This is a genomic window from Pseudomonas sp. C8002 (genome assembly GCF_013385765.1).
Lineage (GTDB): Bacteria > Pseudomonadota > Gammaproteobacteria > Pseudomonadales > Pseudomonadaceae > Aquipseudomonas.
On record NZ_JACAPJ010000003.1, the window covers coordinates 1 to 89,765 of the forward strand.

92 protein-coding genes and 3 pseudogenes are annotated in these 89,765 nt (G+C 61.3%); 50 read left to right on the forward strand and 45 right to left on the reverse strand.

Annotated features, from left to right (window positions below; translation table 11 throughout):
* The first annotated feature begins 196 nt into the window (after positions 1–196).
* Positions 197–610 (forward strand): alternative ribosome rescue aminoacyl-tRNA hydrolase ArfB, encoded by a 414-nt coding sequence (gene arfB, locus HX814_RS03285; RefSeq protein WP_003212972.1) that lies wholly within the window; start codon positions 197–199, stop codon positions 608–610.
* On the opposite strand, the gene HX814_RS03290 is transcribed toward arfB, so the two are convergent.
* The 3 genes from HX814_RS03290 to HX814_RS31425 form a co-directional block, all read right to left on the reverse strand.
* On the reverse strand, positions 607–1,806 hold the full coding sequence (locus tag HX814_RS03290; RefSeq protein WP_177008479.1) for an MFS transporter: 1,200 nt from the start codon (positions 1,804–1,806) through the stop codon (positions 607–609). The two genes, arfB and HX814_RS03290, sit on opposite strands and share 4 nt — an antisense overlap.
* Positions 1,807–1,892: 86 nt before the next feature.
* Entirely contained in the window at positions 1,893–2,066 is a 174-nt protein-coding gene (locus HX814_RS03295; RefSeq protein ID WP_008430977.1) for a hypothetical protein, read from the reverse strand.
* Between the two features lie 74 nt (positions 2,067–2,140).
* Positions 2,141–2,269, reverse strand: a complete 129-nt coding sequence (locus tag HX814_RS31425; RefSeq protein WP_003212978.1) for a hypothetical protein — start codon at positions 2,267–2,269, stop codon at positions 2,141–2,143.
* A gap of 362 nt (positions 2,270–2,631) precedes the next feature.
* On the opposite strand from HX814_RS31425, the gene HX814_RS03300 reads away from it, so the two are divergent.
* Positions 2,632–3,906, forward strand: coding sequence for an MFS transporter (locus tag HX814_RS03300; RefSeq protein WP_052024259.1), 1,275 nt, complete (start codon positions 2,632–2,634; stop codon positions 3,904–3,906).
* On the opposite strand, the gene HX814_RS03305 is transcribed toward HX814_RS03300, so the two are convergent.
* Positions 3,903–4,487: an HD domain-containing protein gene (locus HX814_RS03305; protein ID WP_003212982.1), complete on the reverse strand. Its 585-nt coding sequence runs from the start codon at positions 4,485–4,487 to the stop codon at positions 3,903–3,905. The genes HX814_RS03300 and HX814_RS03305 overlap by 4 nt on opposite strands.
* Positions 4,488–4,520: 33 nt before the next feature.
* Positions 4,521–4,832, reverse strand: coding sequence for a DUF962 domain-containing protein (locus tag HX814_RS03310; protein WP_003212984.1), 312 nt, complete (start codon positions 4,830–4,832; stop codon positions 4,521–4,523).
* A gap of 161 nt (positions 4,833–4,993) precedes the next feature.
* Here HX814_RS03310 and HX814_RS03315 point away from each other — a divergent pair, with 161 nt between their 5' ends.
* A complete protein-coding gene (locus HX814_RS03315) occupies positions 4,994–6,049 on the forward strand; it encodes an AraC family transcriptional regulator (protein WP_003212986.1) in 1,056 nt (351 codons plus the stop codon).
* Here HX814_RS03315 and HX814_RS03320 read toward each other — a convergent pair.
* The 7 genes from HX814_RS03320 to HX814_RS03350 all read right to left on the reverse strand — a co-directional run bounded on the left by HX814_RS03320 (position 6,006) and on the right by HX814_RS03350 (position 13,685).
* On the reverse strand, positions 6,006–7,460 hold the full coding sequence (locus HX814_RS03320; protein ID WP_177008478.1) for a TrkH family potassium uptake protein: 1,455 nt from the start codon (positions 7,458–7,460) through the stop codon (positions 6,006–6,008). The genes HX814_RS03315 and HX814_RS03320 overlap by 44 nt on opposite strands.
* Positions 7,461–7,724: 264 nt before the next feature.
* Positions 7,725–9,062 (reverse strand): imelysin family protein, encoded by a 1,338-nt coding sequence (locus HX814_RS03325; protein WP_003212990.1) that lies wholly within the window; start codon positions 9,060–9,062, stop codon positions 7,725–7,727.
* Between the two features lie 163 nt (positions 9,063–9,225).
* Positions 9,226–11,277, reverse strand: a complete 2,052-nt coding sequence (locus HX814_RS03330) for a bifunctional diguanylate cyclase/phosphodiesterase (RefSeq protein WP_003212994.1) — start codon at positions 11,275–11,277, stop codon at positions 9,226–9,228.
* Between the two features lie 270 nt (positions 11,278–11,547).
* Entirely contained in the window at positions 11,548–11,745 is a 198-nt protein-coding gene (locus tag HX814_RS03335; protein ID WP_003212995.1) for a hypothetical protein, read from the reverse strand.
* Between the two features lie 158 nt (positions 11,746–11,903).
* Positions 11,904–12,500, reverse strand: a complete 597-nt coding sequence (locus HX814_RS03340; protein ID WP_003212997.1) for a superoxide dismutase — start codon at positions 12,498–12,500, stop codon at positions 11,904–11,906.
* Positions 12,501–12,675: 175 nt separating this feature from the next.
* Positions 12,676–13,278: a LysE/ArgO family amino acid transporter gene (locus tag HX814_RS03345; protein ID WP_003212999.1), complete on the reverse strand. Its 603-nt coding sequence runs from the start codon at positions 13,276–13,278 to the stop codon at positions 12,676–12,678.
* A 5-nt stretch (positions 13,279–13,283) separates the two neighbouring features.
* Complete coding sequence (locus HX814_RS03350) at positions 13,284–13,685, reverse strand: ACT domain-containing protein (protein WP_003213000.1); 402 nt, start codon at positions 13,683–13,685, stop codon at positions 13,284–13,286.
* 98 nt (positions 13,686–13,783) lie between these two features.
* Between HX814_RS03350 and HX814_RS03355 the strand changes: the two genes are divergently transcribed.
* From HX814_RS03355 to HX814_RS03400, 10 genes are all read left to right on the forward strand, one after another.
* Positions 13,784–14,677 carry a LysR family transcriptional regulator ArgP gene (locus HX814_RS03355; protein WP_177008477.1) on the forward strand — a complete coding sequence of 298 codons (894 nt, stop codon included), beginning with the start codon at positions 13,784–13,786 and terminating at the stop codon, positions 14,675–14,677.
* A 52-nt stretch (positions 14,678–14,729) separates the two neighbouring features.
* Positions 14,730–15,728 carry an NAD(P)-dependent oxidoreductase gene (locus HX814_RS03360; protein WP_003213003.1) on the forward strand — a complete coding sequence of 333 codons (999 nt, stop codon included), beginning with the start codon at positions 14,730–14,732 and terminating at the stop codon, positions 15,726–15,728.
* A 118-nt stretch (positions 15,729–15,846) separates the two neighbouring features.
* Positions 15,847–16,674, forward strand: coding sequence for a hypothetical protein (locus HX814_RS03365; protein ID WP_003213005.1), 828 nt, complete (start codon positions 15,847–15,849; stop codon positions 16,672–16,674).
* 156 nt (positions 16,675–16,830) lie between these two features.
* Positions 16,831–18,090, forward strand: a complete 1,260-nt coding sequence (locus tag HX814_RS03370; RefSeq protein ID WP_177008476.1) for an AGE family epimerase/isomerase — start codon at positions 16,831–16,833, stop codon at positions 18,088–18,090.
* 106 nt (positions 18,091–18,196) lie between these two features.
* Positions 18,197–19,483, forward strand: a complete 1,287-nt coding sequence (locus HX814_RS03375; RefSeq protein WP_177008475.1) for an ABC transporter substrate-binding protein — start codon at positions 18,197–18,199, stop codon at positions 19,481–19,483.
* 88 nt (positions 19,484–19,571) lie between these two features.
* Positions 19,572–20,480: a carbohydrate ABC transporter permease gene (locus HX814_RS03380; protein WP_003213011.1), complete on the forward strand. Its 909-nt coding sequence runs from the start codon at positions 19,572–19,574 to the stop codon at positions 20,478–20,480.
* Positions 20,473–21,318: a carbohydrate ABC transporter permease gene (locus HX814_RS03385; protein ID WP_003213012.1), complete on the forward strand. Its 846-nt coding sequence runs from the start codon at positions 20,473–20,475 to the stop codon at positions 21,316–21,318. The genes HX814_RS03380 and HX814_RS03385 overlap by 8 nt, the downstream gene beginning before the upstream one ends.
* Positions 21,319–21,320: 2 nt before the next feature.
* Entirely contained in the window at positions 21,321–22,481 is a 1,161-nt protein-coding gene (locus tag HX814_RS03390) for an ABC transporter ATP-binding protein (RefSeq protein ID WP_003213014.1), read from the forward strand.
* A 105-nt stretch (positions 22,482–22,586) separates the two neighbouring features.
* Positions 22,587–23,933 carry a carbohydrate porin gene (locus tag HX814_RS03395; RefSeq protein WP_003213016.1) on the forward strand — a complete coding sequence of 449 codons (1,347 nt, stop codon included), beginning with the start codon at positions 22,587–22,589 and terminating at the stop codon, positions 23,931–23,933.
* Between the two features lie 178 nt (positions 23,934–24,111).
* Positions 24,112–24,957, forward strand: a complete 846-nt coding sequence (locus HX814_RS03400; RefSeq protein ID WP_003213018.1) for a D-hexose-6-phosphate mutarotase — start codon at positions 24,112–24,114, stop codon at positions 24,955–24,957.
* 142 nt (positions 24,958–25,099) lie between these two features.
* On the opposite strand, the gene HX814_RS03405 is transcribed toward HX814_RS03400, so the two are convergent.
* Positions 25,100–25,960 (reverse strand): MurR/RpiR family transcriptional regulator, encoded by an 861-nt coding sequence (locus tag HX814_RS03405; protein ID WP_173406104.1) that lies wholly within the window; start codon positions 25,958–25,960, stop codon positions 25,100–25,102.
* 218 nt (positions 25,961–26,178) lie between these two features.
* Between HX814_RS03405 and zwf the strand changes: the two genes are divergently transcribed.
* From zwf to HX814_RS03420, 3 genes are read left to right on the forward strand one after another with little or no spacing between them, the layout of a single operon-like run.
* Positions 26,179–27,645: a glucose-6-phosphate dehydrogenase gene (gene zwf / locus HX814_RS03410; protein WP_003213023.1), complete on the forward strand. Its 1,467-nt coding sequence runs from the start codon at positions 26,179–26,181 to the stop codon at positions 27,643–27,645.
* The gene (gene pgl, locus HX814_RS03415; protein ID WP_087693179.1) at positions 27,632–28,345 is read left to right on the forward strand and encodes a 6-phosphogluconolactonase; all 714 of its coding nucleotides are present in this window, start codon (positions 27,632–27,634) and stop codon (positions 28,343–28,345) included. The genes zwf and pgl overlap by 14 nt, the downstream gene beginning before the upstream one ends.
* 17 nt (positions 28,346–28,362) lie before the next feature.
* On the forward strand, positions 28,363–29,028 hold the full coding sequence (locus HX814_RS03420) for a bifunctional 4-hydroxy-2-oxoglutarate aldolase/2-dehydro-3-deoxy-phosphogluconate aldolase (RefSeq protein ID WP_003213027.1): 666 nt from the start codon (positions 28,363–28,365) through the stop codon (positions 29,026–29,028).
* A gap of 99 nt (positions 29,029–29,127) precedes the next feature.
* On the opposite strand, the pseudogene HX814_RS31430 reads toward HX814_RS03420, so the two are convergent.
* The 3 genes and pseudogenes from HX814_RS31430 to HX814_RS03430 all read right to left on the reverse strand — a co-directional run.
* Positions 29,128–29,235 (reverse strand): annotated as a pseudogene (locus tag HX814_RS31430) (outer membrane lipoprotein carrier protein LolA); the annotation flags it as partial.
* The gene (locus tag HX814_RS03425; protein ID WP_102606214.1) at positions 29,226–30,407 is read right to left on the reverse strand and encodes an aminotransferase class V-fold PLP-dependent enzyme; all 1,182 of its coding nucleotides are present in this window, start codon (positions 30,405–30,407) and stop codon (positions 29,226–29,228) included. The gene HX814_RS03425 and the pseudogene HX814_RS31430, both read right to left, overlap by 10 nt.
* A gap of 12 nt (positions 30,408–30,419) precedes the next feature.
* Positions 30,420–30,656 carry a DUF3820 family protein gene (locus tag HX814_RS03430; RefSeq protein ID WP_003213031.1) on the reverse strand — a complete coding sequence of 79 codons (237 nt, stop codon included), beginning with the start codon at positions 30,654–30,656 and terminating at the stop codon, positions 30,420–30,422.
* 206 nt (positions 30,657–30,862) lie between these two features.
* On the opposite strand from HX814_RS03430, the gene HX814_RS03435 reads away from it, so the two are divergent.
* Positions 30,863–31,330: a PA2169 family four-helix-bundle protein gene (locus HX814_RS03435; RefSeq protein WP_003213033.1), complete on the forward strand. Its 468-nt coding sequence runs from the start codon at positions 30,863–30,865 to the stop codon at positions 31,328–31,330.
* A 55-nt stretch (positions 31,331–31,385) separates the two neighbouring features.
* Here the strand turns inward: HX814_RS03435 and HX814_RS03440 are convergent, their stop codons facing one another.
* Together HX814_RS03440 and HX814_RS03445 are read right to left on the reverse strand one after the other, a co-directional pair.
* A complete protein-coding gene (locus HX814_RS03440; RefSeq protein WP_003213034.1) occupies positions 31,386–31,856 on the reverse strand; it encodes a MaoC family dehydratase in 471 nt (156 codons plus the stop codon).
* A gap of 58 nt (positions 31,857–31,914) precedes the next feature.
* Positions 31,915–32,859 carry an alpha/beta hydrolase gene (locus tag HX814_RS03445; RefSeq protein ID WP_003213037.1) on the reverse strand — a complete coding sequence of 315 codons (945 nt, stop codon included), beginning with the start codon at positions 32,857–32,859 and terminating at the stop codon, positions 31,915–31,917.
* A 209-nt stretch (positions 32,860–33,068) separates the two neighbouring features.
* Between HX814_RS03445 and fadD2 the strand changes: the two genes are divergently transcribed.
* Positions 33,069–34,757, forward strand: a complete 1,689-nt coding sequence (gene fadD2, locus HX814_RS03450) for a long-chain-fatty-acid--CoA ligase FadD2 (RefSeq protein WP_177008474.1) — start codon at positions 33,069–33,071, stop codon at positions 34,755–34,757.
* A gap of 378 nt (positions 34,758–35,135) precedes the next feature.
* On the forward strand, positions 35,136–36,827 hold the full coding sequence (gene fadD1 / locus HX814_RS03455; protein ID WP_003213041.1) for a long-chain-fatty-acid--CoA ligase FadD1: 1,692 nt from the start codon (positions 35,136–35,138) through the stop codon (positions 36,825–36,827).
* A gap of 182 nt (positions 36,828–37,009) precedes the next feature.
* Here the strand turns inward: fadD1 and HX814_RS03460 are convergent, their stop codons facing one another.
* The gene (locus tag HX814_RS03460; RefSeq protein WP_003213043.1) at positions 37,010–37,387 is read right to left on the reverse strand and encodes a hypothetical protein; all 378 of its coding nucleotides are present in this window, start codon (positions 37,385–37,387) and stop codon (positions 37,010–37,012) included.
* Between the two features lie 199 nt (positions 37,388–37,586).
* Between HX814_RS03460 and HX814_RS03465 the strand changes: the two genes are divergently transcribed.
* The 3 genes from HX814_RS03465 (at position 37,587) to def (ending at position 39,441) form a co-directional block, all read left to right on the forward strand.
* Positions 37,587–37,772: a CsbD family protein gene (locus HX814_RS03465; RefSeq protein ID WP_003213044.1), complete on the forward strand. Its 186-nt coding sequence runs from the start codon at positions 37,587–37,589 to the stop codon at positions 37,770–37,772.
* A 181-nt stretch (positions 37,773–37,953) separates the two neighbouring features.
* Positions 37,954–38,898, forward strand: a complete 945-nt coding sequence (locus HX814_RS03470; protein ID WP_177008473.1) for a YihY/virulence factor BrkB family protein — start codon at positions 37,954–37,956, stop codon at positions 38,896–38,898.
* Between the two features lie 3 nt (positions 38,899–38,901).
* The gene (gene def / locus HX814_RS03475) at positions 38,902–39,441 is read left to right on the forward strand and encodes a peptide deformylase (RefSeq protein WP_003213049.1); all 540 of its coding nucleotides are present in this window, start codon (positions 38,902–38,904) and stop codon (positions 39,439–39,441) included.
* Between the two features lie 136 nt (positions 39,442–39,577).
* Here the strand turns inward: def and HX814_RS03480 are convergent, their stop codons facing one another.
* Together HX814_RS03480 and HX814_RS03485 are read right to left on the reverse strand one after the other, a co-directional pair.
* Positions 39,578–40,396 carry a class I SAM-dependent methyltransferase gene (locus HX814_RS03480; protein WP_177008472.1) on the reverse strand — a complete coding sequence of 273 codons (819 nt, stop codon included), beginning with the start codon at positions 40,394–40,396 and terminating at the stop codon, positions 39,578–39,580.
* A 60-nt stretch (positions 40,397–40,456) separates the two neighbouring features.
* The gene (locus HX814_RS03485) at positions 40,457–40,894 is read right to left on the reverse strand and encodes a GNAT family N-acetyltransferase (RefSeq protein ID WP_177008487.1); all 438 of its coding nucleotides are present in this window, start codon (positions 40,892–40,894) and stop codon (positions 40,457–40,459) included.
* Between the two features lie 334 nt (positions 40,895–41,228).
* Between HX814_RS03485 and HX814_RS03490 the strand changes: the two genes are divergently transcribed.
* From HX814_RS03490 to HX814_RS03530, 9 genes are all read left to right on the forward strand, one after another.
* Complete coding sequence (locus HX814_RS03490) at positions 41,229–42,170, forward strand: fatty acid desaturase (protein WP_177008471.1); 942 nt, start codon at positions 41,229–41,231, stop codon at positions 42,168–42,170.
* 9 nt (positions 42,171–42,179) lie between these two features.
* Complete coding sequence (locus tag HX814_RS03495) at positions 42,180–42,959, forward strand: phosphate/phosphite/phosphonate ABC transporter substrate-binding protein (RefSeq protein WP_177008470.1); 780 nt, start codon at positions 42,180–42,182, stop codon at positions 42,957–42,959.
* Between the two features lie 218 nt (positions 42,960–43,177).
* Positions 43,178–43,687 (forward strand): sigma-70 family RNA polymerase sigma factor, encoded by a 510-nt coding sequence (locus HX814_RS03500; RefSeq protein ID WP_177008469.1) that lies wholly within the window; start codon positions 43,178–43,180, stop codon positions 43,685–43,687.
* Positions 43,684–44,619, forward strand: a complete 936-nt coding sequence (locus HX814_RS03505; RefSeq protein WP_177008468.1) for a FecR domain-containing protein — start codon at positions 43,684–43,686, stop codon at positions 44,617–44,619. The genes HX814_RS03500 and HX814_RS03505 overlap by 4 nt, the downstream gene beginning before the upstream one ends.
* A gap of 253 nt (positions 44,620–44,872) precedes the next feature.
* Positions 44,873–47,512 (forward strand): TonB-dependent receptor, encoded by a 2,640-nt coding sequence (locus tag HX814_RS03510; RefSeq protein ID WP_177008467.1) that lies wholly within the window; start codon positions 44,873–44,875, stop codon positions 47,510–47,512.
* A 146-nt stretch (positions 47,513–47,658) separates the two neighbouring features.
* Positions 47,659–48,672, forward strand: coding sequence for an ABC transporter substrate-binding protein (locus tag HX814_RS03515; protein ID WP_102369755.1), 1,014 nt, complete (start codon positions 47,659–47,661; stop codon positions 48,670–48,672).
* Positions 48,672–49,598 (forward strand): aliphatic sulfonate ABC transporter substrate-binding protein, encoded by a 927-nt coding sequence (locus tag HX814_RS03520; protein ID WP_087693173.1) that lies wholly within the window; start codon positions 48,672–48,674, stop codon positions 49,596–49,598. The genes HX814_RS03515 and HX814_RS03520 overlap by 1 nt, the downstream gene beginning before the upstream one ends.
* A gap of 311 nt (positions 49,599–49,909) precedes the next feature.
* Positions 49,910–50,914, forward strand: a complete 1,005-nt coding sequence (locus HX814_RS03525; RefSeq protein WP_134327210.1) for an ornithine cyclodeaminase family protein — start codon at positions 49,910–49,912, stop codon at positions 50,912–50,914.
* Positions 50,911–52,305: an aromatic amino acid lyase gene (locus HX814_RS03530; protein ID WP_177008466.1), complete on the forward strand. Its 1,395-nt coding sequence runs from the start codon at positions 50,911–50,913 to the stop codon at positions 52,303–52,305. The genes HX814_RS03525 and HX814_RS03530 overlap by 4 nt, the downstream gene beginning before the upstream one ends.
* 106 nt (positions 52,306–52,411) lie before the next feature.
* Here the strand turns inward: HX814_RS03530 and gstA are convergent, their stop codons facing one another.
* Positions 52,412–53,014 carry a glutathione transferase GstA gene (gene gstA / locus HX814_RS03535; RefSeq protein WP_008431610.1) on the reverse strand — a complete coding sequence of 201 codons (603 nt, stop codon included), beginning with the start codon at positions 53,012–53,014 and terminating at the stop codon, positions 52,412–52,414.
* 98 nt (positions 53,015–53,112) lie between these two features.
* On the opposite strand from gstA, the gene HX814_RS03540 reads away from it, so the two are divergent.
* From HX814_RS03540 to HX814_RS31660, 3 genes and pseudogenes are all read left to right on the forward strand, one after another.
* A complete protein-coding gene (locus HX814_RS03540; protein ID WP_177008465.1) occupies positions 53,113–53,982 on the forward strand; it encodes a LysR family transcriptional regulator in 870 nt (289 codons plus the stop codon).
* A 272-nt stretch (positions 53,983–54,254) separates the two neighbouring features.
* A pseudogene (locus HX814_RS31655) lies at positions 54,255–54,878 on the forward strand (PAS domain-containing protein); the annotation flags it as partial.
* 165 nt (positions 54,879–55,043) lie between these two features.
* Positions 55,044–55,469, forward strand: a pseudogene (locus tag HX814_RS31660) (methyl-accepting chemotaxis protein); the annotation flags it as partial.
* A 137-nt stretch (positions 55,470–55,606) separates the two neighbouring features.
* On the opposite strand, the gene HX814_RS03550 reads toward HX814_RS31660, so the two are convergent.
* The 7 genes from HX814_RS03550 to HX814_RS03580 form a co-directional block, all read right to left on the reverse strand.
* Positions 55,607–56,116, reverse strand: coding sequence for a hypothetical protein (locus HX814_RS03550; RefSeq protein WP_177008464.1), 510 nt, complete (start codon positions 56,114–56,116; stop codon positions 55,607–55,609).
* A 135-nt stretch (positions 56,117–56,251) separates the two neighbouring features.
* On the reverse strand, positions 56,252–57,661 hold the full coding sequence (locus tag HX814_RS03555) for an MFS transporter (protein WP_177008463.1): 1,410 nt from the start codon (positions 57,659–57,661) through the stop codon (positions 56,252–56,254).
* Positions 57,662–57,672: 11 nt separating this feature from the next.
* Positions 57,673–58,410: an NAD(P)-dependent oxidoreductase gene (locus tag HX814_RS03560; protein ID WP_177008462.1), complete on the reverse strand. Its 738-nt coding sequence runs from the start codon at positions 58,408–58,410 to the stop codon at positions 57,673–57,675.
* Between the two features lie 16 nt (positions 58,411–58,426).
* A complete protein-coding gene (locus HX814_RS03565; protein WP_177008461.1) occupies positions 58,427–59,059 on the reverse strand; it encodes a glutathione S-transferase family protein in 633 nt (210 codons plus the stop codon).
* A gap of 199 nt (positions 59,060–59,258) precedes the next feature.
* Positions 59,259–59,495, reverse strand: a complete 237-nt coding sequence (locus tag HX814_RS03570; protein ID WP_177008460.1) for a DUF6124 family protein — start codon at positions 59,493–59,495, stop codon at positions 59,259–59,261.
* Between the two features lie 389 nt (positions 59,496–59,884).
* The gene (locus HX814_RS03575; RefSeq protein WP_177008459.1) at positions 59,885–60,286 is read right to left on the reverse strand and encodes a hypothetical protein; all 402 of its coding nucleotides are present in this window, start codon (positions 60,284–60,286) and stop codon (positions 59,885–59,887) included.
* A gap of 182 nt (positions 60,287–60,468) precedes the next feature.
* The gene (locus HX814_RS03580) at positions 60,469–61,500 is read right to left on the reverse strand and encodes a LacI family DNA-binding transcriptional regulator (protein ID WP_167665540.1); all 1,032 of its coding nucleotides are present in this window, start codon (positions 61,498–61,500) and stop codon (positions 60,469–60,471) included.
* Between the two features lie 212 nt (positions 61,501–61,712).
* Here HX814_RS03580 and HX814_RS03585 point away from each other — a divergent pair, with 212 nt between their 5' ends.
* Both HX814_RS03585 and HX814_RS03590 read left to right on the forward strand, forming a co-directional pair.
* Positions 61,713–62,246, forward strand: coding sequence for a gluconokinase (locus tag HX814_RS03585; protein ID WP_008431624.1), 534 nt, complete (start codon positions 61,713–61,715; stop codon positions 62,244–62,246).
* An 84-nt stretch (positions 62,247–62,330) separates the two neighbouring features.
* Positions 62,331–63,686 (forward strand): GntP family permease, encoded by a 1,356-nt coding sequence (locus tag HX814_RS03590; protein ID WP_008431626.1) that lies wholly within the window; start codon positions 62,331–62,333, stop codon positions 63,684–63,686.
* 134 nt (positions 63,687–63,820) lie between these two features.
* On the opposite strand, the gene alaC is transcribed toward HX814_RS03590, so the two are convergent.
* Positions 63,821–65,038, reverse strand: coding sequence for an alanine transaminase (gene alaC / locus HX814_RS03595; RefSeq protein ID WP_003213096.1), 1,218 nt, complete (start codon positions 65,036–65,038; stop codon positions 63,821–63,823).
* A gap of 196 nt (positions 65,039–65,234) precedes the next feature.
* On the opposite strand from alaC, the gene HX814_RS03600 reads away from it, so the two are divergent.
* Positions 65,235–65,720, forward strand: a complete 486-nt coding sequence (locus HX814_RS03600) for a GyrI-like domain-containing protein (protein ID WP_177008458.1) — start codon at positions 65,235–65,237, stop codon at positions 65,718–65,720.
* Positions 65,721–65,766: 46 nt separating this feature from the next.
* Here HX814_RS03600 and HX814_RS03605 read toward each other — a convergent pair whose 3' ends face one another.
* A complete protein-coding gene (locus HX814_RS03605) occupies positions 65,767–66,372 on the reverse strand; it encodes a pyridoxamine 5'-phosphate oxidase family protein (protein ID WP_003213099.1) in 606 nt (201 codons plus the stop codon).
* A gap of 20 nt (positions 66,373–66,392) precedes the next feature.
* The gene (locus tag HX814_RS03610) at positions 66,393–66,878 is read right to left on the reverse strand and encodes an N-acetyltransferase (protein WP_177008457.1); all 486 of its coding nucleotides are present in this window, start codon (positions 66,876–66,878) and stop codon (positions 66,393–66,395) included.
* A 146-nt stretch (positions 66,879–67,024) separates the two neighbouring features.
* Here HX814_RS03610 and HX814_RS03615 point away from each other — a divergent pair, with 146 nt between their 5' ends.
* From HX814_RS03615 to HX814_RS03630, 4 genes are read left to right on the forward strand one after another with little or no spacing between them, the layout of a single operon-like run.
* The gene (locus HX814_RS03615; RefSeq protein WP_177008456.1) at positions 67,025–67,444 is read left to right on the forward strand and encodes a nuclear transport factor 2 family protein; all 420 of its coding nucleotides are present in this window, start codon (positions 67,025–67,027) and stop codon (positions 67,442–67,444) included.
* Between the two features lie 42 nt (positions 67,445–67,486).
* A complete protein-coding gene (locus tag HX814_RS03620; RefSeq protein ID WP_003213107.1) occupies positions 67,487–67,831 on the forward strand; it encodes a YciI family protein in 345 nt (114 codons plus the stop codon).
* 29 nt (positions 67,832–67,860) lie between these two features.
* Complete coding sequence (locus tag HX814_RS03625; RefSeq protein WP_003213108.1) at positions 67,861–68,343, forward strand: SRPBCC family protein; 483 nt, start codon at positions 67,861–67,863, stop codon at positions 68,341–68,343.
* A 2-nt stretch (positions 68,344–68,345) separates the two neighbouring features.
* Complete coding sequence (locus HX814_RS03630; RefSeq protein WP_177008486.1) at positions 68,346–69,557, forward strand: RNA polymerase sigma factor; 1,212 nt, start codon at positions 68,346–68,348, stop codon at positions 69,555–69,557.
* A 138-nt stretch (positions 69,558–69,695) separates the two neighbouring features.
* Here the strand turns inward: HX814_RS03630 and HX814_RS03635 are convergent, their stop codons facing one another.
* Entirely contained in the window at positions 69,696–70,421 is a 726-nt protein-coding gene (locus HX814_RS03635; protein ID WP_008431641.1) for an SDR family oxidoreductase, read from the reverse strand.
* 111 nt (positions 70,422–70,532) lie between these two features.
* Between HX814_RS03635 and HX814_RS03640 the strand changes: the two genes are divergently transcribed.
* Positions 70,533–71,375, forward strand: a complete 843-nt coding sequence (locus HX814_RS03640; RefSeq protein ID WP_177008455.1) for a LysR family transcriptional regulator — start codon at positions 70,533–70,535, stop codon at positions 71,373–71,375.
* A gap of 137 nt (positions 71,376–71,512) precedes the next feature.
* Here the strand turns inward: HX814_RS03640 and HX814_RS03645 are convergent, their stop codons facing one another.
* Positions 71,513–72,367, reverse strand: a complete 855-nt coding sequence (locus tag HX814_RS03645; protein WP_087693158.1) for a LysR family transcriptional regulator — start codon at positions 72,365–72,367, stop codon at positions 71,513–71,515.
* 89 nt (positions 72,368–72,456) lie between these two features.
* Between HX814_RS03645 and HX814_RS03650 the strand changes: the two genes are divergently transcribed.
* Positions 72,457–72,894, forward strand: coding sequence for a multidrug/biocide efflux PACE transporter (locus tag HX814_RS03650; protein ID WP_087693157.1), 438 nt, complete (start codon positions 72,457–72,459; stop codon positions 72,892–72,894).
* Between the two features lie 57 nt (positions 72,895–72,951).
* On the opposite strand, the gene HX814_RS03655 is transcribed toward HX814_RS03650, so the two are convergent.
* Positions 72,952–73,860, reverse strand: a complete 909-nt coding sequence (locus HX814_RS03655) for a LysR family transcriptional regulator (protein WP_102605209.1) — start codon at positions 73,858–73,860, stop codon at positions 72,952–72,954.
* Between the two features lie 57 nt (positions 73,861–73,917).
* Positions 73,918–74,676, reverse strand: a complete 759-nt coding sequence (locus tag HX814_RS03660; protein WP_003211435.1) for an SDR family NAD(P)-dependent oxidoreductase — start codon at positions 74,674–74,676, stop codon at positions 73,918–73,920.
* Between the two features lie 112 nt (positions 74,677–74,788).
* Between HX814_RS03660 and HX814_RS03665 the strand changes: the two genes are divergently transcribed.
* Positions 74,789–75,760: a LysR family transcriptional regulator gene (locus tag HX814_RS03665; protein ID WP_177008454.1), complete on the forward strand. Its 972-nt coding sequence runs from the start codon at positions 74,789–74,791 to the stop codon at positions 75,758–75,760.
* Here the strand turns inward: HX814_RS03665 and HX814_RS03670 are convergent.
* A complete protein-coding gene (locus HX814_RS03670) occupies positions 75,681–76,598 on the reverse strand; it encodes a LysR family transcriptional regulator (RefSeq protein ID WP_003211439.1) in 918 nt (305 codons plus the stop codon). The genes HX814_RS03665 and HX814_RS03670 overlap by 80 nt on opposite strands.
* Before the next feature lie 150 nt (positions 76,599–76,748).
* Between HX814_RS03670 and HX814_RS03675 the strand changes: the two genes are divergently transcribed.
* The 3 genes from HX814_RS03675 (at position 76,749) to HX814_RS03685 (ending at position 79,433) form a co-directional block, all read left to right on the forward strand.
* Positions 76,749–77,507, forward strand: a complete 759-nt coding sequence (locus tag HX814_RS03675; protein ID WP_003211441.1) for a 5-oxoprolinase subunit PxpA — start codon at positions 76,749–76,751, stop codon at positions 77,505–77,507.
* A 76-nt stretch (positions 77,508–77,583) separates the two neighbouring features.
* Entirely contained in the window at positions 77,584–78,462 is an 879-nt protein-coding gene (locus HX814_RS03680; protein WP_008432967.1) for an allophanate hydrolase subunit 1, read from the forward strand.
* Positions 78,459–79,433, forward strand: coding sequence for a biotin-dependent carboxyltransferase family protein (locus HX814_RS03685; protein WP_177008453.1), 975 nt, complete (start codon positions 78,459–78,461; stop codon positions 79,431–79,433). The genes HX814_RS03680 and HX814_RS03685 overlap by 4 nt, the downstream gene beginning before the upstream one ends.
* A 123-nt stretch (positions 79,434–79,556) precedes the next feature.
* Here the strand turns inward: HX814_RS03685 and HX814_RS03690 are convergent, their stop codons facing one another.
* From HX814_RS03690 to HX814_RS03705, 4 genes are all read right to left on the reverse strand, one after another.
* Complete coding sequence (locus HX814_RS03690; protein ID WP_008432964.1) at positions 79,557–81,173, reverse strand: inorganic phosphate transporter; 1,617 nt, start codon at positions 81,171–81,173, stop codon at positions 79,557–79,559.
* Between the two features lie 217 nt (positions 81,174–81,390).
* Positions 81,391–82,413 carry a transporter gene (locus HX814_RS03695; RefSeq protein WP_003211449.1) on the reverse strand — a complete coding sequence of 341 codons (1,023 nt, stop codon included), beginning with the start codon at positions 82,411–82,413 and terminating at the stop codon, positions 81,391–81,393.
* Between the two features lie 100 nt (positions 82,414–82,513).
* Positions 82,514–83,689 carry a GAF domain-containing sensor histidine kinase gene (locus HX814_RS03700; RefSeq protein WP_177008452.1) on the reverse strand — a complete coding sequence of 392 codons (1,176 nt, stop codon included), beginning with the start codon at positions 83,687–83,689 and terminating at the stop codon, positions 82,514–82,516.
* A gap of 185 nt (positions 83,690–83,874) precedes the next feature.
* The gene (locus HX814_RS03705) at positions 83,875–84,180 is read right to left on the reverse strand and encodes a PepSY domain-containing protein (RefSeq protein WP_177008451.1); all 306 of its coding nucleotides are present in this window, start codon (positions 84,178–84,180) and stop codon (positions 83,875–83,877) included.
* A 140-nt stretch (positions 84,181–84,320) separates the two neighbouring features.
* Here HX814_RS03705 and HX814_RS03710 point away from each other — a divergent pair, with 140 nt between their 5' ends.
* Complete coding sequence (locus HX814_RS03710; protein WP_177008450.1) at positions 84,321–85,250, forward strand: sterol desaturase family protein; 930 nt, start codon at positions 84,321–84,323, stop codon at positions 85,248–85,250.
* Here the strand turns inward: HX814_RS03710 and HX814_RS03715 are convergent.
* Positions 85,191–85,868, reverse strand: a complete 678-nt coding sequence (locus HX814_RS03715) for a helix-turn-helix domain-containing protein (protein WP_177008449.1) — start codon at positions 85,866–85,868, stop codon at positions 85,191–85,193. The genes HX814_RS03710 and HX814_RS03715 overlap by 60 nt on opposite strands.
* Positions 85,869–86,996: a glycerophosphodiester phosphodiesterase gene (locus HX814_RS03720; protein ID WP_008432958.1), complete on the reverse strand. Its 1,128-nt coding sequence runs from the start codon at positions 86,994–86,996 to the stop codon at positions 85,869–85,871. It lies immediately after the preceding gene.
* Positions 86,997–87,228: 232 nt separating this feature from the next.
* Here HX814_RS03720 and HX814_RS03725 point away from each other — a divergent pair, with 232 nt between their 5' ends.
* Positions 87,229–87,552, forward strand: a complete 324-nt coding sequence (locus tag HX814_RS03725) for a DUF2025 family protein (protein WP_008432956.1) — start codon at positions 87,229–87,231, stop codon at positions 87,550–87,552.
* A gap of 224 nt (positions 87,553–87,776) precedes the next feature.
* On the opposite strand, the gene HX814_RS03730 is transcribed toward HX814_RS03725, so the two are convergent.
* Both HX814_RS03730 and HX814_RS03735 read right to left on the reverse strand, forming a co-directional pair.
* Positions 87,777–88,100, reverse strand: a complete 324-nt coding sequence (locus tag HX814_RS03730; RefSeq protein WP_087693147.1) for an antibiotic biosynthesis monooxygenase — start codon at positions 88,098–88,100, stop codon at positions 87,777–87,779.
* Complete coding sequence (locus tag HX814_RS03735; RefSeq protein WP_177008448.1) at positions 88,097–88,792, reverse strand: CTP synthase; 696 nt, start codon at positions 88,790–88,792, stop codon at positions 88,097–88,099. Before HX814_RS03735 ends, HX814_RS03730 begins: the two co-directional genes overlap by 4 nt.
* A 79-nt stretch (positions 88,793–88,871) precedes the next feature.
* Between HX814_RS03735 and HX814_RS03740 the strand changes: the two genes are divergently transcribed.
* Entirely contained in the window at positions 88,872–89,756 is an 885-nt protein-coding gene (locus HX814_RS03740) for a LysR family transcriptional regulator (protein WP_177008447.1), read from the forward strand.
* The last annotated feature ends 9 nt before the right edge of the window (positions 89,757–89,765 follow it).

An 89,765-nucleotide genomic window follows, 5' to 3' on the forward strand; every position in this document is an offset into this window, starting at 1 on the left:
CCGAGCCTAGGCGAGGTGCCGAGTGGTGGGGCAAGAGCGTTTTGCTTACTTTTGCGCTGTTCAAAAGTGAGCCGCTGTAAGAGCGGAACCAATATCAGCCATCACCCAAATAACGGATATGTACCCAGCCCCCAGCCCCCAGCAGCCCAACACATTGGCGTATCCTTACCCCTCCACCCCAAGGCCCGATCAAAAAATGCTGGTGATATCCAACAACGTGCACCTCCCCGACGCCGAGATCGAGCTGACAGCCATCCGCGCCCAGGGCGCTGGCGGTCAAAACGTCAACAAGGTCTCCAGCGCCGTGCACCTGCGTTTCGACATCCCGGCCTCGTCCCTGCCTGACTTCTACAAGGAACGCCTGCTGGCCCTGCGCGACACCCGCATCACCAGCGAAGGCGTACTGATCCTCAAGGCCCAGCAATACCGCACCCAGGAACAAAACCGCGCCGACGCCCTCGAGCGCCTGGTGGAACTGATCCTCAGCGCCACCAAGGTCGAAAAGAAACGCCGCCCCACCAAACCCACCCTGGGCTCAAAGAAGCGCCGCCTCGAATCCAAGACCAAACGCGGCAGCATCAAGGCCGGCCGCGGCAAGGTTGATTTCTAAGCCGCGTCCCGCTCCTCGCGGTACTTCGGCGCCTGCCGATACAAATACAGGCTCAACAGCAACCCGCCAAACGCCGCGATCGCCGCAAACAGGAAGATCGAGGCAAACCCGAACCCCGCCGCAATCGCCCCGGCCAACGGCCCGGTGATCCCCAACGACAAATCGATAAACAGCGAATACGCCCCCACCGCCGCACCCCGGCTCGAGGCGGGCACCAGGTTGACCGCCTCCACACCCAAGGCCGGAAACACCAGGGAAAAGCCAAACCCGCTCAACGCCGCACCCGCCAACGCCAAATGAGGATCCGGCGCCAGCCACAGCAGCAGCAGCCCCAGCGTCTCCACCGACAAACAGGCAATCGCTACGCGAAACCCGCCAATGCGGTTGATCAAATTGCCGAACAACAACCGCGCCCCGATAAAGCTGGCACCGAACAGGCTCAGGCACAGCACCGCGTTATCCCAATGCTGGGTCGCGTAATACAAGGTGATGAAGGTGGCGATGGTGCCAAACCCGATCGAGCCCAGCGCCAGCCCGCAGCCGTGAGGCAACACGCGCCCCAGCACATGCATGAACGGCAGGCGCTCGCCCACCACGATCGGCGCGGCGACTTTCGGCCAGGCCAGCAGCAGGCCCAGCACCGCCAGCAGGATGATGCTGACGCCCATGCTCCACAGCCCGAAATGACTGACCAGCAACACCCCCAGCGGTGCGCCGATGGCCAGGGCGCCGTAGCTGGCGATGCCGTTCCAGGAGATGACCTTGGCGGTATTCGCCGCACCCACCCGGCCAATGCCCCAGCCGATGGAACCCGAGCCCACCAGGCTTTCAGCGCTGCCCAGCACCAGGCGGCCAATCAGCAGGCTGGTGAGGCTCAGCGCCGGCAGGTGTGACAGCCACGCCGAGAGCAACATGAACACGCCGCTCAACCCGCAACCGGCCAGGCCGTACATGACGGCGCGCTTGCTGCCGCGGTTATCGATGATGCGTCCCGCGTAGGGCCGGCTCAGCAGAGTGGCCAGGTATTGCACGCTGATCACAAGGCCCGCGATCACGGCGCCAAAGCCCAGGTCGCTGTGCACATAGCCAGGCAACACGGCCAGGGGAATGCCGATATTCAGGTAGCCGATGAAGGTGAACAAAACGATGGAAACGACTTGCAGCGTGACCGCCATGGGGCGCTGGGTATCTGGCATGGGGAGAGGTCCACTGTCGCAGCAGGAAAAGATAGGCTGCTTATGATACCGATGCTGGGCGCGTGCGGGGGCAGCAAAGCAAACTTTTAGCGATCGGCGGGGTTGAGCAGTTGCGTGGTTACCAACGCGGCGAGGGCGTTTTCCTGGGTGCCGAAGCGCTTGAGCAGGAGGGCCTGTTTTTCCGGGGTGAGGCGGTTCCATACGTCGACCATGTGCAAGGCAGTGTCGAGCAGGGCGGTATCGGGGGTGGTGTCGGTCATGGCGGGGCTCACGGTGTTCAGGCGGTGTGGAAAGCGCGCAATGTCACGCTTTCCACACGGTCTGGGTACGGCTCTCAGTCTTCGCTCTTGCGGTCGACCGGTTTTGCCTCTTTGGGCTCGGGCTTGGTGGCACCGGCCTGTTGCGGGGTTGGCTGCTCAGTTTCGTGCAGGCTTGGGAAGGGGAGATTAGGGATTTCGTGCATCGTCGTCGCTCCTCGCAAGATCTGTTTTATCAATCGCAGGTGATTCCGCGCGTTCAAAAAGCCTGTGCAGGATACAGCACTGTAAATGACAGAAAGATTTTATCTCAGAAAATGAACGCGTCTTCATCCCGCCGCGCAAGTGACGTGGCGCCACAGGGGTGTCGATTGTCATCGTACAACATCACCCTTCACGGATTGACATCGTACTGCGGACTGAATATAACGCTAACAGTTGTATGACGACATATGACGTTACAGTTTTATAGCGCCCGTAATACGGATGCGCTCGGTCGCAGAACGTACGCCTCAAATCTAAAAATAATTAAGGTGAAGCGATGAAAATCAAAGGCATCCGTTGGTGGATGGTCGGGCTGATGACGGTCGGCCTGATTATTAACTACCTGGCCCGCAACACGCTCTCAGTCGCAGCCCCCACGCTGATGACCGACCTGAGCATCTCCACTGAGCAGTATTCCCACATCGTTGTTGCCTGGCAGGTGTGCTACGCCTTGATGCAGCCGATCGCCGGTTATGTGATCGATGCGATCGGTACCAAGATGGGCTTTGCCATCTTCGCCATCTCCTGGTCGGTAGTCTGTGCCCTGGCGGCATTCGCCACCGGTTGGCAGAGCCTGGCAGTGGCCCGTGGCGCACTGGGGCTGACGGAGTCGGCGGGCTTCCCCGGCGGCGTCAAGGCGATTACCGAGTGGTTCCCGGCCAAGGAGCGCTCCGTCGCCATCGGCTGGTTCAACTTTGGTTCGTCGTTTGGTGCGTTGTTGGCGCCGCCACTGGTGGTCTGGGCGATTTTGCACAGCGGCTGGCAGTTGGCATTCCTGATCGTTGGCGGCATCGGCCTGGTGTGGAGCGGGCTGTGGCTGCTGCTGTACAAGCACCCGCGTGACCAGCGCCTGCTGGCCCAGGCCGAGCGTGAGTACATCGAGGCCGGCCAGGAAACCCACCTCAAGGAAGGCGTGCAGAAGAAAGCCAGCTGGAAGCGCATCCTCAAGAGCCGCAACTTTTTCGCCATCGCCTCGGCGCGGATGCTCTCGGAGCCGGCCTGGCAGACGTTCAATGCCTGGATTCCGTTGTACCTGATGACCGAGCGGCACATGAACATCAAGGAAATGGCGCTGTTCGCCTGGCTGCCGTTCCTGGCCGCCGACATTGGCTGTGTGCTGGGTGGCTACCTGAGCCCGTTGTTCCACCGCTACTTCAAGGTCTCGCTGTTCACCTCGCGCAAGCTGGTGATGCTGTTCGGTTGCCTGTGCATGATCGGCCCGGCGTGCATCGGCCTGGTGGACAGTGCCTACACCGCGATTGCCCTGCTGTGTGTCGGCGGTTTCGCCCACCAGACCTTGTCGGGTGCACTGTTTTCCATCGCCTCGGACTCATTCGGCAAGAATGACGTGGCCACCGCCACCGGTGGCGGGCAGATGTGCGGGTTTATCGGGGCTGCGGCATTTACTGCGGTGTTCGGCGTGCTGGTGACCAAGGTCGGCTACAGCCCGCTGTTTGTGGTGCTGGCGATTTTCGACATCATTGCGGCCATCGTGATCCTGATGGTGGCCCGGGAGATCGTCAAAGATCCGGAGCCAGCCACCCAAACCGGTCACGGCGGCACATTGCTGCCGGTTTAACCCTGGCGTTCCATCGCCGCCTTGTAGAGCGAGTTCTTCGGCTGGGCAAACACCCGCGCCAGCATCGGCTCGAAGAAGCTCAGCGGCAGGGTGTCGTAGGCCGGGTCGAACGCCGCCGCGTCGTACTGCGCGCAGAACTCGATGGTTTGCCGGTACTGCGGGTGGTCGCCAAATTGCTCGCGCAGGTGGCGGTCCATCCCCAGGTGGTGGAAGAAGTAGTAGCCCTGGAAGATCCCGTGCTTCTCCACCATCCACAGATTCTCGGCGCTTACGAACGGCTTGAGAATCGCGGCGGCGATGTCCGGGTGGTTGTAGGAACCGAGGGTGTCGCCGATGTCGTGGAGCAGGGCGCACACCACGTACTCTTCATCCCGGCCATCGTGCCAGGCGCGGCTGGCGGTTTGCAGCGAGTGGGTCAGGCGGTCCACCGGGAAGCCGCCGAAGTCGCCCTCCAGCAGCCGTAGATGCGCCAGGATCCGGCTTGGCAATTGCCGGGCGTAAGCACTGAAATCCTTGGCGATGATCGCCCAGTCTTCCTGGGTACCATCCTGCATATGGGTGAAACGGGCCTGCTGGTTCATCAAAGCCTCTCTTATTGTTCTTCAAGCGTGGGGCTAGAACGGCACCTTGCCCAGAATCATGTCGCGGTACATCACGAAATCCCCCAACAGGCTGTACAGCGGATGCTGGAAGGTCGCCGGGCGATTCTTTTCAAAGAAGAAATGGCCGATCCAGGCAAAGCTGTAGCCGGCCACCGGCAGCGCCAGCAGCAGCCACCACGCACCTTTGCCGATCGCCAACGCGAGTATGAAGATAACGAGGCTGGTGCCGATAAAGTGCAGGCGACGGCACGTACTGTTGCCGTGTTCGCTCAGGTAATACGGGTAGAAATCGGCGAAGCTGTTGAATTGCCTGGCATTTTCCACAGTGGTCGGCCCTCTGGTTATTGTTCTGCCCGACAGATGTTCGGCGGGGAGCTTATTTGAGTCTAGAGTCATCAGTGGTAACAGCCAGTGACAATAGATGCCACTTTAGTATCCTTCGGATTCCTGGCTGTCGTTTCAGCCTTCCTTGTTAAGAAAACGCCATGAGCGAACGAACGACTTCTGCAAGCTGGGCGATGGGGATAGTCAAGGCGCTGGAAATGGACGGCCTGGATTGCCGTGCCTTGTTCAAGCAGCTTGGCCTGGATTACGCCGCGCTGAATGACCCGGATGCACGCTTCCCCCAGGACTCCATGACCCGGCTCTGGCAGCGCGCGGTCGAGCTGTCGGGCAACCCGGCGATTGGCTTGAACATGGGCAAGGTGGTGCGCCCGGCATCGTTTCATGTGGCCGGCTACGCCTTGATGTCCAGCAATACCCTGGCCGAAGGTTTTATGCGGCTGGTGCGTTACCAGCGAATCATTGCTGAAAGTGCCGACCTGAGTTTCCGCCTGTTGCCCGAAGGTTATGCGCTGATTCTGACGGTGCACGGCGACCACCTGCCGCCTACCCGGCAAAGTGCCGAAGCGTCCCTGGCCAGTGCCCTGGCGTTATGCGGCTGGCTGACCGGGCGCACGTTGCAACCGCGCAAGGTGCTGGTGCAGGGCGATCAGCCAGCGGACCTGGCGCCCTACAAACAAGCCTTCCATGCACCGCTGGTGTTCAACGCGCCCTATGACGCGCTGATTTTCGAACGGGCCGATATGGAAGCGCCGTTGCCCACGGCGAACGAGGCGATGGCGTTGTTGCACGATCGTTTTGCCGGGGAGTACCTGGCGCGGTTTTCCGAGAGCCGGGTGACCCACAAGGCGCGGCAGGTGCTATGCCGATTGCTGCCCCAGGGCGAGCCCAAGCGTGAAGTGGTTGCGCAGACGTTGCACCTGTCCCAGCGCACCTTGCAGCGCCGCTTGCAGGAGGAGGGCACGAGTTTCCAGACCTTGCTCGACGACACCCGCCGCGAACTGGCCGAGCAATACCTGGCGCAGCCGAGCATGACCCTGCTGGAAATTGCCTACCTGTTGGGGTTTGCCGACCCGAGCAACTTCTTTCGTGCGTTCCGCCGCTGGTTCGATGCCACGCCCGGCGAGTACCGGGCGCGGTTGCATGAGCTGCCTGTCAGTGACGCCAAAACGCCGGAATGCACAGCACAAACACCGTAATGATCTCCAGCCGGCCCAGCAGCATGCCGAATGACAGGATCCACTTGGCAGCGTCCGGGAGGGTGGAGAAGTTACCGGCCGGGCCGATGGTTTCCCCCAGGCCCGGGCCCACGCCGGACACGGTACTGGCGGCGCCGGTCAGTGCGGTCATCCAGTCCAGGCCCAGCAACGACAGGGCCAGGGCGATCGCGCAGATGGTGATGGCGAAGAAAAACGAGAAGGTCAGGATCGACCGCACGATTTCTTCATCGAGGCGATGGCCGTTGTACTTCTGCTTGATCACCGCCCGTGGGTGAATCAGCTGGTTCAAGTTGGCCTTGAGCAGGATGTAGGCGACCTGGAAACGGAAAATCTTGATCCCGCCAGCCGTGGAGCCGGAGCAACCGCCCACAAAGCCCAGATAGAAGAACAGCATCAGCGAGAAATTGCCCCAGATGCTGTAGTCCCCCAGCGCAAAACCTGTGGTAGTGACTACCGAAGTCACGTTTACCGCCACGTGGCGCAGCGCCTCCAGCCAATGCAGATTGGTGGTCCACCAATACCAGGTGCCGAGCACCAGCCAGGTCACCAGCAGCAAGCCGAGCATGCCTTGCACCTGCTGATCCTTGATCAGTGCCCGGCGGTTGCCACGCATCGTGGCCACATACAGGGTGAACGGCAGGCTGCCCATGATCATCACCACCACGGCCACCCAGTGCACCGCCGGCTGTTTCCAGTGGGCCAGGGATTCGTCGGAAGTGGAAAACCCGCCGGTGGAAATTGCTGACATCGCATGGTTGATCGCATCGAACAGCCCCATCCCGGCCCACCAGAACGCCAGGCTGCCGAGGATGGTGATGCCCACGTACGCCGCCACGATCAGGCGCGCCACCATGTGTGAGCGGGGCATGACCTTTTCCGAGCGGTCGGAGGATTCGGTCTGGAACAGGCGCATGCCACCGATGCGCAGCAGCGGCAGGATCGCCACCGCCATGCCGATAAAGCCGATACCGCCGAGCCAGTGCAGCAGCGAGCGCCAGATGAGGATGCCCGGGGACATGGTGTCCAGGCCGCTGAGCACCGTGGAACCGGTGGCGGTGATGCCCGACATGCTTTCGAAGAACGAGTCGGTGTAGCTGATGTGTTGGGTCAGCAGGAACGGCAGTGCGGCGAAGATGCACACCACCAGCCAGCTGGAGACGGTCAGCAGGTACATGTCCCGCGGGCGCAGGTGCACGTGTTCCGGGCGGCCGGGGATGACCAGTGCCAGGCCCGCGATAAAGGTAATCAGGCTGGCCCAGAGGAACGACGGCAGGTCGCTGGTGCGTTCAAAAAACACCAAGGTCGCCATGGGGATGACCATGGCGATCGCCAGGGTGATCAGGAAGATGCCGATAATGAAACCGATTATCCGTAAGGTCGGCAACGCCATGAGGTCCGCTCGGGGTGACAGGAAAGGCGCCATTCTACCTGCGGTGCAGGGCAAGTAAACCGGGGGGGCGTTGGAGACGTGGCAGATCAAGTGTGGGAGCGGGCTTGCTCGCGAAAGCGGTGTATCAGTCAACGGATGCATTGGCTGACCCACCGCTTTCGCGAGCAAGCCCGCTCCCACAGGAGATTTGTGCTGGTTGATGGAGCTTGGAGGGCAGGCACAAAAAAGGCGACCCGAAGGTCGCCTCATTCAACGCGGCACTGATCAGAACTCGTGATCAGCGTTATCCGGGTTCAAGTCACTGATGCCCAGCTTGCCAGCAGCCTGTTCGATCGAACCGGTCTGCTTCACCAATGCGGCGATGGCGTCACGTACGATCTGGTTGCCTTTGTCGTTACCGGCAGCAATCAACTGGTCGTAGTGTTCGCCGTTGTTGGCGTGGTCCACCATCACCTGGATCTTCGCTTCGGTGGAGGCCAGGTCAGCCTTCAACGCTTCATCGGCCGCCGGGTCGGCCTTGGCCACCAGGGAAGACAGGCTGGCGCCGGTCATCTTGGTACCGTCGGTGCGGGTGTACTCACCCAGGTAAACGTTACGAATACCCTTGGCGTCGTAGAAGTGCGAGTTGTGGGTGTTGTCGCTGAAGCAGTCCTGTTCGTCTTCCGGCGAGTTGGCTTCCAGGGAAACCTTCATGCGCTCACCGGCCAGCTCGCCCAGGGACAGGCTACCCATGCCGAACAGCATCTTGCGCAGGCCATCGGTCGCAGGTTCTGCTTCCAGCGTGGCGCGGTAGTTGTCTTCGACGTTGGGCTTCCAGTTGCCGACCATTTCTTCCAGGTCGCTGACCAGCAGTTGAGTCACGGCGCGCAGGTAGGTGCGGCGGCGCTCGTTGTGGCCGCCAGTGGCGCCATCACCGGTCATGTAGTCCGACGCTGGGCGGTTGCCGGCGCCCGGGCCGGTGCCGTTCAGGTCCTGGCCCCAGAGCAGGAATTCAATTGCGTGGTAGCCGGTGGCTACGTTGGCTTCGGAACCGCCCAGCTCATTCAGGCTGGCGAGTTTTTCCGGGGTGATGTCTTTGACATCGACCTTGTCTTCGCCGACCTGGATCTCGTTGTTGGCGATGATGTTGGCGGTGGCGCCAGGGTTGCCCAAGGCGTGTTCGTAGGTCTTGTCGACGTAGTCGATCAGGCCTTCGTCCAGGGGCCAGGCGTTCACCTGGCCTTCCCAGTCGTCAATGATGGTGTTGCCGAAGCGGAACACTTCACTCTGCAGGTACGGCACGCGCGAGGCGATCCAAGCGGTACGGGCCGCTTTCAGGGTGTCGTCGTTCGGGTTGGCAAGGAAAGTGTCGATCGCGGTTTGCAGGGTTTTCGCGGTGGACTCGGCATCGCTGTACACCGCGAACACCATGTCAGCGTAATGCGCGACCACAGCCTTGGCGGCGGCCTCGTCTACCTGGCCTGCCGGGGCAGCCGCCGGGGCGGTGGTGCTGGCGGCGGCCGGGGCTTGAGGCGCGGCGGCCTTGTCTTTGCCTTCACCGCAACCGGCGAGCGAAATGGCAATGGCGAGAAGGCTGGCGGTGGCCAGGGGCATACGAATCATGGCGAACATCCTGCTTCGGTTGTTGATGGGGCACGCGGGGGGGCGCGCAAAACTGCGACATAATGCGAAAGATTTGCATTTTGTGTAAAGCGTTATAAGCAGGAAATATTTAGTATCGATTTGCCGGCCATCGGTGCGCGTGGCCCCGATGGCCGGCATCGCTTCAGAGGATGGCGGCGTTATTGCGCTGGGCCTGTTTCAAGTAGGCCACCAACTCCCGTGCCGGCAAGGGTTTGCTGTAGTGGTAGCCCTGACCCTCGTGGCAACCCTCGGAGATGATGTAGGCCTCCTGTTCGGCGGTCTCCACACCCTCGGCGATCACCTGCATGCCAAGGCTTTTGCCGAGCTGGATGATCGCCCGCACGATGGTCGCATCGTCGTCGTCATCCAGCAGGTCCTGGACGAAGCTCTTGTCGATCTTGATCTTGTCCAGCGGCAGGCTTTTCAGATAGCTCAGGGACGAATAGCCGGTGCCGAAGTCATCAATCGCAATCAGTGCCCCGGAGCGGCGCAGGCTCAGCAGGTGCTGGGCGGCGGTGCTGATGTCTTCCATCAGGCCGGTCTCGGTGACTTCCAGCTCCAGGCTACGCGGCGGCAAGCGGTAGATTTGCAGCAGGTTGTTGACCACCCGTGGCAGCTCGGCGTGGTGCAGCTGTACGGTCGACAGGTTGACCGCCATGCGCAGCTCGGTGAAGCCCAGGTCATGCCATTCCCGCAGTTGCCGGCAGGCCTGGTCCAGTACCCATTCGCCGATGGCAATGATGGTGCCGTTCTGTTCGGCCAGGGGGATAAACAGGTCGGGCGGCACCAGGCCGTGCTCCGGGTGCTGCCAGCGGATCAACGCTTCGACACCCACCACACGGTGGTCGAGATAGCTGATCTGCGGCTGGTACACCAGGTGAAACTGCTCGCGGCTCAAGGCGTCGCGCAGATCCTTTTCCAGCTCGCGGCGGCGGCGCATTTCGCTGTCGACGCTGGCGATATAGAACTGGTAGCGGTTGCGCGAGCGGCTCTTGGCCAGGGTCATGGTCTGTTCGGCTTTTTGCAGCAGCTTCTCGGTGCTGTCGCCGTCTTCCGGGAACAGGGTAATGCCGATGGTGGCACGCAGGCGGATCTGTTCGTGATCGAGGGCGAATTCGGCTTCCAGGTCGTCGAGGATGCTTTGTGCCAATTCGGCGGCTTCGTAGGGCTGCTCGATATCGGCCTGCACCAGGGCGAACTGGTCGCCGCCGAGGCGGGCGAGGGCGCCGAGGCGGCCGCTGTGGGCGCGCAGGCGGTCGGCCAGGGCCAGCAGCAACTGGTCGCCGGCCTGGTAGGTGAACTGCTCGTTGACGCTTTTGAAGTCATCCAGCCCCACGCACAACACCGCGACCCGACGTTGCCGGCGGCCGGCGTCGATCAGGATCTTGTCCAGTTGCTCCTGCAGTTTCTGGCGGTTCGGCAGGCCGGTCAGGAAGTCGTACTGGGCCATGCGCAGCAGGCTGTTTTCCGCCTCATGGCGCAAGTGCGTATTGCGCTCGATGGATTCGAGCAACTGGTTGGCGGTGTTGATCCAGAGCCCCAGCTCGTTTTTCTCGTGGCCCTTGAGCTGCGGGATCTTGTGCTCGCTGGGGCGGTCGGGGTTGATCGAACTCAGGTGCTCGATGATGCGCGAGAGCGGCTTGGTCAGCAGCCAGTGATAGACCAGGTACAACACCAGCCCCATGGCCAGCGCCCGCAGCACCCCGGAGATGAAAATGATCACCGAACTGACAAGAAACCCTTTGCCATAGGTGGCGGTGTCGAGGGTGATGCTCAGGTCACCGTAGTACTCGCTGTAAGGCCCGCGCCCCACCAGCGGCGTGGTGAAGGTGCGTTCCTGGCCCAGGATCAGGTCGGTCAGCCAGCGGCTCGGGGATTGTTGCAGGTCGCGGGTTTTTTCCGCGAGCATGGTTTCGTTGGGGTGGCCGATGGAGGCCATGCGCACGGCATCATCCTGGAACAGGCCTTCGATGACCTGCATGCCCATCTCCCGGTCCAGGCTGTAGACGGCCTGGGTGGACGGGTCGCGAAACATGTCGAGGATGCGCTGGGCATCACCGGCCACGGCCTGGCGCGTCTTGTACGCATCAAAGACGATCTGCGCCGCGCTCAGTACCACGCCCACGGCCAATGCCGAAAGCAGTACCACCCGTAGCAACTTCACCGACAAGCTGTTTTTGAGTTCCAGCTTCAAAGGGTTATTCCTTGTTCCATGCGGGTAGCCTCAATATGCCATGAGTATTGGCAATCCCGTGAGGGCAGTCAAAGGGACATTGCGGCCAGGGCAGGTTTTGCAGTTTAGATGAGCGCGTCCGGGGGTGAGACGTTGGGAGGGGGAATGGAAAGGCAGGCCTGGCATGGAGCGAAGTCGGCGGATCGTACGTGCCGACTTCTTGTACTGTCTTTTCAGGACGAGCGCGGGTTTTTCAGGCCAGCGAAACAAACCGTCGAGCGTCAGCGCCCATCAGGTAAACGAAATTTTCGGCGGTTGTGGCTGGTCTTGCGCCTGAGGGTCGATTTGCCCCAAGGCCTGTCGAGCTATGTCCACGGTCTTATCAAGGATGCCCAAGCTTTTGTCCAGGACGTCCAGGCCCTTATCTGTCACGTTATCGAACACGTTAAGTGCTTGAGGGGCCATGCCGATCAAAGATGCTAGATCCATATCAAGTTCTCCTGCAGTCAATCAGAGGGACATTCCTCTTACATGCTGCGTGGCGAAATCCTTTTGATGAGTTCCAGCGTTTTCCTGGCATTTTTCCATTTGTAATCGCCCACAAAAAAGCCCGGCAATCGCCGGGCTCTTTCTACTGCAAGCGGTACTTAAGCGGTGAAGGTCTTGCCTTCGAACTGCTCAGCCACGAACTTCCAGTTGACCAGGTTCCAGAACGCTTCCACATACTTTGGACGCACGTTGCGGTAGTCGATGTAGTAAGCGTGTTCCCAGACGTCGCAGGTCAGCAGCGGGGTGTCGCCGCTGGTCAGCGGGTTGCCGGCGCCGATGGTGCTGGCCAGGGCCAGGGAACCGTCAGCCTTTTTCACCAGCCAGCCCCAACCGGAACCGAAGGTGCCGACGGAAGTCTTGGTGAACTCTTCCTTGAACTTGTCGAACGAACCGAAGGCAGCGTTGATCGCCTCAGCCAGTGCGCCGGTAGGTTGGCCGCCAGCGTTTGGCGCCAGGCAGTTCCAGTAGAAAGTGTGGTTCCAGACCTGAGCGGCGTTGTTGAAGATGCCGCCCGAAGAAGACTTGACGATTTCTTCCAGGGTCTTGCCTTCGAACTCGGTGCCAGGCACCAGGTTGTTCAGGTTCACGACATAGGTGTTGTGGTGCTTGTCGTGGTGGTATTCCAAGGTTTCCTTGGAAATGTGCGGCTGCAGGGCATCGTGTGCGTAGGGCAGCGGCGGCAATTCGAAAGCCATGATGATTCTCCTAATCAGGTCAGTTGCGGTGAGCGCAAGGCCGATCACGGGCGGCCAAACAAGCGCCGGGGAGTTTGTACTCTTTGCGGCGCAGGGGCTGGATCATAGCACCGGGGGTGCGGCAAAACCACGCAACAACTGTGTGGGATAGAGGTTCCAGAGCGTTTTGGAATATCTACGCTGCGCTGATTAATTGATAGGCCACGCTGAACATCATGGCGGCTACCAGCAGGTCCAGAATCCGCCAGGTGGCGGGGCGCGCCAGCCACGGTGCCAGCCATGCGGCGCCCAGGGCCAGGGTCATGAACCACAGGAATGAAGCGCTGGCGGCCCCGGCCACGTAGGCGCCCGGTTCGGTTTGCTGGGCGCCGAGGGAGCCGATCAACAAGACGGTGTCCAGGTACACGTGGGGGTTGAGCAACGTCACCGCCAGGGCGCTGAGCATCACCGCCTTCAACGAGCGTACCTTGAGGTTCTCGCCCTCGCCCAGGCTCTGCTTCGAGCAGGCCCGGCGCAGGGCGAGGGTACCGTACCAGAGCAGGAACGCCGCGCCACCCCAGCGGGCAATCGCCAGCAATACCGGGTTATGCGCCAGCACGGTGGCCAGGCCGAATACGCCGGCGGCCACCAGGATCGCGTCGCACACCACGCACAGTGCCGCCACCGGCAGGTGATGTTCGCGCCGCAGGCTCTGCGCCAGCACAAACGCGTTCTGGGTGCCGATCGCCATGATCAAACCAAAGGCCACCAACAGGCCGTTCATATAGCTTTGCCACATAGGATTTACTCCGCGCCCGCCGCCAATTGCCGCAACACCGTCATGGCGCGCTCGGCATCGGCGCGGCCGACAAACAGGTGATCGTGGTAGTAGCCGGCAATCACGTTGCAACTGATCCCGGCCTGGCCCAGGGCCGTGGCGAACGCGGCGGTCAGGCCGACCGCTTCCAGGGCCGAATGCACGTTGAGGGTGATCCACGCAGCCACATAGTCGAAGGCCAGTCCGGCCCGCTCGGCCTGCTGGCGCTCGACGATCAACGTCAGGCCTTCCTGCTCGCGGAAGCTGCCGATCACCTCGCAACCTTCGGGGATTCGGCTGTCGGCCAGGGTGCAGAACACGTAGTCGCCGTCATTGAGCTGTGGGCTCATGCTGCGCAGCAGGGTTGCCAGGGCGGTTTCGCCAGCCATGTGGAGGTCCTTGAATAAGAAGAAGCGATGCTGGCTATTCTCCCGTCCAAGGCTGTATAAGAAAAACCAATATTGCTGATCGCTCATTAGGAAAACTGATGTTCGACTATAAATTGCTTTCCGCCCTGGCGGCGGTGGTGGAACAGGCCGGCTTCGAGCGGGGCGCGCAGGTATTGGGAATTTCCCAGTCGGCGATCTCCCAGCGCATCAAGCTGTTGGAGGCGCGGATCGGCCAGCCGGTGCTGGTACGTGCCACGCCGCCGACGCCCACCGAGATCGGCCGCCGCCTGCTCAACCACATGCAACAGGTACGATTGCTGGAGCGCGACCTGCAAAGCCAGGTGCCCGCGCTGGATGAAGAGGGCATGCCCGAGCGCCTGCGCATCGCCTTGAATGCCGACAGCCTGGCCACGTGGTGGGCCGAGGCGGTGAGCGACTTCTGCGCCGAGCAGCATTTGCTGTTGGACCTGGTGGTAGAAGACCAGACCGTCGGCCTCAAGCGCATGCGCGCCGGCGAAGTGGCAGCCTGTATTTGCGCCAGCGAACGCCCGGTGGCCGGTGCCCGCAGCCTGTTGCTCGGCGCGATGCGGTATCGGGCGCTGGCCAGCCCGGCGTTTGTCGCCCGGCACTTTCCCGAGGGCGTGCGGGCCGATCAACTGGCCCGCACGCCGGCGCTGGTGTTCGGCCCGGATGATTTCCTTCAGCATCGCTACCTGGCGTCCCTGGGCGTCGACGGTGGTTTCGAACACCATCTATGCCCCTCGTCTGAAGGTTTTATTCGCCTGACGGAAGCCGGATTGGGCTGGGGCCTGGTGCCCGAACTGCAGGTGCGCGACCAACTGGAAAAGGGCGTGTTGGTGGAGTTATTGCCAGATAAGCCGATCGATGTGCCGCTGTACTGGCATCATTGGCGCAGTGGTGGACAATTGCTGGGCCTGCTGACGGATCATCTGGCACACACAACGGGGCAATGGTTGGTGCCGTTGGCGTGATGGCCAGCGTCAAGGCAACAGCGATGAAAAACGAAAGAATGCGGAGTAAGTCATGAAAATTCTGGTCACCGGCGCAAGCGGCTTCATTGGCGGGCGCTTTGCGCGTTTCGCCCTGGAGCAGGGCCTGGACGTGCGGGTCAACGGGCGGCGGGCCGAAGGTGTGGAACACCTGGTACGGCGCGGCGCCGAGTTTATCCAGGGTGATTTGAATGATCCGGACCTGGTGCGCGAGCTGTGCCGCGACGTCGAGGCCGTGGTGCATTGCGCCGGGGCCGTGGGGCTGTGGGGGCGTTATCAGGACTTCCACCAGGGCAATGTGCTGGTTACCGAAAACGTGGTGGAGGCCTGCCTCAAGCAGCGGGTCGGGCGCCTGGTGCACCTGTCTTCGCCGTCGATCTACTTCGACGGCCGTGACCACCTGGGCTTGACCGAAGAACAAGTGCCCAAGCGTTTCAAGCATCCGTATGCAGCCACCAAATACCTGGCGGAGCAAAAGGTGTTTGGCGCCCAGGAGTTTGGCCTCGAAGTGCTGGCCCTGCGCCCGCGCTTTGTCACGGGGGCCGGCGACATGAGCATCTTCCCGCGCCTGTTGAAGATGCAGCGCAAGAACCGCCTGGCGATTGTCGGCGATGGCCTGAACAAGGTCGATTTCACCAGCGTGCACAACCTCAATGAAGCCCTGCTCAGCAGTTTGCTGGCGACAGGCTCGGCGTTGGGCAAGGTCTACAACATCAGCAACGGCGCCCCGGTGCCGGTGTGGGATGTGGTGAACTACGTGATGCGACAGATGGACATGCCTCAGGTCACCCGTTATCGGTCCTACGGCTTGTCTTACAGCGTTGCGGCGCTCAATGAAGCTTTCTGTGCCATGTGGCCAGGGCGCCCGGAACCGTCTTTGTCACGGCTGGGCATGCAGGTGATGAACAAAGATTTCACCCTCGACATCACCCGCGCACGGCATTATCTCGACTACCAGCCCAAGGTCAGCCTGTGGGCGGCCCTCGACGAGTTCTGCAGTTGGTGGAAGGCCCAGGACGTGGGACTTAAATAACCGGCAACACACCGGGAACCGAATTTGCGAACCCGGGTCGATCAGTGCGGCAGGTCGGGGGTTTATACTCCGACGCCTGGCTATCCATATGCCACCTCAAAGGATTTAAGGTTGATTCATGCGTAACGATGCTAACGACGACTTCGACAACGTTCCCAGCCTGCGGGCCGACACCTCGGACGACGATGATTTCGAGCCCACGCCGGCTACCTCCGTGCGCTCCCGGCCTGCGCCGGTTGTCAAGGTCAAGAGCGCCAGTACCGGGCCGCTGTGGGCATTGGTCGGTGCGCTGCTGTTCGCCTTCGCCGGCCTTGCCTGGTGGAGCTTCCAGCAGATTTCCCTGATGGGCCAGCAACTGGTGGCGACCCAGGAAAGCTTCGCGCGCATCAGCGAGGAAGCGGCGGGGCGCCTGCAGGATATTTCCGGCAAGGTGGTGGCCAGCGAAGCCAATGTGAATAATGGCAGCGAGGCCCTGAAACTGCAGATCAAGCAGCTGGAGACCCAGTTGCTGGAGCAGGGCAAGCAGCAGATGGGCGTGGCCGGCCAGGCAACGGACCTGGACAAGCGCCTGGAGCAGATGACCGCCAGCACGACCCAACTGTCCAGTGCCAACGCGCAATTGCAGGGCCAGGTCCAGGCGCTGACGGAGGCGGTGGCTACCCTCAAGTCCCGGGACGCCGAGTTCAAGGACCTCTCCGCCGACGTCGCAGCCCTGAAAAAACAGGGCAACCCCACGGCCGCCATCGCCCGCCTGGAGCAGGACCTTGTGGTCCTCAAGAGCGAACTGGACAACCGCGCCGCGGCTTCCGACGGTCCGTCCACCAAGGAGTTCGACGTGTTCCGCATCCAGACCACGCGTAACGTCACTGCCTTGCAAAGCCAGGTGCAGAACCTGCAGCAGCAGATCAACCAGCCGGCCCGGATCACCCCTCTCGGGCAGCAGTGATGTGAGGTGCTGCAGGCGTCACTACACATGACGCCTGCAGGCCCTGGCACAATCAATGTCACCAATCGGTGACATTTCCCGTCTCCTTCGTTACTTGCCCTCGCGCCGCCCTTGTTTAGACTCCCGTCATCCCGCACATAATAAAAAGGGCTAATCATGACCACGCAACCACTGCCTACCAGTAGTTGGCTGAACGCACCTGCCCATCACGCCTGGCTTGCCACTGAAGGCCAGCGCCTGCTGTCATTCGCCAAGGCTTCCAGGCTGCCTGACGGCTTCGGCAACCTCGACGATCAAGGCGTCCTGCCGCCCGATGCCGTCGCCGAAACCATGAACACCGCCCGCATGACCCATAGCTTTGCCATGGCCCATGGCCTGGGCCTGCCAGGTTATGCCGACCTGGTGGAACACGGCGTCGTGGCCCTCAGCGGCCCGCTGCGTGATGCCCGGCACGGCGGTTGGTTCGCCACGCCCGACGCCCGCGACGGCAACACCGGCAAGGCCGCCTACCTGCACGCCTTTGTCGCCCTGGCCGCCAGCTCCGCAGTAGTGGCCGGCGCGCCCGGCGCGCAAACCTTGCTCAACGACGCGATCCACATCATCGACCAGTACTTCTGGAACGAAGAGGAGGGCGCGATGCTCGAGTCCTTCGCCCAGGACTGGAGCGGGGTAGAAGCCTATCGCGGCGCCAACAGCAACATGCACGCCACTGAAGCCTTCCTGGCCCTGGCCGATGTCACCGGTGAAACCCGCTGGCTGGACCGGGCACTGCGCATCGTCGAGCGGATTATTCATACCCATGCGGCGCAAAACCGGGACATGGTGATCGAGCATTTCGACAGCCATTGGCAACCCCTGCGTGGTTACAACGAAGACAACCCGGCCGATGGTTTTCGTCCCTACGGCATCACCCCCGGCCACGGCTTCGAATGGGCGCGACTGGTGTTGCACCTTGAGGCTGCGCGCCTGGATGCCGGGCTCGTCACCCCTGAGTGGCTAGTGACCGACGCCAAGGGCCTGTTCGCCAGCGCCTGTGAATACGCCTGGGCCGTCGACGGCGCCCCCGGCATTGTCTACACCCTCGACTGGAGCCAGCGCCCCGTGGTACGCGAGCGCCTGCACTGGACCCATTGCGAAGCCAGTGCCGCTGCCCAGGCGCTGCTCAAACGCACGGGGGAGCTGCATTACGAAACCTGGTACCGGCGCTTCTGGGAGTTCTGTGAAACCCGTTTCATTGACCGCACCCACGGCAGCTGGCACCACGAACTGAGCCCGAAAAACCAGCCCAGCGCGAAAATCTGGGGTGGCAAACCGGACCTCTACCACGCCTGGCAGTCTGTCTTGCTGCCGGGGCTACCCTTGTCACCGAGCATGGCCAGTGCCGTGGCCACCGGGCGCTATGTCACCAAGTGGTGACATTTTGGCGTCCCTTTGTTACCTGCACCTGAAAAATCCCTGTTTAAACTCGTTTGCAGCGCAAGCACCGACTTGCATGCATAACAACAAGAAAAAAGGTACTCAGATGAAAGCGATCAGTCGCCTCGCCGTAGCTATTTCCGTTGCCTCGTTGTTTCCCCTCAGTGCTTTTGCCGCCGACTCGAAAGGGACGGTTGAAGTTGTGCATTGGTGGACCTCGGGTGGCGAGAAAGCGGCAGTAGATGTCCTGAAGGCCCAAGTTGAAAAAGACGGTTTCACCTGGAAAGACGGTGCCGTCGCCGGCGGTGGCGGTTCCACTGCCATGACCGTACTGAAAAGCCGCGCCGTTGCTGGCAACCCGCCAGGCATGGCCCAGATCAAAGGCCCCGACATCCAGGAATGGGCGTCCACCGGGCTGCTCGACACCGACGTCCTGAAGGAACCCGCCAAAGAAGAGAAGTGGGACAGCCTGCTGGACAAGAAAGTCTCCGATACCGTGAAGTACGAAGGTGATTACGTGGCCGTGCCGGTGAACATTCACCGCGTGAACTGGCTGTGGATCAACCCGGAAGTGTTCAAGAAAGCCGGTATCACCAAGAACCCGACCACCCTCGAAGAATTCTACGCAGCGGGCGACAAGCTCAAGGCCGCGGGCTTCATTCCGCTCGCCCACGGTGGCCAGCCTTGGCAGGACAGCACCGTCTTCGAAGCGGTCGTGCTCTCGGTCATGGGGGCTGACGGTTACAAGAAAGCCCTGGTGGACCTCGACGAAAAAGCCCTGACCGGCCCTGAAATGATCAAGTCCCTGACCGAGCTGAAGAAAGTCGCGACCTACATGGACGCCGACGGCAAAGGCCAGGACTGGAACCTGGAAGCCGCCAAGGTCATCAACGGCAAGGCCGGCATGCAGATCATGGGTGACTGGGCCAAGAGTGAATGGACCGCCGCCAAGAAAGTCGCCGGCAAAGACTACGAGTGCGTAGCCTTCCCGGGCACCGACAAGGCCTTCACCTACAACATCGACTCCCTCGCAGCCTTCAAGCAGAAAGACAAAGGCACTGCTGCCGGTCAGCAGGACATCGCCAAGGTCGTGCTGAGCGAAAACTTCCAGAAAGTCTTCAGCATCAACAAGGGCTCGATCCCGGTTCGTATCGACATGTTGCAAGACATGGGCAAATACGGCTTCGACTCCTGCGCCCAGACTGCTGCCAAGGACTTCCTGGCGGATGCCAAGACTGGCGGCCTGCAACCAAGCATGGCCCACAACATGGCAACCACGCTGGCGGTACAAGGCGCGTTCTTTGATGTCGTGACCAACTACATCAATGACCCGAAAGCTGACCCTGCCGATACCGCGAAGAAACTCGCGGCAGCGATCAAGTCGGCCAAGTAACGGTTAGTACCGAATGGCCTTGTGGGGGGACCCCTAACCCCCACAAGGCATGTTCCTGTAGTCCTTTTTCCCTGTACTGGATTTTCCCATGAGTTCTGTTGCTGTGTTCAGCAAAGCCTCGCCGTTCGATGCACTGCAGCGCTGGCTACCCAAACTGGTGCTGGCGCCGAGCATGTTCATCGTTCTGGTGGGCTTCTATGGCTACATCCTGTGGACGTTCGTGCTGTCGTTCACTAACTCGACTTTCCTGCCGACCTACAAATTCGTAGGCCTGGCGCAATACGTGCGCTTGTTCGACAACGACCGCTGGTGGGTCGCGAGCAAGAACCTCGCGGTGTTCGGTGGCATGTTCATCGGCATCACCCTGGTGATCGGCGTGACCCTGGCGATTTTCCTCGACCAGAAAATCCGTCGCGAAGGTTTTATCCGCACCATTTACCTGTACCCGATGGCGCTCTCGATGATCGTCACCGGTACCGCCTGGAAATGGCTGCTCAACCCAGGCATGGGCCTGGACAAACTGCTGCGTGACTGGGGCTGGGAAGGCTTTCGCCTGGACTGGCTGATCGACCCGGACCGTGTGGTGTATTGCCTGGTGATCGCTGCTGTGTGGCAAGCCTCGGGCTTCATCATGGCGATGTTCCTCGCCGGCCTGCGCGGTGTTGATCAATCGATCATCCGTGCGGCGCAGATCGACGGCGCGAGCATGCCGCGCATCTACTGGAAAGTGGTGCTGCCAAGCCTGCGCCCGGTGTTCTTCAGTGCGGTAATGATCCTGGCGCACATCGCGATCAAGAGCTTCGACCTGGTGGCGGCCATGACGGCGGGTGGTCCGGGTTACTCCTCCGACCTGCCGGCGATGTTCATGTACTCCTTCACCTTCAGCCGCGGCCAGATGGGCATGGGTTCGGCCAGTGCGATTCTGATGCTCGGTGCGATTCTCGCAATCATCGTGCCTTACCTGTACTCCGAGCTGAGGACCAAGCGTAATGACTAGTCTTGCTGGCAAACCTGCCATCAGCCTGAGCCGCGTCGCGATCTACGCGGTGCTGATCCTCGCTGTCCTGCTGTACCTGGTGCCGTTGGTGGTCATGTTGCTCACCAGCTTCAAGACCCCGGAAGACATCAGCACCGGCAACCTGCTGAGCTGGCCCACCGTGATCACCGGCATCGGCTGGGTGAAAGCCTGGGCCACGGTTGACGGCTACTTCTGGAACTCGATCAAGATCACAGTTCCGGCGGTACTGATCTCCACCGCCATCGGTGCGTTGAACGGCTACGTGCTGTCGATGTGGCGCTTCCGTGGTTCGCAGTTGTTCTTCGGCCTGTTGCTGTTCGGCTGCTTCCTGCCGTTCCAGACCGTGCTGCTGCCAGCCTCGTTCACCCTCGGCAAGATGGGCCTGGCCAGTACCACCACGGGCCTGGTGTTCGTGCACATCGTCTACGGACTGGCGTTTACTACACTGTTCTTCCGTAACTACTACGTCAGCATTCCCGATGCACTGGTGAAGGCGGCTCGCCTGGATGGCGCGGGGTTCTTCACGATCTTCCGCCTGATCATCCTGCCGATGTCAACACCCATCATCATGGTGTGCCTGATCTGGCAGTTCACGCAGATCTGGAACGACTTCCTGTTCGGCGTGGTGTTCTCCAGCGGTGATTCGCAGCCCATCACGGTGGCGCTGAACAACCTGGTCAACACCAGTACCGGGGTCAAGGAATATAACGTTGATATGGCGGCGGCGATGATCGCCGGGCTGCCGACCCTGCTGGTCTATGTGGTCGCAGGCAAGTATTTCGTGCGCGGCCTGACGGCCGGCGCGGTCAAGGGGTAATCATGGCAACGCTTGAACTTCGTAACGTAAACAAGACCTACGGTACCGGCCTGCCGGACACCCTGAAGAACATCGAACTGTCGATCAAGGAAGGTGAGTTCCTGATCCTGGTCGGTCCTTCGGGTTGCGGCAAATCGACCTTGATGAATTGCATTGCCGGCCTGGAAAACATCACCGGTGGCGCGATCATGATCGGCGACCAGGACGTCAGCGGCATGAGCCCCAAGGATCGTGACATCGCCATGGTGTTCCAGTCCTACGCGCTGTACCCGACCATGAGCGTGCGCGAGAACATCGAATTCGGCCTGAAGATTCGCAAGATGCCCCAGGCAGCGATCGATGAAGAAGTGGCGCGAGTGGCCAAGCTGCTGCAGATCGAGCACCTGCTCAATCGCAAGCCGGGCCAGCTCTCCGGTGGCCAGCAACAACGTGTGGCCATGGGCCGGGCACTGGCGCGTCGCCCGAAGATCTACCTGTTCGACGAACCGCTGTCCAACCTCGACGCCAAGCTGCGGGTCGAGATGCGTACCGAAATGAAACTGATGCACCAGCGTCTGAAAACCACCACCGTCTACGTCACCCACGATCAGATCGAAGCGATGACCCTGGGCGACAAAGTGGCGGTCATGAAGGACGGCATCATCCAGCAGTTCGGCACGCCGAAAGAGATCTACAACGACCCGGCCAACCTGTTCGTGGCGAGCTTCATCGGTTCGCCGCCGATGAACTTCATTCCACTGCGCCTGCAACGCAAGGACGGCCGCCTGGTGGCGCTGCTGGACAGCGGCCAGGCCCGCTGTGAATTGCCATTGAACATGAACGATGCCGGTCTTGAAGACCGCGAAGTGATCCTGGGCCTGCGCCCGGAGCAGATCGTGCTGGCCGCTGCCGAAGCCACCGGTGCGCCGACCATTCGGGCCGAGGTGCAAGTCACCGAGCCGACCGGTCCGGACACCCTGGTGTTCGTGCAAATCAATGACACCAAGGTCTGCTGCCGCCTGGCGCCCGATGTGGCGCCGCAAGTGGGCGAGACCCTGACCTTGCAGTTCGACCCGGCCAAGGTGTTGCTGTTCGACGCCAAGACCGGCGAGCGCCTGGGCACTGCCACCTCGTTGCCGGCACAGGATCGTGCGGACAACGTTGCTCAATTCAAGGGACGCTGAAGTTTCAAATGATGTGTAGGGGCTTTTGTGAGAGTCCTGCTCTCACAAAGAAGTAAACCGCGTTAGATAAAAACAGTTAATAACAATAAAGACGAGGATGTAGGGATGAAAAAGCACCACAACAACACCCGGCTGATCTGCCAACTGTCAGCAGCAGCCGCCCTGGTACTGTCCGCCAATGCGATGGCGGACGACGCGTTCAGCGCCGATTCCAAGTGGATGACCGGCGATTGGGGCGGCGAGCGTACCAAGCTGATCGAGCAAGGTATCGACATCAAGGCGGATTACGTCGGTGAAGTCGGTGGCAACCTCAGCGGTGGCTACAACAACGACAAGACTGCCCGTTACGCTGACCAGTTCGGTCTGGGCGTGGCACTGGACCTGCAAAAGCTGTGGGGCTGGGACAACACCCAGGCCAAGATCCAGTTGACCAATCGTAATGGCGCAAACATTTCCAACGACCGTATTGGCGACCCGCGTGCCGGCACCTTGAGTTCGTCTCAAGAAGTCGACGGCCGAGGCCACATGGTGCGTCTGACCCAGTTCTGGATTCAGCACCAGATGTTCGACAACAAGCTGGACGTGAAACTCGGTTACTTCGGTGAAGGCGAAGACTTCAACACCTTCCCGTGCGACTTCCAGAACCTGTCGTTCTGTGGCTCGCAGGTCGGTAACTATGTAAACACCTGGTACAACTGGCCCGTCAGCCAGGCGGCTATCCGCGTGAAGTACAACATCACGCCTGAGCTGTATGCGCAAATCGGTGCGTACAACCAGAACCCGTCGCAACTGGAGCACGGCAACGGCTTCAAGCTCAGCGGCAGCGGCACCAAAGGCACCGTATTGCCGGTTGAATTGGTCTGGTCGCCGAAGGTCAATGGCCTGCCGGGCGAATACCGTGTGGGTTACTACAAGAGCACCGCCGACGCTACCGACGTACGTGAAGACGTCAACGGTAACGATGCTGGAACCACGGGCGCAGCCTTCCGCGTTCGCAGCAGCAAAAGCGGTTACTGGGGCGTTCTGCAACAGCAACTCACCACCCACAATGGCGATGCTTCCCGCGGCTTGAACATTGCGGCCAACGTCACCTTCCACGACAAAGACACCAACCTGGTCGACAACTACCAGTCGCTGATGCTTGTGTATAAAGGTCCATTCGACGCACGTACAAAAGATGACGTGGGTATCGGTGTATCCCGTATCCATGCCAACAGTGACGTGAAGAAAAATGCTGAGTTGCTCAACGCGGCCGGCGGGTTCACGGATTACGACCAATCGGGTTACGCACCGCTGCGTAACACGGAGTACAACGTCGAACTCAACTACGGCATCCACGTCACCAACTGGCTGACCGTGCGTCCCAACCTGCAATACATCGCCAACCCAGGTGGTGTTAAGCAAGTCGACAACGCGGTGGTAGCGGGCCTGAAAATTCAGTCTACGTTCTAACGTTGTTGCGATAAGCTCCTTCTCTCTGTGCGCATTTTGCGGGTAGCCATGGCTATCCGCTTTTTTTTGTGTGGGAGCTGGCTTGCCTGCGATGCGAGCCCCGCGGTGTATCTGCCACACCGAGGCGATGCCATCGCAGGCAAGCCAGCGCCTGCAAAGATATTCAGGACCGTGGCACATGCATGAGCATCCGCTGCAACGCTTTTTCAAATCCCTGCGCGAGCGGCCGGTATTCGCCTGGGAACGCTTCCAGATGCGCGATGTGCTGGTGATCGATCACCCGCTCTGCCAGGCGGTGTTCAGTCGTCAGGGCGCGCAATTGCTGCACTTTCAGCCCACGGGCCAGAAGCCCTGGCTGTGGTGCGCGGCCAAGTGGCCGCAGGTCGGCGCCATCCGTGGCGGCGTGCCGGTGTGTTGGCCGTGGTATGGCCGCCATCCCAGCGAAAACGCCTGGCCGTCCCATGGCTGGGCACGGCTGATCGACTGGAAGTTGCTGGACAGCAGCACCGACGACGACGGTGTGCGTTTGCACTGGCAATTGCAGCTATGCGACTGGCAGGTGGACCTGCATGCACACCTGGGGGAAACCCTGGAGCTGCGCCTGGCCACCGAGCACCAGGACGAGCTGCCGTGCCAATTGAGCCATGCTTTGCACGCCTATTGGCGGATTGGCAACGTTGGTGAGATAGCGCTGTCTGGGCTCGATGGCGCGCAGGGCTACGACCAGCTGAATCGTCAGGCGTGCCAGCAGGAAGGTGAGTTGCGTGTCGATGGTGGGTGTCAGCGGGTGTTCCAGCACGACGGCGAACTGCACCTCAAGGACCATGCCTGGCAGCGCGAATTGTGCATCGACACCGGCGAGAGTGCCGACACGGTGGTGTGGCACCCGGGGAGTCGACCGTTGCTGGGGGTGAGCTTCAACGAGGCTGCGGGGTTTGTGTGTGTGGAGTCGGCGATGGCTGCTGCGAGCCTGGCGCCGGGGGAGAGGGCGCATTTGAGTTTGCAGGCCAGGGCGGGGGCTTGATCCGGATGTTCCGGTGTTGCTGATGCCGCTTTCGCGAGCAAGCCCGCTCCCACATTAGACCGAGTTCCACTTTTGGAATGCAGTCGAATGTGGGAGCGGGCTTGCTCGCGAAGAGGCCGGCACATTCACAGTAGATTCGGGCCTAGTTGAATTCATCCCCAACCGGATACCGGCTGTCGTTCAAGCTCTCTTTGATCTTGCGCAAGTGCGGCTGGAAATCCACCCCGCGACGCAAGGTCATGCCCGTCGCCAGTACATCCAGCACCGTCAACTGAATGATCCGCGAGGTCATCGGCATGTAGATGTCGGTGTCTTCCGGCAACGGAATGTTCAGGCTCACCGTACTGGCCTTGGCCAGCGGCGAATTTTCGGCGGTCACGCCCAGCACCGAGGCGCCGTTTTCCCGCGCAATACGTGCTACTTCCACCAGTTCACGGGTACGCCCGGTGTAGGAAATGATCACGAACAACTCCCCGGTGTGGGCCACCGAGGCGATCATCCGCTGCATCAGCACATCGGCGTGGGCCGTGACCGACAGGTTGAAACGGAAAAACTTGTGCAGCGCGTCCATGGCCACCGGCGCCGAAGCGCCCAGGCCGAAGAAGTGGATCTGCCGAGCCTGGATCAGCAGGTCGACGGCCTTGCTGATCAGGTTCGGGTCCAGGGCCTGGCAGGCGCTGTCGAGGGACGCGATGGCACTGCCGAAGATCTTCTGGGTGTAGGCCTCCGGGTTATCATCGGCCTCCACCGCGCGGCTGACATACGCCGCGCCGCTGGCCAGGCTTTGCGCCAGCTGCAATTTAAGTTCAGGGTAACCACTCACGCCGAACGAGCGGCAGAAGCGGTTCACTGTAGGTTCGCTGACCGAAGCGGCCTGGGCGAGGGCGGCGATAGAGAAGCGGGTCGCCTGCTGCGGGTTGAGCAGGATGACCTCGGCGACTTTACGTTCAGCCTTGTTCAGTTCTTCGAGGCGTTTCTGGATCTGTTCCAGTAGATTTCGCACGCGGTCCATTCATGTTTCCTTAGGGCGACGATGCAAATAAGGGTCGTCAACCAATCGACGAGCGGCCCTTTGCGGTGGCCTATCCTACTGAGGGTAGTTGAACACCACCACTCGGAATACGTTTTTCGGGAAAATGTTGTGGTTATTACTACATTTTTCCTTGAGTGATGCCTTAAAAAAAGGTATTTGTAGCTTAACTTGATAAAAGAACAAACATCATGCCTTCGATAACCGTAGAACCCTGCACCTTTGCCCTGTTTGGCGCCTTGGGTGATCTGGCGCTGCGCAAGTTATTTCCTGCCCTCTATCAACTCGATGGTGCGGGCCTGCTGCACGAAGACACGCGCATCCTGGCCCTGGCCCGTGAGGCCGGTTCCGAGCAACAGCACCTGGCCCACATCGAAAAAGAATTGCGTGGTTACGTTGGCAAGGAACTGGACGAAACCGTCGCCCAACGTTTCCTGGCCCGCCTGACGTACCTGCATGTCGACTTCCTGAAGGCCGATGACTACGTCGCCCTGGCAGAGAACGCCGGCACTGAACAACGCCTGATCGCCTACTTCGCCACCCCGGCGGCGGTGTATGGCGCGATCTGCGAGAACCTGTCCAAGGTCGGCCTGGCGGAAAACACCCGCGTGGTCCTGGAAAAACCCATCGGTTCGGACCTGGATTCCTCGCGCAAGGTCAACGACGCCGTGGCGCAGTTCTTCCCGGAAAACCGCACCTACCGCATCGACCACTACCTGGGCAAAGAGACCGTCCAGAACCTGATCGCCCTGCGTTTTGCCAACAGCCTGTTTGAAACCCAGTGGAACCAGAACTACATCTCCCACGTGGAAATCACCGTGGCCGAGCAAGTAGGCATCGAAGGTCGCTGGGGCTATTTCGACAAGGCCGGGCAGCTGCGGGACATGATCCAGAATCACCTGCTGCAGCTGCTGTGCCTGATCGCCATGGACCCGCCGGCCGACCTGTCTGCCGACAGTATTCGGGACGAGAAGGTCAAGGTGCTCAAGGCCCTGGCGCCCATCAGCCCGGACGGCCTGACCACCCAGGTGGTGCGTGGCCAATACATCGCCGGCTACAGCGCCGGCAAGCCGGTACCGGGTTACCTGGAAGAAGAGAACTCCAACACCCAGAGCGACACCGAGACCTTCGTCGCCCTGCGTGCCGATATCCGTAACTGGCGTTGGGCCGGGGTGCCGTTCTACCTGCGTACCGGCAAGCGCATGCCGCAAAAACTGTCGCAGATCGTCATCCACTTCAAGGAACCGTCCCACTACATCTTCGCCCCCGAGCAGCGCTTGCAGATCAGCAACAAACTGATCATCCGCCTGCAACCGGACGAAGGGATTTCCTTGCGCGTGATGACCAAGGAGCAGGGCCTGGACAAGGGCATGCAACTGCGCAGCGGCCCGCTGCAACTGAATTTTTCCGACACCTATCGCAGCGCACGGATTCCCGATGCCTACGAGCGGCTGTTGCTGGAAGTAATGCGTGGCAACCAGAACCTGTTTGTGCGCAAAGATGAAATCGAAGCCGCGTGGAAGTGGTGTGACCAGTTGATCGCCGGGTGGAAAAAATCCGGTGATGCGCCCAAGCCGTACGCGGCGGGGTCCTGGGGGCCAATGAGCTCGATTGCACTGATCACGCGGGACGGGAGGTCTTGGTATGGCGATATCTGATTTGAAACTGCCTCAGGGCGTGACTGCCCATGAGTACCGCAATCCGGTGCTGCTGGCGGATGGCTTGGCCAATGACGTGGCCGAACAACTGCGCGCGGCCATCAGTGCCCGTGGCGAGGCGACCCTGGTGGTGTCCGGCGGCCGCAGCCCGGTGGCGTTCTTCCAGAACCTCGCCAAGCAAGGCCTGGACTGGTCCAAGGTGACCATCACCCTGGCCGACGAGCGCTGGGTGCCGGTGGAACATGCCGACAGCAATGCCGGCCTGTTGAAGAAGTATTTGCTGCAGGGCCCGGCGGCCAAGGCCAAGTTCCTGAGCCTGTACAGCGTCGCCGCCACCCTTGACGACGCTGCCGAGCAGGCCGATCGCCTGCTGGCCGAGTTGCCGACGATTGATGTGCTGGTACTGGGCATGGGCGACGACGGCCACACCGCGTCGCTGTTCCCCAACAGCCCGAACCTGGCTGAAGCGTTGAAGCCGGACGGCAGCCGTCGTTGCTGGCCGATGCTGGCGCCGACCGTGCCGCACCAGCGCCTGACCATGAGTCGCGCGCTGCTGGCCACCGCCCACTACACCGTGCTGTCGATTTCCGGCAGCTCGAAATTGACCACCTTGAGCGCCGCGCTGGCCAGTGACGACGTTGCTGCCATGCCGATACGCGCGTTTTTGCAACCTACTCTAGAGATTTACTGGTGCCCATGAGCCAAGGATCAGCCGCGATGAACAGCCCTCAACCTACCGTTTCCATGGCGGACAAAGTTGCCTTGATCGACAGCCTCTGCGCCAAGGCGCGGATCCTGCCGGTGATCACCATTGCCCGCGAACAGGACATCCTGCCGCTGGCCGATGCCCTGGCAGCCGGTGGTTTGACCGCACTGGAAGTGACCCTGCGTTCGCAGTTCGGCCTCAAGGCCATCCAGGTACTGCGTGAGCAGCGTCCGGAGCTGTGCACCGGTGCCGGTACCGTGCTGGATCGTCATATGCTGGAAGCGGCCGAAGTGGCCGGTTCGCAATTTATCGTCACCCCCGGGATTACCCGTGACCTGCTGGAAGCCTCGGTACACAGCTCGATTCCGCTGTTGCCGGGCATCAGCAATGCCTCCGGGATCATGGAAGGTTATGGCCTGGGTTATCGCCGTTTCAAGCTGTTCCCGGCTGAAGTCAGCGGTGGCGTGGCGGCGATCAAGGCCCTGGGCGGTCCGTTTGGCGAAGTGAAATTCTGCCCGACTGGCGGGGTTGGCCCGGCCAACATCAAGAGCTACATGGCGTTGAAAAATGTGATGTGCGTGGGCGGTAGCTGGATGCTTGATCCGGAATGGGTCAAGAACGGCGACTGGGCACGCATCCAGGAAACCACCGCCGAGGCGCTGGCCCTGCTGGACTGATTGGATTTACCGAATCGTTGTTGCTGTGTTCTACGGCATTTTTGCGGTGCACTTGGTCGGTGTGCCGCTTTTTTTTGCCTGCGGAAAATGGCCCACTCCCACTGTAGGAGCGAGCTTGCTCGCGAAAAAACCGAGAGCACCGCTGGGTGTCAGGTTTCCCGTGTCATCGTTAACGACCTTCGCGAGCAAGCTCGCTCCTACAGTGATATCGCGCTCAGTTCGGTGATGGCTTTGATCAGCGCATGAATGTCCGCCGCTGACGTCAAAAAGCCTGGTGTCACCCGAATACAACTGCCGAACGACGCGCCGCTGCGGGTTGTGGTGAAGAGGTTGTATTCCTTGAGCAGTCGGTCCGCCATCACCTGCTGATCCGGCTTGTCAGTGAACTTGAACGACGTGATCGCGCAATACAGCCGTGGGTCGTCCGGCGTCAGCACTTCAATTCCCGGCAACTGCCGCACCTCACTCACCCACAAATCCCGCAGGTAATTAAGGCGGGCGCCCTTGGCTCTGGATCCACCCAGCAAACGATGCTCTTCGAACACCAGCGGCAAGGTCATCAACGCCGGGAAATTCGGCGTGCTGTATGGCGTGCGGGCACGTACATCGGTGGCCGGGTAATGAAACTCACCCATGTCCGGATCAATGTCCGCCAACCGTTGCGGGTCGATATAAATAAAGCCCAGGGTCAACGGCGCACCGATCCACTTGTGCAGGTTGAAACCGGCAAACGCGATACCCAACTGTGCCAGGTTGAACTCGATCTGCCCCAGCGCATGGGCGCCATCGAGGATCACATCAATTCCATGTTCCCTGGCAGCGCCGGCAATCGCCTCCACCGGCATCACCAGCCCGGTGCGGTGAGTGACGTAGGTCAGTGCCAGCAGTTTCAGGCGGGGATAGCGCAGGAACGCATCGCGATACGTCTGCACCAGGCTGTCGAAACTGGCCGGGTGTTCGTGGGCAATCTCGATCACTTCTACGCCGCGATTCTGCGCCAGCCAGCGCATGGCGCCCTTGACGGTGTCGTACTCCAGGTCGCTGATCAGCACCTGGTCGCCGGGCTGCAAGCGGTTGTAGTTGCGGATCAGCGACTGCAACGCATCCGAGGCGCAGCGGGTGAGGGCGATGGCTTCAGGATCGGCGTCCATCAACTGCGCCAACTGGTTACGGATCTCGACGTTTTCGCCCTGCTCGAAACGCTGGCGCACATGGATCGAGTTGCTGCGGTTGATGAAGGCGACGTTGTCCTGATACTGCTCAAGTACCGCGCGGCTCATGCGCCCGAAGTAACCGTTTTCGAGGTTGATCGGGCCGGGCTCCAGGTCGTAGCGCTGGGCGATGGCGTGCCAGTGTTGTTCGTCGCGGGTACTGTCCATGTGCGTGCTCTATTAATGACGAGGGGCAGGCTTGCCGTGTTTGGCGCGTAGGGGTTCCAGCAGTTCGGATAAACCGTTGTGGTCGATTTCCTGCATCAGGGCCAGCAACCCGCCCAGTTCGCCGTGGGGGAAACCTTCACGGGCGAACCAGTTCAGGTAGGGGCCCGGCAGGTCGGCAATGATCCGGCCCTTGTACTTGCCGAAGGGCATTTCGCGGGTGATCAGCAGTTCAAGTTTTTCAGGGTTCATTGCGGCTTCAGGTGTTTGAGTCGGTGGTTTGGAAAATACAGGCATTCTGCATGGAGGCCAAATGACAGATCATGCAAATAAAGCGGATACAGATTTTTGTGTATTGGCTAACTTATTGAAATTTAAGTAATAAATTGTTTTTCAAAAGCTGGCACGGGCGCTGCAATTACTAATACACGTTTCTTAACCCGCGAAGGAATTGAAAAATGACTGATATCAACAAAGAATCGATCTCCGTACTCAACGACCTGATCGAGACCAGCAAAGACGGCCAGGAAGGCTTCAAGACCTGCGCAGAAGACATCAAGCACCCAGAACTCAAAGCCCTGTTTGCCAAACGTTCCGTTGATTGCGGTACCGCCGCTGCCGAACTGCAGACCGCAGTAAGAGCACTGGGTGGCGATCCGGAAGATTCCGGCAGCGTCGCCGGTGCCTTGCACCGTGGTTGGGTCGACGTGAAGTCGATGGTGACCGGTAAAGACGAAGAAGCCGTGCTGAACGAAGCCGAGCGCGGTGAAGACCACGCACTGAAGGCTTACAAAGAAGCGATCGAGAAGATCAACAAGCACAACCTGCTGGGCATTCGTGACCTGGTAGAGCGTCAGTTCCACGGCGCGCAACGCAACCACGACCAGGTGAAAGCCCTGCGTAACCAGGCTCGCGCTCAGTCTTGAGCCCCGCCTGAATAAAAAAGCCCCGCAGATGCGGGGCTTTTTCATGGGCGTTCGTTCAACCGATGCTGATGGCCGGCAGTTCGGTCAGGGTCACGGTCTGCTGCTTGCGTGGCGCGAGGATCTCGGCTTCGCCGTCTACCACCAGTTCATCGCGCTGGTTGAATACGCGGGTGGCGATGCGCACGCGGAATTTCGGCAGCTTCTCGAGGATTTCCAGACGCACGGTCAGGGTGTCGCCGATTTTGACCGGCTTCTGGAAGGTCATTTGCTGGCCGATGTATATCGTGCCGGGCCCAGGCAACTCGCACGCAACCGCCGCGCTGATCAGGGCGCCGCTGAACATGCCGTGGGCAATGCGCTCCTTGAACATGGTCGCCTTGGCGAATTCGGCGTCCAGATGCACCGGGTTGTGGTCGCCGGACATTGCCGCGAACAACTGGATATCGCGCTCTTCGACGGTCTTGCTGTAGCTGGCGGTCTGGCCGACTTCAAGGGCTTCGTAAGGCGTGTTGGTAACCTGGGTCATCAGTTGGTGCATCCTGTGGCTAATCAGAAATCTTAATATATTGATTTTAAACGAAAAATCATTCGCAGCGAGTAGGGCGGCGCAGCACTGCTGCCTGTGCCAGCCACGTCAGCACGTCGGCTGTGACCGCATCACGGTTGGTTTCGTTGAATAATTCGTGGCGCGCCTGTGGGTAAATGCTCAGCTCCAGGTGCTGGCAGCCGGCTTCACGCAACGCGTTGGCCAGACTTTTGAGACGCTTGCCTTCACTGACCGGATCACATTCACCGCCCATTATCAGGATCGGCAGCCCCGGGTCTATCTGAGCGAGATTGGACGCTTTGCTGATTTGCTGCAAGCCGCCCAGCAGGTCGATCCACAGCTGGTTGGTGCAACGGAAGCCGCAAAGCGGGTCGCTGACGTACTTGTCGACCTCGGCCGGGTCACGGCTGAGCCAGTCGAAAGCGGTGCGATTGGGTTTGAACGCCTTGTTGAACGATCCAAATGACAGGAAATCAATCAGCGCACTGCGCCCGCGCAACCCCTGGCGCAGGCGTTCGACATGGGCAATCACCTTGGCCGCGCCGTACAGCGCCACCGGCTGGAAATTCGAGCCGCTGAGAATCGCCCCGTTAAGGCTCGCGCTGTGGTGCAGCAGGTACGCCTGGGCAATGTAGCTGCCCATGCTGTGGCCCAGCAGGATGATCGGCACCCCCGGCGCTTGCTGGCCGATATGCTGGTTGAGGCTCGCCAGGTCGCCCACCACCTTGTTCCAGCCGTCTTTCTCGGCGAACAGCCCCAGGGTGCCCTCGTCGGCGGTACGCCCGTGGCCGCGCTGGTCGGGGGCGTACAGGCCGTAGCCGGCATCGCACAACGCCTGGGCCAGGCGGGCATAGCGGCCACTGTGCTCGGCCATGCCGTGGGCCAGCATGATCAGCGCCTTGGGCGGCCCGTCCGGCAGCCACTGGTTGACGTACACCCGACTGCGGTCATTCGCGGTCAGCCAGAAAGTGGTGTGGTTCATGGCGCTTCCTTTGCTCAGGGTCGTTGCAGTGTATAGCTCATTCACCGCAGGCCGCTGGATCAGCGCTGGCCTTGGCGGGGAGATTCACACAATCAATGACGCATCTTGTTGTATTTGCCTGATTGACCATAGCTGCTAACGTCCCCAAAGCTCCGCTTTCATCGCAACATCAAAAGCGGCCGGACCACTCAGGTAAGAGGACAAGAATAATGCAACCTGATTTCTGGAATGACAAACGCGCAGCCGGGGTTCCCAACGAGATCGACCTCACAGCCTATAAATCGGTGATCGAAGTCTTCGAGCGTTCCTGCAAGACCTTTGCCGATCGTCCGGCGTTCAGCAACATGGGGATCACCCTGACCTACGCCGAGCTGGATCGGCGCAGCGCCGCGTTCGCCGGTTACCTGCAGTGGCACACCGACCTCAAGCCGGGTGACCGCATTGCCGTGCAGATGCCCAACGTCCTGCATTATCCGATTGCCGTGTTCGGCGCCCTGCGCGCCGGGCTGATCGTGGTCAACACCAACCCGTTGTACACCCCGCGGGAAATGCGTCACCAATTCAAGGATGCCGGCATTCGTGCGCTGGTGTACCTGAACCTGTTTGGCTCGCGTGTTGAAGAAGTCAGCAAGGACACCGAGATCGAATACCTGATCGAAGCGAAGATGGGCGACTTCATGCCCGCCGCCAAGGGCTGGCTGATCAACACCGTGGTCGACAAGGTGAAGAAGATGGTCCCGGCCTATAACCTGCCGCAAGCCATCTCCTTCAAGCGCGCCCTGCGCATGGGCGCCGGCCAGGCACTCAACCGCCACCCGGTGACCCTCGACGACATCGCGGTGCTGCAATACACCGGCGGCACCACCGGCCTGGCCAAGGGCGCAATGCTTACCCACGGCAACCTGGTGGCCAACATGCAGCAAGTGCGGGCGTGCATGTCGCAACTGGCGGACGACGGCCATCCGCTGATCAAGGAAGGCCAGGAGGTGATGGTGGCGCCGCTGCCGCTGTACCACATCTATGCCTTCACCGCGAATTGCATGTGCATGATGGTGTCGGGCAACCACAACGTACTGATCACCAATCCCCGGGACATTGGCGGCTTTATCAAGGAGCTGAAAAAGTGGCGCTTCACCGGGCTGCTGGGGCTCAACACCCTGTTCGTGGCCTTGATGGACCACCCGGACTTCAAGAGCCTGGATTTCTCCCACCTCAAGCTCACCAACTCCGGCGGCACCGCACTGGTCAAGGCCACGGCCGAGCGCTGGCAGCAACTGACCGGCTGCGCGATTGGTGAAGGCTACGGCTTGACCGAAACCTCACCGGTGGCCAGCACCAACCCCTATGGCGGCAAATCGAAGCTGGGCACCGTGGGCATTCCGGTGCCGGGCACGGCGATGAAGATCATCGACGACAACGGCGCGGAGCTGCCGCTGGGCGAGCGGGGCGAGCTGTGCATCAAGGGCCCGCAAGTGATGAAGGGCTACTGGCAGCAACCGGTGGCCACTGCCGAGACCCTGGACGCCGAAGGCTGGCTCAAGACTGGCGATATCGCGGTGATCGACCCGGACGGCTTTGTGCGCATCGTTGATCGCAAGAAGGATCTGATCATCGTCTCGGGGTTCAACGTGTACCCCAACGAGATCGAAGACGTGGTGATGGCGCATCCGGCGGTGGCCAGCTGCGCGGTGATCGGCGTGCCGGACGAGCGTACCGGCGAGGCGGTGAAGCTGTTTGTGGTGGCCCGTGCCCAGGGCGTGAGCCTTGAAGAGCTGAAGACCTACTGCAAGGCCAACTTCACCGGCTACAAGGTGCCCAAGCATATTGTGTTGCGTGAGTCGTTGCCGATGACGCCGGTGGGCAAGATCCTGCGGCGTGAGCTTCGCGACATCGCCTGATTTGGAATAGGCTCAAAAATGTGGGAGCTGGCTTGCCTGCGATGGCGGTGTATCAGTCACCAGATGTATTGGCTGACGAACCGCAATCGCAGGCAAGCCAGCTCCCACATTTTTTTTTCGCACTGTAGAGCCCATTCCAGAGCCCTTTCTTGGCTTATAGAATCTTTGCTCTAAAAATGACCATTAGATATTCTTGAGTCATGTTTATGACCGTAGGGGCCTCTTTTGGCTCTAGGCGGCCCTTGGCAAAGCTGCTACTCTCGGCGCGCTTTGTGACCTCTTGGCCTGCTTTTAACCGCCAGACTCACCCAAAAACAAACAAATAATAATCGCATCAAATGCGATGAATGAATTCGCGTCGCTGAGGAGTGGGCTTCCATGATCGAAGACTTTTGGAAGGATAAGTACCCCGCCGGGATTGCTGCAGAAATCAATCCAGACGAGTATCCGAATATTCAGGCGGTACTGAAGCAGTCCTGCCAACGCTTCGCCAACAAACCGGCTTTCAGCAACCTGGGCAAGACAATCACCTACGGTGAACTGTACGAACTGTCCGGCGCCTTCGCCGCTTACCTGCAACAGCATACCGACTTGCAGCCCGGTGATCGAATCGCCGTGCAACTGCCCAACGTCCTGCAATACCCGGTCGCCGTATTCGGTGCCATCCGTGCCGGCTTGATCGTGGTCAACACCAACCCGCTGTACACCGCGCGGGAAATGGAACACCAATTCAACGACTCCGGTGCCAAGGCCCTGGTCTGCCTGGCCAACATGGCGCACCTGGCTGAAAAAGTCGTGCCCAAGACTTCCGTCCGGCACGTGATCGTCACCGAAGTCGCCGACCTGTTGCCGCCGCTCAAGCGCCTGCTGATCAACAGCGTCATCAAGTACGTGAAGAAGATGGTCCCGGCCTATCACTTGCCCAAGGCGATCAAGTTCAACGACGTATTGGCCAAGGGCCACGGCCAGCCGGTGAACGAAGTCAGCCCCGCCAGCGACGAAGTCGCCGTGCTGCAATACACCGGCGGCACCACGGGCGTGGCCAAGGGCGCGATGCTGACCCACCGCAACCTCGTCGCCAACATGCTGCAGTGCAAGGCGCTGATGGGCTCCAACCTGAATGAAGGTTGCGAGATCCTGATTACCCCGCTGCCGCTGTACCACATCTATGCCTTCACCTTTCATTGCATGGCGATGATGCTGATCGGCAACCACAACATCCTGATCAGCAACCCGCGCGACCTGTCGGCGATGGTCAAGGAACTGTCGAAGTGGAAGTTCAGCGGCTTTGTCGGCCTGAACACCCTGTTTGTTGCCCTGTGCAACAACGATGCCTTCCGCAAGCTGGATTTCTCGGCGCTGAAGGTCACCCTGTCAGGCGGCATGGCCCTGCAACTGGCGGCGGCCGAGCGCTGGAAAGCGGTCACCGGCTGCTCCATCTGCGAAGGTTACGGCATGACCGAAACCAGCCCGGTGGCCACCGTGAACCCGATCCAGAACATCCAGATCGGCACCATCGGCATTCCGGTGCCGTCGACCCTGTGCAAGGTCATCACCGATGACGGCGTCGAGCTGGCACTGGGTGAAGTGGGCGAGTTGTGCGTCAAGGGCCCGCAAGTGATGAAGGGCTACTGGCAGCGCGAAGACGCCACCGCCGAGATCCTCGACAGCGAAGGCTGGCTGAAGACCGGTGACATCGCGATCATCCAGCCGGATGGCTACATGCGCATTGTCGACCGCAAGAAGGACATGATTCTGGTCTCCGGTTTCAACGTCTACCCCAACGAGCTGGAAGACGTGCTGGCGACCCTGCCGGGCGTGCTGCAATGCGCGGCCATTGGTGTGCCGGACGAGAAGTCCGGGGAACACATCAAGATCTTCATCGTGGTCAAGCCGGGTGCCAGCCTGACCAAAGACCAGGTGATGGAGCACATGCGCGCCAACGTCACCGGCTACAAGGTGCCCAAGGCCGTGGAATTCCGCGATGCGCTGCCGACCACCAACGTTGGCAAGATTTTGCGCCGTGAACTGCGGGATGAAGAACTGAAAAAGCTGGGTTTGAAGAAGTAAATCGGCCCCAACAAAAAGCCCCGCAGATGCGGGGCTTTTTGTTGAACGCTGATTTTCCCGCATTGAAATGCAATCCAAATGTGGGAGCGGGCTTGCTCGCGAAAGCGGTGTGCCAGTGATATACCGGTTACTGACACACCGCATTCGCGAGCAAGCCCGCTCCCACAGTTTTTACCGTATTCCTACAGTGCGAACTGCGCGAAGCTCACACCGGCACCGGCCGGGCGTACGTCCTTGAGGAACGAGTCCTTGTCGGCACTCAGCTCCAGGGTAATCTCCGGCTTGCGCTTGCCGGCATTGCGCACCACCAGGCCTTCCAGCTTCTCGCGCAAAAACACCGTCGGCACCTTCAGGTGCAGTAACTGGTCGCTCTCGGCGTTGTGCATCAACAAGTGGATCCACTCGTACTGGCCCACGGCAATCCGGCCCACCGGCAGGTCGAACCACCAGATGTTGCGTTTGCGGTCCAGGTCGGTGAAGTGGCAGTTGTTGACACCGAGTACGGCACCGCCCAGTTCCTGGTTTCTGCGGGCAATGGCCTGTGCTTTATTGAGTTTCATAACCTTCCTACGGGATCTGTTACCCAGCGCTTGCGCCTGGATGTGCCCGGCATTCTCGTGGGTTGGCCGCAAAACATAAAGCCAAACCTGTACGGCGCGATGAAATGCCGCTGAAAAAATAATTGAAACTCTCTGGAAAGGCCAAGGGTCAACGATTACGTAGTGACCAAAATCCTTGATTGTTCCCAGGAGAAATACCATGAGCAGCACATCGGATAAGGCAAAAGGTTTGGCGAACGAAGCCGTAGGCAACATCAAGCAAGGTGTTGGCAAAGTCACCGGCAACGACAAGTTGCGGGCTGAAGGCGTGGTTCAGGAAAAGAAAGGTGAAGTGCAAAAAGCAGTCGGCGACACCAAGGACGCAGTAAAGAAAGCGGTCAAATAGTCCCGACCTGGCTGCCTGCACTCCAGCAGCCCGACGGCCATCCACGGATGGCCGTTTTTGTGTCACCTGCAGTGATTAAAGTTTGGAAATTGTTTCAAGGTCGCCAAATAAGCTACCTTGATGTAGAAAACGGCCCCTGAGTCGCCCACGAACTCAACTTTTTGCGGCGAAAGGAGACGCTATGATTTTTCCGGTATTACAAGGCTTGCCCCTGCACAAAGTGCTGGTGCGCACTGTCACAGAGTTCCTCGATGACGAGATGCCTACGTACGCCTCGGCGCTGGCCTACCAGATGCTGTTCTCGCTGTTTCCCTTCCTGCTGTTCCTGATTGCCCTGATCGGTTTCCTGCACCTGCCGGACTTCTTCACCTGGCTGCGCATGCAATCGGAACTGGTATTGCCGCCCCAGGCCCTGGAGCAGGTCAACCCGGTGATCGACCAGTTGCAGCAATCCAAGGGTGGCCTGTTGTCGGTGGGTATCGTGATCGCGCTGTACACCGCCTCGGCGGGTGTGCGCCTGATGATGAGTGCGATGAATGCCGCCTATGACGTGGTGGAAGGCCGACCGATCTGGAAGCGCTTCCCGCTGTCGATTTTCTACACCGTAGGCTTCGCCGGCATGCTGTTGGCCGCCGCCGCCTTGATGGTGCTCGGGCCCCAGGTGATGGAATGGCTGGCGGGGCAGATCGGCATGCAGGAATTCGTGGTCACGCTGTGGACCATCCTGCGTTGGCCGCTGATCGTCATCCTGTTGATGTTCTCCGTGGCGTTGATGTACTACGTGATGCCTGACGTGAAGCAGAAGTTTCGCTTTATCACCCCGGGATCGGTCCTGGCGGTGGTGGTCTGGATCGTCGCTTCCCTGGGTTTTGGCTACTACGTCAAAACCTTTGCCGACTACAACGCCATGTATGGCAGTATCGGCGCGATCATTGTGCTGCTGTTGTACTTCTACATCTCGGCTGCCGTGCTGCTGCTGGGGGCGGAGATGAACGCGGTGATCGAACACATGTCGGCCGAAGGCAAGGATCCTGGTGAAAAGGACTTTGGCGAGCACGACGACAAACAACATGTCTCAGGCCTTGGCCGGGACCACTCACTCAAGCCCACTACCGATGAAGTCTGATCGATGATCCGTGAAATCCTGAAAATGGGCGATGAGCGCCTGCTGCGCATTGCCCCGCCGGTTCCGCCGGAAATGTTCGACAGCCCCGAGCTGTGGCAGTTGATTGATGACATGTTCCAGACCATGGAACACGTCGGTGGCGTCGGCCTGGCCGCGCCGCAGATTGGAGTGGACCTGCAACTGGTGATCTTCGGTTTCGAGAGCAGCGAACGCTACCCGGACGCGCCCGCGGTGCCCCAGACCATCCTGATCAACCCGCTGATCACGCCGCTCAGCCCGGTGCTGGAAGAAGGCTATGAAGGGTGCCTGTCGGTGCCGGGCTTGCGCGGGGCCGTGGACCGTTACCAGCAGATTCGCTACGAAGGGTTTGACCCCAAGGGCGAGCCGATTGTGCGGATTGCCGAAGGCTTTCACGCGCGGGTGGTACAGCACGAGTGCGATCACCTGATCGGCCGGCTGTACCCATCGCGGATTACCGATTTCAGCAAGTTCGGGTTTATCGAAGTGATGTTCCCGGATATGGATCCCACCGCAGACGAATAACCCTCAGGCAAAACACACCTCAAACTGTGGGAGCGGGCTTGCTCGCGAAAGCGGAGTGCCAGTCACCGAAGATATAGACTGATCCACCGCATTCGCGAGCAAGCCCGCTCCCACATTTGTTCTGCGTGCATTCAGCTTATTTTGCGGGCTTCACAAACCGCAACGTCATCCGGTCCGACTCACCAATCGCCACATACTTGGCCTTGTCCTTTTCCCCCAACGTCAACGCCGGCGGCAAGGTCCAGACCCCATCCGGGTAGTCCTTGGTATCTTTCGGGTTGGCATTCACCTCGCTCTGCCCCTCAAGCTTGAACCCCGCATCCGTCGCCAGTTTCACCACATACGCGGTGGTCAGGTAACCGCTGTGCTTGATGTCTTCCAGCGACGCCCCGTCCTTGGCCCGGTGATCCACCACCCCCAGCACGCCGCCCGGTTTCAACACCTTGAAGAACGCCTCGAACATCGCCGGCGCCGTATCCGCCATCACCCAGTTATGCACGTTGCGAAAGGTCAGCACGGTGTCGGCCGAGCCAGGCTTGCCCAGCACCGGAGCCTTGGGGTCGAACTCGGCGAAGCCGGCCTTGGAATAATGCACCGGGTCTGCGGCGAATTTCTTTTTCAGGTTTTCTTCTGATGTACGCGCGTAGGCACTGCTGTTCGGCGCCTGCACGGCGGCGATGTAGTGGCCGTTATCCTTGAGCAGCGGCGCCAGCAGCTCGCTGTACCAGCCACCACCGGGGGTGATTTCGATCAGGGTCTGGTCGCCCCGCAGGCCAAAGAATTCCAGGGTCTGCTGCGGGTGGCGATAAACATCGCGCGCGCTGTTGGCCGGCAAGCGCCAACTGCCGGCGAGCACGGTTGCATACTGCTCGGCGGAAACCGGCGCTTCGGCTGCCTGGCTCAAGGCCGGGACGAGGAGGGCTGCAAGGGATAAGGCTGCAAGGGTCGCTTTCATGATCATCCTGTAATGGGCCGCTGGTGCCGCCGAGGCTAGCATGGGGCCCACAACGGCTGATCACACTTTATTGAAGGTCGACCTCACCAACGGTTCTAAGCCCATGGCGATCATCGGCTTGTTGCGTTTGTAGCGCACCAGGCGCTCCGACAAGGACTGCGGCAGCAACGTGTCCTGGGTAAAACCCAGGCGTTGATAAAAGCCTTCCAGGTCCGGATGGCACAGCAGCCACACCGTGCCTTCAACGCTTGCGACCGAGGCGCGAATCAATTGCGCCGCCAGCCCCTGGCCACGCAGCGCCGGGTCGACAAACAGCCCGGTCAACCACTGCCCACCCACCACCGGCGTCAGGCACAGGCCCGCGACAATCTCGCTGCCCCTGGCCACCCACAACTGGCCACCCTTGAGGGCCGTCATCGGTGAGTTATGGCTGCGATAGAACTTGTTCAGCAGCGGCCACAACGGCTCTGCCAGTCGGTCGATGTGCAACTCGGGCATGGTTTTCAAACACGCGAATCCAGGGGGTGCAGATTATAAGTCGGGCAAAGCGCCTTCTGTTGGGCAATCGGTGTTATACCCAGTGTTACATCCCCTGTAAGTGGAGCACGCATCATGGCCAAAGGTCTGAATTCCAAGAAAGCTGACAAGAAAAAACCGGCAAAGACCGCCGATGAAAAACGCGCCGAGAAAAAGGCCAAGAAAACCGACAGCAACCTGTTCGGTCATTAAGTTCTAAGCTAAGCACCAAACGATCTGCAAGATTTTCCCGCCCCATTGCACAGAGCAGGATGAAGCCGACTTTTTCGTCGGCCACGCCTGCCCTGAGCTGCCGATGTCCAACTACCTTGATGAAACCCAGCGCCGGGAAATCGAAGCCCTGGCCCAGACCTTTACCGCCCGCACCGAGTGGCCGACCTGGCTGCTGTTGATCGGCGTCTATGCCGGCTGGTTTGCCGTGATCCTCGCCAGCCGCTGGCTTGGCCTGTGGCTGAGTACCGCACTGTTGATCCCGCTCGTGACGCTGTGGATGTCCCTGCAACACGAACTGCTGCACGGCCATCCCACCCGCTTCACTGCTTTGAACAAACTCCTCGGCTACGCACCGTTTGCCGTCTGGTACCCCTACACCCTGTACCGCAACTGCCACCTGGTGCACCACAACGACGAAGACCTGACGGTGCCCGGTGTCGACCCGGAAAGCCGCTACCTGAATCAGCGGCAGTGGGATGACAGTTCGCTGTTCGAGCGCACCTTGCATTGGCTGACCAAGACCGTCCTGGGGCGCTTCCTGTTGGGTTCGCCGCTGGCGCTGTGGAAGCTGGCGCGCAACGAGGTCAGGCGCCTGCGCAAAGGCCAGCGCCAGGCGTGGCTGATGTGGCTGAGCCATGGCACCGTGACCGTGCTGATGCTGACCTTCATCGCCCACTACAGCGTGCTGCCGGTGTGGCACTACGTGGCGCTGGTCAGCGTGCCGGCCTTGTCGGTGGCGGCGATCCGTTCCTACTATGAGCATCGCCCGCACCCACAACCGGAACAGCGCACGGTGCTTAACGAAGCCGCCTGGCCGTGGACCTGGCTGTTCCTCAACAATAACCTGCACCTGGTGCATCACGACTTGCCGAAGCTGCCGTGGTATTTGCTGCCCACCGTGTACCGCGCACGGCGTGAACAATGGGTGGCGCGCAGCGGCGGGTTCCTGGTGCAGGGTTACGGCCAGTTGATCGGCCGTCACGGGCTCAAGGCCATCGACAGCCCACGGCACCCCTTTGCCTGAGAGACGACCATGAGTGACCGCTACGCCGAACTGCTGATGTACGTGGCGCCGCAGCAGGTGCAACAGGCCAATGAGCGCTGGCTTTCGCGCATCCTTGAGCGCCTGGGCGCGACCCGCCGCAAGGCTGATCATCTCGACCTGCGCAGCCTGTGGCGTGCGCCGCAATTGCTGCTGACGCAAACCTGCGGCTACCCGCTGATGACCGAGCTGCGCGGGCAAGTCCAGGTGATTGGCCGCCCGCGCTACGAATTGCCCCATAGCAGCGGCGGCCAGCATTGCAGCCTGCTGCTGACCCGCGACGACAATCCCCGCGTTGCCTTGGCGGACTTCCAAGACAGCCGCGGTGTGATCAACGGCCATGACTCCAACAGCGGCATGAACCTGCTGCGCGAACGCCTGGCGCCGCTGCAGCAGGGCGGTCGGTTCTTTGCCGAAGTCGGCATCAGCGGCGCCCATCGCGAAAGCCTGCGCTGGTTGCGGGAAGATCGCGCCGACCTTGCCGCCATCGACAGCGTGACCTTCGACTACCTCGCCCGTTTTGCGCCAGAGGAAGTGGCCGGGCTGAGGATCGTCACCCGCAGCGCGCCCAGCCCGACGCTGCCTTACATCAGCGCGCCGGGCTCAAGTGAACACCTGCGGGAGGTCATGAACCTGGCCTTGCAGGATCTGCCCGAAGTGGTGCAAACCCTCGGCGTACACGAAGTGCTGCCCGCCACCGAAGCGGATTACCAGGTGCTGCTGGATTACCGGCAGCAGGCTGAAGCCTTGGGTTATCCACGCCTCCAATGATCGTTCCCACGCTCCGCGTGGGAATGCATCCTGTGACGCTCTGCCTCACGATTTCAAAGCAGACGCAGAGCGTCCAAGGTGGCATTCACACGCAGAGCGTGGGAACGATCGGTTATATAAAAATACCTTTTAAATATTATTAAAGAATAAGCAGCCTTGCTAGGATCGCTCCACCGGAACACCGGACATAACGCGCAACCTACTCAGATGGAGCCACTATGTCCGGCGCCGACACTTCTCACAGCGATTACGTGGGCGGATTGTTCCGCAGTCATTACGACTGGCTGTGCGGCCGTTTGCACCGCCATCTCGATTCCCGTGCCCACGCCGAAGATATCGCCGCCGACACCTTCGTCCAACTGTTGAGTTCCCCGGGCGTGGCGCCGATCCGCCAGCCACGCGCCTTGCTCACCACCATCGCCCAACGCCTGATGTACCAGCTGTGGCGCCGCCGTGACCTGGAGCGCGCCTACCTCGACGCCCTCGACCAGGACGAAACCTCTCTCGCGCCATCCCCTGAGGATTTGGCGCAGATGCTCGAAGCCCTGCAGGCCATCGACCAGTTGCTCGACGGCTTGCCGGCCAAGGTCAAGGCGACCTTTCTGCTGTCGCAACTCAATGGCCTGACCTACCCGGAAATCGCGGCCGAGCTGGGCATTTCCCTACGCTCGGTCAGCGACTACATGACCCGTGCCGTCAACCGCTGCCTGCGGCTGTGCTTGGAATGAGCGACGACCTGATCGACAGCGCCACTCGCTGGGTGGTGTTGCTGCGCTCCGGCGAGGCGAGTGCCGCCGACTGGCAGCGTTACCATCAGTGGCGCGCCGCAGACCCGCGTCACGAAGCCTTGTGCCAACAACTGGAAACCCGCCTCGGTGTGTTTCAAATTCCGCAGGCCCAAGGCGTCAGCGGCAAGGTATTGCAGCAGGCACTGGACGCGCCATCCAGCCGCCGCACCGTATTGCGCGGCGCCCTGGTGGGCGCTGGCCTGGTGCTGGGCGCCGGTTGGCTGGCCCGGCCGGTGGTGGAGGATTTGACCGCCGATATCCGCACCGGCACCGGCGAACGGCGCACTGTAGCGCTGGCGGATGGCAGCGAGTTACTGCTCAACGCCCGCAGTGCCGCCGACATCCAGTTCGACCCACAACACCGCGTGGTGCGCCTGCGCGATGGCGAGTTGCTGGTGAAGATTGCCAGGGACAGCAACCGACCGTTTTTCATCCAGACCAATCAAGCTCGACTGCATGCCTTGGGCAATCGCCTGTTGCTGCGCGAGCGCGAAGGGCAGGGCCATGTGGTGGCGCTCAACGGCGCCTTGGAGATCGACGGCCAGAACGGCGAACGCCTGCAACTGGAGGCCGGGCACGAGGTAACTTATGACCGCTTCGGCTTCGGCCCGGTGCTGGCCAGTTCCTCGGGGGCGACGGCGTGGATCGACGGTTTCCTGCAAGTGCGCGACCGCCCGCTGGTGGAAGTGATCGACGCACTGCGCCCGTATCACAACGGTGTGCTGCGCCTCGATCCGGCGGTGGCAGGGTTGCGGGTCAGCGGCCTGTACCGCCTCGACAATCCCGACCAGATCCTCGACACCCTGGCACGCACTCTGCCGATCCACATCACCCGCCGGACCGGGTTGTGGGTGACCGTCAGTGCCGCCTGAAAACGGTTCACCTCGGTCAATGTGGGAGCTGGCTTGCCTGCGATGCGAGCACCTCGGCCTCGCAGATGTACCGCAGCGATACCATCGCAGCCTCGCTAAAGCTCGACAGCTCCCACAGTTGACCGCGTCGTTTCCGAATGTCGGTTCTAACGACATAACCAAACGATCTGCAAGTTTTCCCCCGGCCATCCCACATCACTCCCGTAAGCGCTGCGGGGAGCAGCGCTCAGGAGTTTCCTTGGGGGGAGCCAACGTGAGCCCATTCAACCGTACACCGCTTCGAACCTTTGCCCTGGTGCCGTTGGCCAGTCTGTTCCTGTCTTTCGCTGCCAGCGCCGAAGAGGCGCGCCAGGTCTACCACATCGCGCCCGGCCCGCTGGACGAAGTGCTGCTGAACATCAGCCGCCAGAGCGGCCAGGTGATTTCCTTCACGCCACAATTGGGCAACTATTCCTCGGCGCGGGTCGACGGTTCGCTGTCGGCGCAACAGGCGGTAGACGCCGCGCTCAAGGGCACCGGCCTGCAAGTCCAGGTCAGCCCGGACGGTGCATTCATCATCAAGGAAGGCGCCAAAGTCGCGCCTGCCAGCAACAGCATCAAGGCGCAAACCGCCGAAGCCCAGGCGCCGACCCTCGACCGTGTGGTCGCCATCGGTACCCGTCGCAGTGACGCCACGGCCCTCACCAGCAGCGCCCCGGTGGATGTGATCAACGCCGAAGAACTCAAGCAAACCGGCGCCACCAGCCTCAACCAGGCGCTGTTCCAACTGCTGCCCTCGTTCAACTTTCCACAGAACAACAGCGCCACCCGCGGCCAGGATCCGAAAGGCGCCTCCCTGCGCGGCTTGTCCCCGGACCAGACCCTGGTGCTGATCAACGGCAAGCGCCGGCACACCTCGGCGGTGGTGAACATTTCCGGTGGCGTGCCGTTCATTGGCGCGCAGCCGGTGGACCTCGACATGATCCCCATCAGCGCCATCGACCACGTCGAAGTGCTGCGCGACGGTGCCTCGGCGCAATACGGTTCGGACGCGGTGGCGGGGGTGGTCAACATCGTGCTCAAGGAGCGCGACAGCGGTGGCGGCATCAACACCCAACTGGGCAAATACGCCCAGGGCGACGGCTTCAGCAAAACCACCGATGGCTGGTACGGCATCGGCTTGCCGGGGGATGGTTTCCTGACCCTGAGCTTCAACACCCTGAACAACAAACCCGATGACATCGGCGACAAATACGTCGCCGATGGCCAGGTACAAGACCCGCGCTGGGGCGGTGCCGGGCGCGACAAATACAACCTGGCGGCCAACGCCGAAATCGGCTTGAACGACCAATGGCGCCTCTACAGTTTCGCCACCTTCGGCCAGGACACTTCGGTAAACAACACGCCGCCGCTGCTGGCCAGCAGCCCGAACAACGTGGCCGGGATCTACCCCAACGGCACCATCCCGAAATACCGCTATCGCTATGAAGACGGCGCCGTCACCGTCGGCACCCGCTATGAAGACGAGAGCATCGGCCGCTTCGATTTGAGCGCCACCTATGGCCGCGACGAGCACGACGAACTGGCTTTCAACACCGTCAACCCGAGCTACGGGATCAACAGCCCGACCAAGTTCAACGTCGCCACCCTGGTCAACGACCAGACCAACATCACCCTGGATTACGCCAAGGATCTGAACGTCGACTGGTCGAGCCATCCACTCACCGTTTCAGCGGGCGTCGCCTACCGGCATGAGCAATACCGGCTGGAGGCCGGCGACTACGATTCCTATTCCTACGGTGGCATCGACGGCGTGCAGGTTGGTGCGGTGCAGGCCTCGGGCCTGACCCCGGACGACGCCGGCACCTTCAAGCGTGATGTGGGCGGCGTGTATTTCGGCCTGGAAAACCAGGTCACCGACAAGCTCCAGGTGGGCATTGCCGGGCGTACCGAGCACTACTCGGACTTCGGTTCAGCCACCACCGGCAAACTCTCGGCGCGCTATGACTTCACCCCGAAAGTCGGCCTGCGGGCCACGGTCAACAATGCCTACCACGCGCCCAGCCTGGGCCAGATCGGCACCTCCTGGACCACCACCACCAACCTCGACGCCAACGGCAACCCGGTGCTGACCCGCATGCTGCCGGCCGACAACCCGGCCGCCCGTGCCCTCGGTGCGCAGCCGCTGAAGCCCGAGAAGTCCACCAACTTCTCCCTGGGCCTGGTGCTGCGCCCAACCGACCAGGCCTCGCTGACCATCGACGCCTACCAGATTTCGATTCGTGACCGCCTGCTGTTCAGCGGTGGCATTTCCGGGCCGCTGGCCGAGCAGATCCTCAAGGACGCCGGCTACGGCCAGTACTCCTGGGCGCAGTTCATGACCAACGCCGCCGACACCCGCACCCGCGGCGTCGACATCGTGGGCAAGTACAACCTGGACCTTGAGCAGTTCGGCAACCTGAACCTGTCGGCGGGCTACACCAAGGCCCGCACCACTATCGAAAAGGTCCACGAAAACCCCAACGGCTTCGAAGTGCTGACCCGTGAATCCCGTGGCTTCCTGGAGCACGGTTACCCGGAAGACAAGCTGGTGTTTGGCGCGGTCCACAAGCTCAACCAATGGACCATCGCCCTCAACGAAACCCGTTACGGCAAGTACCGCAAATATGCGTCCAGCGAAGCCAACGCCCAGTACGACCAGACCTTCGGCGCGCAATGGACCACCGACCTGGACGTGAACTACGCCTTCACCAAACAACTGCGGGTGTCGGTGGGCGTCAACAACCTGTTCGACAGCAAGCCTGACGACTACAACACCCGTTTGCGCCAGACCCCGGGCCAGCAATACAGCTACCTGTCGCCGACGGCGCCGGAAGGGGCGTTTTACTACACGCGGCTCAGTTATGACTTTTAAACCCTGATGCAAAACCTGTGGCGAGGGAGCTTGCTCCCGCTGGGGCGCGTAGCGGCCCCAAGCACTTTGGGCCTGCTGCGCAGTCCAGCGGGAGCAAGCTCCCTCGCCACAAGAGCACTCTTCATGGAATCACCACGAGGTAACACATGAAAACAATCAAGAACCTGCTCGGTGGCTCGCTATTGGCACTCACCGTCCTGGCACAATCAGCCACGGCCGCCGAACCTGCCAAACCGATCCACTTCGGTGACATCACCTGGGAAAGCGGCAGCCTGATCACCGAAGTGCTGCGCCTGATCGTCGAGAAAGGCTATGGCCTGCCCACCGACACCTTGCCCGGCAGCACCGTGAGCCTGGAGGCCGCCCTGGCCAAGGACGATATCCAGGTGATCGGCGAAGAGTGGGCCGGGCGCAGTCCGGCGTGGGTCAAGGCCGAAAGCGAAGGCAAGGTGTTCGGCCTGGGCGACACCGTCAAAGGCGCCACCGAAGGCTGGTGGGTGCCGGAGTACGTGATCAAGGGCGACGCCGAACGGGGCATCAAACCCCTGGCCCCGGAGCTTAAATCCGTCGCCGACCTGGCCCGCTACAAAGACGTGTTCCGCGACCCCGAAGACCCGACCCGTGGGCGCTTCCTCAACAGCCCCACCGGCTGGACCTCGGAGATCGTCAACAGCCAGAAGCTCAAGGCCTATGGCCTGACCGACACCTACGTCAACTTCCGCACCGGTTCCGGCGCGGCGCTGGATGCCGAGGTTGCATCCTCGATCCGTCGCGGCAAGCCGGTGCTGTTCTACTACTGGTCGCCGACGCCACTGCTGGGGCGCTTCAAGTTGATCAAACTGGAAGAACCACCGTTCAACGCCGAAGCCTGGAAGACCCTGGCCGACGCCAACAACCCGCACCCCATCGGTACTCGTTCGATGCCAGCGCACCTGGCGATTGGCGTGTCGGCGCCGTTCAAGGCGCAGTACCCGCAACTGGTGACGTTCTTTGAAAAAGTCGACCTGCCGATTGACCTGCTCAACGGCATCCTCGCGCAAATGGCCGAGAAACGCACCGCGCCGCGCCAGGTGGCCGAAGCGTTCCTGAAAGAACAGCCGCAGGTCTGGCAGCAGTGGGTGCCGGCGGACGTCGCGGCCAAGGTCAAGGAGAGTCTCTGATGCGCAAGTTCATCGCAGCCACACTGCTGGCACTGTGCGCCGGGCCGCTGCTGGCGGCAGAACCGGCCACCCTGCGCGTCGGCTACCAGAAAAGCTCGGTGAGCATGGTGCTCGCCCGTGAGCATCACCTGTTCGAGCAAGGGTTGCCGGGCACCAAGGTCGAGTGGATCGAATTCCTCGGCGGCCCGCCGCTGATCGAAGCCCTAAATGGCGGCAGCATCGACATCGGCAATATCGGCGACATCCCGCCGATCTTCGCCCAGGCTGCCGGCATCGACATTCGCTACATCGGCGTCGAGCCCAATGACGGGCGCACCGAAGCCATCCTGCTGCCCAAGGACAGCACCGTGCAAAGCGTGGCCGAACTCAAGGGCAAGCGCGTGGCGTTGCTCAAGGGTTCCAGCGCCCACAACCTGTTCCTCAAAAGTTTGCTGCGTGCCGGCTTGCAGTGGAAGGACGTGAACGTGGTGTACCTGTCGCCCTCCGACGGCCGTGCCGCGTTTGAACAAGGCAAGGTCGACGCCTGGGTGGTGTGGGACCCGTACTACTCGGCGGCCGTGGTGGACGGTTCGGCGAAGGTGCTGGGGGATGGCCAGGGGCTGAACCCGGCGGGCAGTTTCTTCATCGCCAGCGGGCCGTTTGCCAAGCAGCACCCGCAGGCGATTGCGGCGATTCTCAAGGTGTTTGCCCAGGCGCAGCGGTTGTCGCTGGACCAGCATGACGAAAGCGTCGCGCTGATGGCCAAGACATTGGGCTTGCAGCCGGCGGTGGTGGAGAGTTACTTCCAGCACCGCTCGCCGACGCCGAGCCGGCCATTGGAAGCGGTGGATATCGCCAACCAGCAACGTACGGCCGACGCGTTTTTTGCCAACGGCCTGATCCCGAAAAAGGTCGATGTGCAGCAGGTTGTGTTCAAGGCCCCTTAACTTGATCCCTGTGGCAAGGGAGCTTGCTGTGGGGGGAGTTTGCTGTGGCAAGGGAGCTTGCTTTAGGGAAAGAGCTGTTGTGGCGAGGGAGCTTGCTCCCGCTGGGCTGCGTAGCGGCCCCAAAAAAAGCGGGAGCGCTGCGCACTCCAGCGGGAGCAAGCTCCCTCGCCACAGCAAGCTCCCTCACCACAACAAGCTCCTTCGCCACAACAAGCTCCTTCGCCACAACAAGCTCCCTCCCCAAAGCAATCTCCCTCACCCCATAAAAGCATCTTCAGCATCGACCTTCGCAACCCATCAGTGAGCAGACCATGCAACCGATCTACATCGACTTCCTCAACGGCCTGGACATCGACGAACTGGCCCTGACCAACGACGAAATCCTCAACGCCATCGAATCCAGCCTGGCGATCCAGGGCCGCAGCGAGGCGGTGATCGAGCCGCGCATGCACCTGATTCCCGGCGGTGAAATCAACGGCCACTTCAACGTGCTGCGCGGTGTATTGGGCGGCGCAATCGGCTACGCCGGGGTCAAGGTGGTGGGCGACTTTGTCGATAACTACCGCAAGGGCCTGCCCTCGGAACTGGCGATTCTCAACCTGCTGGACCCGGCCACCGGCATCCCCAAGGCCATCCTGGACGCCTCGGCGATTACCGACATGCGCACCGGCGCCGTCACCGCCATCGGTGCCAAATACCTGGCCCGTCCCGACAGTAAAGTCCTCGCGCACATCGGTGCCCGTGGCACGGCGTATTGGAACGTGCGGCTGCTGGACCACCTGTTCGACTTCGACGAAATCCGCGTGCACTCGCGCCGCAGTGAAAGCCGCGAAGCCTTCGCCGAACGCCTGCGCCGCGACCTCGGCAAGCCGGTGATTGTCACCGACGACTGGGAGTCCACGGTGCGCGGCGCCGACATCGTGGTGGAAGCTTCACGCCTGGATCAGCCGCAACCGTTGCTGCACACCGAGTGGATCAAGCCCGGTGCCTTCGTCGTGCCCTACGGCACCATGAGCGCGGTGGAACTGTCGTTGACCGACATCATGCACAAGCTGGTGGTGGACGATTGGGGCCAGTGCAAGGGCGGGATGTTCGGCGCATTGCGCGCCCATGTCGACGCCGGAAAACTCAGCGCCGAGACCTTGCATGCCGAGTTGGGGCAGATCGTCGCCGGCTTGAAGACCGGCCGGGAAACCCCCGAGGAAACCATCCTGTTCTGGCACCGTGGCTTGAGCCTCAGCGATATCGCCCTGGGCCACGCACTGCTGGAAAAATCCAGACGCCTGGGGATCGGCCAGCGGTTGCGCTGGGCATGATTCACTTCGATCCCGCCGGTTTGACGATTGAGGATTTGCTGTCGATTGCCCGCCAAGACGCACCGGCTGACTTCAGCGATGCGGCCCGCCAACGTATCGACGAAGGGCATCGACTGTTGCTGCGCCTTGTGGCTGAAGGCACGCCGATTTACGGGGTGACCACCGGCCTCGGTGCGGCGGTGGATACGCAGGTTGCGCCGGTGCAGGCAAACATTCCTTTGGGGCGTGCGGTGGGCGTTGGCCGCCTGGCCAAGCGTGAGGAATTACGCGCGATCACCGCAGCCCGCTTGGCCGGGTTGGCCCAGGGGCGTTCGGGTATTTCGCCGGGTGCGGCGCAGGCGCTGTTGGCTTTACTCAACTGCGGCATGGAGCCCGCGGTGCCGTTGCTCGGCTCGTTGGGCGAGAGCGACCTGGCGCCGTTGGCGCATTTGAGCCTGGCGCTGAACGTGCCATTGACGGGCAAGGATGGCCTGGCGCTGGTGTCGGCCAACTCCGCGAGCATCGGCCTTGGCGCGTTGCTGGTGGCCGAGGCCGAACAGGCATTGCAGGCCGTGTTGGCGGGGCTGGCGTTGTCGTGTGAAGGCTATCGGGCCAACCTCAGTCCGTTCCAGCCTTGGGCTTCGCGGTTGCGCCCGGCGCCGGGGCAAAGCGGGCAATCAGCGGCGTTGCTGGAGTTGCTGGCGGGCGGCGAATTGGCCGATAACCCGCGTCGGCTACAGGACCCGCTGAGCTTTCGCTGTGCCACGGTGGTTCAAGGCGCGGCACAACAGGCAGTGCAGGCGTTACGCGAGTTGATCGAACTGGAACTGGCCAGCGGCGCGGACAATCCGGCGTTGATCAGCGAAGACGTGTTGGTGCTGGCCACGGCCAATTTCGACAGCACCCATCTCGCGCTGGCGGCCGAAGGCTTGGGCCTGGCGTTGAGCCGCGTGGCGGTGTGCAGCGCCGAGCGGATTGCCAAGTTGCTGTCGCCGGCCTCCAGTGAACTGCCGCGCTTTCTGATCAACCAGCCCGGGCACGTGGGCATGGCCGCCTTGCAGCGCACCGGTTCGGCGTTGGTGGCGGAGATCGGGCACTTGGCCAATCCGATCCCGGCGGTGAGCGTGCCGGTGGCGGATCGCGTGGAAGATTATGCGGGGCAGGCGCTGGCGGTGGTCGAGAAAACCCGGCAACTGGTGCAGCGCGTGGTGTGGCTGGGCAGCATTGAGTTGATCGTGGCGGCGCAGGCGGTAGACCTGCGCGGCACGGTTCAACTGGGGCAGGGCACCCGGCGTATTCATCAGGCGGTGCGCCGCCAGGTGGCGCACCTGGATCAGGACCGTTCGGGGTCGGTGGATGTGTTGGCGTTAAGTGCATTCATCGAAAACGATGGCTTGAAACCCATTCTCTAAAACTATGAAGACCCAATGTGGGAGCTGGCTTGCCTGCGATAGCGGTGTTGGATTCACCATCGCTATCGCAGGCAAGCCAGCTCCTACAGGTTGATCGCATTTCAGGTCATGGATTTTCAGCGGCCAGGGCGGCAATCACCGCCGGCCGCTCGCCGACACGCTGCTGAAACTTCGCCAACGCCGGCCACTGCTGCAAGTCGATATCAAACAACCCCGCCCAGCGCAGCACCACAAACAGGTACGCATCCGCCACTGAGTACTGCGCGCCCAGCAGGTAATCCTGGCGCTCCAGGGTCTGTACCAGAATCGCAAAACGCTTGAACAGCGTGGCCTTGAACAGCGCCTTCACCTCATCGGGAATCGCGTCCTTGAACAACACTCCCAGCCCGCCATGAATCTCGCTGGAGACAAAGTTCAGCCATTCCTGCAAACGCACCCGCTCCCAGCTGCCATTGGCCGGCGCCAGGCCCGCTGCGGGTACCCGGTCGGCCAGGTATTGCAGGATGGCCGCGCCTTCGGTCAGTACCTCGCCGTTGTCCAGTTGCAGTGCGGCCACATAGCCCTTGGGGTTGATCTGCAGGAAATCATCACCGTCAGCCGTGAGCTTTTTCTGGTTGTCGACGCGAATCAATTCAAACGGCAGGGCCAATTCCCGCAGCGCGATATGGGAGGCGAGGGAACAGGCATTCGGGGAAAAATACAGCTTCATCGGGGCAACTCCGCAGGACAGTTGCCTTCAGTCTCGTGGGCATGGCACCTTGGGTAAAATTAATCTTTCAGAATCCTGCCATAAGGACAGCTACTGCCATGATGAACCTGATGCACTGGCGCCTGCTGGTGGCCGTGGCGGACAACGGCAGCATCACTGCCGCCTCCGAACGAGTGGGCATGACTCAGTCCGCCGCCAGCCAGGCGATGGCGGCCATGGAGGCCAACCTCGGTGCGCAGTTGTTTGTGCGTGAGGCGCGTCAGACCGTGCCTACCGCCCTGGGCCTGCAAGTGATCGAGCAGGCGCGGGTGATGTTGGAAGCGTTGCAGGCGATTCGCACCACCGTGGACGAAGCGCGGCCGATGCTGCGTGGGACGATTCGCATCGCGAGTTTCCCCATGGTGCTGGCGGTGTTCCTGCCGCCGCTGCTGCGTCGGTTCAACCAGCTTTATCCCGGCATCGAGGTCACGGCCCTGGAAGTGACCGACGATGAAGTGAACACCTTGCTCGACGCGAATCTGATCGACCTGGGCGTGGTGCTCAACCCGCCGTCCGAGCGCAATGCCGCCGTGCTGGGGCGCGATAACTGGGTGGCGGTGCTGCCGATGGCCCACGGGTTTTCCCGGCGCCCGGCGCAGGCAACGGTCACGCTGGAAGAGTTGGTGGAGCAACCGTTCGTGCTTGCCACCGGCGGCTGCACCGTCAACGCCCGCAGCCTGGCGCAGGAAGCCGGCCTGGTGCTGCGCGAGGTGCGGGTGGAAGTGCGCGAATGGAACAGCGCTTTCAGCCTGGTGCGTGAAGGCGTGGGAGTGACGCTGGTGCCCGAGATGACCCTGCCGGCCCAGCGCCAAGGCTTGCGCATCATGCCCCTGGCGGAGCCGGTGCATCGCGAGTTTGCGTTGGTGACATCACGCCACCAACCGCCCTCCGCAGTGGTTAATGCTTTGTTGCAAATGCTGGCTGACTAGTGGCCTTGCATAGCGCCAACGCCTGTCTATGCTCACCCAGAACCGTTGATGACGCTCGGCATATAAAGCGTTTCGGATAGGTTTCCCCATAAAGGTCTTCGATCTAGATTCAAACCGTGAATGGAATGCGCCCGCGTGGGCGTCGGGAAAATAAAGGGTGATCTGACATGTTCAACCGCCAACACAAATCCGACCTGCTGGAAATCGAACGTTTCTCCTGCGCCCTTACCGAAGCCAAAGCCAAATTGGCCGCCATCAGCCGTTCCATGGCAATGATCGAGTTTGATCGCGACGGCATCGTGCTGGATGCCAATGAAAATTTCTGCAAGACCATGGGCTACCGCGCCGAAGAAATTCGCGGCAAGCATCACCGGATTTTCTGCGAAGAGGCCTACACCCACACCGACGCCTACGCCAAGCTCTGGCGCGACCTGGCGCGGGGCGAGCCCCTCAGTGGCACCTTCATGCGGTTGAACAAGCATGGTCAGGAAGTGTGGCTGGAGGCCAGTTACATGCCGGTAATCGGTGCCGACAACCAGGTGCAAAGCGTGATCAAGGTGGCCTCGGACATCTCGGCGCGGATTCACCGCGAGCATGAAAACCAGAGCCTGATCGACGCCATCGGCCGCTCCATGGCGGTCATTGAATTCACCCCGCAAGGCCAGATCCTGAATGCCAACGACAACTTCCTGAAGACGGTGAAATATTCCCTCAGTGAAATCGTCGGCCAGCACCACAGTCTGTTTTGTCATCGCGGTGAGACCGATTCGCCGGCCTACAAGGCATTCTGGGCCTCGCTCAATCGCGGCGAATATCACTCCCACCGGTTTGAGCGCAAAGACAAATTCGGCCAAACGCTGTTCCTGGAAGCCTCCTACAACCCGATCTTCGATGCCAACGGGCGCCTGTACAAAGTGGTGAAGTTCGCCAGCGACATCACCGACCAGGTCACCACCTTGCGCACGGCTGCCGACTCGGCTCACGCCACCTCGGTGCAAAACGACGCCTGCGCCCGCAAGGGTTCGGAAGTGGTGCAGCAGACCGTGCAGATCATCGAAGAAATTTCCCGTGACCTTAACGAAGCGGCCGTGAGCATCGACGCAGTGAGCAAGCAGTCGGACATCATCGGCACCATCGTCCAGACCATCCGCGGCATCGCCGACCAGACCAACCTGCTGGCGCTGAACGCCGCAATCGAAGCGGCCCGAGCGGGCGAGCATGGGCGCGGGTTTGCGGTGGTGGCGGATGAGGTGCGCAGCCTTGCGGCGCGAACCAGCCAGGCGACGATCGAAATTGTGGATGTGGTGCGCAAGAACCACGACCTGTCGATCAGCGCGGTGTCGAGCATGCAATCGAGCCTGAGCCGCACGGGGCTTGGGGTGGAGCTGGCGAATGAGGCGGGGCAGGTGATCCTGGAGATTCAGGAAGGGTCACGGCATGTGGTGGATGCGATCAGTCAGTTCAACTCGACACTGCAATTGCAGTAACACCGCAGATCAAATGTGGAATGAGCTTGTGTGGGAGCGTGCTTGCTCGCGAATGCGGTGTGTCAGTCAGCACATGGATTGACTGACACACCGCATTCGCGAGCAAGCCCGCTCCCACATTTGGTTTGTGGTGTGGCTTAGATCGCAGCCAGGGTTTCTTTCACCGTCTGCGCCTGCGGGTCAGCGGTTTTCGCCGCTACCTGCTGCGCCTGTTGGTCCTTCAGGCGTGCGGCGACTTCCTTGGAAATAGCATCCTGCTTGTCCTGAGGCATGTTCTTCACATCATCCTCGGTCAAACCCTGTTCCTTGAGCAGTTGCTCGCGGATGCGCTCAGCCGGGCTTTTCTTCATGTAGTCGGTGAAGTCACTGCGGGCCGACGTGGTGGAGTCAGTCTTGGCCGTATCGGTGGTCGAGGCGGTTGCGGTGGTGGCTTGCAACTGCACACGGGTCTTGGCGAAGGCGGCATTGATGTTGTCGGCAGTGGCGTCGGCCGCTGCCTGTGTGGTCGATACAGTGGTAGTGCCCTGTTGCACGTTTTGCGCAGCACCGCTGTACAGCGCGCTGGCCGCGGCGTTGGCCGGGTCCATGTCTGCGCGCTTGATGCGTTGGATCGTCGACTGAGCCTGGGGGTTGTTGTTGATCAGCATGATCAGGACACCTGTGGATGTGGGCGGTGCCACAGGTGGAGCAATTAGCGTGCCCAGTGGTATGGCCCCGTGTTTACGGGGCTTTGGGCCGCTACCGTCGGCAAGCGTTGGCGTGCCGCCGGCCATTGTTTGCCGCTAGTGGGCAATGTTCTCCAGCGCCAGGTTGCGGGTGCGCGGGCCGAACCAACTGATGGTGATCATCACGATCAACATGCTGCTGGCGATAAACGCCAACACGCCGGGCGTGCCGAGGTGTTCGAGGATCACGCCGATCAACAGGCTGCTGAACACCGTCGACAACCGGCTGAACGAATAGCAGAAACCCACCGCCCGGGCGCGGATGTTGGTGGGGAACAGTTCGCTCTGGTAGGAGTGATAACTGAAACTCAGCCAGGCGTTGCAGAAGGTGATCATCACCCCGCAGATCACCAGGCCCACGGCGGTGGTTTGCAGCGCGAACAAACTGCCGAAGATCACCGCGCCGAGCGCCGAGCCGACAATCTGCCATTTGTTCTCAAACCGGTTCGCCACCTTCACAAACAGCAGCGGCCCCAACGGGTAGGCGAGGGTGATGATGAAGGCATAGCCCAGGCTGTGAGTGACGCTCACGCCCTGGCCCGAGAGCAGGGCCGGCAGCCAGTTGCCGAAGCCAAAAAAACCGATGGCCTGGAACACATGAAACACAATCAGCATCAACGCCCGGCGCCGGTACGGCGGTTGCCAGATATCGGCGAAGCGCCCTTGGCCCTGCACGCTGACGGCTTGCGGTTCCGGCTCATCGAGTGGCTTGCCGTGGTCTTTCCGGCAGCGCGCTTCGAGGTTGTCCATGATCTGCCCGGCTTCCTCGAAACGGCCTTTTTGTGCGAGCCAGCGCGGCGATTCCGGCAGGCGCTTGCGCAGTTGCCAGATAAACAGCGCAAATACCGCACTGCTCACCACTACCCAGCGCCAGCCGGAAATCCCGAACGGTGCCTGGGGTACCAGCCACCACGACATCAACGCCACCGCCGGCACCGACAGGAACTGGATGAAAAACGCAAAGGCAAACGCCGAGCTGCGCATGCGCTTGGGCACCAGTTCCGAGAGGTAGGCGTCGATGGTCACCAGTTCGATGCCCAGGCCGATGCCCACCAGGAAACGCATGCAGATGATGCCCAGGGCGGAGGTCTGGATACCCATCAACACGGTGGCGACGGTGTACCAGATCAACGCAAAGGTGAAGATCGCCCGGCGCCCGTAGCGGTCGGCAATCGGGCTGAGCAGGCTGGCGCCGAGGAACAGGCCGAGAAAGGTCGCCGAGGCAAAGGCCGCCTGGTCGGAGAAGCCGAATACGCCCTGGCTGCCGGTGTGGAAAATTCCGTCACTGATCAGGCCGGGGCTGATATAGGCAGTCTGGAACAAGTCATACAGCTCGAAAAAGCCGCCAATCGACAGCAGCGCCACCAGGCGCCAGACAGTGGCGACGGCGGGCAACCGATCAATGCGCGCGCTGATGTGCGCGGCGCGGATCGGGTCGATACCGTCTGCAAGAGAGGGTGAAGACATGGGCAGAAGACTCAGTAAGTGATCGGGATCTCGAATTCCTGGAACGCATCATCCACCGGTTGGTAACCCAGCACACGGGTTGTTTCGCTGAGGTCCAGGCGTTTGAAACGGTTATTGGAAATGCCATGGGCGATCAGGTGTTTCACCCCGATGGTTTCCACCGAGCGTTGCAGCAGTTGCACGGCGTCGCGGGGGCTGAGCCAGGCGCTGAGATCGCGGGCGTTGTTCAGGTCGTGGGTTTCGGGGAATTCAAACGCACCGATGCGCAGGGCGATGGTGGAGAGCGGGGTTTTGGCCGCGTAAAAACCGCACAGGGCTTCGCCGTAGCATTTGCTCACGCCGTACAGGTTGGCGGGCAATACAGGCATGCCCGGCGTGATCTGCCGGTCTACCGGGTAGCCTTCGATGGTCTGGGCACTGCTGGCGAACACCAGGCGCTTCACACCTGCGGCCACGGCGGCTTCGAACAGGTAAGTGGTGGCCAGGATATTGTTGGGCAACAACTCGTCGAAGGTCGCGCTGGCGTGGGGGATGCCCGACAGGTGCACGATCACGTCAATCCCGTCGAGCAGGGCGGCGAGGGCGGTTTTGTCGCTCAGGTCGGCGTGGATGAAACGGTGCTCGCCGAGGGCGAAATCCGGCTCGATGCGGTCGGTGAGGGTGAAGCGGTAGCGGTCTTTCGACGCTCCGAAAAACGTCTTGCCGATGCGGCCACAGGCGCCGGTGAGTAGTACGTTGAGTCCGTTCATTGTGTAGTCCTTGTTTTTAGTTGTGGCCGTCGAGGGCGAAGGTTTTGAAGCCGGGGCGTTGGCTGAGGGTTTCGTAGTAAGCGCTGACCGCCGGGTAGGACGGATGCTCCATGGGCGTCATCCACCAGCGGTGCACCGACAGGCCGATGAGGATGTCGGCGAGTGTGAAGTCGTTACCGGCGACGTAGGCGCCGGTTTTGATCAGTTGCTCTTCAAGCAGGCCCATCTTGTCGTTCCAGCTTTTTACCCCGGCTTTGATGCGTTGCGGGTCCTGGTAGTCCGGGTTCTTGCGTACCAGAGCGTGGAAGGCGTAGCCCCACGACGGGTTGAGTTCGGTGGCTTGCCAGTCCATCCATTGCTCGACCCTCGCACGGGCGACCGGCTCGGTGGGCAACAGGTCGTGGCGTTGGTGCAGGCTCACGAGGTAGCGGCAGATGGTGTTGGATTCCCACAGCACGCCGTTGTCGTCGATGATCACCGGGACTTGGGCGTTGGGGTTCAGGGCCAGGAATTCGGGGGACTGGGTGGAGGCGAAGCCGATGCCCCAGTCTTCGCGGTCGTAGGGGATATCCAGTTCCTGGCAGGTCCACAGGACTTTTCGCACGTTGATGGAAGAAGTGCGACCGAGGATTTTCAGCGAATGGCCCATGGTGCTTTCCTGACGAGGGTGAGAAGGCAGGGGGCAATTTAGCAGGGGCCAGAAGGCACGGCGAGGTTGTTAAGTGGGCAGGATCAAAAATGTGGGAGCGGGCTTGCTCGCGAATGCGGTGTATCAGTGATGGAAAGCTCGGCTGACACACCGCATTCGCGAGCAAGCCCGCTCCCACAGTTTGACCGCGTGCGGTCTGTCAGATCAGTGGTGATTCCTGGTCCATCAGCTTGCCCATCAGCAGTACGCCCAACTCACTCAATTGGTGAATCGCCAATGCCGTGTCGCGGTCTTTGCCGGTGAGTTCATCAGACAGGTCGAGCAATAATGTGCTGACCGAGGAAAACGTCTCGTAGCTGTTGGCGATCAGGCTTTCGCTGCTGGCGTCGGGGCTGACGGTGAATAAGGTGGGGGGATTTGGAGTTGCTTTGAACATAGGTAGGATCTCTAACTGGGCCACCACCTGATCGCTACTAAACGAAAGGGTGGCGGCTGCACGCAGGTTAGTAGACCGGTAGACCCACACAAAAACCCGGCGCGCCACGAGGGCGCCCTGCGCACAGCCACCATCAAGCACAGACAGGTAAGTCCGACAGATGAAGCTCATGCACATTTGTATGGGGCTGCTCGGGCTACTAAACCCGATCACTGAGAAATTCAGCGACCGGGCAACCTTAGAGAGCCCTACCCAGGCGCACAAGCCGGCGGATTCTGACGTACCTGTAGGTAACGGAGCAAGGCGCTGCCATCAACACCAGCCACTTCCTACAGCTACCGCCTGTATGCGTTCGCGCAGTGTCAACCCAAACCGGTTCGGTTTGTACATTACTCATGAATGCCTTTGGTAAAAAAATTGAAGTCGCCGGCAAACTTCCTAGCTACGCCAGTAAATTCGAAAGTTCCGGTTATATGTCCAGGTATTGTAATAATTGTGACGTGGTATTCGCCTGACTCTGAATCCCAGAAGACCGGATTATTATCGGGTTCGTGCATGTAGTAGGCGGCGCCGTCAGCGTTGAATTTGCCCGAAAATGAACCTTCCTTGGCAGGCAGGAGAAGCGTAATAAGCTGAACTCTTCCTAATCCATCAACATACCGGCCCGAAAACCACAGATCGCCCTCGCCATAAGAAAACTCGATGCTGGTAGCCTCGAAAGGTCCATCTACGGATTGGCTAACATTAAATATTCCCCTTGCGGGCGCTACGTTATTTCTTTCATGTTTCATGGTCGAGGTGCTCCATCTAACGTGCAGTTTGCTATCTCTTCTTGCTGGATAGTTGCTTGATTAGAGGAGCCCCTCACAGGTTTGTATACTGTCAGAAGTTACAGTGGATTTTCATGCTCGCAGGGGCTAGCGTAGAACGTTTTACCGGTGGCCCCCTATGAGTCTCTCCTTACAGGACCGGTCTAGGTACTCTCGCGCACCTTCAACTCAAACCCCATGTCCACCACCGGTCGGGCGATCTTGTTGCCGGCCATCACCGTCAACAAATGCTCTGCCGCCCGCCGGCCAATGGCTTCGCGCGGGGTGCTGATGCTGCTCAAACGCGGCACCATGAACGAGGAAGACGGCAGGTCATTGAAGCCCAGCACCGAGATCTGCTCCGGCACCTTGATGCCATGGCGCAGCGCTTCCAGCAGCGCACCTTGAGCCAGGTCGTCGTTGCCAAAGAAGATCGCGTCCACATCCGGATGGCTGGCCAGCAACTGCAGGAACAGCTCACCACCCAGGCCCAGCGACGATGGCCGTGGCGTCAGCACTTCCAGCGCCGGGTCGTACAACCCCGCCTGCTGCAACGCCCGGCGAAAGCCTTCGCCGCGCAGCAAAGTCCGCTGGTCCAATTGCGCGCCAATGTAGGCCAGGCGCTTGCGACCCCGTGAGATCAAATGCGCCGCCGCTGTTTCCCCGGCGTTCAATTGCGAAAATCCTACGCAGTTCAGTCCGGCGCCCGGGTCCAGGTCCATCATGTACACACACGGCACATTGCTCGATTCCACCATGCGCCGGGCACTTTCCGTACGGTCAAACCCGGTCAGCAGCAAGCCCCGTGGCTGGTAGGCCATGTAGTTGCGCAGCAGGTCTTCTTCTTCGTCGCGGGAATAGTGGGTGTTGCCGATTAGCACTTCAAAGCCCTTGGGCCGCAGCACCTGGTGGATGGCTTCCAGGGTTTCGATAAACAGCAGGTTGGACAGCGACGGCACCAACACCACCACCGACTGGCTCTGGGCAGATGCCAGGGCACGGGCGGCCGGGTTGACCACGTAGCTCAGTTCGGCGGCTGCTTTTTGCACTTTTTCCACCAGTTCGGTGGCCACGGTGCTGATGCCGCGCAAGGCCCGGGAGGCGGTAATCGGGCTGACGCCAGCCAGGCGGGCCACTTCATTGAGGGTAGGGCGGCCCGTGGTGCGGGTATTTTTATCGTTCTTGGGAGTCATCAGGCGGCTTGCCAAACAAAAATCGAGGCACTAAGGTAGCGCTGTCTCCAAGACCCTGCAAATCCTTGAACGCCGGGATGCCTGTTCCCGTTCAAACCTTTGGAGCAGATGCACGCGTCACTCCATAAAAATGACAAGACGGCGCGGGAAAAGCCTGTTTTTGCACTAGCCTTACAGCGTGCAAAGGTAGCGCTATCTGCGTCTTGAGGTGTTTCATGAGTCAACCTGTTACTGCCCTCGTGATCATGGGTGTTTCCGGCTGTGGCAAGTCCAGCGTCAGCGAGGCCCTGTGCCTGCTGAACGGTGCCACCGCCATCGAAGGCGACAGCTTTCACCCCGCCGCGAACATCGAAAAGATGAGCGCCGGCCATCCCCTTAACGACGAAGACCGCGCCGGCTGGCTCGACATCCTGTGCGATGAACTGCGCCGCTCGCTTAAGGCCGGCGAGCATCCGGTGCTCACCTGTTCGGCCCTGAAGAAGAAATACCGCGACCACCTGCGCGAAGCCGCGCCGGGCCTGGGGTTTGTGTTTCTGGAGCTGACCCGCGAAGTCGCCGCCGACCGTGTATCCCATCGCCCCGGCCATTTCATGCCGGCCAGCCTGATCGACAGCCAGTTCGCCACCCTGGAATCCCCGGTGGGCGAGCCGTTGACCCTGGCCCTCAACGCCAGCGTAGACAGCGTCGAAGAACTGGCCGAGCAAACCAATGCCTGGTGGCTCGAACACGGCTTTGAACCAAACAAATAATTTTTTGCCGGACAAGATAGCGCTGTCCGCCTGCACTGAATTTTTTACCGGCTTTAATAACAACAACAAACAGGAGAGACCCCCATGTTTGGCTTGTCCCACGATACCTATCTGCTGCTCGATGCAGTGGTGACCATCATCGGCCTGATCGTGTTGATCACCCGGTTCAAAGTCCACCCGTTCATTGCCCTGATCATCGCCGCAGGCTTTCTCGGCCTGACCTCGGGCATGCCCGTGGACAAGATCATCAAGGCCTTCCAGGACGGCTTCGGCGGGGTGCTCGGCTTTGTCGGGATTATCCTCGCGCTGGGTACGATGCTCGGCAAGATGATGGCCGATTCCGGCGGTGCCGATCAGATCGCGCAAACCCTGGTGCGGGCCTTCGGCAAGGAGAAGGTGCAGTGGGCAATGATGTTCGCCGCGTTCCTGGTGGGCATTCCGCTGTTCTTCGAGATCGGTTTTGTGTTGCTGATCCCGCTGGTGTTTATCGTCGCGCGCCGTACCGGTGTGTCGCTGATCAAGATCGGCATTCCGCTGCTGGCCGGCCTGTCGGCGGTGCACGGCCTGGTGCCACCGCACCCGGGCCCTCTGCTGGCGATCGGCGTGTTCGGTGCCGACATCGGCAAGACCATTCTCTACGGCCTGATCGTCGCGCTGCCTACGGCGATCATCGCCGGCCCGCTCTACGGTTCGTTTATCGCCAAGTACATTCCGGGCAACCCGTCCCAGGAACTGGTAGACCAACTGGCCAGTGAGCAACCGGAATCCAAGACCCTGCCGAGCTTCAGCATCACCCTGATCACCGTGCTGCTGCCGGTGTTCCTGATGCTGCTGAAAACCTTCGCCGACGTCGCCCTGCCGGACGGCCACGTGATCCGCAACTGGATGGACATGATCGGTCACCCGATCACCGCCTTGCTGCTGGCCTTGCTGTTGTCGCTGTACACCTTTGGCCATCGCCAGGGCATTGGCTCCAAGCAAATCCTCAAGCTGCTCGACGCCAGCCTGGCGCCGACGGCTGCGATCATCCTGATCATCGGTGCCGGTGGTGGTTTCAAGCAGATGCTGGTGACCAGCGGCGTAGGTGATGTGATCGGCCATATGGCGGTGACCGCGCAGATCAACCCGATCCTGCTGGCCTGGCTGGTGGCGGCGGTGATTCGTGTGGCTACCGGTTCTGCGACGGTGGCGACCATTACCGGCGCCGGCATTGTAGTGCCGGTGGTGGGGATGATTCCGGGGGTGAACCGCGAGTTGCTGGTATTGGCGACGGGGGCGGGCTCGCTGGTGCTGTCTCACGTCAACGATGCGGGGTTCTGGCTGGTGAAGCAGTACTTCAATATGACCGTAGCCGAGACGTTCAAGACCTGGACGGCGATGGAGACCATTCTGTCGGTGGTGGCGTTGGGCTTTATCATGTTGCTGTCGCTGGTGGTCTAGGCGGTAAGTGATCGTTCCCACGCTCCGCGTGGGAACGCATCCTGTGACGCTCCGCGTCACAAGCGGACGCAGAGCGTCCAAGGCGGCATTCCCACGCAGAGCGTGGGAACGATCATTCCTGCCGTTGGATCGGGTCAGGCGTCAGCTTTCTTGACCAGCCCATCCGCCCGGAACATCGCCCGGATGCCCCGCACCGCCTGGCGAATCCGGTCCTGGTTTTCGATCAGTGCAAAGCGCACGTGGTCGTCGCCATACTCACCAAAGCCAATCCCCGGCGACACACACACCTTCGCCTCAAGCAGCAGCTTCTTGGCAAACTCCAGCGAACCCATTGCGGCGTACGCCTCGGGAATCTTCGCCCAGACGTACATCGACGCCTTCGGGTTCTCGACCATCCAGCCCAGCTCATGCAGGCCTTTCACCAGCACGTTACGGCGCTGACGGTACTGCTCGGCAATGTCTTTCACGCACTGCTGATCGCCTTCCAGCGCCGCAATCGCCGCCACTTGCAGCGGGGTGAAGGTGCCGTAGTCGTGGTAGCTCTTGATCCGCGCCAGGGCGTTGACCAGTTCCGGGTTGCCCACCATGAAACCGATGCGCCAGCCGGCCATGTTGTAGCTCTTGGACAGGGTGAAAAACTCCACCGCGATGTCCTTGGCGCCCGGCACTTGCATGATCGACGGAGCTTTCCAGCCGTCGTAGACGATGTCGGCGTAGGCCAGGTCATGCACCACCAGCACGTCGTACTGCTTGGCCAGGGCGATCACCCGTTCGAAGAAGTCCAGTTCCACGCACTGTGCGGTGGGGTTGGACGGGAAGCCGAGGATCATCATCTTCGGCTTGGGAATCGAGCCACGAATCGCACGTTCCAGTTCAGCGAAGAAGTCCACCCCCGGAATCAGCGGCACCGAACGCACCTGGGCGCCGGCAATCACGGCACCGTAGATGTGAATCGGGTAGCTGGGGTTGGGCACCAGCACCGTGTCGCCCTGGTCCAGGGTGGCCAGCATCAAGTGCGCCAGGCCTTCCTTGGAACCGATGGTCACGATGGCTTCGGTTTCCGGGTCGATGTCCACTTCGTAGCGGTCTTTGTACCAGCGCGAAATCGCCCGGCGCAGCCGCGGAATGCCTTTGGAAGTGGAGTAACCGTGGGTGTCTTCGCGTTGGGCGACGGTGACCATTTTTTCCACGATGTGCGGTGGAGTGGCGCCGTCCGGGTTACCCATGCTCAAGTCGATGATGTCTTCGCCGCGCCGACGCGCAGCCATCTTCAACTCGGCAGTGATATTGAACACGTAAGGGGGGAGTCGATCTATGCGCGCAAAGCGGCGCGGCGAACGGGGTTCGGCCATTGTTGCCTCGAAATACGTAAGCGCCCGGAACCGTCCGAGCGACGTCGGCCACTGCGGTGGCCTGCGGGGCAGACAATACGGTCGGTGATGGCCAATTGTCCAGATGCTGTGGGAAAAATTTCTGTTTGGAGTGCGACGGGGATATGCCCCTATACTCGACGCGGGTTTGTTCCCTCATAAGAAGGAGACTGTTCAGATGGATCAACAGACAAAACTGCCGTTACAGCCGCGCATGGAAGAGGGCAAGGCCCTGGTGATCGCGGGTGTGCAAGGGCGTTATTCAAAGGCCACGATTGGCGATATTCCCAAGTTGTGGGCGTTGTTCAACACCTGTTTCAAAGACATTAAAAAGCGCGTTGGCGGCGTGACCTACGGCGTGTGCCACAACGCCAAACACGGTGAATTCGACTACCTGGCGGGCATCGAGGTGCCGGCCAGGGGCGATGTACCGAGCAACTTCCAGTCGATTGAAATCCCGGCCCATCGCTATGCCGTGTTCCCGCATTTTGGCCCGGTGCAGGCGCTGGCGCAGACCTATGAACGCATCATGTTCGAATGGCTGCCGGCCTCCGGGTACAAGGTGGTCGGGGCTGATTTTGAGCGCTACAGCGCCGATTTCGATGTGGGTAAAGGCACGGGTTCCGTGGAAATCTGGATCCCGATCAACGCCGAATCCGCCTGACAGCGCCACCGGCAGGAGCGAGCACGTTCGCTCCTGCAATGGCCTCTCAATACAGCGTGGCCTTGACCCGCTCCGGCATCTCGCGGTCATAGGCTTCGGCGTCGAACGCCCCATCATTCAAGCGCTTGTGAAACGCCCCGGCGGAGGGCAGTGCCGAGCGATCCAAGTGCTTTTCCGGGTTCCAGCAATCGGAGCGCACAAAGGCTTTGGAGCAATGGAAATACGCCGCCTCCACCTGCACCAGAATCACCGAACGGGCCGCTTTGCCATTTACCGCAAAGCTCTCCAGCAACTCAGGCTCGATGGAAATCTGCGCCCGGCCATTGACCCGCAACGTCTCGCCAATGCCCGGGATGATGAACAGCAACGCTATGCGCGGGTCCACCACCAGATTGCGCAGGGTGTCGAGGCGGTTATTCCCCGGCCGATCCGGAATCGCCAACGTGCGCTCGTCGATAATTCGTACAAAACCTGGAACATCGCCACGGGGCGAACCGTCGATGCCGTCCGGGCCGGATGAACTCACCACCACCAAGGGTGACGCGCGGACCATGGCCTGGTAATCCTCGTTGAGAAACGGGATTTCCTTGCGCACGGCCCGCTCGTGGGGGAGGCCGTAGAGGGTTTCGAGTTGTTCCAGGGTTGTTAGCATCTTCACCAGCTCCTTATTGTTTAAAACACCCACGCCAACCGGCGCTCATACCCAATCCGCCCCTTATACGCCTCCCCGCTGTCCACCCAGCCCTGCTGCAAATACAGCCCCATCGCCGCCACATTATCCGTGTCCACCGACAGCTCCAGCGCCTTGATCTGCGGCCAGACCAGGCGCGCGGCGGCGGGGAGGGCTTGCAGGCAGGCTTTGCCAAACCCCAGGCCTTGCTGATGGCGATCGACTTGCAACGCGTGCAGCGTGGCGCTGTGTTCATCCGCCCAATGGGGCAGGCAGGGTGGGCGTTTGAGCAGCAGGAAGGCCACGGGAATGTCGTCGGCGAGTAACGCAAAGCCTGCCACGCCGGGATTCGGATTGACCAGCAGGGTGTTCAGCGCACAGTAGATATCGCCGGAAAAACCCAGTTGTTCGGGATGCACTTCCAGGGCGTTGAGTTGCTGTTGTTGCAGGGCAGTCAACGTCTGATAGGCGACGAGGCGGGTTTCCATCGGCGTAGCATCCGAAATCCTACAAAGAAGCGCGGATTCTAGCGGGTTTGCGGTAGTCGCAATTATTTTTTGCGGGACTGTCGATTGGCCTGGGGCTCAGTCGACTAAGGGTGTCTTCAGTGATTTTTCCCGCAAGGAGTATCGCCATGAGCACCGCAATCAGCAGCTTGATCGAACAATGGAAACAGGCGGTCACCGCCAAGGATGTCGAGAAGATTGTCAGCTTTTACGCCGACGATATCGTCGCGTTCGACGCCGTTAGCGCCCTGCAGTTCAAGGGCATGGCCGCCTATCAGGCGCACTGGAAGGCGTGCATGGAGTTCTGCCCGGGCCCCGGGGTTTTTGACTTCCATGAGATGCGTATCGTCACCGGCGATAACAGCGCCTTTGCCCACTGGCTCGCGCACTGTGGCGGCACCGGGCCCGACGGCGTACTCAAGACCTGCTGGATGCGCGTCAGCGCCGGCTACCAGCGCGTTGGCGGCGAGTGGAAAGTGGTGCATGAACATTGGTCGGCACCCTTCGACATGGAAACCGGCGCCGGTCTGTTCGACCTGAAACCTTGAGCGCCGCGAACTATAGTCAGTTGTCCGAAAACGGAGAATCCCATGAAATACCTCTGCCTGATCTATAGCAACGAACAGGTGCTGCACGATTCGCCCGACAGCCCCAAGGACCCGGAATGTTTCGCCTATGGCCAGTCCGTGCAGGCCAGCGGGCGCATGCTCGCTGCCGAGCCGCTGGAGTCGGTGAGCACCGCCACCACCGTGCGCATGCGCAACGGCAAGTTGTCGATCACCGACGGACCGTTTGCGGAAACCAAGGAGCAGCTCGCCGGGTTTTACCTGATCGAAGCCAAGGACCTGAATGAAGCGATCCAGGTGGCCGGCGGCATACCGGCGGCTCGGGTCGGCAGTGTGGAAGTACGCCCCGTGCGTGAATTGAATCTCTGATCACAACAATAAAACCCAGGAGGTTTCCCATGAGCATTCAACCCAAACCCGCCGAATTTGAACTGTCCATCAGTCGCTTGATCGATGCCCCTCGCAGCCGCGTGTTCCGCGCCTGGACCGAGCCGGCCTTGTTGCAGCAGTGGTGGGGCCCACACGGCATGACCACTCCCGAGTGCGAAATGGACCTTTGGGTGGGTGGGCAATTTCGCACGCTGATGCGCGCGCCGGACGGCAGCGAATACCCGACCCAAGGCGTATTCCTGGAGATTACCGCCCCCAGTCGGCTGGTGTTTACCGACGCCTTCACCCCCGGCTGGATCCCTTCGGGCCAGCCATTCATGACCGCCGAAGTCACCTTCGAAGACGTCGACGGCAAAACCCTCTATACCGCCCGCGCCATGCACTGGAGCGCCGAAACCAAGCAGGCCCACGAAGCCATGGGCTTTCACGAAGGCTGGGGACAGAGCCTAGACCGGCTGGTGACGCTGGTGACCGAAGGCCTGCGCGATTGACGGTGCAGGCCCGGGTTGAAGCGGTTTATCGCAGCGAATCGCGGCGCATCCTGGCGACCCTGATTCGCTTGCTTGGCGATTTCGACCTGGCTGAAGAAGCCTTGCACGAGGCGTTCTTCGTCGCAGTCGAGCGCTGGGGGCAGGATGGTGTGCCGGATAACCCCCGGGCCTGGCTGGTCTCGACCGGGCGCTTCAAGGCCATCGACCGTTTACGTCGCCAGGCGCGTTTTACCCCGTTGTTGCAGGCGCAAGCCGATGCGCTGGAAGCGGCAGACTGGAGCGTTGAAGACGTGGAAGACGACCGCCTGCGCCTGATCTTCACCTGCTGCCACCCGGCGCTGGCGGCGGATGCCCAGGCGGCGCTGACCTTGCGTGAGATCTGCGACCTCACCACCGAGGAAATCGCCCGGGCGTTTCTCGCCACGCCCACTAGCATCGCCCAGCGCATCGTGCGGGCCAAGGGCAAGATCCGCGAAGCGAAGATCCCCTATCAGGTGCCATCCCTGGCGGAGTTGCCCGAGCGCCTGGACAGTGTGCTGCGGGTGATTTACCTGGTGTTCAACGAAGGCTATTCGGCGTCCATGGGCGCCGACCTGACCCGTGAAGACCTGACCCGCGAAGCGATTCGCCTGGGCCGTTTGCTGATGGAGTTGTTGCCGGAGCCGGAAGTGATGGGCTTGCTGGCGCTGATGTTGCTCCACCAATCCCGGCGCCCGGCACGCACTTCGGCCGGCGGTGAGTTGGTGTTGCTGGATGAGCAGGACCGTTCGCTGTGGGATGCGTCGTTGATTGCTGAAGGATGCGCCCTGGTGGAGAAATCCCTGACCACACGCCGCTTCGGGCCCTACAGCCTGCAAGCAGCGATTGCGGCGGTACACGCTGAAGCCGTGAGCGCCGATGAGACTGATTGGCCGCAGATCGTCGGGCTGTATGACGTGTTGCTTGGAGCGATGCCATCGCCGGTGATCGAGCTGAATCGCGCGGTGGCCGTTGCGATGCGCGATGGAGCGCAGGCCGGTTTGCAATTGGTGGACGCCATTCTGGCGCGGGGGGAGTTGGTGGACTATCACCTGGCGTACTCGGCGCGGGGCGAGTTTTGTCGGCGATTGGGGCGAGTGGAGGACGCGCGGCGGGCGTTTGAACGGGCGCTGGCATTGACCCAGCAAGTGCCCGAAAAGCGCTTTATCGAGCGGCGATTGGCCGAACTCAAATAGTGCAGGCGCCGGAGATCCAAATGTGGGAGCGGGCTTGCTCGCGAATGCGGTGTGTCAGTCAACATTTCAGTGACTGATCCACCGCATTCGCGAGCAAGCCCGCTCCCACATTTGTTCGATGTTGTCTTGATGAATGAGTTACGGCTGCTGACGCGTCGCCGCCAACACGATCTCGCGAATGCACACATGCTGCGGCTGCTGGTAGGCATAGGCAATCGCCGAAGCCACATCATCGGCGCTCAGCACGGTGCCGCCCATGTCCTGTTTCCACGCCTGGTAGCCGGTCTTGATGGCTTCGTCAGTGGTGTGGCTCAGCAGTTCGGTTTCCACCGCGCCCGGCGCAATGGTGATCACACGCACATTGTGCGGCGACATTTCTTCCCGCAGGTTTTCCGAAATCCCATGCACGGCGAACTTGGTGCCTACATAGGCGACGTGGTTGGGGAAGGTCTTGCGCCCGGCTACCGAGCTGACGTTGATGATGGTGCCACCCTTGCGCTCGACCATGCTGCCAGCCACCGCATGGATGCCGTTCAGCAGACCCTTTACGTTGACGTCGAGCATCTGCTCCCACTGTGCCGGGTCCTGTTCGCTGACCGCGCCCAGCAGCATCACGCCGGCATTGTTGATGAGTGCATCGGCCGGGCCGAATTGCGCTTCGGCTTCTTTCACCGCTGCCACCAGCGCAGCGCGATCGGTGATGTCGACACCGCGACTCAAGGTGTTCGGCAACTCCAGCGCATTCAGCCGGTCGATGCGGCGGGCCAGCAGCAACAGCGGGTGGCCGGCGGCCGACAGCAAGCGCGCAGTCGCTTCGCCAATGCCCGAACTGGCACCGGTGATGATGATCAATGGCTTGCTCATGGTGGAACTCCTGAAATAAGAAAAACAAATAACTGAACGTGGCGCGCAGTATATTTAGCCCTCGGCTGGCTGAAAAATGCCTTATTCCTCTGTCTGTCATCGGTATTAACTATGGATGTGCGTCATCTCAAGGCGTTTCTCGCGGTATTCGAGGAACGCAATATCACCGCCGCCGCCCAGCGCCTGTTCATCAGCCAGCCGACGTTGTCGGTGACTATCAAGCAACTGGAAGAAGAGCTGGGCGTGGCGCTGTTTCTGCGCCAGCCTCGTGGGGTCGAGGTCAGTGACGAGGCGCGGGTGCTGTACCCGCAAGCCCGGCGCATGGTGGCCGAGGCCGATGCGTTGAGCCGGTTGTTTCGCGGGCGCGAAAACCGCATCGCCCTGGAACTGGGGGTGGAAGGCGATATTGCCGACAGCCAGATCGAAACTTTCCTGCGCATGGCGCACCAGGGCCTGCCGGGTTTGCTGCTGACCTTGCAGGAAGGCTGCGAAGGAGAAGGGCGCCTGGCGGTAGAGGAAATGTGCTGCGAGGACGAATTGTTCCTGCCGCTTTGGGAAGAGTCCTACGTGATGGCGCTGCCGATTGCGCACCCGATGGCGGCGGGCGGCAAGGAGCAGGCCTGGGCGCCGATCGAAGACTGGATCACCTGCCCGCAGCATGATTCCCACCAACGGCTGATGGCCTTGTACGGCCGCTCGCCCCAGGCGGTGGCCGGGCATGCCGGTTCGTTGACCCAGGCATTGCACATGGTGGCGGCCGGTGTCGGCGTGGCGATGTTGCCGCAGTCGCTGGCGGCGGAGCGGGGCGGGGTGGTGATTCGCCCCTGGCACCTGCCGGCACCGACGCGCCGGGTGGGGTTGTGCTTTGCCGCCCAGGCCCTGGAGTTGCCGGCGTTGCGGGCCTTGCATGAGTATTTCCAGAACAACCGCCCGCCGCAGATTGAAGCCGCCTGACGGCGCCTTTGAATTCACCGCAAATTCAATGTAGGAGCTGGCTTGCCTGCGATAGCGGTGGTGACTGACACACCGCTATCGCAGGCAAGCCAGCTCCCACATTTGATCTTCATTGTTGCGAATAGTGTGTTTCGGCGTTATTCCAGCATCTTGCCCAGCAACCAACTGCCGGCCGGGCCGGGCGGATGCTGGCGTGACCACAACGCGTCCACCGCCACCGAGCGCGGCCAGCCCCGGGCCTTGATTTCACACAGGTGGTCGCCGCCAAACCGCTCCACCAGCCAGCGCGGTAGCGGTGCCCAGCCAAAACCCAGTTGTGCCATTTCCATCAGCATCAGGTAACTGGGCGCTGACCACACCCGGCCCAGGCCGCGGGTTTCATTCGGGTTGATGATGCTCGCCAGGCGCAGTTCGCGGTGTTGTTCCAGGGTTTGCTGGTCGATGTCCGCAAGGTTCGCCAGCGGATGTCTGGGTGAGACAAACAGCGCGATTTCCGTGCGCTCTTCCACGGTGGTGCTGGTGAGGTCCGGCGGGTAAACCTCCTGCATCTCGATAAACGCAATCTGCGCCCGGCCACTTTGCACCAGGGCGATCAAGTCCTCGCATTCGGCGATCAGGCATTCCAGCTCCAGGTCCGGGTAGCGCTGTTCGAAGGCGCTGAGGGCGGTTTCGAAACGGTCCGACTGATACGTATCGGACATCGCGATACTCAGCTTCGGTTCCAACCCCTGGGATAACTGACTGGCCGCCAACTCCAGGCGGCTGCTGGCTTCCAGCACCTGCTCGGCGCGTTGCAGCAGCACGTGCCCGGCCGGGGTCAGCGTCGGCTTGCGGCTGCTGCGATCAAACAGCACCACATCCAGGTCAATCTCCAGGCTGGCCACCGCCGCGCTGACGGTGGACTGGCTCTTGCCCAGCTTGCGCGCCGCCGCTGAAAACGAACCGTGGGTCGCCGCCTGCACAAACGCCTGAAGCACTTCGTGGGATGCCATGACTATCGCCTTGATCGATGGTTACTGGTTATGAAGTATCGAGTCAAAGGGTAATGATGGCAACCATCGTCACTCACGGAGAACGGGTCATGACACCCACTAAGTCGATTACTGAACGCGTTTGGCAGGCCATTGGTTTTGAAGGTTTGGCCTTGTTGATCTGTACACCGCTGCTGGCGTGGATCATGGATAAACCGGCCCTGGAGATGGGCGTCGTGACCTTGGCCATCAGCCTTATGGCACTGGCCTGGAACGTGATTTTCAACGGCCTGTTCGACCGTCTCAAGGCGCGCCTGCAACTGTCCGGCGGGGTGTGGACCCGCGTGCTGCATGCGTTGATGTTTGAAGGCGGGCTGGTGGCGATCTGTGTGCCGTTGATTGCCTGGTGGCTGAACATCAGCCTGATGCAGGCGTTTATCCTCGACATCGGCGTGTTGCTGTTTTTCCTGCCGTACACCTATGTGTATCACTGGGCGTATGACGCCGCGCGGGAGCGGATTATGCAGAAACGGATGCGCACCGCGTAGGAGTCAGGCTTGCCGGCGATGGCGATTTTGGATACGTCATCGCCGGCAAGCCAGCTCCTACAGGGGTTGTAGGGCGGCCACAAAATCGAGGAATGCCCGCACCTTTGCCGCCGGCAAATGCCGCGATGGGTAGAAGGCATACAACGGGAAGCGCTCGTCGGGCCAGTCGGGAAATAACTCGATCAACGCGCCGGATTCCAGCGCCGGTGCCAGCCCAAGGTCGAGCATTTGCGCCACGGCATGGCCGTGTTCGCACACGCTGTACAAGGTCCCTGCATCGTTGACCACCAGCCGCCCGCTGGTGGCGATGTTGACCTGCTCGCCCGGCCGGTGGAATTCCCAGCCAAACGGCCGGCCGGTCTGGGAGTCGCGAAAGTCGATGCACACGTGCTGGCCGTCTTCCAGGTCCTTGGGGTGTGAAGGGCGACCATGCCGCTCGAGATAAGCTGGCGAGGCCAACGTCAGCACCCGCACTTCCATCAACTTGCGGGCGATCAGCGAGGACGATTGCGGAATGCCAAAACGGATGGCCAGGTCAAAGCCATCCGCCACCAGGTCCCCGAGTTGATCCCGCGTGTGCAGGTCCAACTGCAGCTGCGGGTATTGGCTCATGAATTCACCCAGCACCGGCCCCAGCACCAGCCGCGAAAAGTACGGGTCGATGTTCACCCGCAACCGCCCGCGAACCGTCAGGGCGCTGTCGGCCGCCGAGCTGGCGGCTTCTTCCAGGCCGGCCAGCAGCGGGGCGATTTCCTGGTAGAAACGCCGGCCCTCGTCGGTCAATTGCACCGAGCGGGTGGTGCGGTCGAACAGGCGGATTCCCAGGCGTTTTTCCAGCCGCGAAATGGCCCGGCTGACCCCCGAAGGCGTCATCTCCAGGCTGTCGGCGGCGCGGGCGAAACTGCCGCTGTCGACCACGGCGGCCAGTACGCCCATGCCACCGGCCAGTCCTGGATCAAAACTCATGGGTGATTGCCTGTCAGGTATCCGAAAGCATTGATGCTAGCGGAGAATCCGAGCGCGTTACAGAAACATCCCGCCCGAGGCCTCGACCCGTTGCCCGGTGATCCAGTTGCTGCCGTCGGCCAGCAGGGTGGAAATCGCTCCGCCAATGTCATCCGGCAAGCCCGCGCGACCGAGGGCGGTGTTGTTGGCGACCATCGCGTTCACGTCCGGATTGTCGCGCACCACGCCGCCGCTGAAGTCGGTGGCAATCGCGCCGGGGGCCAGGGTGTTCACGGTGATGCCACGGGCACCCAGTTCCTTGGCCTGGTAGCGGGTCAGCACTTCCACCGCGCCTTTCATCGAGGCGTAGGCCGAATAACCCGGCAGGCTGAAGCGCGCGAGGCCGCTGGAGATATTGATGATGCGGCCACCGTCACTGATCAGCGGCAGCAGTTTCTGGGTCAGGAAAAACGGGCCCTTGAAGTGGATCGCCACCAGTTGGTCGAACTGCGCTTCGGTGGTGTCGGCGAAGCTGGCGTGGGCGCCGATCCCGGCGTTGTTGATCAGGAAGTTGAAGTGCGCCTGGCCGAATACGTCCTTCAATACCGAGCCGACCTGGGCGGTGAACGCCTCGAAGGTGGAACTCTGGCTGACGTCCAGTTGCAGCATGGCCGCCTTGCCGCCCAGCGCTTCGACTTGGGCGACCACGGCCTGGGCTTCGTCCGCCGCGCTGTTGTAGGTACCGATAATGTCGACGCCTTGTGCCGCCAGGTGCAGCGCAGCGCTTTTGCCCAGGCCGCGGCTGGCGCCGGTGATGAGTGCGATTTTACGGGTCATGGTGAAGTCCTCGGGGCGTGTGATGGTTAGTGGGACTGAGTGTATTTGTCCGGCCATAACGTGATAAACAGAGCTAAACCGGAATCACTGGCCGGATAAGGCGAACAATCCCATGAACAAACTAGAGTTGTTGCGTACCTTCGTGCGCGTTGCCGAACTGTCGAGTTTCACCCAGGCGGGCGAGAGCCTGGGCTTGCCGCGCTCCACGGTTTCCGAGCATGTGCAGGCGCTGGAAGAGTTGCTGGGCGCGCGCCTGTTGCAGCGCACCACGCGCAAGGTTCAGGCGACCCAGGACGGGCGCGTGCTGTATGAGCGCAGCAAGGATTTGCTGTCGCACATGGAAGAGCTGGAAGGCTTGTTTCGCCAGGATGAAGCGCAGCTGGCGGGGCGCATTCGGGTGGACATGCCCAATGTCATGGCCCGGGAATTGATCCTGCCGCGCCTGCCCGAGTTCATGGACCTGCACCCGCTGATCGAGCTGGAAATCAGCAGCACCGACCGCCAGGTTGATTTGCTGGCGGAAGGTTTCGACTGCGTCTTGCGCGTCGGTGCGCAGCCGGACCAGTCGGTGGTAGCCCGCTTGTTGTGCAGCATGCCGATGATCAACTGCGCCAGTGCTGCGTACCTGAAGCGTTACGGCGTACCCAGGACGCTCGCTGATTTGGCTCACCATCAGTTGGTGCATTACGTACGCCCGCTGGGTTCACGTTCCCCAGGGTTTGAATACGTACAAGGCAACAAGGTGCAGCGGATTTCCATGGCCGGGCGCGTCACGGTCAACAGCACCGACGCTTACCGGGCGGCGTGCATCGGTGGCTTTGGCCTGACCCAGGTGCCCGCCCTGGGCATTCACGATCAACTGGCCAGCGGCGAGTTGGTGGCGGTGCTGCCGGACTATCCGGCGCCGGCACTGGACGTGTCCCTGCTGTACGCCGGCCAACGGCATTTGCCGCTGCGGGTGCGGGTGTTCATGGATTGGCTGGCCGCCACCTTGCAGGCTGCTTTCAACGCCGGGCAGACAACTGCTGCGGCGCCAGGAATGCATCATGGAAGTAATCCCGAAACGCCTGCATCGCCGGCGTGAAATCGCGCTCGCGGTGCCAGGCCAGGCCGACGCTCATGGGCGTGACCTTGTCGGTGACGCTCACGGTTTCGATGCGTTTGCCTTCCAGTGACCACGGGCGATGCACCAGGTCTGACAAGATCGCCACGCCGCTGCCGTTGGCGACCATGCTGCGCACTGCCTCCACCGAACTGGTGCGCAGCCGCACCTTGGGGGTTTGCCCGGCCTGTTCCCAGTAGCGCATGGCGCTTTGTTCGGCTTCGTCGACGGTGAGGAAAATGTACGGCTCCCTGGCCACATCGGCGAGGCTCACGGCGGGGCGTTCGCACAACGGGTGATGGCTGGGCAGCCACAGGCGGCGTTCGGAGTTGAAGAGGATTTCCGAGACGATATCCGCGTGGGTGAGGTTGGCGGTGAGCACCACGGCCATGTCGAACTGGCCGTTGAGCAGGCCGTGTTCGATGGCCTGGCGTTCCTGTTCGAACACCTCGATGGTCACGTCCGGGTGCCAGTGTTCCATGCGCTGCAAGTGGTGCGGCAGGAAGTAACCGAGCACGGTGTAGCTGGCGGCCACCCGCAATACGCCGCTGGCGCGGTAGTCCGGCAGCGGGCTGTTCAGGGCATCGTCGACGCTGCGCACAATCACATACGCCCGGTTGAGGAAATGCCGCCCGGCGTCGGTCAGGCTCATGCCCTGGGCCGAGCGCACGAATAGCTGCGCGCCGAGCATCGCCTCCAGCTCCTTGATCGCGGTGGTCACCGCCGATTGGGAGATGTTCAGGTGAATCGCCGCCTGGGAGATCTGGCCGATTTCGGCGGTGGCGACGAAGTAGCGGATTTGGCGCAGGGTCAGGGACATTGGTTTCTCCGCTCGTTCCCACGCTCTGCGTGGGAACGATCAGTATCGGGTATCTGATTTTCAGAAGATGGGCCATCTGATAATAGATCTTCCCAAGGGGTCAAGGGGCAGCCTAATTTCCATCGCAAGAACTTCAACGGAGCGACCCCGATGCAGGCAGTGGATTTCAACTCTGACATGGGCGAAGGCTTCGGCCCCTGGACCATCGGCGACGGCGTCGACAGCGAACTGATGGCCTACATCAGCTCGGCCAACATCGCCACCGGCTTTCACGCCGGCGACCCGGGCACCATGCGCCGTACCGTCGAACGCGCCAAGCAGTTGGGCGTGGCGATTGGCGCGCACCCGGGGTTTCGCGACCTCGTAGGTTTCGGCCGACGCCATATCAACGCCCCGGCCCAGGAGCTGGTGGACGACATGCTCTATCAACTCGGCGCCCTGCGGGAAATTGCCCGGGTGCAGGGCCTCACGCTGCAACACATCAAGCCCCACGGCGCGCTGTATATGCACCTGGCGCGGGATGAAGAAGCGGCGCGGTTGCTGGTGGAAAACCTGCAACGGCTGGAGCCCACGCTGCTGCTGTATTGCATGCCGAATTCGGTGATCTGGCGTATCGCCAAGGAACTCGGCCAGCCGGTGGTGCGGGAGTTTTATGCCGACCGTGAGTACGATCTCACCGGCTCCATCGTGTTTACCCGCAATGTGCGGGCGCTGGATCCGGCGACGGTTGCGGCGCGCGTACTACGGGCTTGCCAGACCGGGCTGGTACGTACGGTGGAAGGGGAAGACCTGTTTATCGAATTCGATTCCATCTGCCTGCACAGCGACACCCCCGGCGCCCTTGAACTGGTGGAAGCCACCCGTGAAGCGCTGGATCAGGCGGGCATCGAAGTGCGCACACCCCGCTGACCGACACCGGTGCCCAGACACCGGGTCTGATTGATTTTTTGCCTGCCTTTCTACAATGATTCCAAGAGGAACAGACATGGCTGAATCTTCTCCGATCCGCTACAGCTTTGGCGGTGATGAACACCTGTTTGCCGAGGTCAGCGAGAGCATGTCCCTGGAGGCTTTCTTCAAGGGCATGGCCGTCACCCGCGCGGTGGAACGCCTGGCCCTGGACGGTGTGCTGGACGTCTGCCTGGCAAATGCCTCGTTCCAGATTCGTTTCGACCCGGACCGCATCGCGCCCCACGTGCTGCTCGACGCGGTACAAAGCGCCGAAGCCCAGGCCGTGGCCGAACGTACCTTGCACACCCGCATCATCGAAATCCCGGTGCTGTACAACGACCCCTGGACCCATGAAACCCTGATGCGCTTTCGCGACCGTCATCAGGACCCGACCGGTACCGACCTGGAATACGCAGCGCGGATCAACGGCCTGGCGGATGTGGACGCGTTTATCGCGGCCCACAGTGGCGCGCCGTGGTTTGTCTCGATGGTGGGGTTTGTGGCGGGCTTGCCGTTCATGTTCCAGATGGTGGAACGCGAGCGGCAGTTGCAGGTGCCCAAGTACCTGCGCCCACGCACCGACACGCCGAAATTGACCCTCGGCCACGGCGGCTGCTTCGGCTGTATCTATTCGGTACGCGGCGCCGGCGGTTACCAGATGTTCGGCGTCACCCCGGCGCCGATCTACGACCCGCAACAGCAACTGGCTTACCTGAAAGAGCACATGGTGTTCTTCCGCCCCGGCGACATCGTGCAGTTCAAACCCATGGACCGCGACGCCTATGACCTGGCCGTGGCAGAAGTGGACGCAGGGCGCTTCGACCTGCGCATCCGCCCGGTGGAGTTTTCCCTCGACGCCTTTCTCGCCGACCCCATCGGCTACCCGAAAACCTTGCAGGAGGCGCTGGCATGATCAAGGTACTCAAACCCGGCCTCGCCACCTCCGTGCAGGATCTTGGCCGCGAAGGTTATTACCACCTCGGCATCCCGCCATCCGGCGCCCTGGACCAATACGCGTTGAGCGCGGCCAACCACCTGGTGGGCAACCCCATCGGCGCTGCCGGGCTGGAATGCACGTTGATCGGGCCGGAGCTGGAGTTTCAGCAGGATGCCCTGGTGGCGTTGTGCGGGGCGCTGATGTCGCCGCGCCTGGACGGCGTAGTGGTGCATCAGGACACCGCGTTTGAAGTGCGCGCCGGGCAAGTGCTGCGCTTTGAATTTCCCAAGGCCGGCGCACGGACTTACCTGGCGGTGGCCGGTGGCATCGATGTGCCGCTGGTGTTGGGCAGTCGCTCGACTTACACCCTCGGCGCATTGGGCGGGTTTCAGGGGCGGCGGCTGGTGGAGGGTGATGAACTGCCCGTGGGCGAAGCCAGCGGCAAAGGCCGGGCGGGGAACAGTTTGCCCATGGCGTTGCGCCAATCGGTGGGTGGGGACGTGACCCTGCGGGTGGTGCCGGGGCTGTACTACGAGCGCCTGACGCCCGCCGCCAAAAGCAGCTTTTTTGCCGAGCCCTGGACGGTGGGGTCGGAGGCCGACCGCATCGGCTATCGCTTCAAGGGCGGCAATGCCTTGAGCTTTCAGCCACGGGAACAGCCGTTTGGCGCCGGGTCCGATCCGTCGAACATCGTCGACAGTTGCTACCCCATCGGTTCGATCCAGGTGCCGGCGGGTCTGGAGCCGATCGTGCTGCACCGGGACGCGGTGTCGGGCGGGGGCTACGCGATGATTGGCACGGTGATCAGTGCCGACCTGGATCTGATCGGGCAGATGCAACCGAACCAGCGGGCGGGGTTTGTGGCGGTGACGCTGGAGGAAGCGTTGGAGGCGCGGCGGGTGTACAAGAAGCGGCTGAAGCTGATGGGCGGGTTGTTTAGCACCTGAACTCACCACTGAACCCAATGTGGGAGCGGGCTTGCTCGCGAAAGCGGAGTGTCAGTCAATAAGTCTGTGACTGAGCCACCGCATTCGCGAGCAAGCCCGCTCCCACATTTTTATCGGGTTGTGTCAGAACAATTGGGTGAATAGCCAGTACAGGCTACCCGATAACAGAATCGCCGCCGGTAACGTCAGCACCCAGGCCATCAGCAAGTTGCGGATGGTCTTCATCTGCAAGCCACCGCCGTTCGCCACCATGGTCCCGGCCACACCCGACGACAACACATGGGTGGTGGACACCGGCAAGCCATACATGTCTGCCGCGCCGATGGTCAGCATTGCCACCATCTCGGCGGATGCGCCCTGGGCGTAGGTCAGGTGGGTCTTGCCGATCTTCTCGCCCACGGTCACCACGATACGTTTCCAGCCGACCATGGTGCCGAGCCCGAGGGCGATGGCCACGGCGATCTTGACCCACAGCGGGATAAACCGTGTGGCGTTGTCGATCTGTTGCTTGAACAGTTGCAGCTTGTTCTGGGTGTCGGCGTCGAAGTTGCCGACCTTGCCCTTGTCCATCAGGCGGATGGTTTCGCTGGTCAGGTACATGTCGTTACGCACGTTGCCCACGGCCTCGGCCGGAACGGCGGCGAGGGAGCCGTAGCTCTTCACTTCCTCACCGATATGCCCGGTGATGGCCGCCAGGGCGGGCACCAGTTCCGGGGTGGCTTCCTTGGTGCGTACGTAGGTCGACAAGGTGCCGCGAGAGTCGGCGGGAGCCAGTTGCGGCGCCGCTTTTACCAGGGCGGCCTGGGTGACTTCGGCCACCGCGGCAAACTGCAACGACTCACCGGCCGGCATGGTGCGGTTCAACGCGTAGGCCATCGGCAGGGTGCCCACCAGGATCAACATGATCAGGCCCATACCTTTTTGGCCGTCGTTGGACCCGTGGGCAAACGACACACCGGTGCAGGTGGCGATCAGCATGCCGCGAATCCACCAAGGCGGCGGGGTATCGCCTTTTGGCGCTTTGTACAGCGAGCGATTTTTCACGAAGGCCCGCAGCGCCAGCAACAGCAGGGCGGCGAAGGCGAAGCCGATCAGCGGCGACAGCAGCAGCGCATAACCGATCTTGATCGCCTGGCCCCAGTCCACACCGCTGGTGCCGTCGCGGCCATGCATCAGGGCGTTGGCCACGCCCACGCCGATGATCGAGCCGATCAAGGTGTGGGACGACGACGCCGGCAACCCCAGCCACCAGGTGCCGAGGTTCCACAGGATCGCGGCGATCAACAGCGCGAAGATCATCGCAAAGCCGGCGGAGGAGCCGACCTGCAAAATCAGCTCTACCGGCAGCAGGGCGATGATGCCGAACGCCACCGCGCCGCTGGATAGCAGCACGCCGAGGAAGTTGAAAAAGCCCGACCACACCACCGCGAAATGCGGTGGCAATGAGTTGGTGTAAATCACCGTGGCCACCGCGTTGGCGGTGTCGTGGAAGCCGTTGACGAACTCGAAGCCCAGGGCGATCAACAGCGCCACGCCCAGCAGCAGGAACGGCGTCCAGGTGGTGACCACCGTGCCCAGCTCGTGCATGTCGTGCATCAGGCTGTAGGCGGTGAACAACAGGCCCATGGCGAGTACGGCGAAGAAAATGATCACCGTCACCAGGCCCGGTTTTTTGTCCAGGCGCGGTTTGGGATCGTTGGTGACGGAGGCGGTGGAGGCGGTCAGCGAAGGGGTTGCCATGCCGGAACATCCAGTGTTGAGAGAGGATATCCGTCATGATCGTTGCAGAATGTTACAGAGATGCTGCGGCAAATCAGTGTTTAGGGAATTGAAGTTGCCGCCGGTCTATAAAACACCGCCGATAAAATGTGGGAGCTGGCTTGCCTGCGATAGCGGTGTATCAGTCACCACCGCTATCGCAGGCAAGCCAGCTCCCACACTTGATCGCATTTCAAATTCAATAATCCTTGCGCTTGCGGAACGCCCAGCGTCCGGCAATCAGGGTGAATGTCGCCACCAGCGCCACCAGAATCCAGAAGCCTTCCGGATCTGTGGAGAGCGGCACGCCACCAACGTTCATGCCAAAAAAACCGGCAATGATGTTGATCGGCAACGCCAGCACCGTGACCACGGTCAGGGTGAACAACGTGCGGTTGCTCTGTTCGTTGAGGTTGGCGGCGATCTCTTCCTGCAGCAGCTTGATGCGCTCACCCAACGCCATCAGGTCGTTGATGATCAGCGCAAACTCCTCGGTGGATTTGCGCAGCTCTTTCACGTCTTCCTTCTGCAGCCACTGGGGCGGACGATTGAGCAGCCGCAGCAACGAGCCCGGCTCCAGCGCCAGCAACCGTTGCAGGCGCACCAGCACCCGGCGCGCGGCACCCAGTTCGGCGCGGTTGGTGGACAGGCGTGACGACAGCAACTGGTCCTCGATCTGGTCGACGCTGAGGCTGGTCTTGCGCACGATCTGTGTCAGCACCTCGCCCTGGTCCCGCAGCAAATGCACCAGCAGTTCCAGCGGCGAGCGAAAGTGTTCACCGGCCTTAACCGACGAGCGCAGCTTGTCCACCGAATGCAGCGGTTGCAGGCGCGCGCTGATCAGCAGCCGACTGCGGGCGCACACCCATAGGGTGGAAATGTCTGAAGACACCATGCTGCTGAAGTTGAAGACCACGTCGTTGACCACCGCCAGCAAGGCCGAGTCCACGTGTTCGATGCGGGTGGAGCGTGAGCCTTCGTGCAAGGCTTCGAAGAATTCTTCCGGCAGGTTCAGGTGCGCCTGCATCCAGCGCTCGCACGCGGCGTGGGCCAGGTTCAAATGCAGCCAGAGGAATTCGTCGGGGTCACCGGGCTGCTGCAAGGCCGCAAGGGCAGTGGCTGAATCTATCTGTTCGCCCTTTTCACCGGGGCGGAAACGAAAACCGTAGAGCAAGCCAAACAGGTCGGAGTCCTGGTGGCTGTGGTCGATGCTGTGGTTCATGGAGGCTCGCAGGGAAAGTGCCTGTAGGAAATTTCACAGGTTCACTTGAGCGCATCATGGCAACTGAATTTGACGCTTTTGTGACGGTTTGAGGTGGCCGTCAATCGCCCGCGGGCAAGCTGAAGCTGAACACCGTGCCGTCCTGCTCGTGGGAAGACACTTCCAGCCGCCCGCCATGGGCGTCGGCAATCTGCTTGACGATGTACAACCCCAGGCCCAACCCGGCCTGGGGCAGGGCGCCCGTCGGTCGGGAGTAGGGCTGGAACAGCAGCGGCATGGCTTGCTCACTGATCAGCCCAAGGTTTTTCACCGTTAACTCAAACGTGCCGGCGTTGACCTGCGCACTGACTTCAACCGGTCCTTGCGGGTTGCCGTGGCTGATGGCGTTGGCCACCAGGTTGGAGAGCAATTGCGCGAGCCGCTCGCGGTCGCCTTTCACACCCTTGAGATTGCCGATGTGGGCGTGAATCAGCCGCTTGGGGTGCACGTGCTGCACCTCTTCCACCACATGCTGCAAAGTGTCTTCAAGCCCGGTGCATTCACTGATGTTCACCGGGATGCCGCTGCCCATTCGCCCGCGGGCAAAGTCCAGTACGTCTTCCACCAGTTGCGAGGCCCGGCGGCCGCTGGCCAGCATGTGCCGCACCAGCGTGTCGGTGGCCGGGTCCGGGTGTTTGCGCAGCAGCCGTTCGGCGCCGACGTTGATGGCGAACAGCGGGTTGCGCAGGTCGTGGCCGAGCACGGCGATGAATTGTTCGCGCAGTTCGGCGGTTTCCCGCTCCTGCTGCAGGTCGGCTTCGGTCTGCTGGAGGCTTTCTTCGGCTTCGATCTGCAGCGACAGCACCCGGGCAAACGACTCCATGGTCGACTGGATGGTGCTGCTGCGCAGTTGCGCCGGGTTCGGGTCCAGGGCACAGATGGTGCCGAAGAAACGCCCGTCGGTGCGGAACACCGGCACCGAGATGTAGCTTTCAAAGTGGTAGATACGCGGCGTGTGGTGGTCGCGATACAGCGGGTCTTCGCTGGCTTTGTCGATCACGATCGAGACGTGGGAGTCGCGTATTTCGTGGCACAGGGTGGTGGTCAGGTCCAGCTCGCCACCCACGGGCAGGCCGAAGTCCAGTTGGTCGCGCACGGCGCAGGCGGTCCAGGAATCGTCGGTGACCCGGGCCACGGCCGCAAAACGCAAGCCGGTCATCTCGCTGACTACCTGGAGAATCGCCGGGACGGCGCTGATTCTGCCAATGGTGGCAATGTCGACGGCTTTTTGCCCCATGGCGAACGGTTCCGGTCCTGATGCTGCTGGCGTTGTGCCTTGGCTGATGGTTGGGATTCTAGCGAGCTTGGCGGCGTAAGGTACAAATTCGTTCACGCTAATTAGACTAATTGCTCTTCTGGGCGACGAGCGCGCATAAAAAAGCCGCGCGGCCCGAAGGCGGCGCGGCGTTTTTGCGGTTCAACTCAAGTGTCTTGCTTGTTTTCCAGGACTTCGCCGGTCTTGGCATCCAGCTTCACGTCCCACTTCACATTGGCGGTGTCACGCAGTTCGGTCTCGTAGACCAGGCGGCCGGCGTTGTCTTCCAGTTCGGTGTCAACGATGGTGGCGCCTTTGTGCTGGGCCACGGCCTTGGTGTTGAGCTTTTCAAAATCCATCACGGCACCGGACTTGAGCAGGCCCGGAATATGGTCCGGGCGAACGTCGGCCTGGGCCAAGCCAGCGGTAAGGGTCAAGGCGGCAGCAGCGAACAGAGCGGTCAGGTTTTTCATGATGTGATCCTTTGGGGTGAGCTGTTTAAGTGGGATCAGGTTAACCAGCGCAACTTAACTCACCCTTAAGATTGCGCCGTTTGTTCAATCGGCGGCGAGTGCGGGGTTTCATGCTGGCGTCTCACTTACGGGAGGCACAGATGAAACAGTTAATGGCCTGGGTGTATGCGCCCTTGTTCTGGGCAGGGTTTATCGGGTGGGCGCTGTGGCTGGTGCAGAGGGATGCGCTGCAGTGGCTGGGGCTGGTATTTGTTCTGGCGGTGGCGGTGTCGTTTATCGCCGAGTGGTGGTTGCCCTATGAGCCGCAGTGGAATCGCAACCAGGGTGATCGTCGTCGCGACTTGATTCACGCGTTGGTCAATGAGGGCCTCAATGCGGCGGGCTTGTTGATCTTGCCGGTGCTGACCGCGCTGTTGGCCGTCGACGGTGTATGGCCGCGGGCGTGGCCGCTCTGGGCGCAATTGCTGCTGGCGATCTTCATTGCCGATGCGGGCATCACCTTGATGCATTACGCCAGCCACCGAGTCGCTGCCTTGTGGCGCCTGCACGCGGTGCACCACAGCGTGCAACGGCTGTATAGCTTCAATGGCTTGATGAAGCATCCGTTGCACCAGATGCTGGAAGCCACGGCCGGGTTGGTGCCGTTGATCCTGCTGGGCATTCCCACGGAGGTGGCGCTGCTGCTGGCCCTGGCGATTGCCGTGCAGCTGCTGTTGCAGCATTCCAATGTCGACATGCGCCTGGGGCCGCTGCGCTGGGTGTTCGCCTGGGCGCCGGTGCATCGTTTTCATCATATGAAATATGGCCGGGCTGGGGATGTGAATTTCGGCTTGTTTTTCAATCTGTGGGATTGGCTGTTGGGCACGGCGTTTTACAGCCATGACTATCGAATGGGGCAGGGCGACTTGGGGATTGGCAGCCGGCCGGATTTTCCGCGGGAGTATGTGGCGCAGTTGCGCGATCCGTTCAGGACGGTGCAATTGAGCAAGGAGCCGCCGGTTCCCGCGGGTCTAGTCGAGGATTCGTACGTGCAGGTTGCGCAACGACGCCCCGGCCGTGACGCCGAATAGTTGTTTCATGGTCCGGGAAAAATGCGCCGAATCGGCGAACCCGGCGCCATGGGCAGCCTCGGTCAGGGTGCTGCCGCCGAGCGCCAGTCCCAGCGCCACTCGCAAGCGCCGCCACAACACCAGGCGACGTACCGGCAAACCCAGTTGGTTGGCGAACAAACGTTCCAGCTGGCTTAACGAAACGTGCGCCGCCTGTGCCAAGGCTTGGGCCGAGACCTTGCCACTCAGTTGCTGATCCAGCGCCGACAGCGCGCGCTCCACCCTGGCATCTTCCAGTGCGCGTCTCGGCAATTGGCGCAGCGTGCGCTCGAGTGCTTCCAGGGACCGTTCACTGTCGGCCAGGGCGGCCTGCAAAGAGTCGAAGTCAAAGGCGCCGGGTTCGGCATACACCATCAATACCTCACCATGGGTTTGGAGGATGGCGTGGGGCATTCTGGACGGGATAAACAGGCGATGGGCCGTGATGGCACGGCCATCGAGGCTGGCCGTGACCGGCCCGCCCGCGGAGAACATCAGCTGATGGGCATAGTGTGCGTGGGGCGCGGTGCGCCCCGGTATGCCCTGGATCAGCCCGTAGTCAGGCCCCAGCCACAGGCGACCTGACCATTCGGGGCTCACTCAGTAACCGTTGTCCTGCAGCAGGTCGGCCACACTCGAGGACGGCCAGCGCTTGTAGTACTTCAGCAGTTCGGCAGCGCGGTTGGTGAAGATGCCATCGACGCCGGCTTTCATGACCTTGTCGAAGTCCACCGGCTCATCCACGGTGTACACGTGCACCAGCAAGCCCTTGTCGTGGGTCAACTGGTTCATCTCGGGTTTGACCAGGTCGGAGTAGCTCTGGTCGCCCAGGTTGGTCAGTTGTGCCGAAGGGCCGGTACCGATGGCGCCCAGGCTCTTGGCCTCGTCGATCCATTTTTCGAACTCGGCGGCGTCCTTCGGCTCCTGCTTGGCGTAGTAGGCGGCTTTGCTCGGCTCACCGGACTCGGCGAAGGGCACCTTGGATTTCGGTTCGATGCTGCCTTCACCTACCCACAACAGCAGGATTTTCGGGGTGTTGGGCATCTCTTTTTGCAGTTCTTTCAGGCTGTCTTTCTCAAAGGTTTGCAGCACCACGCGGCCCTTGCCCTGGCCGACGCCGATGTTTTTCTGGGCCTGGTTGGAGCCGGTGGAGCTCAACCAGCCTTTATCCAGCAGCTTGTTCTTCAGGTCGGCCTCGATGCCCGGGAATTGCTTCGGCTCCTTGGTTTCGATGTACAGGCCGGGTTTGTGCTGCGGGTTGCCTTCGGCGATCTTGATGATTTCGTCCAGGCTGAGGATTTTCAAACCGACGAAGCCTGGGCGGGCGCGATCCGGGTAGGCGGCGTTGAACCAGCTGCCGGCGTCCAGGGTTTTAAGCTCGGCCCAGGTGAATTCGTTGGCCGGGCTGTCCTTGCGCTCCGGGAACTTGGTGGCGACGTCGGTGGTGCGTTGCAGGTTGTTGTCATGCAGGGCGAATAGCACGCCGTCCTTGCTGCGTTGCAGGTCCATTTCCAGGTAGTCGGCACCCAGGTCGCGCGCGACTTTGTAGGCGGCGGCGGTGGATTCCGGTGCATCGAAGGAGGCGCCACGGTGGGCAATCACGGCGGGGTGCGGAATGCCTTCGTTGGTGGCCAATTCGGTAGGGCTGATCGGGCTTGCCGCCTGTGCGTGGCCAAGGCCCAGCATCAGGGCCAGCAGCAGGGCACTCTTGGTAAACGTGACAGGCATATGCGAAGTCCTTTCGTGGAGGTAACTTTGAGAAGGGCTCCTTTTTAACAATTGCTTGCGAATGGCGCTATCACCAAACCGACATTAACGTGTTCACCGGCCATTTTTCTGCACTTTTGTGCGGTGCGATGCAGTACTCTTGCCTTGAATTGCCCCATCAGAGGGCAGATTTTCCTGCCACGCGTGTAAACCATCTTTCCAGTCCAAGTAGGACTTTTCAGTGAGGTTTACCATGCGCATCACCTCCGAGCTTATCTGCCAGGCCGCCGACCAACTCCAGGGTTTTGTCGGCCTGAACCGCAAGACTGGCCAGTACATCGTCCGTTTCAGCGAAGACTCCTTCGGCATGGACGTGGCCGATGACGGCATCATCCCAACCGCCGAGTTTGTCTGGCTGCCGGTCGACGGGCAGGCCATGACCTTGTCCCGCGAGCGGATCCAGTTGTTGCTGGACCAGAACATCGACGATCGCATCAACATCACGGAACCGCTGCGGGTGTACATGCGTCGGGTGGAGATTCCACAGATCAGTGCGGTGCGCAGTCTGGTCAGTTGAGTGCCGCATAGCCCTGCGGCTGGAGCGCTTTTTGTGGCTTGGGAGCTTGCTGTGGCTTGGGAGCTTGCTGTGGCGAGGGAGCTTGCTCCCGCTGGAGTGCGCAGCGCTCCCAAGATTTTGGGGCCGCTTCGCAGCCCAGCGGGAGCAAGCTCCCTCACTACAGCAAGCGCCCTCACCACAGAGCCTCCCTTGTCCACATTAAGTGTTTTACACGGGCTGAGGTTTCAGCGCTCGAACGCGTAAGACCGCTCCACCTTGCACACCCGCGTATGGCACGCCGAGTACCAGGTGGCGCGGCCCTGTTCGCGCACCTCAGTGTGTTCGGCGTGCTGCTTCCAGGCCAGGATCTCCGCTTCGCTGCTCCAGTAGGACACCGTGATGCCCAGCCCGTCGTCCCCGCGCGCCGATTCCACGCCGAGAAAACCGGGTTGTTGCCGGGCCAGTTCCAGCATGCGGTCGGCGGCTTGTCCGTAACCGTTGTCACCTTCAGTGCGCAATGAACTGAACACCACGGCGTAGTACGGCGGTTTGGGTGTCTTGGCGATCATGCGCAGGCCTTCAGCAGCGCAATGGCCAGCGGCGGGGTGACGTCTTTAAGCGCCGCACGTTCCGGCTGGAACAGGGTGGCGACAAAAAACGGATGGTCCAGCAGCTCCACCGCCCGCAGGTCGCCCGCCGAGTCATGGCCGCTGGCAATCAGGTCGGCTTCCAGCAATGCACTTTCGAACGCTGGATTGATGCCATAGCGGCAACGGTAGCCTTCATGGATATCCAGGGTGGCGTAGGCCTCGGCGATGCGGGTATAGGCCATCAAGCGGATGGTGTCGGTCGCTTCCACCAGCGCGCAGGTCAACGGTGTCAGCACTGCACGCGGCGAGTCGGGGGCCAGTTCGCCATGCTCGGCGTCGGCCCAGCCCAGCACGTTGCGGGCATATTCCAGCACCGCGTGTTGAAAACCGCCGCAGGTGCCGAGGAACGGGCGCTTTTGTTCACGGGCATACCGGATGGCCAGCAGCGCGCCGTCAAGGTCTCGGTAAGGGCTGGCGGGGACGCACCAGAAGCCGTCGTAGTGCTGCAGTTGTTCGGTGGATTTGATCGTGTCGGTGGCCAGCCAGTCGAACCGCACCGTCAGGCCCAGCGCCGCGCCGGCCTGTTGCAACGCCAGGGGAATGGCCTGGTGGGCGGTGACCTGTGCATCGTAGTCGCCGATCAGGGCCAGGTGCAGGGTGGTTTTATTCATCGAGGGTATCCGTGGCTTGTTGAGTCCTGGCGCTCACTATAGATTGGCGTTCACGCAATCAATATTGGCGTTAACACACATGTTCAATGCAGCGGCGCACTATCAGATCGACTACCCAGACCTTTCCCTGATCCTCGCCCTGGTGCGCGGCGGCACGCTTGCGCGGGCGGCGGCGTTGCTGCGGGTGGATGTGTCTACGGTGTTTCGCGCGGTGCGGCGGCTGGAGACGGCACTGGGCCAGACGCTGTTCGAAAAGAGCCGCGCCGGCTACCTGCCCACCACCTTGGCCACCACCCTCGCCGAGCAGGCCGAACGTGCCGAACAGGCGCTGGAGGCAGCACGTGTGGGAGTGGAGCAGGGCGGTGAAGTGATCAGCGGCACGGTGCGCCTGACGTGCACGGACTCGGTATTGCAGTCACTGTTGCTGCCGGCCCTGGCGCAGTTCATGCCGGGCTACCCGGCGTTGACCCTGGAGCTGAGCACGTCCAATGACTTCGCCAACCTCAGTCGCCGCGATGCGGATATCGCCCTGCGCCTGACCAAGGCACCGCCCGAGCATCTGGTAGGACGTTGCCTGGGCACGGTGTCGTATCGGGTGTGCGCCAGTGCCGACTATTCCCGCCAGCATGCGGGGGAGGAACTGGCGGCCCTGAACTGGATCGCGCCGGATGACTTCCTGCCGGATCACCCCACCGTCACCTGGCGGCGCCAGCACTTGCCGGGAGTGATGCCAGCCTATCGCTGCAACAGCATGGTTTCGGTAACCGAGCTGGTGCGCGCGGGACTCGGCGTGGCCGCGTTGCCGGATTACCTGCTGGGCGCGGACCTGGAACCGTTGAGCCCGCCGCTGGTGGGGCACGACACCGCCCTGTGGCTGCTGACGCGCCCCGATTGCCGGGCCTTGCGCTCGGTGGTGACGTTATTTGATCAGTTGGGCCAGCATGTGCGTTTGCCGGTGAGATAACTGTGGGAG

Bases quoted from the DNA above. Each gene is read 5' to 3' on its own strand.
- HX814_RS03295 (WP_008430977.1), bottom strand. From the start codon at position 2,066: ATGACCGACACCACCCCCGATACCGCCCTGCTCGACACTGCCTTGCAC.
- pgl (WP_087693179.1), top strand. From the start codon at position 27,632: ATGGCGATATCTGATTTGAAACTGCCTCAGGGCGTGACTGCCCATGAG.
- HX814_RS03530 (WP_177008466.1), top strand. From the start codon at position 50,911: ATGATTCACTTCGATCCCGCCGGTTTGACGATTGAGGATTTGCTGTCG.
- HX814_RS03440 (WP_003213034.1), bottom strand. From the start codon at position 31,856: ATGACCCAGGTTACCAACACGCCTTACGAAGCCCTTGAAGTCGGCCAG.
- HX814_RS03735 (WP_177008448.1), bottom strand. From the start codon at position 88,792: ATGAATAAAACCACCCTGCACCTGGCCCTGATCGGCGACTACGATGCA.
- HX814_RS03520 (WP_087693173.1), top strand. From the start codon at position 48,672: ATGCGCAAGTTCATCGCAGCCACACTGCTGGCACTGTGCGCCGGGCCG.
- HX814_RS03290 (WP_177008479.1), bottom strand. From the start codon at position 1,806: ATGCCAGATACCCAGCGCCCCATGGCGGTCACGCTGCAAGTCGTTTCC.
- HX814_RS03305 (WP_003212982.1), bottom strand. From the start codon at position 4,487: ATGAACCAGCAGGCCCGTTTCACCCATATGCAGGATGGTACCCAGGAA.
- HX814_RS31425 (WP_003212978.1), bottom strand. From the start codon at position 2,269: ATGCACGAAATCCCTAATCTCCCCTTCCCAAGCCTGCACGAAACTGAG.
- HX814_RS03325 (WP_003212990.1), bottom strand. From the start codon at position 9,062: ATGATTCGTATGCCCCTGGCCACCGCCAGCCTTCTCGCCATTGCCATT.
- HX814_RS03740 (WP_177008447.1), top strand. From the start codon at position 88,872: ATGTTCAATGCAGCGGCGCACTATCAGATCGACTACCCAGACCTTTCC.
- HX814_RS03585 (WP_008431624.1), top strand. From the start codon at position 61,713: ATGAGTCAACCTGTTACTGCCCTCGTGATCATGGGTGTTTCCGGCTGT.
- HX814_RS03320 (WP_177008478.1), bottom strand. From the start codon at position 7,460: ATGGCGTTGCCGACCTTACGGATAATCGGTTTCATTATCGGCATCTTC.
- HX814_RS03385 (WP_003213012.1), top strand. From the start codon at position 20,473: ATGACTAGTCTTGCTGGCAAACCTGCCATCAGCCTGAGCCGCGTCGCG.
- HX814_RS03465 (WP_003213044.1), top strand. From the start codon at position 37,587: ATGAGCAGCACATCGGATAAGGCAAAAGGTTTGGCGAACGAAGCCGTA.
- HX814_RS03655 (WP_102605209.1), bottom strand. From the start codon at position 73,860: ATGAGTTTTGATCCAGGACTGGCCGGTGGCATGGGCGTACTGGCCGCC.
- def (WP_003213049.1), top strand. From the start codon at position 38,902: ATGATCCGTGAAATCCTGAAAATGGGCGATGAGCGCCTGCTGCGCATT.
- HX814_RS03705 (WP_177008451.1), bottom strand. From the start codon at position 84,180: ATGAAAAACCTGACCGCTCTGTTCGCTGCTGCCGCCTTGACCCTTACC.
- HX814_RS03315 (WP_003212986.1), top strand. From the start codon at position 4,994: ATGAGCGAACGAACGACTTCTGCAAGCTGGGCGATGGGGATAGTCAAG.
- HX814_RS03495 (WP_177008470.1), top strand. From the start codon at position 42,180: ATGAGTGACCGCTACGCCGAACTGCTGATGTACGTGGCGCCGCAGCAG.
- HX814_RS03380 (WP_003213011.1), top strand. From the start codon at position 19,572: ATGAGTTCTGTTGCTGTGTTCAGCAAAGCCTCGCCGTTCGATGCACTG.
- HX814_RS03505 (WP_177008468.1), top strand. From the start codon at position 43,684: ATGAGCGACGACCTGATCGACAGCGCCACTCGCTGGGTGGTGTTGCTG.
- HX814_RS03660 (WP_003211435.1), bottom strand. From the start codon at position 74,676: ATGACCCGTAAAATCGCACTCATCACCGGCGCCAGCCGCGGCCTGGGC.
- HX814_RS03340 (WP_003212997.1), bottom strand. From the start codon at position 12,500: ATGGCTTTCGAATTGCCGCCGCTGCCCTACGCACACGATGCCCTGCAG.
- HX814_RS03565 (WP_177008461.1), bottom strand. From the start codon at position 59,059: ATGGGCCATTCGCTGAAAATCCTCGGTCGCACTTCTTCCATCAACGTG.
- HX814_RS03700 (WP_177008452.1), bottom strand. From the start codon at position 83,689: ATGGGGCAAAAAGCCGTCGACATTGCCACCATTGGCAGAATCAGCGCC.
- HX814_RS03725 (WP_008432956.1), top strand. From the start codon at position 87,229: ATGCGCATCACCTCCGAGCTTATCTGCCAGGCCGCCGACCAACTCCAG.
- HX814_RS03615 (WP_177008456.1), top strand. From the start codon at position 67,025: ATGAGCACCGCAATCAGCAGCTTGATCGAACAATGGAAACAGGCGGTC.
- HX814_RS03605 (WP_003213099.1), bottom strand. From the start codon at position 66,372: ATGCTAACAACCCTGGAACAACTCGAAACCCTCTACGGCCTCCCCCAC.
- HX814_RS03525 (WP_134327210.1), top strand. From the start codon at position 49,910: ATGCAACCGATCTACATCGACTTCCTCAACGGCCTGGACATCGACGAA.
- HX814_RS03665 (WP_177008454.1), top strand. From the start codon at position 74,789: ATGAACAAACTAGAGTTGTTGCGTACCTTCGTGCGCGTTGCCGAACTG.
- HX814_RS03695 (WP_003211449.1), bottom strand. From the start codon at position 82,413: ATGAACCACAGCATCGACCACAGCCACCAGGACTCCGACCTGTTTGGC.
- HX814_RS03490 (WP_177008471.1), top strand. From the start codon at position 41,229: ATGTCCAACTACCTTGATGAAACCCAGCGCCGGGAAATCGAAGCCCTG.
- HX814_RS03720 (WP_008432958.1), bottom strand. From the start codon at position 86,996: ATGCCTGTCACGTTTACCAAGAGTGCCCTGCTGCTGGCCCTGATGCTG.
- HX814_RS03375 (WP_177008475.1), top strand. From the start codon at position 18,197: ATGAAAGCGATCAGTCGCCTCGCCGTAGCTATTTCCGTTGCCTCGTTG.
- HX814_RS03540 (WP_177008465.1), top strand. From the start codon at position 53,113: ATGATGAACCTGATGCACTGGCGCCTGCTGGTGGCCGTGGCGGACAAC.
- zwf (WP_003213023.1), top strand. From the start codon at position 26,179: ATGCCTTCGATAACCGTAGAACCCTGCACCTTTGCCCTGTTTGGCGCC.
- HX814_RS03345 (WP_003212999.1), bottom strand. From the start codon at position 13,278: ATGTGGCAAAGCTATATGAACGGCCTGTTGGTGGCCTTTGGTTTGATC.
- HX814_RS03570 (WP_177008460.1), bottom strand. From the start codon at position 59,495: ATGTTCAAAGCAACTCCAAATCCCCCCACCTTATTCACCGTCAGCCCC.
- HX814_RS03390 (WP_003213014.1), top strand. From the start codon at position 21,321: ATGGCAACGCTTGAACTTCGTAACGTAAACAAGACCTACGGTACCGGC.
- HX814_RS03365 (WP_003213005.1), top strand. From the start codon at position 15,847: ATGCGTAACGATGCTAACGACGACTTCGACAACGTTCCCAGCCTGCGG.
- HX814_RS03550 (WP_177008464.1), bottom strand. From the start codon at position 56,116: ATGCTGATCAACAACAACCCCCAGGCTCAGTCGACGATCCAACGCATC.
- arfB (WP_003212972.1), top strand. From the start codon at position 197: ATGCTGGTGATATCCAACAACGTGCACCTCCCCGACGCCGAGATCGAG.
- HX814_RS03560 (WP_177008462.1), bottom strand. From the start codon at position 58,410: ATGAACGGACTCAACGTACTACTCACCGGCGCCTGTGGCCGCATCGGC.
- HX814_RS03335 (WP_003212995.1), bottom strand. From the start codon at position 11,745: ATGGATCTAGCATCTTTGATCGGCATGGCCCCTCAAGCACTTAACGTG.
- HX814_RS03575 (WP_177008459.1), bottom strand. From the start codon at position 60,286: ATGAAACATGAAAGAAATAACGTAGCGCCCGCAAGGGGAATATTTAAT.
- HX814_RS03730 (WP_087693147.1), bottom strand. From the start codon at position 88,100: ATGATCGCCAAGACACCCAAACCGCCGTACTACGCCGTGGTGTTCAGT.
- fadD1 (WP_003213041.1), top strand. From the start codon at position 35,136: ATGATCGAAGACTTTTGGAAGGATAAGTACCCCGCCGGGATTGCTGCA.
- HX814_RS03370 (WP_177008476.1), top strand. From the start codon at position 16,831: ATGACCACGCAACCACTGCCTACCAGTAGTTGGCTGAACGCACCTGCC.
- HX814_RS03690 (WP_008432964.1), bottom strand. From the start codon at position 81,173: ATGGCAACCCCTTCGCTGACCGCCTCCACCGCCTCCGTCACCAACGAT.
- HX814_RS03635 (WP_008431641.1), bottom strand. From the start codon at position 70,421: ATGAGCAAGCCATTGATCATCATCACCGGTGCCAGTTCGGGCATTGGC.
- fadD2 (WP_177008474.1), top strand. From the start codon at position 33,069: ATGCAACCTGATTTCTGGAATGACAAACGCGCAGCCGGGGTTCCCAAC.
- HX814_RS03645 (WP_087693158.1), bottom strand. From the start codon at position 72,367: ATGGCATCCCACGAAGTGCTTCAGGCGTTTGTGCAGGCGGCGACCCAC.
- HX814_RS03435 (WP_003213033.1), top strand. From the start codon at position 30,863: ATGACTGATATCAACAAAGAATCGATCTCCGTACTCAACGACCTGATC.
- HX814_RS03350 (WP_003213000.1), bottom strand. From the start codon at position 13,685: ATGGCTGGCGAAACCGCCCTGGCAACCCTGCTGCGCAGCATGAGCCCA.
- HX814_RS03650 (WP_087693157.1), top strand. From the start codon at position 72,457: ATGACACCCACTAAGTCGATTACTGAACGCGTTTGGCAGGCCATTGGT.
- HX814_RS03670 (WP_003211439.1), bottom strand. From the start codon at position 76,598: ATGTCCCTGACCCTGCGCCAAATCCGCTACTTCGTCGCCACCGCCGAA.
- HX814_RS03300 (WP_052024259.1), top strand. From the start codon at position 2,632: ATGGTCGGGCTGATGACGGTCGGCCTGATTATTAACTACCTGGCCCGC.
- HX814_RS03555 (WP_177008463.1), bottom strand. From the start codon at position 57,661: ATGTCTTCACCCTCTCTTGCAGACGGTATCGACCCGATCCGCGCCGCG.
- HX814_RS03395 (WP_003213016.1), top strand. From the start codon at position 22,587: ATGAAAAAGCACCACAACAACACCCGGCTGATCTGCCAACTGTCAGCA.
- HX814_RS03480 (WP_177008472.1), bottom strand. From the start codon at position 40,396: ATGAAAGCGACCCTTGCAGCCTTATCCCTTGCAGCCCTCCTCGTCCCG.
- HX814_RS03425 (WP_102606214.1), bottom strand. From the start codon at position 30,407: ATGGACAGTACCCGCGACGAACAACACTGGCACGCCATCGCCCAGCGC.
- HX814_RS03625 (WP_003213108.1), top strand. From the start codon at position 67,861: ATGAGCATTCAACCCAAACCCGCCGAATTTGAACTGTCCATCAGTCGC.
- HX814_RS03620 (WP_003213107.1), top strand. From the start codon at position 67,487: ATGAAATACCTCTGCCTGATCTATAGCAACGAACAGGTGCTGCACGAT.
- gstA (WP_008431610.1), bottom strand. From the start codon at position 53,014: ATGAAGCTGTATTTTTCCCCGAATGCCTGTTCCCTCGCCTCCCATATC.
- HX814_RS03445 (WP_003213037.1), bottom strand. From the start codon at position 32,859: ATGAACCACACCACTTTCTGGCTGACCGCGAATGACCGCAGTCGGGTG.
- HX814_RS03710 (WP_177008450.1), top strand. From the start codon at position 84,321: ATGAAACAGTTAATGGCCTGGGTGTATGCGCCCTTGTTCTGGGCAGGG.
- alaC (WP_003213096.1), bottom strand. From the start codon at position 65,038: ATGGCCGAACCCCGTTCGCCGCGCCGCTTTGCGCGCATAGATCGACTC.
- HX814_RS03355 (WP_177008477.1), top strand. From the start codon at position 13,784: ATGTTCGACTATAAATTGCTTTCCGCCCTGGCGGCGGTGGTGGAACAG.
- HX814_RS03400 (WP_003213018.1), top strand. From the start codon at position 24,112: ATGCATGAGCATCCGCTGCAACGCTTTTTCAAATCCCTGCGCGAGCGG.
- HX814_RS03460 (WP_003213043.1), bottom strand. From the start codon at position 37,387: ATGAAACTCAATAAAGCACAGGCCATTGCCCGCAGAAACCAGGAACTG.
- HX814_RS03470 (WP_177008473.1), top strand. From the start codon at position 37,954: ATGATTTTTCCGGTATTACAAGGCTTGCCCCTGCACAAAGTGCTGGTG.
- HX814_RS03600 (WP_177008458.1), top strand. From the start codon at position 65,235: ATGGATCAACAGACAAAACTGCCGTTACAGCCGCGCATGGAAGAGGGC.
- HX814_RS03675 (WP_003211441.1), top strand. From the start codon at position 76,749: ATGCAGGCAGTGGATTTCAACTCTGACATGGGCGAAGGCTTCGGCCCC.
- HX814_RS03590 (WP_008431626.1), top strand. From the start codon at position 62,331: ATGTTTGGCTTGTCCCACGATACCTATCTGCTGCTCGATGCAGTGGTG.
- HX814_RS03685 (WP_177008453.1), top strand. From the start codon at position 78,459: ATGATCAAGGTACTCAAACCCGGCCTCGCCACCTCCGTGCAGGATCTT.
- HX814_RS03500 (WP_177008469.1), top strand. From the start codon at position 43,178: ATGTCCGGCGCCGACACTTCTCACAGCGATTACGTGGGCGGATTGTTC.
- HX814_RS03430 (WP_003213031.1), bottom strand. From the start codon at position 30,656: ATGAACCCTGAAAAACTTGAACTGCTGATCACCCGCGAAATGCCCTTC.
- HX814_RS03485 (WP_177008487.1), bottom strand. From the start codon at position 40,894: ATGCCCGAGTTGCACATCGACCGACTGGCAGAGCCGTTGTGGCCGCTG.
- HX814_RS03420 (WP_003213027.1), top strand. From the start codon at position 28,363: ATGAACAGCCCTCAACCTACCGTTTCCATGGCGGACAAAGTTGCCTTG.
- HX814_RS03515 (WP_102369755.1), top strand. From the start codon at position 47,659: ATGAAAACAATCAAGAACCTGCTCGGTGGCTCGCTATTGGCACTCACC.
- HX814_RS03640 (WP_177008455.1), top strand. From the start codon at position 70,533: ATGGATGTGCGTCATCTCAAGGCGTTTCTCGCGGTATTCGAGGAACGC.
- HX814_RS03680 (WP_008432967.1), top strand. From the start codon at position 77,584: ATGGCTGAATCTTCTCCGATCCGCTACAGCTTTGGCGGTGATGAACAC.
- HX814_RS03360 (WP_003213003.1), top strand. From the start codon at position 14,730: ATGAAAATTCTGGTCACCGGCGCAAGCGGCTTCATTGGCGGGCGCTTT.
- HX814_RS03610 (WP_177008457.1), bottom strand. From the start codon at position 66,878: ATGGAAACCCGCCTCGTCGCCTATCAGACGTTGACTGCCCTGCAACAA.